We start from the raw sequence: 102,773 nt of genomic DNA on the forward strand, positions 1-102,773 counted from the left end.
TCATGTGAAAAAGCAAGCCAGCGGATATGGCTGCCAGGTGTCTATGCCAATCCCTGAACAGATTGAGCGAAGATCCATTACGTATGAAGGAATGGATCTGGAGATCATCATCGTGCGCTACCAAGAATTTATCCATATCGTGATCGAGGTTGAAGAATTCGATGAGACGATGAAGAGAAGAGCTCAAGCCTTGGCTCGGTTACTCGGATTAACGATGGGGGATAAGCTGATCGGTATTATGTTATATCAATCTGCGTCAGCAGAGCTAGCTCCACTCATCTATGTACCTCAATTGGATAGTCTGATCTGGGAACGAGGATGTGGTTCAGGTACGGCCTCCCTAGGAGCTTACCTTGCTTGGAGCCAGCAACGCGAAATTTCGCAGTACATTCAGCAGCCAGGTGGTGCCATTAAAGTGATAGCCAAGTGGCACGGAGCAGAAGTTGAGAGTATGACCATTGAAGGAACAGTCGACATTGTGGCACAAGGCAGAGCATTTATCGATGATCCAGCAGGCACACTTTTACACACGCATCACATGTAAGACGATGACAAATGTAGGGGGATAAGAAATGGTCACATTGGTTCATTTTCAGACCTGTTTGCGTGAATACGCGATGAAATTCAAAGAGTTGGCAGACAAGTATGATCATACGCTGCATCATAGTTCAGAGCTTGAAGCTCTGATCAATCGCTATTCAGGGTTCGTGACTGATCCGGAGAACAAGGCAGCCTGGGAACAGCTTGCAGAGCAAGAACTGGACAGTCTCCATTCTCTCGTAGAGGAACTAAGGCAGCAGTCCGCCTACTGTGTAGCGATTATGGAGAAGTATCGTGCATTGCGATTACAGCGTGGTGATGTGCAGATCGCGGATTATTTCAAGAACATCGAAGAATGCATTGATAAGGAGTTTGGCAGCTTCCACGTCACAGCTCAGTCCAAGGTATTGCTGGTAGGCTCGGGTTCATATCCCATGACTCCCTTGTACATCGCCAAGCGAACCGGAGCCGAGGTCGTGGGAATCGATATCGATGAAGAGGCGATTACGTTGGGACAGAAGGTTGTGGGGATCCTAGGAGCTGGCTTGAACATTCGTCTGGAACGCCTATTGCTGGAACAACTGGACTACACTCAAGAAGCAACACATATTATTTTCAGCTCTACAGTAGCGAATAAGTACGAATTGCTTGATCAATTGTATGACCTGACGAATGATCACGTCGTTGTGGCGATGAGATATGGCGACCAATTAAAATCCCTGTTCAATTATCCCATGCGGGCAACGGACAGTCAGAAATGGAAGCTCGCTGATACGGTGTTACGCCCTGACGATGTGTTCGATATTGCGTTATATCAAAAAAACGTAGCGGAATAAGGTTACAACCCCCATTACACAAAAACGATTCAATCTAACGATTCAACCCTGAACAGAGGCTGATCTGGCTTCAGCTTGGAGCAGGTAGGAGCTAGTAAGATTCGATCTACAAGTAGGATTTTGAATATAAGGAGGCTTATATGGGGAGTTTTCAGCGAATTTTGATATGTGGAACAGGCCCTGTATCCATTCAGCTTGCCGTACTGTTCCAAACGTATCTGAATTGTTCCATCGGAATTGTGGGCAGACAATCCGTTCGATCGGCATCGATATTTGCATCAATGGAACAGAACGACCAACGCATTCAAGCAAGCATCCAAAATGAACAGCATCAACCGCTTGCTGGTGAGTGCACTGTCGATCGGGTGTTTCATGGCTACGATACCATTGAGGGTGAATGGGATACGATGATTTTGGCTGTCACAGCAGATGCTTACATCGACGTATTGCAAGCAATGAAAGAACACTTCATTAAACAAGTGAAATGTATCGTTTTGGTGTCACCTACTTTTGGTTCCAATCGTCTGGTAAGCCAGTATATGAAACAGAGAAACGCGACTCCGGAAGTGATCAGCTTCTCTACGTATCTTGGAGATACCCGCTGGATGCACGAGCAACCGTCCAATCAGGTCATTACGACAGGAGTTAAGAAGAAGGTCTATATCGGTTCCACCCGATCTGCTTCTGAATATATAGACAACCTATGCTGGTTATACGAGAAACTAGGAATTCACATGGAGGTCATGTCATCCCCGCTAGAGGCGGAAACGAGAAATATATCTCTATATGTGCATCCGGCTCTGTTCATGAATGACTTCTCACTTGAGGCGATCTTTGGGGAATCGGATATCCAAACCTATGTGTACAAAATATATCCAGAAGGCCCGGTTACCCAATATTTGATTCGGGATCTGCGGACCCAGTGGCAAGAGATCATGCAAATTACAGACAAACTCCATATTCAGGGAATCAACCTGCTACAATTCATGACCGATGACAATTATCCAGTACGATTAGAGAGTTTGTCCCGCGATGATATCGAGAATTTCAATCAACTGCAAGCCATACACCAAGAGTATTTATTGTACATACGTTACACCTCATTGTTGATCGATCCTTTTTCTAAGCCAAGTCCAGAAGGAACTTATTTTGACTTTTCGGCTGTGCCATTTCGGAAAATGTTTGTTAATCATGAGGGATATGTGGATATCCCGCGTATGCCCAAAGAAGATTATTATCGCATCAAAATCATCCAGGGTATCGCAAGACATATGGAGGTAAGCTGCCCGACCATTGATCAATTTATTGCTACATACGAGGCGAAGCTTCAGCAAGTAGCTCAAGCTCATCGTGGTCAGCGCTTATCCAATGCCTTTGTCATTCAATCCTTTGCTGAGGACATTGAGATGATCTGCCAAGGAATTGCAGATTACAGGGATGGGATACATTACGATGTGTAGCCTAGCTTCAAAGAGTCCGCTGTATAGTTACGAAGCATACCGGCTGGCATGAATACGTTTATATCTATTTTTTGATCATCAGGAGGAAATGTTGTGAAGAAGAGTAGTCCATTAATTTATATGTTGATGTTGGTATCGATCCTAGTTCTTATTGCTGGCTGTGGGCAACCCAATGAGACCGCGAAAGAGTCTGCCAATGTTGAAGTTAAGAATGAATTGATCTATGCATCAGCCAAAGATATTAACGATATGAACCCTCATCTATATACAGGCTCGATGCCTGCGCAAGGGATGGTATACGAGTCTTTGGTAGAGAACACGCCGGACGGAATTAAGCCATTGTTGGCTGAATCTTGGGATATCTCAGAGGATGGCAAGACATACACATTTCATTTGCGCCAAGGGGTGAAGTTTCATGATGGTGAGCCCTTTAACGCAGAGGCGGTGAAACAAAATATCAATGCCGTGCAGGCTAACGCTGAGAAACATGCATGGATTAAACTGTCCACCAAAATTACGAGTGTGGAAGTCATTGATGAACATACTGTGGCGTTGACACTGTCAGAGGCCTACTATCCTGCGCTGGTTGAGTTGTCTATGACACGACCTTACGTGTTCATTTCACCGAAGGATTTCATTGACGGTGGAACCAAAGACGGCGTGAGCGGACACCATGGCACAGGGCCATACAAGCTTACGGCACATCAGGTTGAAGAAAACGCGACATTTGAAGCCAATGAAGAATACTGGGCAGGAGCGCCCAAAATTAAGAAAATCACATCTAAGGTTCTTCCAGCAGGAGAGACCACATTCTTGGCACTGCAAAAGGGAGAAATCAACGTTGTGTTTACGGATGATCGGGGGGCAGACAGCATCGATGTTGAAGCGATGGAACGGTTAGCTGAATCTGGAGATTATCAGGTCGTTCGAAGTGAGGCGATGAATACGAGTATGATCGTCGCTAATAGCAGCAGGCAAGGCAGTCCGGTACAAGAAACGGCAGTTCGGGAAGCAATCTGGTATGCCATTGACCGGGAGACGATCAGCAACGATATCTTCAATGGAACCCAGACGGTAGCGAATACACTATTCTCATCCAACGTTAACTACGCCAATGTTGATCTGAAGCTACGAGAATACAATCCAGAAACAGCACAAACGCTGTTGGATCAAGCAGGCTGGACAGCAGCAGAAGGCGGTGCTGTAAGAACGAAGAACGGTCAGCCTTTGACGATGAAACTATATTATGACAGCAACTCCTCCTCACAGAAAATTCAAGCCGAAATAATCCAGCATGCAGGAAAAGAATTGGGGATTGGACTGGAGCTTGTCGGTGAAGAATCCACTTCCATCGCGAATCGACGAGCGACCGGGGAATATGATCTGTTGTTCAATCAGACTTGGGGACTGGCTTATGATCCTCAGAGCACCATTGCTGCATTTACATCCGATTCGGCGTACAAACACACCACGAGTGGTATTCCTCAGGCAGAGGAACTGTATCGCAAGATCGACGAGGTTATGGTATCTACGGATGAGACATCACGGAAGTCCTTATACGCCGATATTATGAAAATCGTGCATGATGAGGCGGTATTTATCCCCATTACGAACGGACGTGTGACGGTTGTTGCTCCCCAGAACCTGGAGGGCATTGGATTCAAACAGACGCAATATGAATTGCCTTTTGAACAGATGAATTTTAAATAGAGCGGAGATGGATATGGGAAGGTATATCGTCAAACGAATTCTGTTAGCTATCCCTTTACTGATTGTGATTTCATTTATAACATTTGTGCTCATTAACCTATCGCCCTTGGAACCAGCAGTCGTGGTATTACAAGCACAGGAAGTTCCGCAGATTACGGCTGAACTCATTGCCCAAACGAATAAAGAACTGGGATTTGATCAGCCGTTTCTGATCCAATATATGAACTGGGCGATGGCCGTTATACAGTTTGATTTTGGTCACTCCTATGTATCCGGTGAGTCTGTGTGGTCGCTGATTGGTCCGGCATTTCTGAATACGTTGAAATTAACGTTAGTTTCCTCGGTATTTATTATTGCGTTATCGATACTGCTAGGTGTGGTCTGCGCGATGCGGGAAGGAAAATGGCTGGATCAATCGGTCAGAGGCATTTCGTTTTTCCTTACGGCGATGCCGTCTTACTGGCTTGCAGCGATCATGATCTGGTACTTCTCCGTCAAGCTGGATCTATTGCCGACGAGTGGAATGGACTCGTATCACAGCTATATTCTGCCGGTTATTGTTATCACGGTTAGTTATACGGGCATTTACTTTAGAACCGTTCGCAGCTCCATGTTAAGCAATATGAATGAGGATTATGTGTTGTACGCGCGGGCAAGCGGTCTGAGTGAAAGGAAGGTCATGCTTCATATTTTGCGTAATTCACTGCAAGTGGCGGTATCGATCTTCTGTATGGCCATTCCTATTGTGCTGGGCAGCACCGTTGTCATTGAAAATGTATTTGCTTGGCCAGGGCTCGGCAGGCTTAGTGTGAAGTCCATTTTAAGTAGAGATTTCCCGATTATTCAGGCTTATGTACTTATTTTGGCGGTCACCTTTGTCCTGTTCAACACCCTTTCCGACATTATTAATGCTGCGATGAATCCAAGGTTAAGAAAGGAATTCTGATGCGAATACTGAAAAATCTGAGCAGAGATAAGCTTGCAATAACCTCGTTGTCCATCATTTTGGCTACGATTATTGTGGGCATCTTTGCCCCTTTCATTGCACCGCATGATCCTGGAGCCGTTAACATGAAGCTTCGTTATGCTTCTTCCTCCTGGACTTATCTGTTAGGCAATGATCATCTCGGCAGATGTGTGTTATCCAGGCTCATTTATGGCATTCGTCCCAGTGTGTTATGGGTGCTCGTTGCCTTGGCGTTGTCTGTGCTGATCGGAGCAATAGTCGGCTTTGTAGCAGGGTATTTCAAGGGCAGAGTGGATGCGTGGATTATGCGAATCTGTGACATTATGCTGTCTTTCCCCGGTTATGTGATGACACTGGCTGTGGTGGGGATTTTGGGAGCCGGTCTGGAAAATATATTGATTGCTTTTGTGTGGATGAAATGGGCCTGGTTTGCCCGCGTCATCCGAACCTCTGTCATGCAGTTCACTGACATGGATTATGTGAAATTCGCCAAAGCTTCTGGCATACCTAATATGAAAATCATTACCAGGCATATTGTGCCGGTTACCTTTGCGGATATTGCGGTCATCGCTAGTGGAGCGATGTGCTCAATGATGTTGCAAGTGTCGGGACTATCCTTCCTAGGGCTGGGTATTCAGGCACCTCATGCAGAGTGGGGCATGATGCTTAATGAAGCTAGAGAAGTTATGTTCTCTAGACCCGAATTAATGTTGGCACCTGGGCTGGCAATTGTGATCGTTGTGTCGGCATTTAATTTTTTATCGGATGCACTTCAGGTTGCTCTAGATCCTAAACTGATGACTTCACAGGGCAAGTCCGTCCAACCTCACGAAAGCGAGGTGAGAAAGACAGCTTATGAATATAGTCGAGGCTAAACACCTGAAAGTATGGGACACCAATACAGGCAAAGTCATTATTCATGACAGTTCATTCGAAGTTAAGCAGGGAAGTTGCTTAGCGATTGTTGGTGAGAGTGGTAGCGGTAAATCGGTCACATGTAGGGCGCTAATGCGGCTGAATAAGCCGTGGATTCGTCAATCAGGCACGCTGTTGTTTCAGGGTGAGGATCTGAATGCGCTGACGGAACAAGAGATGAGGCGCAAGAGAGGCAAGCAGCTATGTATGATTTTGCAAAATGGCATGAGTGCATTCGATCCTTCCTGTGTGATTGGCGTCCATATTCGAGAGACACTACAGCAGCATTTTGATTGGAATGCCCGTGAGATAGAGCGCCGAATCTGCAATGCGATGGAAAGTGTCATGCTGAAGAACCCTCCTGAGATCCTGAAGCAGTATCCATATCAGTTGTCTGGCGGGATGCTGCAGCGGATCATGATTGCACTAGCATTGGTGCTCGAACCAGCTCTCATTATTGCGGACGAGCCAACCACAGCACTGGATACGATCTCCCAATACGAAGTGGTGGAACAATTCATTCAATTGCGTGAACGCATCGGCTGTTCCATGATCTTTATCTCCCATGACCTGGGTGTCGTTAAGAAAATTGCGGACGATGTGATGGTCATGAAGGATGGAATGATTGTGGAGCGGGGCAGCATGCAGTCTGTATTAACGGAGCCCGCACATGCCTATACGCAGTATCTGGTATCTACCCGATTAGAGCTGAGTAATCATTTCAAGACATTGATGCAGGAGGGCTCATAGATGCTGAAGGTAGATGGAGTTGGCAAATCATATAACCAAGGCGGACTGTTCTCAAAACAACAACAGCAGATTCTGAGCGACGTTACCTTTGAGTGCAAGCAGGGCGAATGTCTGGGCATTATCGGTGAGAGTGGAAGTGGCAAATCTACCTTGGGACGATTGATTCTGGGCATTGAGAGGCCGGATCGTGGCGTGATCCAGTTTGAAGGAAGAAGTGTGAGTGACCGGCGCGTCCGGATCGGCAATATCAGCGCTGTGTTTCAGAATTACACGTCCTCCATGAATCCGTTTCTTACGGTGGAGGATGCCATTATGGAGCCGATGCAAGCGCTGAAGAAGAGTGAGCAGGGTATGATGGAAAAGGTAAATCTGTTGCTGACTCAGGTTGGATTGGACTCCACCTATCGTTCCAAATATCCACATGAATTATCTGGTGGGGAGGCACAGCGCGTCTGTATCGCCAGAGCGATCTCTACAGCTCCAAGGTGTATCGTATTTGATGAAGCGATCAGTTCTCTGGATGTGTCTGTTCAGATTCAGGTGCTTCAACTACTGAAAGAGCTGAAAGACATCTATAAGATGAGTTATGTCTTCATTACTCACGATATTCAGGCGGCTGCCTATATCTGTGACCGGGTGATTATTTTCAGGGCAGGTCAGATTGAAGAGATCATGCCTACCGAGCAACTGAAAGATGTTCAGTCTGATTATGCGAAGAAATTATTGAAACATCTTATTACATTCTAGGGGGTTATCCCGTTGTGAGCGGAGCAATGTCGTGGCCTTTTTTGCGTTTGTACATATTGGTGCTTCTCTATTTCAGTGCCAATGCTATTCTTAATGTGATCATCCCCCTACAGGGAGAATTCCTTGGAGCCAGCAGCACAACTATTGGTTTAATCATGGGTGCGTACATGTTTACGACGATGTTTTTTAGACCATGGGCTGGCAAGATCATTCAAAAGCACGGGCCAATCAAAATTTTACGTCTTATTCTGATTATTAACGGATTTGCCCTCGTTTTATATACGTTTACGGGTCTAGGTGGATATCTATTAGCCCGGATTTTGCAGGGGGTATCCACGGCGTTCTTTAGCATGGCTCTACAAATTGGCATTATCGATGCACTCCCGGAAAAAGATCGATCACAGGGCATATCGTATTATTCGTTGTTTAGTTACATCCCGGGCATTGTGGGGCCAGTGCTCGCATTAGGGATTTGGCAGGCTGGCGGCATGGATTATTTCACAGTTGTGTTAATCGGAATTGCCATCTGTACGGGAGTCTTCGGTTATACCGCCAAAATAGAAAAGAATAAAGATCAGCCTGAAGGGAATGCACCGGATCAGTCTGTCAGCATGTGGGAGTCCTTTGGACAGTTGGTGAAGAATTCACACTTGTTTCGCTGTAGTGTACTGATGCTCAGTGCATCCATTGTATTTGGGGCGGTCACAACGTTTATTCCGCTGTATGCGAGTCAGATTCCAAATGGTAATGCCGGCATCTATCTAATGCTTCAAGCGGGGACGGTGGTGCTGGCACGAATTGTGCTAAGGAAACGGATTCCTTCGGACGGACGATGGCATGCCCCATTTATTATGGGCACGATGTTTCTGCTCGCTTTAGCTGCGCTTTGCGTAAGTTTGTCGGCCTCAGGAGGGATTCTTCTCTTCTATGTCGGTGCGATTTTAATGGGCATTGCTCAAGCGATTCTGTATCCGACATTAACGACCTATCTGTCATTTGTATTACCTCAGCTGAACCGTAATGTATTGATTGGCTTGTTTATTGCGACAGCAGATTTGGGTATTTCTCTTGGTGGTGTGATCATGGGGCCACTGGCTGACGTATTTTCCTATTCAATGATGTACATGATCTGTGCTATTCTGGGAGCGGTGATGATCGTTTTTGCCTATGAACGGCGTAATGCGATCACAGGTACATCTGTGAGCTGACTTCCAGAGAAAGTAGGTACGATACATTGAAGGATTCTGAAATTGTGACATCCCATGGAAAATTAAACCCGGCATCCTTATCTTTTTTTCGGTTTTATATGCTGGCTTTTTTATTTTTTGCAGCCAATGCTGCGCTGACGATTATTCTGCCTTTACGGAGCGAGGCAGCGGGGTTGAATCAGGCGGAGATTGGTCTCATGATGGGGGCATACATGTTCACGTGTATGCTATTAAGACCTTTTGCAGCGCAACTGCTGGGCAAGTATGGACCGCTTCGTGTCATGAAGGGGTTACTGCTTCTGCATGCGGGAACGCTGATGCTGTTTGTTGTGTTTGGTGTGGAGGCGTATCTGTGGCTGCGGGCATTGCAGGGTGTGGCAACAGCGTTTTTCTCAATGACGATGCAAGCGGGAATTGTAGAGAAGCTTGAGGATAAAGACCGTGCACAAGGCTTGTCCATGTACACGCTGTTTACAATGGTTCCGACGCTGGTAATCCCGATCCTGGCCATTCAGATCTGGGAGAATGCTAATGATCTGTGGTTCACTGTGCTGATATTGGGACTCGCGGCACTTCCCTTGTTGATTGGCTACTCCGTGGATTTGCCCCAAAGTACAGTACAGAACAAATCGTACACATTAGGGGATATGCTGCGTTCATTCAGTGGTATCTGGCGTAGTACACCCCTATTGATTAGCAGTATAGTGATGCTCTTTGCTTCATGTGTGTTCGGGGCAACGGCGACGTTTCTTCCCTTGTATATGGTGTCCACGGGGGCAGCGAGTGCTGGGCTGTTTCTAACGATTCAAGGTTTAGTGGTTATACTGTGCCGGTTCATCCTACGCAAAAAAATTCCGTCAGACGGGAGCTGGAGTACCTGGCTGATGGCAGGATTACTGCTAAGTGCAGCACTGGGAACGCAGTTACTTAGCCTGCTGGAGACGATCGGGTCACTCGTATATCTCTCGGCAGTGTTTAGCGGTTTTGCCGTAGCTTTGCTGTATCCAACACTGACGACTTATCTCTCCTTCGTGCTACCTGCAGATTCCAGGTATGTGCTCATGGGCATCTTCATGTCTTCGTACGATCTGGGCTTCTCTCTCGGTGGACTCGCTATGGGCATCATTGTGCAAGTAAGCTCGTATTCAGCGATGTTTATGATCTGTACCTTGCTCTCCGTGGTGGCATTGGTTCTGGTCGTGTTATTCCGTGAGCGGATGGAAGCGGGCAATAGGGACAGGTCTGTGGTGGCGAACTGAACAGTAGAGTGAGTATATGATTGTTTATATTTTTGTAGTGAAGGCTTATGGAACTGAAATTTCCTCGATCTATCATCAGGGTAGAGAACGCAGGATAACAGGGCATAAGCCCTTTTTTGCATTCAAGATTAAGGTGATGTTGTGAAAAATAATTTGACAACAGCGACGAACAGGATTATAGTTTTTGTTGTTAATCGTAATAATTACTATTAAGGTTCATCAAGGTGAACTGTACCTATAAGGAGTAGATACACATGACACAAAAGCAAGTGCCGGTAACGGTGCTAAGCGGTTACCTCGGTTCAGGTAAAACGACGGTTCTGAATCATATCCTGCATAATCGGCAAGGCTTGAAGGTTGCTGTGATTGTCAACGACATGAGTGAAGTCAACATTGATGCCGCATTAGTTCGGGGAGAAGCGACACTCTCGCGTACGGAGGAGAAGCTGGTGGAGTTGTCTAACGGCTGTATCTGCTGCACATTGCGGGATGATCTGATGCAGGAGATTGAGAAGCTGGTGAACGAAGGCAGGTTTGATTACATTCTGATCGAATCGACAGGCATTAGTGAACCCGTTCCGGTTGCTCAGACCTTTACATACGCCGATGAAGAATCGGGTATTGATCTGACCCGTCTAGCTAAACTGGATTGCTTAGTTACCGTTGTGGATGCTAACCGGTTTTGGCATGATTTTGCTTCAGGACAGAGTCTTCTGGATCGGAATCAGGCTACCGGGGATGACGATACACGGGATGTCGTAGATCTGTTGATCGACCAGATTGAGACATGTGACGTGCTGCTGTTGAACAAATGTGATCTGGTCGATGAGGTGGAGTTGAATAAGCTTGAAGGCATCATTCGCAAGCTTCAGCCTCATGCCAAAATCATCCGCACAGTGAATGGGCAAGTGCATCCGTCCGAAATTCTGAACACAGGCCGTTTCGACTTCGAACAAGTGAGTATGTCTGCCGGATGGATTCAGGAACTGGAGAAAGAAACACATACTCCTGAGACAGAGGAATACGGCATAGGCTCCTTCGTGTACCGCCGCAGAAAACCATTCCATCCTACTCGTCTGGCGGAATTTATGAGTTATTGGCCGGAAGAAGTTGTACGTGCAAAAGGGTTGGTCTGGCTCGCAGCTGAAGGAGATGTGGCAGCCAGTCTTAGCCAAGCCGGGCCATCGATCCAGTTTGGACCAGCGGGACACTGGGTGGCGGCATTGCCGGAAGCGGATCGGGAAGAAATTTGGCAGAGCGAGCCTGAGGTTCGAGCGAAGTGGGATGCCCAGTGGGGGGATCGCCAGACCGAGCTAGTTATGATCGGAATTGAGATGGACCGAGCCATCATAGAAGAAGAACTGGATCAGTGTTTACTTAGTGATGATGAGATGCAATCCGATTGGACAGGGTTTGATAATCCACTGCCATGGCCTGTAGATGCGGTGGTTTAAGAGGCATATACCCAAACGATAAGGAGATGTAAAAATGGCCAAGAAGTCAAAAGTTGTTCGTGAGAAAAAACGTCAAGCCATTGTAGCTCGATATGCAGAGCTGCGCCGTGAGCTCAAAGAAAAAGGAGATTACGAAGCGTTGCAGAAACTACCACGCAATGCCTCTCCTACTCGATTGAAAAACCGCTGTGAGGTAACAGGTCGGCCAAGAGGATACCTACGCAAATTCAAAGTATCACGGATTGTCTTCCGTGAACTGGCTCACAAAGGACAGATCCCTGGTGTGACAAAGTCAAGCTGGTAACGAATGTGTCTATGTGTTCATAAGCGTGTTCAGAAGTCGGTTGGATTGTCTGTATTAGACCAGATGGGGAGGTAACACCATGCTAGACTCCTTTACCGTTTGCCGAATCGAGTCCATACTGAACGGGTATATTCACGAGAAAGTACCTGCGCCGCTGCGAACGATGGTGAAGTTGACCTATCGTATGCATCAGAATGAGCTAATTCTGACCGAAGAAAGACCAGCCCAGGAGCGTTACCGATGGGACAAGCTGGATATTGCCAGATTCGAGTGGGATGAGCATCGCTGGAAGGTGTTTGCCAAGGATAAGCATGATCGCTGGGATACAGTAGATGCGATACAACCTTGCCAGCATTTTGAGGATGTACTTGAACAGGTGGAACGAGATGAAGCAGGCGTGTTTTGGCGCTAATGCTTAGGTCTGACGGATAGAACAGAACAACGCCGCTGCAGATCATTGCAGCGGCGTTATTTTTATAATTATATTTATCACTGTCATCTAGATATAAACACTACATACATCTTTTCGGAGTCACACTTGCGATGTGTTAATACATCAGAGTACCCCAATGTTACACCTCGTATAAAATTTCCCCTGTACGTGAGACATCGTAGCCTTCAAACGCTTGCAGCTCCTGCCTAAATTCGGAGGATTGCAAGATACGTAATACCGAGTCTACCCACGCTTCGTTTCCTTGTTTTCTGAGCATAACTAGATCGTATCGCTCCTGCACAAGGGGGATAAAATCAACCTGGCCAATGAGCCGAACGGCCTTCTCTATACCCACGCCTACATCAGCTTCACCTGTGTTGACTTTCGCTGCGACGCCCATATGACTGGTTTCCTCCATATCATAGCCCGTCAATTGGGAGGGAGAGATACCGTGGAGCCGAAGCTGCTCATCCAGCAAAACCCGTGCGCCTGAACCCTTCTCACGATTAGCCAATCGGAGACCAGACTGATTCAGGTCACTCCAATCCTTGAGGCCACGCGGATTACCTCGAGGTACATAAAGGCCAGCTGGGCGTGACAGAAGGTTCACAACCACGTAAGACCAACCAATCAAAATTTTGCGAATATACGGCAAGTTGTATTCTCCTGTATCTCCATCAAGTAAATGAGTGCTGACGAGATCAGACTCACCGCGATACATCGAGATTAACCCGTCTAGGCTGCCCATGAATGAGCGGAGTGGACGGATATTCTGCGTTTGTTTCTCCATATGGCGCATGAGAATATCTAGACTGACATCCTGACCTGTAATGACGAGATGGCGAGCAGACAGCTGGTTGTGCTGAGAGCTGGCAGGAGGATATGCAGTCACGGTAGATGGAGAGCCGGTTGCGGATACCGAGTGTAGAGCCGAGTCCATATTCATTGAATCGGTAGCTTTGTCGTTAGGTTCCTGCGAGCGAGCTGCTGATTCCGCGGCAGCAGTTCGATTAACGCCGGATTGAAGCTGTTTGGAGCGATGTTTATATGCCTCCAGATCGGTGGCGTCCACTCTCATCTGTTTACCTACGCGGTAAGCGACGAGGTCTCCTTTTTTGATCAGGTCATAGACCGTCAGTTTGGATATTTTGAGTAGCTTCGATATTTCTTCGGTCGTGTAGGATTGCTCCTCCGTCATTAGTGAAGATCCTCCTTCAAAGGTATATAAAATAAATGTATATAGGACACTCGCCATTACGATGGCAAAGTATGATGAAGTCATTTTCAAGAGAGAAAGGTATAGATGTATTTTAGGGTTAAATACTTTTTCTTCATCTATGGTATCGCATGATTCGTCTTGATCGATGTCTCTTGTACTATACCATTAATTGAGGGGAACCATAAACCAGAGAGCGTACAACCATCGGGTCTAAATGTCATTAAAAATAGAATGTGAGCTATGTCACCTTCCCATTTTAATGCTCTTGTGTATAATGAATTATAGTTAATTATATCTAATTATAACGAAACATAACTTTGGGGGAGAATGGATGAGACAGAGAATCGGATATGTACTGGGAAGTATGTCACTTGGATTAGCTCTTGTATTGAGCGGATGTGGGACGAACACAGGCTCTCCAGATGCGTCCTCGGTAACTGGGGCCGCGGCGTCTACTACAGCATCAGGGGAGAACAATACAACAGGGAATGTAGATCCCCAAGAAACGGTGGAGTTAACGATCTCGGCTGCTGCAAGTCTGACGGATGCGATGAAAGAAATTGAGACCAACTTTGAAGCGGCTAACCCCAACATTAAACTGAATTTTAACTTCGGTGCTTCGGGTGCTTTACAGCAACAGATCGAGCAAGGAGCACCATCTGATATTTTTGTCTCCGCTGCAAGTAAAAACTTAAATGCGCTCGTAGAAGAGAATTTAATTGCTGAAGCAGATCAGCAAAATTTACTCCAAAACTCCTTAGTGGCTGTTGTCACTGCTGATCGTGCGGATGAAGTGAGCAGTGAGAAGGATCTTACCTCAGATACAATGAAAACCATTGCGATCGGCATTCCAGAAAGTGTACCTGCGGGCACATATGCCAAGGAAGCATTGACCAATGCGAAGCTGTGGGATCAGCTGGAGAGCAAACTCGTACAGGGTAAGGATGTAAGACAAGTATTACAGTACGTTGAGACGGGGAATGCAGATGCTGGATTTGTATATAAAACAGATGCGTTGACCTCTGATCAGGTGAAGATTGCGTTTGAAGTAGACAAAAATAGCTACACACCAGCCAATTATCCAGTAGGAATCATTGAAGGCACGAAGCACCGGACAGAAGCGGAACAATTCTATACGTATTTGCAGTCACCTGAGATACTGGACGTGTTCGCCAAATACGGGTTCTCCATTCCGGAATGAATGTGAACGCCATAGACTGGTCGGTATTTTGGTCGCCGGTTCGACTATCACTTCAGGTCGCTCTTCTATCCAGTGTCATTGCTGCCGTGCTTGGGATTGCTGTAGCTTGGAAGATGTCGCGTGCTTCGTTCCGGGGCAAAATATTTCTGGAAACGTTCTTCATGCTTCCGCTTGTGTTACCTCCAACCGTCGTTGGATTCCTATTACTTGTGCTGTTAGGACGCAAAAGTCTGCTTGGTCAATGGATTGAAGCGATCTTCTCTGCGCCAGTGATCTTCTCTTGGTGGGCTGCGGTAATAGCCGCGGTTGTGGTCGCTTTTCCGCTGGTCTACCAAACCATGAAATCTGGATTTTCTGGAATAGATCGTGACCTTGAAGCCGCAGGTCGCTCCATTGGTGCGAATGAGTGGCAAGTATTCTGGTACATTTCCCTGCCGCTGGCTAGCAGAGCATTGATGACCGCGTTTATATTGGGGTTCGCTCGTGCTCTCGGTGAATTCGGTGCTACGCTTATGATTGCAGGTAACATTCCAGGCAAAACGCAAACGGTGCCTACGGCAATCTATGTTGCTGTGGATTCCGGGAATCAGACGATGGCATGGGCGTGGACATGTACCATTGTCGTGATCTCATTTATGATGCTGTTCCTGACAAGACAATCGCGAAGCAGTAATGATTGATTCACGACACGACAGGATGAAAGTAAACAAACCCGCTGAAGGAAAGGTTTCCTTCAAGCGGGTTTTTGGGTTAGATCCGTATACGGATATTAGAATATGAGAATATGACCTTAGCGCTAATCTGTTTGCACCAAATTGGGCAAGATAACGCCTCATCTCTAGCCTAAATGGGATTCGATTGAACGAAGTTATGTAGAGATGCGGCAGAGTGCAAATATAAAATCGGTGGGTTATAATAAATAAAAGTGTTAGAACTATAAACGGGGTGCTAGGTTTCGTGGATAAAAAAGAGCAAAGAGAAGAGTTGCTTATTGAAAATGCACTTATGTCTTCCATGTTTAATAAAATTTGGTTAACCGACTGGAATGCTAAAAATCATCTGAATTTATCAATGACTGAGGTAAGTATACTGGAGATGTTAGCTTCCGAGGGGCAAAAGCGGGCAAAAGAATTATCAGAGCCGCTACATATTACATCTGGAGGAATAACAGGGATTTGCAACAGGTTGATTAAGAAAGGTTACATTGTGAGAACGCGCGATGAATCGATTGATCGACGCTCTGTTGTTCATGAGATTACGGATTTAGGTAGAAAAGTTGTTCAAGAAGCTTTTGATATGAGATTAGAGCTGGTATCTACTCATTTTAGCTCGTTAACGGATGAAGACATCCAAGCATGGAACCGAGTATACAAAAAATTGCTGGGAAATGTGATCTCAAAGTAATAGCTCCATATAGGCGAATAGGCGAAGCAGATCATCTGTTTCGTCTATTTTTTTTGCGTTTTATGCCTACAGATATGGCTTGATATGTGAATAATATCACGTAATTAATTTTTGCAAGTGACAAAATTATGAATTGTAAAAAATAAAGTTTAGGAGTATTATTTATCTTGCAAGTAAGATAATTATTAAAAAGATTGTTTTTGATAATTTAAATGTACAACGAAATAACAACAAAGGATGTGCAGACACAATGAAAGCAGTGACGTACAAGCAAGGTCAGTTTGAAGTCAAGGAATTACCGGAACTTCGACCGAATCAAGACCAATTGTTAGTAGAACCCCTCGCCATAGGAATATGCGGAAGTGATCTTTCAGCCGTTGAACATACGGAGGATTTTCTGGAGAGTGTTACCAAAGCAGGAAGTGTGGGACAAGCCTTTGATCCTACGAAAGACCTTGTTCTGGGTCATGAGTTTACAGCCAAAGTGATTGAGGTCGGTGAACATGTGACGGAGTATGCTCCCGGCGATCTGCTCGTGATTCTACCGTGGGTCATTGGCGATAATGGCGTTCCTTACACCGTTGGATATTCCAATGACTATCCGGGCGGGTTATCCGAACGTGTTCTTGTCGGAAATGGGGGACATTACAAAATACCTGATGGGGTAAACCCTTATCACGCTGCGGTCACTGAACCGCTTGCAACCGGTTACAACAGCGTTCTGCGAGCGGAGATCGATGCTACAGGCGGAGCGATCATTACAGGTGCTGGTACAGTGGGGCTAGGAGCTGTTATTGCTTTGGCTACCCGAGGAATTCATCCAATCGTGGTGTCAGATCCTTCCGAGACACGACGTAATATTGCTCTGACGTATGGCGCTCATGCTGTAGTCAATCCGATGGAACAAAATCCGGTGGATGTATACAACGAATTGGCTAATGCATCACAAAGATTGTATGTATTTGAAGCCTCTGGCGTTCGAAATCTGATCAATAGCATGATCGATTCTGTACCACACTACACTAAATTTCTCATTGTGGGTGCATCGATGGCAGATAACACAATCAAGCCAACATCTCTCATTAATAAAAATATTACATTGGAATTTATTACAGGTCCCGGCTACGGAGAAACCTCATATACGGCGCTAGGTGAGACATTCAAGGACATGAAAGACGGGAAGTTTGATCCATCGCAGATTGTAACTTCATACACCGGATTTGAGGGTGTTGGTAAGGCTTTTGCTGCACTGCGTCCAGGCGGAGACAAGAAGATTGATCAAGTGAAGATCTTAATTCTGCCTCACCTTCAAGGGGACAAATTCTATACTTCAGATGAATTGGAACTCTAAGAGATCGATTTTAATCCCAGCTTAAAGATTGATACTACAGCCAAAGAGGTGAACACAGTGTTGTCAGGCACCAGGAGTCAGACAGCATGAAATTATGGAAAGTCAGCCTAGTTACTCTAAATATCGTTGGGTTATGCTCGTATTGTCTGCCTTAACATCTTTGGTACCTACGATTATTTTTGTAGGTCCAACGGTTTTTATTCCCATGATGATGGAAGACCTGAATATAACGACAGCAGAAGCTGGAATTATCGTTACGATTGTATTGTTGGGAGCGGGACTAACAGGAACCTTAGGTGGTCCGCTCATGAGCAAATTCGGAATTAAACATACCCGAACTATCGCCCTTGTGTTTTATACGATAGGAGGGCTGGTGCCGCTCTTTACGTCTAGCTTCACGGTACTCTTGCTTAGTCGTATATTGATCGGTGTTGGAATGGGGATTGCCGCCGGAACCTCTGTAGGTGTAACCATGGACTGGTACCCTCCCAAAGAGAGACCGTTGATTAATTCATTGAATTCTATTCTGTCATTAGCCGGATCTTTCTTGGCTCTTGTACTTGCAATACCTGTCTACAATGCAATGGGTGGAAGCTGGAAGATGACGTTGGAGTTGTTCGGCATTGTTATGCTGATCACGACGATTCTGTGGATTATTTTTGCCAAAAACAATGTACAGACCGTATCAGCCGACCCTGCGGGCATAGAAGCTGATCCTTCTGTTACCCGCCCTGTAGCTAAAGAGAGTGTACTGAGGCAGGTGCTGAGAAGAAAAGAAGTCATTTTGCTCATCGTTGCTTATTTATCATTTATGTTGGCGAGTCAAAGCCTTCAAACCTTCCTGCCAACTTATTATCAAACAGATCTGATGATGTCTGCAGCCAAATCAGGTACGATCACCAGTCTAATCTCTCTAGCTTCAGTTGTGGCAGGTGTACTTGTAGGTATTCTTATGGCGGCTTCAGGCAGACGGAAAATCTTTATGTGGCCACTATTGGTGTTGCTACTTATAGGGTGCGTTGGTTCCGTCACATTACCAGATGGCTGGATGCTCTACGGTTCTGTCATTTTAATTGGTCTTGCCTTAAATGGATGGCTTCCTGCTATGTTTACGAGTGTCATGGAACTGGAAGGCATGACCCCGGAGAAAGCGGGGGCGGCACAAGGTGTTATTTTGAGCGTAGGTATGTTTGGCGGAGCTGTTTCGACGCTGGTCATCGGAATCATTGCGGAGTACACGGGACTTCGTAACGCGTTGCTGTATTTCAGTTTTCTCGCCGTATTTGCGATTATAGCAACCTTGATTTTCCCAGAGACGGGGCCCAAAGCCAACCGAAATAGAGCCACCATGTAATAGGCTTTAAATGAATGAACTGACAGTTCCCACTTGATCGAAAAAAGGGAGCTGTCAGTTTTTGCTATGCAAACATAAAATTTAATAAGTATCTTACCGATAACATAATTATCAGTAATATATTTTTAAAATATAATTGTAGCGAATACAAAAAAGGAGCTTGGTGATGATTAGAGCATTGAAGAAGTTATATGAGAAAGTAAAAATAAGAAAATTAGGAACAAAGCTCATTGCCATTGTGTCTTTACTTATCGTGATTCCACTGGGCATACTGGGCAAGATGTCTTATGAGGAAGCCAAAATGCAGATTGCGATTAAACTTGGAGAAACAGCGAACGGAACGGTAGAGACATTGAGCACCAGCTTATCCAGTTCTTTTTACGCTCAACAATTAAATGTTCAACAGCTATCTTTGCTAGTCAGTGATCTGAATGAGAATGCTGGAGTTGCTGAAATCAATAAAATCTTAAACGATTTTCTCCACTTACACCCCGAATTAGAATCCATATTAATTGTAGATGAAAAAGGCGTAACAGTGGATGCCGCAGGAGCTAGCCTAGATTCAGAGAACAGCAGTGATAGCCGATGGATTAAAGAAGCAATCTCCCGACCGGGTCAAGTTATTATTTCTTCTCCTGAGCCAGGAGGAGATCAACAGAATTTGATTTTACATATGTCAAAAATGCTTGAGCACGAGAAGGGAGTAATCACTCTTATCTCCTCGGTAGATCAGCTCGAATCGCTGTTCAGCTCCACTCAATTGGGGCAAAGCGGGTTTATTTACGTGCTGGATCAGAATGGGACGGTGATGTATCACCCTTATGTCCCGCAAGGAACGTTACTTCAGGATGATGCCAGTATTTCGATTTTGGAAGGAGATAAGGGAGAACTGACGATTGTTAACAATGATACCGGTGATATGGGTCAAGGGTATTATTACACCAATGAAATTACAGGATGGAAAGTCATCGCGGTTATTCCTTTTCAAGAGTTTGCAGACGCAGCTGCTCCAATTATGAAGAAGACCATGTGGATTCTATCCATTAGTGTACTGACAGCCTTAATTTTACTTGTTATATTTACTCGCAGTATTACGAGACCTATTAGTCAACTTGTGCAGTTGTCGCAGAGAATCAGTGAAGGCTATTTGAACGAGCGTGCTCAGATCAAACAAGATGATGAGATCGGGCGATTAGGCGATAATTATAATCATATGGTGAATTCCTTGCATGATATCATTCGTAATGTCTCCAGCTCCTCCGTGATTCTTGCTGCATCAAGCCATGAGTTGAGCAGAAGCTCGGATGAGACTACGGTAACGGTAGAACATGTGGCTGGCTTACTTGAAACCTCAGCTGAAGGCGCACGAGCACAATCACGATTAACGCAGGAAACTGCGAATACGATGGAAGAGATGGCAATCGGTATTGGCAAAATTGCGGAATCCTCTGCGAATATCGCTGAACTCTCCAGCGGTACGGAACAAGAGGTCAAAAACGGAAGCAAAATGGTTGAAACCGTAGGAAGCCAAATGGAGCTAATTCGAGCGTCGGTGAAAGAATCGGCAACGTATATTGAGGAACTAAAGCATCTGAACTTCAAAATAACAGATATGAGTAAAGCCATTTCAGATGTATCGGAGCAAACGAATCTCTTAGCTCTGAACGCATCGATTGAGGCTGCACGGGCAGGGGAACAAGGAAAGGGCTTTGCCGTTGTTGCGCAAGAAGTAAAAGCATTGGCCGAACAATCGAGAGCGTCCTCCGCACAAATACAGGAAACCATTACACTTGTCAATCGACTGGTGGATAACGTACATGAAGCGATGACCGAACGAGTCATGATTGAAACGGTTCGCGGCGTAGAATTATCGGCTGAGGCATTGCATGCATTACAAAAAATTGAAATATCTACGCAACATGTGGTTCAGCAGATGTATGATGTGTCAGCCGTAACGGAAGAGTTGTCAGCCAGTACAGAAGAGATCGCGGCTTCGGTTACCGATATATCCCATGTTTCTTCGAATTCATCTGCAGCATATGAAGAAATTAGTGGGGCAGGACAAGAGCAATTAGCATCTATGGAGGAAATTACAGCTTCAGCCCAGAATATTGCCAAGATTGCAGCAGAGCTAGAAGGAAAAGTGAAAAAGTTTATCCTGTAAGAACGTTATCATGCAATTGAACCCCCTAGAAAGATTGGAATCAAACTTAGGTTTATCCAATGAAACGCTAGGGGGTAATTTATGATGGTTCTATTGGTAATTCTGGATAATCAACAAAAATATTTATCGTAAAGGTCTCGCTTTTCGAGTGCTTGTTCCTGTAAAATAGAAGTAACTGATTCCAGCCCAGCACTGAAATAAGGAGAGACGACGAATGAATACGAAACCTGATTGCGGCGTATCGTTGCAAATTGACGACTATCTGGATCTTTTGCATTTTGCCATCCAAATTCAGGATCAAGAGTGGCAGCAGTCCCTGATCCACCAGCTCAAAGTATTTCAGCCGGCGGGGGAGCAGCAACATCAACGATCATCACCTGAAGAAGAGCTTTGGACAAGGCTGGATTATATTAACAGCAAGTTAACAGGGCTATGTAACCAACTGCATGCTGCACACTCCAAGGACGAACGTGAGAAGTTTGAGGCACGTATCGGTTTACTTCAAGTGCAACGTGTAGAAGTGGCACGCAAGATTAAGTGGGCAAGCCGTAGAACATAGATAAGCAATATGAATCAAAGTCTTCGTTGGAGTTTGGATAGAGACCAGATTAGAATGTCTTAGATCAGAGAGATGAAGATAAGTTAGAAGCTATTCTCCCAAGTTAGTTCAAGGGAAGAATGGCTTTTTTCTATTGCATAGACAAGGGGGAGGGATCAAGCATAGAGAAGTTCTATAACGTTATCAGGATGTCCTATTAACCTGGTTATTGCCTGATGAGGACTCCCGGTGATATTCTTTGTTCAATCTAATTCCGACTATACAACTAAGAATGGTAGTTAAATTGAGTCGGGAAGTGGAAGCACACATCAAATTCGCTGTGATAACAGCCTGTGGAGGAGATTGGGAATGGTTAAAAAACGGGGGATTCAGAAATTCCGGACAGCACTGCTGTTCATTACGATGCTTGTGGTATTGGCAGGATGCAGTACAGGAAATGCCGGGAATGAGTCCGGATCTGCTTCAGCAGCAGGCGACAGCAAAGTGAAGAAGATCATTGTTGGAACAGGCACGCAATTCCCTAACGTCTGCTTCATTGATGAGAATGGTAAATTAACAGGGTACGATGTGGAGCTAATCCGAGAGATCGATAAACGTTTACCAGAGTATGAATTTGAATTCAGCACGATGGATTTCAAGAACTTGTTGCTTAGCTTAGAAACGAAAAAAATCGACCTCATCGCTCATCAGATGGAAGTCAATGAAGAGAGACAAGCGAAGTTCTTATTTAATGACGAAGCTTATAATATTTTTCCTAATAAAATTGTAGTAAGCCAGAAGAATGAGGAAGTTAAATCGATTGATGACCTCAAAGGTAAAAAACTGATTGTTGGTGCCACAAGTAATGCGGCTGTACTGGCTGAGAAATGGAATGCTGCAAATGGCAGTCCCATTGATATTGTCTATTCTGGAGCAGGTGAGGATACCATTACCCAGATCAAGACAGGACGGGTAGATGCAACGATCAGCACACAGTTTGCCATTGATTATCAGAATAAAGCGGTGGATGCTCAATTGAAGACGGTCGGAGATGCACTCTCCAACTCCAAAGTATACTTTATCTTAAACAAGGATGGAGAAGAGCTCAAAGCCAAAGTGGATGAAGCCCTCAAATCAATCAAGGAAGATGGAACATTAGCTAAACTGAGCACAGAGTGGCTGGGCGCTGACTATACAGTTGAAGAGTAGTCTGAGAAAGGTGTGCAGACGGTAATGGGAAAAGCATTCGATCTATCATTGGTTCTGGATTTTGTCCCGGAACTGCTACGATATTTGCATATAACATTGATTGTGCTAGGTGGTTCAATCGTGCTCGGGTTGGTTGGAGGCGTCTTGCTCGCTGTTCCAAGGTTATACCGGATTCCAGTATTAAGTCAGGTGGCCACCCTGTACATTTCGTTCATGCGGGGCACACCGATCCTAATTAAGCTGTTTCTGGTGTACTACGGTCTTCCTGAATTGCTCAAACCGATTGGTATCGACCTATCCAGAACCGATCCCCTATTGTTCGTTATTGTCACCTATGCCTTGAGTGATGCAGCATCCTTCGCCGAGATCTTCCGGGGTGCTGTGAAGAGTGTCGACAAAGGGCAGACCGAAGCTGCATATGCAGCGGGCATGACCTCCTTCCAGTCTTTTCGCCGTATCGTTGTACCTCAGGCGCTCATTATTGCTTTTCCGAACATGGCCAATACGTTGATTGGTTCGTTGAAGGATACGTCACTCGCGTTCTCCATTGGAGTTATGGATATGGTCGGCAGGGGGCAGACGTTAATCTCAGCCACCTCCCATGCCCTTGAGGTGTACATCAGTTTATCCATCGTGTATTACGTTATTGTCATTGTACTTGAAAAAGGCTTCGCTCAGGCTGAGCGTAGATTGCAGCGCCATGAACGCAAGAGTGTCGTACACAAACCGGTGGTTCGAGCGGAACGCCTGAAACGAATAGCGGGGTGAGCATATGTCTATTGATCTTCAATTTATTTACACGTCCTTTTTCCAAATTCTAAAGGCGTTGCCACTTACGCTTGTCATTACGATCGTTCCGTTGATTGCAGGCTTCGGGATTGGTCTGGCAACGGCCCTAATTCGCATATATCGGGTACCTTGGATTCATCGCATTGCTGCTTTTTACGTCTCCTTCTTACGTGGAACGCCAATGCTGATGCACTTGTTCCTTATCTATTATGGAATTCCGATGATCATCGATAAATTGGCTGAACGTTATCAATGGGCTTTTCAATCGTCATCTATTCCGATTCTTGTATTTGTACTGATTGCTTTCTCCCTGACGGCTGGGGCATACATGTCTGAAATTATTCGTTCTGGCATTTTGGCTGTAGACCCAGGACAGATGGAAGCTGCCCATGCCGTAGGCATGAATACCTTCCAGGCACTGAGACGCATCATTATCCCTCAAGCGATTGGAGCAGTGTTGCCGAATTTATGTAGCATGTTTGTTGGGTTCCTACATGGTTCTACACTTGCATTTACCGTCTCTCAGATGGATATTCTCGGCAAAGCGGACGTTGTGGCATCGGTCAGCTTGAAATTTCTAGAAGCCTTTATTGCCGCAGCATTGATCTATTGGGGACTAACCATCATTGCTGAGCGAATCACTGCTCTGCTTGAACGTCGGGTTGCCGTGTACAGCAAAGGAGGCGTATCATGATTTCACTAACGAACATACACAAGACGTTTGGGAAGCAGGAAGTATTAAAGGGTATTGATCTGACGGTGGAGCAGGGGGACGTTGTAGCGATTCTTGGCCCTAGTGGATCAGGCAAAACGACACTGCTGCGCTGCGTCAATTTTCTTGAACGAGCAGATGAAGGCAAGGTTCAGATCAGTGGGTTGACCGTCGATTGTGAGCATGCACGCAAACATGATATTGTGCAGCTTCGGCGCAAGACGGCAATGGTTTTCCAGCATTATAATTTGTTCAAACACAAAACAGTGCTCGATAATGTGACGGAAGGGCTGATAGTGGCTCAAAAAGTTCCCAAAGCTGAGGCCAAGGCGCGTGCGCTGCGTGTATTAGAACAAGTTGGACTTGCTGCTAAGGTGAATGAATATCCGAGCATGTTGTCTGGTGGACAGCAGCAACGTGTTGGCATCGCTCGTGCACTGGCATTGAATCCAGAGGTTATTCTATTTGATGAACCGACCTCGGCACTTGACCCTGAATTAGTAGGTGAAGTCCTCTCTGTTATACGTTCTATCGCCCAACAGGGGATTACAATGGTCGTTATCACCCATGAGATGGGGTTTGCTCGCGAAGTTGCGAACCGTGTCATCTTCATGGATGGAGGCGTTATTGTCGAAGAAGGGACGCCAGAGGATATTTTTGTACGACCTAAGCAGGAACGAACGAGACAATTCCTCAGCCGATATTCCTCCGATTGGAGTTACGTCATCTGATGATATAGGCGCAAGCTGGAGTAACTGACACTCCCGGCCCGGCATATGCTGTAGCAGGCAAATGCTGATAGGCCGGGTTTTTGTATGGGTTGAAGCAGGCCGTGACGGCAAGGAGGAGGAGCATGCAGAGCAAAGTCGATGAAATACTCACACATATTGCACATTCTCATCAGCAGCTTGCGCGCGTATTAGATGCTAAACGTCAGGTTGCTGTGCGCATGTCTGAAATTATTAATCATTTGCCGGATATGGAACCAGAGCTTGATGGTGTCGAAGGCATGCTGGACAGTTCAGGACAGATCAACAAAAGCATTATCTCTTACTTGGGAGGTCTTGCTGATCTAGAGGAAGCTGTAGCGGAAACGCTAAGTCAGGTCATGCGGGAAATCGCAGGCCAAGAAGAAGAATAAGCCCGGAAGGCGGGTGAACGAACATGAGTAGAGAGCAAAGCCTTATTCTCATGCTGGATGCTGCAGCCAAAATGCAATGGAACATTGCACTGATTTTGGAAGCGAAGGCCATTGAAGCAGAGAAAGTGCGAAATTGGACACTCAATCATCTAAACGGGGAAACCTTTGTGACCCATGGCGATCAAGTCGCAGAGCCACTGAAGATGCATGAGCAATTGGTTGAGATGTTGGAAGGGCTAACTCGGATGGAAACGGGACTCTGTAACAACTTAAAAGCTGTCATGATACAGGATGAGGGTGGAGACAGCGGCGGTATGGATGGTGGCATGTTTGGCGGTATGGATCTGGGGGATATCGGAAAATGAGTCTGTTGCGACGTGAGCAGGAGGCGAAACTGGCCCTTATTGAATCTATTGCGCATAGTCAGCAGGCGCTGGCTCGTATTCTGGACAGCGTCGCCAGCGTATCTGCTCATTCAGAGGTATCTGCCCGAAATCTTGCCGAGAACATCCGTATACTAAGTCGCTACCAAGAAGAAATGTCTCGTATGGCGACGGGGATTCGATTAGCTCGTATTCGGTATGGTGAGCCGGGACTGCCCTGGCTCAAACACCCAGACTATGCAATCCGCATCGTTCGGGATCTACAGGAGGAATGATGATATGTTGAAGAAGAAAAAAGCACGATTAAGAACGAAACGTGCACTTTTGGCTCGTGGAGCCCGTCTGCGCAGAATTCGTAAGCTTCGCGCCCTCAAAGGGAAACGAGTAGTACACAAACGCACCCTCAAAGGACGTAGTGCGTGGCCTAAAAAAAAGAAACGTGTGGTACGCCGGCATCGGAGTGTAAAACAAGCAGCACAACCATTCGTCCCGGCTACCCCTACCGATCCAAACCCGGACAACGCGTACAGCCAAGGATACACCGAGGCGTACAACGAGGGATTCAACGCGGGTTTCGCCAAGGGATTCGAGGACGGACATCAGTTAGCTTACAAGGCACAATAACCGAGTAACTCTAAAAGACATTAGCCCGGGAGGAACTTTCTTCCCGGGCTATTTGCTTGGCCGCATAAGCGGACATGCCCGTACAGGCGGATGTGGAGGGCAAGCGCCAATTTTACGCCGTGCAGGACACCCGTCCATGATGCATCTGACCCCGGGGCATATCCTTTAGAGGGAACACCAATCTCGGGGAGAAGCTGAAGAGGTATCTCCTGAAGGAAGACAGGGTGAAGAATGTGGCGAAGAAACGACACCGCGCGCTCAGCGAAGCGGAGGTAGCATACCGCGGCGGATATGCAGAAGGCCGCCGATTCGGCGGTTGTCAGGCCATGTTGGAGCGCGTTCAACCGGTTGAGCCAGCGAAGCGTGATATGAAGGTGCTTTATATCCCACAGGGATTCGATGCCATTGATGGAGGTATCATCGAAGCGCTGCAGCAGTCTGTTCGGGAGTGTGTTGTCGGAACGTCGACAACGATGCTGCAGGAAGCGAGCGAGCATCGACCTGATGTTGTGTTGGTCATGAACGGATTACATGTATTTCCGGCAGATCACTTGGAGCAAGTAGATGGCATACGTGCACTCGGCATTCGAACAGCCATCTGGTTCGTGGATGACCCGTACTTTACCGAGGATACGGTTCACATCTGCCAACATTATGATGTTGTGTTTACCCATGAGGAAGCTGCGATTCCCTTTTATCAAGCTCATGGAGCACGAAGCGTCATCTATTTACCACTTGCGGTGAATCCGGGTCTGTTCCAGCCACGACGTATCGAACCACAGCATCAATATGACATTTGTTTTATCGGTACAGGGTTCTGGAATCGAATTGCCTTGTTCGATGAACTCGCTCCATTTCTGGCGGATAAGAAGGTGTTTATGGCAGGTAGCCAATGGAATCGGCTGACTCGTTTGGATATTCTCGGTCGTTTCATCCGTGAAGGATGGCTTGATCCCGGAGCAACAGTGGACTATTACAACGGGGCAAAAATTGTGATCAATGTCCATCGAACGTGCCAGAACGGCGAGGATAATCGAAATACGCATCATCTAGAAGGTCGATCGATCAATCCGCGCACTTACGAGATCAATGCGTGTGGCACGATGCAGATTACGGATGCGCGCAGTGACCTTTCACGGTATTACCGGCCAGGTTATGACATCGAAACCTTCACCACAGCAGCCGAGCTCCAGCACAAAATTAGTTATTACCTCCAGCATCATAAGGAACGTGAAGCGATCGCCTGGCGCGGGCTGCTCACAACGTTGAACCAGCATACTTTTACCCACCGCATGGTGCAATTGCTGGGACATCTGTAAATGTAACTTCTATAAGTGGTTTTTTTTCAAAAGCCTGTTTTGCAACGTTTGGAGCGCATATGAGGAGAACGATTACGGTGATGTAATTTGATATGAGAAGGAGTGGCGGTATGTCTATCAAACACAGAAAGAACAAGCAATTCCATGCGCCTGTGCTTAGTTTGGCAGATCAGGCTCGCAAGAATGGACAGCATGCCGGATACGATGCGGGGAAAGAAGAAGGATATCTGCGTGGTCGTGCCAACTATATCGTCAATTGCGCACAGGAGCCGCTGCCGTTTCGCCCCATCCACGTCCTGTACGTATCTTCAGGCAAAGGTTTCCCATATTCACCTCTTGATGAAGCCATCATGGCTACACTCCATAGCATGGTGTCTCAAGTCACATTAACTGATCCACGTCAGCCGGTGTCCGAGATTGCCCTGCAATCGCGCCCTGACCTGGTACTTGTGCTGGATGGCATGGATATTCCAATGGAGCATATTGATGCCATTCGCCAAGCCGGAATACCGACAGCGATCTGGCTTACCGATGATCCTTACTACACGGATATGACGCTTGAGACTGTAAAACATTTTGACCATATCTTCACACTTGAACTCAATTGCGTTGACCTCTATCGACAAAGTGGCTGTGCTTCTGTGCATTATCTGCCCTTTGCCGCGTTCACGAATCATTACTTCCCGATTACAACACCTTCTCCACTACATCGCGAGGTTAGCTTTATCGGTTCGGCATACTGGAACCGGGTCTACTTCTTCAATCCAATCATGGCACAGCTGATGACACACCAAACCGTATTTAACGGGATTTGGTGGGATCGTCTGCCTGACTATACGTCCTATGGCGAGAAAATCGAACTGGGTCGTTGGATGACGCCGCAGGAAACCAATGATGTGTACAACGGCACCAAAATCGTGATTAACCTACACCGTTCCCATGAGGATGATTCAGTAAACAATAACCATCTCAAAATTCCACCTGCTTCTCCGAATCCAAGAACATTCGAAATTTCGGCATCGGCAACCCTACAACTTACGGATGCACGTGACGATCTTGCCCGCTTTTACAAACCAGGTGTAGAGATCGAGACGTATTCTTCTCCTCAGGAGTTGCTCGAAAAAGTGGAATATTATCTCGCCCATGAGAAAGAACGGCGTGAAATTGCTCTTCGAGGCTTAGAACGTACACTCAAGGATCACACCTATGGCAAAAGAATCAATGAAATGCTGACCATTATCTTTCCTTAACTTTATAGCCGGAAGGAGGTGTGCACAGAACCCGTATGCTCGCATACGGCGCTCCGTGCGGCTATGGCAACTAAACCTAAACTAATGTTGTTTTCCCATGTGTGTAATACCCGCAGTATTACTGGGGCGGAGAAGCTGTTACTGCATTTTATAAGGGAAATGAGTGCGATCTTCGACTGTGTGCTGGTTGTTCCTCAGGAAGGAAAGCTTGCAGGGCTTGCACGGAGATTCGATATACCGGTCAAAGTTTGTTTTCTTCCCATGCTGCACGGTGTCTATATCCCTTATCATGGCATCGCAAACGATGCAGAGCAACTTCGTCAAAGCCCTGCTTACCAGGAGGCGCTCTCCCTATTAAGGGAGTCGGCGCCTGACCTGGTGCTGACCAATACGTGTGTGAATGTCCTGCCTGCGGTCGCTGCTAAATCACTGCATATTCCGGTCATCTGGAAAATCACTGAAATCATACAGTCCAATGAACACATCAACGAGGCCGTGCAGATGATTGGTCGGTATTCGGATTGGATCATTGGTATATCTGAAACAGCCGGAGCACCGTTTAAACAAGTGGGAATGGGCGACAAGCTGACCATCTTACCACCAACATGGGATCCGGGTTTACCTGATCCTGATCGTTGGCTGCATTTGCGAGAGCGGAAGCGGAAGGAACTGGGGATAAAGCCTTTCCAGAATTGTATTGGTTACATTTCTTCTTTTATCTATGATGCCAAGGGACTGAAGCCTTTTGTTGAGATGGCATTGCAATTGTGCGAAACCCATCCTCGTGCACGATTTTGGATCATCGGTACGCCATCAGACAAAAAGTACTATGACGAATGCGTGACCCGGGTCAAAAAGTCAGGTTATTATCGAAGATTCACCTTTACCACATTTGAGGAAAATGTATCGCTGGCATATACAGCTATGGATATCGTAGTCATTCCAAGCATGGTCAAAGAGGGCTTTGGCATGACCGCCCTAGAGGGGATGTACTTTGCCAAACCGGTTATCGCATTTGCCCAAGGTGGTCTTGCCGAATTGCTGGAGACGGTAGGAAGTGGAGAATTTCTGGCTCCTCCTGGAGATAGTAAAGCACTTACCGTCATGGCAACTAAACTGCTGAATGATTCAGAGCTTGCTTCCGATGTGGCTTGGCGCAACCGGACAGAAGCGGAACGATTGTATGGCATCGCAACCTATAGGACTGAGATGCATACGATGGTGACACAGTGGCTTAAACGTTTTCCTGCATGGTTCCCCTACATTCAGCCTCCGAACGGGCCGGTATACGCATGGGGAGAAGGAGAGCTGCGCACTGTGCTGATGATGAGACCGGATGCAGTTCGAGCATGTTTATTCCCACTCTCTGTGATCCATACCTTGCCGCTCTCGTCACTGCCTCCACTGACCGTTGGATCTCATGAACCTATACAGAGAACGGCAGAGCATGAAGCTCTACGAACGAGAAAAAGAAAAACAATCCGGAACCGAACAGGTCGCAGTCTCAGACAGACTCTAGAGCATTCCAGGGTGCGGGATGCCTCCAAACGCAGCAAAGGATCTGGCAAACGCAAAACGAAGCTGGGTCAGAAGAAGAAGCACAGCTCGCACAAAAAATCATCGGCTGTTCGCAAACGTGGGCTTACCAAGGCAAGGGGGAGCCGGGTTCGCCGTAGCATGTCGAATACACGATGAAGGCAGGGATTACGATGAAGATCATGACTGTGCTGGGCACGAGACCTGAGATTATTCGGCTCAGCCTAATCATCTCCAAGCTGGATCAGTACGCATCGAAGCACATTCTGGTGCACACGGGACAGAACTTTACGGAAAGTCTGAGTGGTCTTTTTTTCAAAGAAATGGGCCTGCGTGCTCCAGACTATGTGCTTCAGGATGAGGCGGCCTCCCTAGGTCGCCAGTTATCCTCTATGTTTACTCAGATGGAAGATTTATTACTGCAAGAAAAGCCAGATAAAGTGCTGCTGCTTGGTGATACCAATAGTGCGCTCTGTGCTGTATTAGCAGAACGTATGGGGATTCCCGTCATTCATATGGAGGCCGGCAACCGTTGCTTCGATCTGGATGTACCAGAGGAGAAAAATCGCCGCGTCATTGATGCGATATCCACAATAAATATGCCTTATACCGAACAGAGCAAAAAACATCTGGTCAGTGAAGGCGTGCCCAGTCGGCGAATCGTGCTGACAGGCAATCCGATCTATGAAGTGATGCAACATTATAAAGCACAGGTAGATGCCAGTAAAATTTTGCGGAAATTAAAGCTAAAGTCTGGACAATATTTTCTTGTTACAGCACACCGAGCTGAGAATGTAGATCATCCACCGCACTTATTGGAAATTATGAAGGGCTTGAATCATGTTGCTGAAGCGTATGGCCTCCGGGTGATCTGTAGTATCCATCCACGAACTGCCATTCGGATTGCAGAGCATCTGCAATTGGAGATGAATCCATTAGTGGAATTTCATGAGCCGTTCGGATTCTTCGACTTCGTGATGCTGGAACGTCATGCCCGACTCGCCCTTACAGATAGCGGTACTGTGCAAGAGGAGTGTTGCATTATGGGGGTTCCGACGGTAACAATGCGACGGACGACAGAACGTCCAGAGACGGTGGACTGTGGTAGTAATGTGGTGTCTGGGCTGGATGCTGCTCGCATTGCAGACTGTGTGAAGGTGATGACGGAGCTATCCAATGATTGGGAGTGTCCGCAAGGTTACAAGGCTACGGATGTATCCAGTAAAGTGGTCAAATTTCTGCTTGGAGGGAAAATGCATGTTTGAAAATAAGCGTATACTCGTGACTGGCGGCACTGGATCATGGGGTTATGAACTTGTAGCTCAACTGCTGCCTCAGCAACCCAAAGAAATTATTGTGTACTCACGTAATGAATCAAGCCAAGTGGCGATGAGCCGTGATTTTGAAGATCCTCGTCTGCATTTTCGCATCGGTGATATTCGGGACAAAGAAGCACTAACTGCGGCATGCCAGCAGGTCGACTATGTATTTCACTTAGCTGCACTTAAGCATGTTCCGGTGTGTGAGGATCAGCCGTATGAAGCGCTGAAAACCAATGTAATCGGCACCCAAAATGTGATTGAAGCGGCCATTGAGAACAAGGTGGAGAAAGTCATATATATATCAACCGACAAGGCAGCTAATCCGTCGAACTTCTACGGAATGACGAAGGCCATCGGTGAGAAGTTAATCGTCTACGCTAATCTGTTGCACAGCAATACACGCTTTGTCACAGTACGGGGAGGCAATGTGCTTGGCACCAATGGGAGTGTCGTTCATCTGTTCAAGAACCAGATCCGTCAAAAGGGTCAGGTATCGATTACCGATATGAACATGACACGTTTCTTCCTGACCCTGAAGGATGCGATCACTTTATTGTTCAAGGCTTCGGTGGAAAGCGTTGGTGGCGAAATATTTGTCATGACGATGCCTACCTGCAAAATTGTGGATCTCGCTGAAGTGCTGATTGAAGATTCAGGTGTTGAGAATGTTGGCATTGTAGAGCGTGGCACCCGCCCAGGTGAGAAAATCCATGAAATTCTGATGAGCGAATTCGAAAGTATGACTACGGTTGTCTACGACGAGCAGTATTTGGTTATTTTGCCTACGCTCGGTATTCCAGGACTCAAAGAGCATTACACGAACTGCCCTCCAGTTTCTTTCAGTAGTTTTAGTTCCGAACATCAATTGATGACAAAAGAGGAGATTCGTGAAATTCTCAAGCGCGGAGGATTCTTGTCATGAAGTTGCTGATACTTGGGGGGAACGGAATGGCCGGCCATGTGATGGTCGACTATTTCCGCCGTCAAGGTGTGCACAGTGTGTTTTACACAACTCGGGATGCTTCCGATCCGAATGGACTGTTACTGGATGTGAACGATAGTTTCATGGTGGATCGTTTGGTGGAAGCTGTGCACCCTGATGTGATTGTGAACGCTGTGGGTGTATTGAACAGTTTCGCGGATGTAGACAAAATCAATGCTTATCATATCAATGGTTTTCTTCCACATCGTCTGCGCCGGGTCGCAGATACCATTGGAGCACGTCTCATTCATATCAGCACAGACTGTGTGTTCAGTGGAGACCGTGGAGGTTATACCGAGTCGGACGTTACGGATGGGACTTCTGCTTATGCAGTCACGAAGGCGTTGGGTGAAATTCAAGACCCAGGACACCTGACCATCCGTACGTCCATTATTGGTCCCGAAATCCGGAAGGGCGGCATTGGGTTAATGAACTGGTTCATGTCCAGCACAGGTGAAGTTGGTGGATATACCCGTGTATTTTGGAACGGGGTGACAACCCTTGAACTGGCAAAATGGGTGGATCATTATCTGGCCTCACCTGTCAGTGGGTTGATCCATCTTGCCCATCCGCATCCACTAAGCAAGCATGATCTGCTCGTGTTATTTAAGCAGATCTGGAACAAAGAGGATATCGTTATTGTGCCTGATGATCGCATGGTGCAGGATCGGACGCTTGTATCAACACGCGTGGATGTGAAGACAGACCTTCCGGATTATTCTACGATGCTGAAGGAGCTGGCATTATGGATGGAGCAGAGCTAACAGGCAAGAAGGTGCTCATTACAGGTGCCTCAGGTTTTACAGGACGACATGCCGTGGAGTATTTTCAAGCAGCGGGTGCATTGGTCGCCGCAGTTGTTAGACGTGAATATGTTTATGCATTCCCTGAGGGTACACATGTGCACGTCTGTGACCTGAATGACAAAGAGCAAGTACGTCAACTAATCGACGAGGTGCAGCCTGATTATGTGCTGCATCTCGCAGGTAAAAATTCCGTACCGGATTCATGGTCTGATCCGCTGCTTGTACTGGAGACCAATGTGATGGCTGTACTGTATCTGCTGGATGCACTGCGCAGCTGTCCTGCTGCTAGAACGGTCATTGTTGGTTCGCGGCTAAAGTACACTCCAGAACCCGGCAAAATCCCGCAGCCGCCGCACCCATACAGTCTTAGCAAAGCTCTGGAGGAGATGGTGACGCTGTCGTGGATGTCTCTATTTGGTCAGCAGATCATGGTGGCTGAACCGGGCAACTTGATTGGTGCTGGCCCCTCCACAGGAATCTGCTCGCTACTTGCGCGTCATATTGTCGCCTGTGAGCAGGAGGGCAAGACAGAAGCCTTCCGTCTCTCAGGTCGGGAGAATACCCGTGATTTTCTGGATGTACGTGATGCGGTGCGAGCCTATGCTACATTGTTAGTTCACGGAACGACGGGTACAGTCTATCCTGTTGTCTCTGGTACGGAGCGTAGCCTAGGTGAGATCGCGGATACATTGTTGTCGATGACGAGTGCGAATGTACCTGTTCGCTGGGATGGAGCAACCTCAGGCCCAGACGGAGCTGGGAAAGAGGAAGAATTGTCGTTGCTGCGCAAACTGGACTGGCAGCCGCTCATTCCGTTTGCACAATCCCTTCAGGATATTCTAAATGGTGTTCGTATCCAGCAAGGGAGGGGAACGGATTGAACCCGAAGGTGTCTATTGTTATTCCGTTCTACAATTGTCCTTATGTGCCTCAGGCGATTCAAAGTGCCTTGAATCAGACATACGCTGAGACCGAGATCATTGTTGTCGACGATGGCTCGACGCAGTATTCCCATCTACTACATCCTTATCTTCCTTATGTTCATGTGCTTGGCAAAAGCAATGGGGGGACAGCGTCTGCACTGAATCACGGTATACGCCATGCATCCGGGGAATATGTAGCCTGGCTCAGTTCAGATGATCTGTTTTATCCAGACAAAATCCGGCAACAGGTTCAGTTTATGATAGAGCAGCAAGCGTTGGTTTCTCATACTAATTTTCACTATATTAATGAGCATGCTGCTGTGACCAAATTGCTTGGCGGGGCTGAGCCGATGGCGCCGGTGGATTGGTTGCGCAGGTTCGTAAATGGTAATCCAGTGAATGGCTGTACAGTGATGATTCGCAAAGATCTGTTCGGAGCGGTAGGTCTTTTTGATGAATATTTGCCATACACTCACGATCTGGATCTCTGGCTGCGGATTCTGCTGAACGGACATCACTTCCCGTATCTGAACGAGCCGCATACCGCCTATCGCTGGCATGAGGGTATGGGATCCATGAGACACGCTACAGTTATTGGGCAAGAAGCCTCCATGGTATGGTCGAGATATCGTGATCCGCTGTTGCAGCGAATCGCGAGCATGGGAGGATAGCGACAATTAGGCATTCACTTAAGACAGATATGAGGTTGGACTTCGAGCGGGGCATTAGCTAGATCCAGGTTACTTTTTATAAGAGCTATGACTTCTGCGTCTATAACTCTGAATACGATGATTCCTGTGCTGTGTATGAACAGGAGTCATCGTTTTTTATTTATTTTTGAAGTCGACAGAATACCCCTTACTTCGACAAAGAAATACCTATAGTATGATTATGAGTTTGATGGATTATATTTCCAACTTGTGTACATTTAACTGTTTGAGAGGGAGGGATATAGATATTCAATGAATATTAGGAGAGATTATGTATTCGTGTCAAAAATACATGGCCGGTAAAACAGAAAAAGAGTGGATTGACGTTTATAATTTGAAAGCGCTTCACCAACGATACTTAGCTCTTCTTTGCCATCGTGAAGATGAATGATGTGATGATATTAGAACACTCAAATGATGAAGGGAGATCATTCGATTATGCCATATATGTACAAGCTATGGAACAAGTTAGGCGTCATAATGCTAGTTATGATGCTGGTGATTATCAGTGTGGGGAGTGGAAGTGCTCTGGGGGCGGCAAGTTCATCAACAACTTCCAATACAACTCGTGTGTCTGTACATGACCCATCGATTTACTACGATTCGGCAACAAATAGGTATTATATTTATGGTTCACATCTGGCGCAAGCAAGTAGTACGGATCTCAGAAACTGGTCTTACGAAGGAACACAAGGTTATACGAACAGCAGCTTGTATGCACCTTCTACTTTTGAAGGCTACTATTATCTGAAAAATAAAAACAGTGGACTGTATCTAGACGTAGCCAATGGATCAGCCGCGGATGGAACGAGTATTCGACAATGGACTTATAATGGGTCTGATGCGCAGAAATTCAGAATCATGAATAACGGTAACGGGGACTATTACCTACTTACTGGAAATTCGGCCTATAATAGTGCAATTGGCGTCAATGGTGGGTCAGGGACGGACGGTGCTCTAGTTAGTCAGTCCGGATATGTGGGAGGAAATTCACAACTGTTCCGAGTTCAACAAAACGCGGACGGTTCTGTAGCCCTACTGACCAAGGCATCTGGCTATACGGGAGCATTGGATGTGGCGAACGGCAGCACAACGGCTGGCACGGATGTGCAGCAATGGAACTATTGGGGCGGAGAAATGCAGAAGTGGGAATTGATCAAAGCAGGCGGAACCGGTAATGCATCACGAAGCTCGGGCAATAATCTCACTTCTGCTCTAGCAGTACCTTACGCTTGGGCGGGGTATAACGATCAGGACAGCTCCGGTGGCCATGCAGTATGGGCTCCAGCATCACCAATCTATAATGCTTCATATACATGGGCGGACGGTTCAAAAGGTGCGTATATGTTGTACTACTCCACTTCTTCTACGTATATTCGTTCGGCCATCGGTTTTGGTGTATCTAAGTCTGTAAAAGGGCCTTATGAATACATTGATACCATCATCTATTCTGGTTTCACCAATCAAAGTAATCCAATTACAACAACGTCGTCTCTTGGCACAAAAACCATTAATACCTGGTATCAACATACGAATATTCCTGAGTTAATCGACCAAGGGAAGTTTTCGGGTACCAGAAGCAGCTGGTTCTCTGGCAATGGTGCATATAATAATACCTTATTTCCTAATGCAATCGATCCTACCTTAACCTATGACAGCTCAGGAAAACTGTGGATGAGTTACGGATCTTGGTCCGGTGGAATATTTATTCTTCAGATTAATCCAGAGACGGGACAGCCGATCTATCCAGGATCAGATAGTGGCGATACGGATCGTTACTTTGGCAAGCGCATCGCAGGAGGTTATGGGAAAACAGGAGAGGCTCCGTTCATTGAGTACGATAAGGAGGCAGGGTATTACTATCTATATGTGACCTATGGTGGTCTGGCGAATGAGGGAGGATATCACCTCCGTTTGTATCGTTCCACTACAATTAATGGAACATACACAGATGCTGCGGGCAATCAAGCCGTATATGCATCTGCGTCGGTTAATCAATCCACTCGTGGTGTGAAGTTGTTCGGGAACTATACCCTGTCTGGCATTCCCCTTGGCTACAAATCAGGCGGACATAACTCTGCACTTATCGATACGGACGGCGCAAGATATCTAATCTACCATACAAGATTTAATAATGGCACCGAGTATCATGAGGTGCGTGCGCACCAGCAATTTTTGAATGCGGATAAGTGGCCTGTCACAGCGGTGTATGAATTTTTGGGGAGCAGTATTTCAACCACAGGATATAGTACCAGTGATATGACCGGAACATATCAGTTCGTTAACATGGGACTGGATGCGTCCATTAATGGTGTCGGTATGCTTCCAACTCAAAGCGTGACGTTGAATACCAATGGAACGATATCTGGTGCAGTAACAGGCACATGGTCAAACACTGCAGGAACGTATTACTGTACGATGGTTATCAACGGAGTGACTTATAAAGGTGTATTCTTCAAACAGAAAAATGAATTGTCGAGCCATAACGAAGTGATGACCTTCTCTTTGATCGGCTCCAACAACCAAGCAATCTGGGGTTCCAAGTAGACGTCTGATTATTGCTATCAGCATGCGTATAATGTCTTCACTGTATCGGTTCCTCTTGGTTCTAAGTATTGCTTAGACAATAAATATCTGGACACGGCAGTCTAAAGTTGTACTTTTTTGACCCTACAGATGTCCCATACGAATTAGGGAGCATTTCATATACTAGGGAACGAGGAGTTATATTTTAGATTCGCAACCCAGAGGAGGGAAAGCCGGATGGAACCGAAGGTATCGATCGTCATTCCTTTTTACAACTGTGCATACATTGATCAGGCTATCTACAGTGCCGTTCATCAGACATATCCTCATATTGAAGTCATCGTTGTAGATGATGGTTCTACGCAGTATGTCGAGCGGGTACAGCCGTTTATGGATCGGATTACTTATATTCGCAAAGAAAATGGCGGCACGGCGACAGCTCTGAATGAAGGGATCAAAAGAGCAACCGGTGATTATTTTGTATGGCTTAGCTCGGATGATGTGATGTTACTGGATCGGGTAGAGAAACAGTTGGGATTTATGTTGAAAGTGAAGGCGTTGTTCTGTCATGGAGCGTATCACTATGTGAATGCAGATAATGAATGGATGGATACCATTCGTCCCGAGGTGGGAAGCCGCTTGGAGGTGCTGCAGGTACTTCTGGAAGGTTGTCCAATCAACGGCTGTACCGTAATGGTGGAGATGGATGCTTTTCGAAAATTCGGCATGTTCGACACCGATTTCCGTTACACGCATGATTATGAGATGTGGTTGAGGTTGTTCCCGGTTTATGAGCTGTTTTATTTCAATGATCCGTTAGTGTCTTATCGAGTGCATGAAAAGATGGGTACGAAGCGTCATTTTGATGAACTAAAGGCAGAGATGGAACGTGTTCAGGCGAAACACCGTCCCACATTGCTTAATCTGCTCCATGTAGGTGGGTATTGGCAATAAGTTAGGCCGCGGATTAGGCATCTGAATTAGACAATGCGTAGGTAAAAATTGTGGCATTTAGCGTTAAGGTAAGGAACGTCTCAGATGACAGGACACATGTGCATGCATGTTAACTCTGAGAGGTGCGAGAACGGTATAGATATGTTCATGCAAATAGGAGTATTTCACTGTGTCGCGTGTAGAGCTGCGGCAAATGGAATACTCCTATTTGACGTGACGAGATTCCCTGGGCAATAAATCGGTGGAATCGCGTTTGACGAAGGAAAAACAAAAACACAAAATTTACAGAAAGCCCAGAAAGCCCAGAAATACTCTCTTCAGCAAGAGGGTAAGCGTTCAACGATATCATGTTTGTTTGCATCGTTTTATTGGACTTGCATTGAATTTACGTAGGATCATTTACATTTAGTATTTCCATGGATTCTGGATCAGGCAAGATATATCCCTTTGGAAGCTTTTGCATCAAAGCATTCATGACAGCGTAGTCTACCTCAACATGTGGTGTGGAAACTGGAGTGGAAAACCAGCGATTATACAAATCACTGGGTACAAGGATCGTCATACGGAATGCCCTCCTCTCTGAATGGCTTCTTGGTAAACCTGTAACGTGCGCCTTCCCATTTCTTCCAGTGAGCGATGCTGCTCGGCCCATGCTTTGGCCTGTATGCCGACTCGTTTGCGGGTAGCATCATCCTCTAATAGCGCATGTAACAAACTACAGAGAGAGTTAGCATCTTGGGGAGGCACGACCCATCCGGTGTTAGCCGGATCAACCATTTCAGGCATCCCGGCAGTGCCGCTAACGATGACAGGAACGCCTGCGAGCTGTGCTTCGGTCACGGAGAAAGGCTGGGTGTCTTGCAGACTAGGTTGCACATAGATGTCAGCACGGCGTAGGAAGGAAGGGACATTGTCCAGTTTTCCAAAAAAGACGACATCGTCTCCCACGCCCATACGGGAAGCCTGATCACGTAATTCCTCCATCAGATTGCCCTCTCCCGCAATCCAGCAGACCCAATCTGAACGTAGTGTTTTCAGACCAGCAAGTGCGTTAATCAGGACATGTACACCCTTGATGTACTCTAGTCTACCGGTAAAAGCGATGACTTTTTTACCTGCTGGTGGTTTCTGGCGGAATTTGACTGCTGCTGAAGCTCGATAAGATGGAAGATCAATGGCATAAGGAATTAGGCGGAATTGGGATTCAGGTACGTTTAGTTCTGTAAGTGTGCTCTTAATCCAGTGACTAGACACGAGAATCAGCTCAGATTGTGCGGCGCTTCTTTTCTCCAGAGACAGGAAGTACCGACCTCGTTTGGATTGTAAGTAGGTAGGGAGTGTAAGTTGTGGATTCGAATTTTGAGCATCATAAAAAGTTTCACGCGCAAGCGCTCCATGATAGCTCGTTACGAGTGGCGTGTTACGGCGTAGAGTACGCTTCATGGCTACCGCAGCTACAGGATCTTGCGCATGAATGATGTCATAATGATTGACCCCAAGATACGCGGCAGCCATCTCAAAGGCATAACGATTAAGCTCATAATAAGCGAGAAGGGAGTCGGCGGTGAATTGAGGCAGGTCGGTGGGGTTAAGCTTCGTTTGCAGCATGGGCCAGACTTTCGTTTTGGAGAAGGATTGATTCAGATTACGGACATAAACCTCATTGCTCGCTGCGTTCGTGCCCATAATATCAACCTCCACACCCAGTGATGTCAGGTGATCGGCCAATTGTCTTAGATATGTCCATATCCCACCCATTTGGGTTAATTCCCAATAGGTTACAAGCAGAACTCTCATAGGTACCTCCTTATCACGGCCTGCACAGACCGTTCTGCTATCTTTGTATTCTATGAAAAACGAAGTGCCTGAGGTCGGGCATTTCTATGCTTACGTGCAAAAATGGGTGAAAACAACTGGCATTGGACGAGAGGTTGCATAAACTACATAAGGATGGATCGGTGGAAATGGGAGGGAGGGCAAGTGTGTGGCGGTGTATCTACTTGTGATGCATGAGAGTATGCTTCAAACGGCTATCCCAGTCAGATATGTAGATATTGAGGTAGCATGGGTAGGGGATGACGAAGCGGATGTATTTATAGGTGGAAGAAACGATGTAGGCGGAGAGATGTATCGTTATCTTTTTCAGATTGGATCAGAGCACCATGGGTGCTTGCGTAATTATGTCATTCCTAATTTGGATGTGTCCTCGGCGGGCTGGGAACTTCGAATTATTACGAATTATTCCCGTCCTTATCATCTTGCAGTTCGTTTGTATTGCCGGAGCGCATACGGCCAGACTCTGGGTGTACTCACGGAGCACCAGATGACCAAGCTCGCAGATTAACAGTGGAGTAATGTGAACGTGTAGTTGAATGATACAGCGGATATAACGGATACAACGTGTGACCAAACGGATGGAGCAGGTAGGATCCTGGTTCATCTTTTTGCGTCTGCATTAATCCAGTACATAGCTTCCAAAAAAGGATTGTGTAACTAGATATAGATGAAATGGATCATTTTGATCTATATCTCGTACATATTGAAGCAGTTAGCGGAAATTGAGTTGAAATTTACATATATAATTAATGACATTAAAAATATCTTGACAGCAAAGGTATTTTCGTTAAAATATACTATGATTAAAACAAAAGTTTAAAACGACAGTTTGAAACAATGGTTTGAAACATGTTGTGATTATAAGGCCGTTGGAGAGGGAAGAGATGCCTCCAGGCCGGAAAAGAGAGTGAGAATTTGAAAGAGCAAACAGCAATTCCCCAGAATCCAGCGGAGTTTTCGATAAAAACGATTATTCTACCGCTGCTGGCCATCATTGTAGGTATGATTATGGTCATTCTGGACAGCACGGTGGTGAATGTGGCGATTCCTAATCTCGTTCAGTATTTCGAGACGGATCTCAAAACCATTCAATGGACTGTGACGGGATACACCTTGGCTTTGTCAGCTGTCATTCCCCTTGCTGGATGGTTAACCGATCGGTTCGGTTCCAAGAGAGTGTTTTTATTTACGATTGCGATGTTTACATTAGGGTCAGTGTTGTGCTCCGTTGCACAATCCCCAGAACAATTAATTATTTTCCGTATCATTCAGGGGCTCGGTGGAGGCATGGTCGCTCCGATTGGTATGGCTATGGTTTTCCGTTTGGCTCCCCCGGAGAGAAGAGGCTCCATTATGGGTATGCTGGGGATTCCGATGTTATTAGCTCCTGCATTAGGTCCAGTATTGTCTGGCTGGTTCATTGAGTCGTTCAGTTGGCACTGGATTTTCCTTATTAATCTTCCGATCGGGATCGTTGCGCTTATTCTATGCCTCAAATTTTTGCCAGACACGGATCGTGGACGGACGCCTACACTTGACCTATTAGGTATGATTTTGGCACCCATTGCATTCTCTATGCTGGCTTATGGTGTTAGTGAAGGCGGCACAAGTTGGACGTCAGCAACTACACTGACTGGTGTGATTGTAGGTGGGGTAGCTTTGATTCTGTTCATTATTGTAGAACTGCGTCACAAGCATCCATTGCTGGAACTACGGGTATTCAAATCATCTGATTTCTCACGCGGTATTATTCTTGCTTGGGTATCACAAGTGGCTCTCTTCGGAGCGATGATTCTGATTCCGCTCTACCTACAACAGATCAAAGGATACACTGCTCTGGAAACAGGACTGATTCTGCTTCCACAGGCACTGGCATCTGGTGTAGGTATGCCGCTCGGTGGACGTCTGTTTGATAAGATTGGTGCGAGACCACTGGCATTCACAGGTCTTGGCATCATTTCCGGAGCACTGTTTATCTTGTCTTCCATCACAGCGGAAACAAGTCTTGGACTGATCATTGTTAGTCTGATTATGATGGGATTGGGTATGGGTCTTTCCATGATGCCGCTGAATACACATGTATTGAACGCCGCCCCACGTAAGCTGGTAGGTCGTGTTACACCGCTTACCGCTGCAGCTCAGCAAGTGGTTGTGTCCTTTGCAGTTGCAGGACTGACGGGTTTCTTGACTTCGCGAGTTGCTGATCATACAACAGGAACTGGCGGAGCGAGTGCAGTTAATGGATTGGTTGCTGGCTTCAACGATACGTTCTTCTTGGCAGCTTGCATTGCGCTGTTTGGATGTCTTCTGAGTCTGATTCTTCGTAAACCGAAACAGATGAAAGAAGAGACGCTCGAGTCAGGAGATCAGCCTGATCCAGCAATGATGATGGGTCACTAATTTCTTAAGGATATGATCTAAAAATAAAATCTAAAAATAAGATCTAAAAGCAGAAGAAACCGTTCTTCTCAGATGGGAGATTGATTCGCCATTTGAGAAGGGGCGGTTTCTTTTGTACAAACAAGTTAAAGTAACTAATGGATAAGAGATATCTGGACAAAAGGAGATTTATTTTGCCCTACATATATTTCGCTCAGTGTCATTGTACTTGTTCTCGTTGCACTTATGTTCGTTGTACTTGTTCTCGTTGCACTTATGTTCGTTGTAGTTGTGCTCAGTGTGACCCATAGAAGGTTAAGATGGACGCTGGTTAGCTATGTTGTTCTGTATTAGTGAGGCACTTGGGCTTGGAAGTCATTCCGGCTAGATTGATCGGCGTGGTAAAAGACCACATCGCCATCTTTCACAGGCAACGATCTGCCGCGATCATCCACTTGGTTAGAATTGAAACCTTCTAATCGCCATTGATTCATGAGTGGTGCATGGATGTATTGCAGATGCGGAGCATCGGTATTGCCATTGCGTAACGTTTCCAGATTGAAGTTAACCACGATATACCCATTTTTCAAGAATACGTCTGACTTCTCATCGAGTACATTTTGTCTAGCTAGCGGTACAAGATCGGTTCCCTTTGGCACAGCATACACATCGGCAGGCAAACTATACTCGCCATACCAGCGCTGAATTGCGGCATTGGCTCGATCTACATTCACAGTAGCGGGAATATTGGTCTTTGGCCCGATGAGTGTACGGATAGATGCAGGCAGAATCATCCAATCGTAGCGGCCTACCCATGTTTTCTGGTGTGAAATCTGGTCGACCAGTTGAACCATGTATTCTGCCAGCGTCGTTTGGTTACGTTCCTGTGCCGTTAGTTCATACGTATATCGGTAACGCGCCGTATCTCCAAGTTCCGTACCCGGTACATTTCTTAGTCGTGAGTTCAGCACAACGAAACGTTTTTCTAGATCCTGCGGCGATCCGATCTGGATAAGGCGTTCCTGTCCACGGTGGTAGTAGAGATCCACGGCCTGTCGTGTAGTGCCATCCTTACTAACAAAATCAAAGGTAGGTGTAATACGAATGCCATCGGTTGTGCCAAACATATTGCCTTTGGTCTTCAGATCGAATTTGACATGATAACCCGTTTTCACCGCGATATTCCGGAATCCCTGCACAGGATGACTACCCGGACGAATAGGTAGCACAAATGGTGCAAGATTCCCTCGGGGATCTCCGTCAATCCCGTTTATCCCTGTCCAGTAGCTGACTCCACTAGCTGCCGAGCTACCCATTTGTTTACGAAATACATTTTCCCAGTTATAGTCCGAGATGTCGGTCACGTGAAAATCATATAACCGCCCAATGACTTCCACAGGTACTGTATCTGTAGCTACATGGTGAGCCAGATTGGTATTGGCATCGGGTTGTGTTGTAAACATCGAGGGTGCATTTTCCGCAATATTTTGGAACTTCACTTGATAATGTCCCTCATCGACCCATACGGGCAGGTAGAACTGGGTATCTAATTGGTTCACCGGGATATCTACCCACGTTTCCGCAGGGATGAACTGGCTTCGATCAGCATTGTACACATCAAAGGGAAACTGAACCTGTTTGATCCGAAAATACTTAGCATAATCCCGGTTGCCATATCCCGGATAACTGGCTACGTCCAAGTGTTGTCCCGAGGTTGGAATACGCACGATAAAGGGACGCTCTAGGATCAGTGCAGAACTGCTCGGGTCAGGCACCGTTTTCTGGTTATGCGGCTGATCATCCGAAACCCACGAATAATTTACGACAGGCGTGTGAACCGTGACGGTATTAATCCCAGGGATGGGCAACACCTTATTCCCCCCGCCGTTCACGTTGCCCGGAAGCAGGTTGTAAAAGATTTCACCAGAGCTCGTTGTATTGGCTTTGTTCAAAAGTGTGCTGCTAATCATGTTATTGGGCGTATAAAGAACATCTCGACCAATCGGTGTTGGATCAGGAATGTTCGTTGGGGTAGGGCCGTCTTTGGTCGCTTCCGCATCGTCCATAACCTTATTGTTGTTAAATATGACGAGGTCGTTATTAACTTTACTCTGAGGCGTATTCGACTCGGCCATGCCTTTTAACAGTGAAGTATCATCCGGTACATCCGGTGGTGAGTTTAACCCGCCTGTTCGTTTCGGTGGTGTGTATGAGATTGCCGCCGTTGGTGCGGGCTTGACATGACTTTCCACGGCTTCATCATTTTTGGATTCCAGTGTTGGCGGCGTGTAGCCTGAAGGCAACATGGTGACCATTGCACCCGGGAGGGCATAGTTCTCCATGGTTGCTTTAGCGATGTTGTATACTTCCAGTTTGTTGATTTTCCAGTACGAATAATCTCTTGTAATCTGGAAGCTGTACGGTTTAGTTACCGTGTCACCTGTTTTCACGGGTGGCCCAGGAGAGCACTTCCCTTTGGGCGGGCAAACCTCTGGACCAGGGATCGTCCATTCTCGCTCATAGGTGAGGGTGACATTACAATCATACGTTGTCTTCCCCGTCATACGTGCCCAGGATTGGTCGAATAGATAGTTGTCCGCAATCGCATTGGTATACAACGATTCGGAAGTCGGAATGCCTTTGAGTACATCGAATCGCTCAACGTCTCTGTTATCTGCTTTGATCACTCCATGAGCATTCGGATCCAGGTCACTCTTATTCATCGTTGTCCCCTGTGAAGGTGGACCGATATTAGGTGTACACGAACCACCACCACCACCTTGACCGGGGTCTTCTGGCTTATCAGGGTCATGGTACTTGGCATAAATTTTCATTTCAGGATACTTATAGATTTCACCATGAAACATAACATTCCATCCGTTATACCATCGTCGTACTAGGCCATTCTCATTATCACTAACAACCTCTCCACCAGGCGTGGCATTGTCGAATGTAGCAAGAAATTCAAAGTTGAGAATTACATTAGTTTTATTTGTATCATCTATAGATAGATCACGAACACTATTTACTTTAGCAATTTGCATGCAGTCTTCCGGGCATTCCCAGTATGACAAATCTTTGTTGTTTACAATGACCTTAGCAAGTTGTGACATCTCAAAATCAATCCCAGGTAACGTAGGGTTTGAGAATTTTTCCTGGAAAGTTGAACCCACAGTAATAGTCCTTTCCGACCAAACCATATTCGTATTAGAACCATGTTTCCATCCTGAGGTTGGAACATTACCAGCTGATCCGAAAGTCCACTCGCCACTACTAGGAGGAAAGGAATCATTGTTGGACTTTAAAAAATATCGTTGACCTTTATAGTCATACATCCAATACTTTCCGGATGGTGCACGAAACCATGCAAAATACCCTCGATATTGACCATTTGCTTTAGCTGAAAGTGTAATCTTATCTCCTTCGATATTCCCAACGTTCCACGATGTATCGCTAACTTTAGTTAAGTTTTTCACCAATTTACCGTTGAGGTCGTATATTGCAACGGAAGAAGCAACGGAATCACCTTTCTTTGGCACATTGACAGTTGAATAAGTTAATTTACTCAAGGGAATGTAATGATTCTTCTTATCATCTACCTTCCCAATATCACCATAAAGTCTTACGTCTCCAATAAACTCATAGTTGCTAGGGACGGCTGCATTCACAATTGTGTTATATCCAAAATAATTCGTTATGGTGAGAAGTAGATAGCTCACCATAACGAGTAATACAATTTTTTTCAACGTATAATCACCTACTGATGATATTCTGGATTCAGTTTACCTTGGTATAGTGTAATAAAAGTTCCCTGCCAGTTGCCCATGCCACCAAACATATATCGGAAAGGCTTGTCCGATATAAAGTTAGTTTTAGGAAACAGTGTGCCAGTAGCAAAAGTAAGGGTTCCATATGAAATTTCAGAAATGTCTAAAGATGAATGGAATTGTTCATACTTCGGATTCCAAGGCATAATTCCATATGATCGATTTGGCTGTTTAGGACTTGTAGCATTTTTTTGTATTTCATACCAATCGTCATTTTGAAATGTCATTCTGCAAGGAAATAATTCTTTAACGTTCATTTTGCCAGATATTTTGGTCTCACTAATCCCCATAACAGCATATCCATCCGAATCAAGAAGCTTGTAATACCTACTATTATCAGCCCATGCATACTCTGTATCTTCAATTATTTTACGGTTCGGATCTTTGGGATCGGCAAGGTCAATAGCAACGAGCTTCGTGATTCTGCAGACTGCCTTGCCATTGGGCGATGTACTTACCATAGCCTTGTTATTGAATGCTTTTCCATTGAAGGAATCACTGAAGTATCTCGGTAACATCGTCATGATATTTGTATCATGCCAGAGTAGTTCCGCAGCAGACACTGCATACTTATCAACGGGTAGTTTTGTCCCTTTCTTAACCGAGAGCACACGTTCAATTACAGTGATGGCTTGGGCTCTTGTTGTACTGCCTTCTGGAGCGATCACTCCAGGGGAAGTACCGGATATTAAGCCGTTTTTGGTTGCCATATACATCCACTGCGTTTTCTCTACATCACTAATACCGATTGCTCTTACAGCTACTTTTGACATTTCTTCTCTGCTAATTGCTTTTGTCCAGTTAGAATCGCTAAAATCATCAGATTGATATATTCCTTCTGCTTGTGCAGTGTTAACGTACGGTGTATACCACGAAGCACTTGCGTTACTACTGACCTCTAAACCCAACGCAGAAACTAGCATTTTGACGAATTCAGCACGAGATACATTGTTGTTAGGGAGGAAGGTACCATTAGGATAACCATCTACATAACCACGAGTAAGTGCGCCATTAATGCTTTTTTCTGCCCAATGTCCAACAATATCTTTAAAATTTTTTTCTGACAGACTCAGTGTAGATTGTAAGTTTTGATTACTTGAGTTCGTTGTAACCTCAGCATTAAGAGGTGAAGCTACGTTTGTTTGTTTTAGGTCTAACTTTACTTGAGCTGTTTCTATTAAATTCCCAGTACCTCCAATTCCCCCGACAATCCCCGTTAACAAAGCTAAAGTCGTAATCCCGCCAACAATCATCTTTTTCATGCTTACTACTCCTCTCGAATCTTTGTTTTTCGTTCTGTGGTATGTACTTCTTTCTACCAGATACTAAATTTGACATAATAATCAATATTCTACCATGTGCATTTAGTTCAATGGTATTGTTTTTCAGAAATATTCATCCAACAGAGTCTTTTATCTCCTTCCTGAGACCTATGAACCCTTAAAAAAAGACAAAAAAGGCCACGAATCCGTAGATTCATAGCCTTATACTTTAAGGTGTGGGTCTTCCTATGTAATTTGAAAAAATAAAACTAATCCAAGGATAACCGATTTCCAATCATTTGAAAAGGAGTCATTTGTATCTTTCTTAAAAAGAGACATTGATCCGAATAGAAAAATTCGTTTCTCAGTATAAAAAAACAAGGAAACAGCACATATCCAGCTGGATTTTAAAGGAGTCCGTGCTGTTCATTAAGAAGGAAAAAAGATCGTGGCCGAACGTTAGAAGAAGATCCTTAAGGCGGTCATCATCTCTCGAAAAGAAGTAGCATAGCGATCTGGTGAAAAGGAAATGCTCATATGCTGCCGACCTTGTGTACGAATGCGTTCTCGTAGCTTGGTGTTTTGCATCAGGTCAATGGCCTCCGATACAGCAGTGTTCACCTGACCGATGGGGTAAAACTTGCCTGTTTTGTTGTGTGTAATAAATGAACGTACGCCATCTGAGTCCGTGCTGAGTACAGGACATCCACAGCTTATCGCTTCTGCCACTGCATAACCGAATCCTTCAAGGAGGGAAGTAGATAACATCAACCCACCGGATTCCGCTGTCATGGAATAGAAAGTAGGCATTTGTGAATGGGGGACGTTGACGAAAATTCCTATACGATCCTCAAGTCCTTTTTCTGCCAACATGTGCTTGAAGAATACTTCATCCTCAGGATTGGCAAGTGTGGGATCATGGAACATCCACATTCTGGCGCTGGGAATTTGGCGAATAATCTCACTAGAGATGTGCAGATATTCTTGCCAATTTTTATTATGTTCTAGTCGGCCAACCCAGGCGATAACCGGATAAGGAGGTACATCCACCTTAAGTGGACTAAAGGTCTGTGTATCCAGCATATTTGGGATGACAAATCGATGTAGCCAAGGGCAGATGTGGATGAACATTTCCAACAAATGATCGGTAGGAGGAATAACAGCAGCATCACAGTAGGCCTGCAGGTAGGGAATAGCCATTTGAATCGTTTCCAGTGCTTGATCTCGAGTGCCGAGTCCTTGGGCTTCAAAGATAATCCGTCCATCATAGCCTAATCCTCTAAGCCTACCAGGCATGGATATATCTGAGGTGACAATAATGGCATCATACTGATGTTGATCCAGCAGTTCCTTAATTTCGGCATCACTGGAAGCGGTAAATACAGGAGTGCCGGTGCCATTTTGTAATCCAGAGCCTGGGTACAGGTATAACACATGTGCTTCTATGCCATGACGTTTCAATACGGCTGTGCGTAGCCGATTCAAGGTGTCCACCCCACCACTCGGCACAAAAAATGTGAATAAAACTTTCACAAGGTTCACCTCTGACTATTGTGCAGGATTGTACATGTGTCTTCCTGTAATCTGCACAGATTGTTATCATATCCTTGGCAATGGGGATAACTGCTCCTAGGGTATGGTACGTTTCCCTAGAGCACAGGGTGTGGGTGAATGTAGCCTTATTCACATTTTAGACATATTTTTTTAAGCTTTCTTTTAAGGAACATTAAGCTAGGTTTAGGGTATTGTAGCTATCCTTGAATAAACATCCCGTGTAGAGCCGTCAGCAGATCGAACGATGGTACACGGGTTATTTTGAGTGTGAGTTCAAAAAATGGACTTTTTGAGCAAACTCTTTGATGGGAAAGGATGAATGATGTGCTCGAAGTGAAACAAGTTAGTAAAGTGTATGATGGACAACGTGGCGTACATCAACTCGATTTCACAATGGAGCGCGGAGAGATCGTGGGATTTCTAGGTCCTAATGGTGCGGGGAAAACAACGACGATGCGTATGATAACCGGATATCTGCAACCAACGACAGGATCGATCACGGTAGATGGCGTGTCTGTGCATGAACAAGGGAGAAGTGTGCGATCGAAGATTGGTTATCTGCCTGAGACGCCGCCTCTGTACCCGGACATGACTGTGCAATCGTATTTGAAATTCGTTGCGAATCTAAGAGATGTTGCACCACGTGAAGTGAAGCTGCGCGTTAGTGAGATGATGAGTAGGCTGGGTCTACAGGGCCGTGAAAAACAAATCATTCGTGGATTGTCCAAAGGGTACAAGCAGCGGCTTGGACTTGCTGGAGCTATTATCCATAAGCCTGATCTGCTTGTATTGGATGAGCCAACATCTGGACTCGATCCGAATCAGATTATTGAGATTCGCGATCTTATTCGTGAGCTTGGTGAGAATCATACTGTACTGCTCAGCACACATATTTTGCCAGAAGTCAGTGCACTCTGTAACCGTATGTTAATCATCAATCAGGGTCAGCTTGTTCTTGACGGTTCACCGCAGCACTTTGGCTCGGCGATGGGAGATCAATTTAAAGTCGCTATTGAAGTGAAGGCAACCGAGGAACAGTTACATAACTTGCTTACTCCTTGGGAGAAAATTCGGAGTGAGGTTATACCACCAACTGGAGTGGAAGGTGAGCCAGATTCAGGCACGGTGAAAATGTTACTTACGGGCGAATCCTCCGAGGATTTCCGTGAAGAGTTATTTTACTTATTGTCTGGAGCTGGACTGCCAATCCTGGAGATGAAAAAGGAAAATCTAAGTTTGGAGCAGATATTCTTGAAGCTTACGACAACAGAGACACAAGCAGAAGTTGTATCGCAAGAAGCGGAGGACAGTCTTGCTGGTGCGTCTACTACAGGTACAGAGCCGAGTGTGAATCAGACAACAAGCGTTGATCCGAAGCCAGATTTGGTGACAGACGACCAACAATCCACGGAAGAGTCAACAACGGTGCCTGATAAGTTGCCTCATGCCCAGAAGGAGGAGGGCTCCAAATGAGACGAATGATGGCGGTTTGTAATAAGGAGCTTCAAGCCTATTTTCTATCACCAACATCCTATTTTGCGTTTGCGGTGTACGTCTTGATGACAAGCTTGTTGTTTTATTCGAGCTTTGTATATTATCAACCCAGCATAGTGGATTATCGCCTCGTGCTTGGTGATACATTATCCATGCTGTTATTTGTAGTTCCTTTATTAACGATGAGACTTGTGGCAGAAGAGTTTCGACAAGGTACGGATGAATTACTGTTAACCTCTCCCGCACGCGTTACGGAGATTATTTTCGGTAAATATTTGGCTTCGCTCGCCATACTGGTTGTGCTTATTCTATGTAGCTTGGTATATCCGTTCATTATGTCCTTCTTCGGAGAACTCGATCTGACCTCGGTATGGTTGTCAGCCTTAGGTTTGTTCTTCTTAGGCAGCAGCATGATGGCGATTGGACTGTTCGCTTCAACGCTATCTCAACATCAGATGGTGTCTGCGGTAGCTGGTTTTATTATATTGCTCGTATTGTGGATGCTTGATTCATTTGCAGGTAATACAGGTTCTACTTTGCAGCAATGGCTTGATCCATTTGCACTAACGAATCGCTTTGACAGCTTCACCAAAGGTGTGCTCAGTGGTCCGGATATTTTGTACTATGTAACGCTTTCCGGTGTATTTCTGCTGTTAAGCATTCAAATTGTAGAACGAAAACGGTGGAGGTGAGAAGATGAAAAAATGGTTAAGTCATACCAACAGCACCGTATTATCAGTAGCGGTCATTGGCATCTTTATTTTGCTAACGCTATTTCTGAATTCGCTTGGAGGATTCCAACTCGATCTAACGTCCAACAAACAATACACCTTATCTGATCAGACGCTTACTGCCATCAAAAATGTGAAAGAAGACGTCAATATTCTGGTGTTGACCGTTGAAAATGTGAATAATACTGTCCTGAATCGTGAAGTGTCGGATATGGTACAGGAATATACGAAGCGTAATAGCAAGCTGAAGATGGAGCAATATAATCTGACGCAGGAGCCGGCGCTCGCTTCGAAATATGGAATTACAGGCAGCTCTATCATTCTAGAGCAGGGAGATCAGCATAAGGTCATTGATATTGCGAGTTTGTTCACAGCCGCAGGTGATGGAAGCGATGGATCTTACCAATTTACAGGTGAAGAAAAGCTAACTCAAGCTTTGATGAATCTATCCTCAACGGAGATGCATAAAATGGTCTTCCTGACCGGGCACGAGGAGCTTGGTTTGGATCAGCTTACAACACTGCGTTCAGCTTTGGAGCAGAGCAACATCACAACAGAGGAGTTACAGTTGAATCAAGCAGGGCAAGTTCCTGAGGATGCTGATGTGCTTGCCATTATTGGACCACAGCGTGACATTAGTGATTCCGAGCTGAAAGCCATTCGTACCTATCTTAGTAATGGCGGTAAGCTGCTGCTATCCCTCGGATTCCATGAAGATATGAAGTCGGCTTGGAAGAACATTGATACGCTTGCCGCTGACTACGGTGTAGTGGATGAACATGCCGTTATGGTGGATCAACAGCAAGCAAGTACAATGGGGCCTTTATGGGTTGTACCTGAGTATGGATCTCATGCCATCACGGATAAATTAGCCGAAAGTAAGCTATACCCGATGTTATCTCTGTCCATTGCGTTGACGAGCAAAGAGCAAGACAAATACACGTTGTCTCCGCTTATGCATTCATCGAATGACAGTTATGGGGAGAAGGATATTGCTGGTTTACTACAAAATGAAACCTCTAACGATCCACAGCAAGATGTACAAGGTCCTGTGGAGCTTGGATATGCAGCAGATACGACAGATGGAAAACCCAAAGCGGTCATCCTTGGTTCCTCCATTTTTATGCAGGATTCAGAGATCGCCAATGGAGGTAACCGTGATTTTATTTTGAATGTGACGAATTATTTAAGCGAGAAGCAGGATGGATTAACGATCAGACCTCGTATACAAGCTGGTTACCAAGTGGCATACCTCAATGGGGAACAAGCCAGAGTCATATTCTTCGTAGCGCTTGTCGCATTCCCGCTCGTCTTTGTGATCATTGGCGTATTCTTATGGTGGAGGCGTAGACGTGTATGAAAAAATGGATTCCAACGATACTTGCCGTAGTGGTTCTACTGGTAGGCTGGATGTATGCAGCCAGTCAAAATTATTTTCGAGAAGAAGCAGCGGAGCAGGTGAAATTGCTTGGGATTCAAGCTGGAGACATTGCGGCAATTACGATTCATAGCCCAACGACTGAAGAGAACAGCACGGCAAGCCAAGAGACCTCACAACTGAAACTGGAGCAAGGGGTCTGGCAGATGGTTGAGCCCAAAGCTTATCCTCTGAATGGCTATGCCGTAAGTAACTTGCTGGATGCTTTAAGCGCAGCGGATCAGGATCTTATCGTTGAAGAGCATCCGAACAATGTAGAGAAGTATGGTTTAGGTGCTGAAGCTGCAAGGTTAGAATTAGAGCTCAAGGATCAGCGTAAAATTGAACTTCGAATTGGCGGCCAATTGCCAGCCGATGATGCCCGTTATGTTCGTGTAGATTCAGGGGCTGTTGTCGCAGTTAAAAGTGAAACGATAAGCGGAATCGAGTTGTCACGACGAGAGCTACTGGATACAACTCCGTTTAACCTCGATGAATCGAATGTGCAGTCTCTGGACTGGGAAGGTGAAGCGTCCACATGGATATTAAAATCAACGGCACAAGAGGGTGCAGTAGAGAAACAGTGGACATTCAATGGAGCAGAATTAGAAGCAACCGATGCGGTCTCACTGATCAGTAAAATAAAAAATATAACAACTGCCGATGATGTGCGCCCAGCTTCTGACCTGAAAAACACCGTACCACGATTTACATTTATCGTGGAACAGAATGTGAATGGACAGACGATTTCAGATGTATATCGGGGGCTTACGGTTGCTTCTGACCCTGACCAGATCTGGGTAACTACTCCGGATGGTGAATGGGCTTACGCTCTCCGGGCTGATACGTTAGAGGATGTGGAAAATTCCGCTGAGGCTTTAAAAAAATAAATTATCTGAATACTTATCTGAATATTAAAGATTGATCTAAAGGTGCTGCAGAAGTTGCAGCATCTTTTTTTGTTTTTTATATAAGACAAGAAGCTTTATTAGATCATCAGAACCACCAAAAATGGAGGTTCCATATCCTTTCAGGATACCAGTGTGCACAGAAGCGCATCCTATCTTTGTGACCAAAACCATAACCCATTGGAGGATGAGACATGCCAACAGCCAAAAAGGCGAAAGCGATAACCTTATCTTTGACGAGTGCAATTTTTGTAATGGCGGGATTAACAGGTTGCGGTACAAACAAGGATACTAATAACATGCACTCCCAAAGTGTGCGTCAAGAAGCAAGGGGTCTGAACCGTTACGGTGTAGAAACGAATGGAATGGATGGTATTCGCGCCAACAATTATCGAATGCACAACGTCACCAGTCTTAGATCAAGTGATGAATTAGCTAAACGTATTACAGAAATGAAAGAAGTTAAGTCAGCTAACGTGTTGTTAACGGACCGCAATGCTTATGTTGCTGTACGATTAACTGACGGACATGCAGGCAAATTGGGGAGTCAATCGACTCGTGGAAATATGAGAGGCATGAGCGTTCGTCCAAACAGTACGATGCGCAGTGAAAGTATGAGCGAAGATATGGGTGGTCTGCGCGTTCATGGTGGGGATGGAACAATGTCTCCGTATACAACAAGCGGTATAGCACCAGGGCTTAACACCGGTGATGCGACAGATCGCAGTCACATGGGTAATGATCGTGGCCTTTACGGTACGATGGGTACAGGAACCGTTGGCATGATGCGTGGATTGACGAATAGTGGCAAAGCGCGCACGATGGATGAAGGTCGCTATGGCGCCAAAAGCGAGGGGAACCGAATGCATAGCTCGGATGATAATACCCCGGAAGAGATCAAAGGTAAGATCGCAGCCAAAATCAAGCAATTTGCACCTAACGTCGAAAATGTCTATGTCTCGGCTAACCCGGAATTTGTTGAGCATGCAGAATCGTATGCAACAGACATTCGTAACGGTAAGCCAGTCCGTGGCATGATTGATACCTTCTCGTCGATGGTGGAACGCATTTTTCCAACCAATGCAATGAATCCGAATCATCGTGATGGCATTCTTGGCGATGGTACAATGGATCGCAACAACAACCGTGATGGTCTTATGAATCATAATTTCCGGTAATCAGAACGATGATACAAATGTGCCTTTGTGTAGATGCTCACATCTAGTGCAAAGGCATGTTTGTTATGTACATAATTTCTATAATGAATATGCACTACTTGTATTCGAGCGATATATGCAAATTAATGCCCATTTTTCTTATAAAACTGAACCATCGCCCTTGACCTGACATAAGATGAGTTGACTGTATCCCCTTAACCTTGTTACACCAACACAACCCGAGCAAGGAGGGGTGAACATTGAAGGGTATCGATCATAAAAGTAAATTTTTGTTGACCCACCGTGAACGCGAAGTATTCGAGTTATTGGTTCAAGACAAAACGACGCGTGACATCGCAGGGCAGTTATTCATCAGCGAGAAAACGGTGCGTAACCATATTTCGAATGTGATGCAGAAACTCAATGTTAAGGGTCGTTCGCAAGCAGTTGTAGAGCTGATTAAGCTCGGAGAACTGAAGATTTAGTTGCGAATTACAGTTAAGGTTAAGTAGCAGCATGAAAGCCTTTCTCTATTCTTTGTTATGAAGAATGGGGCAAGGCTTTTATGCTGTGCGGTACTCTCACAATGATTTTCAAAAGTTATACTGATCTATGTGCTTATCTCTGTTTTTAATTAAGATCTGCTCCAGCTGAATGTTACCCATGACTTGGCAAGCAGACATAACTCGATCATATTGACTCAAGCTCATATTTTGAACAGCCTGTTCCAGAAAGCCTTCGATCGGTTGCCATAAAGTAAGGCAATGGGGAGAATCAGCACCATAATAATACATAATATCAATACAGCTCTGAATAATATTACGTCCCAATCCAACTCTATACCAACGATCTTCTTTTATAATGAGTGGAATAAGAGATTCCATCCACAAAATTGCTTCTTCAAACTGACCATCGGTGATGAGCTTTTCAGCCAAGTTAGATGCCTGGTAACAGTATTGATGATCATTTCCGGCATTTTTCTCAATTGCAGCAAGTTTTCTCATCACTTCGATCTCACCCTCAATGTGTTTCCGGTTTCGTTCAATATAGAGTAGCTCAGTCAGGTTTTCTGAATTCCAGCACGTCTGTTCCGCAATCCATAAATCGACAAATGTTGAATGATACGTCATCTCGAGCAGATCTTCTGACAGGCGAATGCAATCCGAAAGGTCAGCAGTATCTATATGAAAAAGGTGTTGCTCTCCAATTCGATTAGGCTCAAATCCACAGATAGTATCGAAGTTGGCCTCTTTTGCTTGGGAAAATAGTTTCTGATCTTCATCTCGGTTGTACTGCTTCAGCAAGAAAACACAGTAATACAATACTTCGCCTATACCCTGATAGCTGCTTGTCTGCCGATCTATGATTTCATTCATTAGTAGTCTTCTTACAATCGACTCATAATGCGGCGCATGCCGATCTTCCCGATGATAAATAGCCAGTAGTACTTTGAAGCGATTGGTATAATTCGCATCTCTTTTTCCATACGTAGCATCTTGCTTCTCCACATAGTCGACCTGTGAAAAATCACCTGTTTCACCCATTAAGTGATCCAACATCTCATGGTATGGAGCCATCATTTGAAGCAAAACCTGCTTATGATCTGTTTTCATTATGTACTCACCTTTTTATGGAGTTTACAGTGTTGCTTCATAAATTCTTTCCATCGTTTCTTGGAAAAAGGCTGATAAAACAACTGCTCCAATGTCTCGAACTGTCCTTCATTCAGAGATAGAAATATCGCTTTTTTTGCAATTTTGGCACAGGGTTGAGATGTGCTTCTTGTACTCCCTATCTTATGTCTAACTGGGACATGGAATTGCATTAAATCGTGCAGACGATCCCATCCTTCCCAGCTTAATCGGCCTGTGCGCTTCCAATCAATCGCGTATAACACATAGTAGGGTTTATATTCACTTTGCCTCTCAGCAATGATCCATAAGGACGGGATGATCTTCTGCTGCTGACGTTTATTCATGATAGGATCAACTCCTTTGTGCAAACTCATTGTTTCAATATAAGGGGTCTCTGGAGATGAAACAAGTGAGATAGAGTATGTTCTCTGGATATGAAAAATGAAATTTAGGTTGCGATGATCTACACCAGAAAAGTGAAGGAAATCCTCTTGATTTACAGGTCATCGTTGTTTAAAATGAAGGTGTAAAAATAATTTTCTTAAATCAATAAAATAATATAAAAATAATTTTCATGAGGAGAGCTTATGGCAGCCATATTACATGCCTTGCAGCAAGAGTTGGAAGACCTGCCTGCACAAGAGCGGCGGATTGCAGAAGTCATATTAAGTTCACCTTCAGACATTCCAGGCTGGACGATTAACCATCTTGCACAGCAAAGCGGGACGAGCCCAGCGACGGTAACTCGTTTTTGCAAATCCTTTCATTTCAAAGGCTTTCCAGATTTCAAAATGAAACTAGCCGCCGAATTGTCGCATCCAACAGGAGAAACGGCATATCAGGATATTGTGGCAGGCAACTCATTGTCCAAAATAGTTGAGGCTATTGAAGCGAATCATCTAGCTTCCATTGCAGATACGACCCGATTGTTGGATCTGGAGCGGGTGGGCAAAGCTATTGAGCTATTGTGCGCTGCACGTCGAATTGATCTCTACGGTGTTGCTACATCATCCATTGTGACCCAGGATTTCTATCAGAAACTGATTCGGATCGGGAAGAGCTGTACCGCCTTCTCAGATTCCCATATGCAGATCACCTCCGCCTCTTCGTTAGGAGAGGGAGATGTCGCAGTAGCTGTATCGTATTCGGGCGAAACCCCAGAGACGATTGATGCACTGCATTGTGCCAAACAGGCCGGAGCCGCAACGATTTCGTTGACGTCCTACAGTAATAATAAACTGGCTACGGTGTCCGATATTCCGCTGTTTACTTCTTCACTCGAAAAGGGGATGCGAAGAGGCGATATGGCTTCACGAATTGCCTTATTACATGTCATCGACATTTTGTTCACAGGCATGGTGAGTTCCGATTTTGACCAATTTATTCCGAAACTTGAGCAATCGTATCACAGTGTACAGTCCTATCGGGTTCATAACAACGGAGGTGCTTAACGAGATGAACATACGTATTTTTGAACATGAAGAAGATTTAAACGTTACAGGTGCCGGGATTATTACGAGTCTGCTACAGACGAAACCACGAGCTGTGTTAGGGCTTGCAACAGGCAGTTCTCCAGTGGGGATTTATAAACAGCTAATAGCGATGGTGCAAAAAGATCTGGTTAGCTTCGCACAGGCATCCTCCTTCAATCTCGATGAATATGTAGGTTTACCCGCTGAGCATAGCGAAAGTTATCGCAGCTTCATGAATGAACAGCTGTTCCATCATATCGATATTGATCTGGATAAGACGTATATCCCCGATGGTAACGCGCCGGATTTAGCTCAGGAGTGCGAAGCCTATGAACAACGACTTGAGGATCGTGGTCCAGTTGATCTGCAAATTCTCGGCATCGGACATAATGGTCATATTGGATTCAATGAGCCTGGCACAGAGCTGACGGGTCGTACACATGTTGTGGCGTTGAAGGAAGAGACGAGAAAAGCGAATGCTCGCTTTTTTGACAGCCTAGATCAGGTTCCAACGCAGGCGATTACCATGGGAGTTGGTACGATACTGAAAGCCAAACAGATTCTGCTGATTGCTCGCGGTGAGGAGAAAGCTGAGATTATTCGACAGGCATTTATGGGGCCAATTACTACTGAGTGCCCAGCCTCGCTACTGCAATGTCACCCCAATGTGGTTGTGCTGTTAGATCGCGCTGCAGGTAGATGGGTGAAATGATAGGAAATTTAGCAAGAATAAATATAGAAGATTCAGATGGATCGTTAAAGTTAATATCTACTTATCAAATTAAAGCAGTTTAATGAATTATAAATTTGATCCTGATAACATTTAAACATCATAGGTTCGGTTAGGAGGTTGGTTGAATGAGTACAGGCGATATACAAGAGCTTAAGGCTAGAGATACGGTATCCATTTTACGGGGGAAGCTTGTTCTTTCAGATCGTATGATAGACGATGGGATTTTGGCTTGGCGTGATGGGAAAATAGTATATGCAGGCTCGCCCGAAGGGCTGCCTGATTCAATTCGACGACAAGGATTATTTTTGCCTGTGCCTGAACATGGCATGATTGTGCCTGGATTTATCGATATCCATGTGCATGGCGGCAATGGTGATGACTTTATGGATGCTAGTCCAGAGGTGTTGGATACAATCACTGCATTCCATTGCACGCAAGGAACAACCGCGATGCTGGCAACTTCGATGACCGCACCAAAGGATAGATTGGATCAGGTGCTGTATGAGGTTCATACCTATCGATCCCAAACGATGCCTTTTGCACAACTCGAGGGTGTGCATCTAGAAGGGCCATTTTTCAGCCCTAAATGGCCTGGAGCGCAAAATCCAGAGCATATTGTAATGCCTAATGTATCGTGGCTAGAAGAATGGGAGCAACAATATCCTGGATTGATCCGGCAGGTTACATTGGCGCCAGAGCGTGAAGGTGCGTTAGAGCTAATTGCATGGCTGCGAAGTCAACGAATCACGGCTGCACTAGGGCATACAGATGCTAGTTATGATGAGGTACAACGTGCGGTAGAGGCGGGGTTGCATCATGCCGTACATACATTCAACGCTATGACGCCACTGCATCATCGGCTTCCCGGGGCTACTGGAGCCGTGCTCAGCGATCCACGCATTAGTGCAGAGGTCATTGCAGATGGAATTCATGTGCATCCAGCAGCCATTTCCATTGTGGCACAACTGAAACAACCCATAGATCAACTGGTGTTGATTACAGATGCCATGTCTGCTGCAGGTCTAGATGATGGTGAATACAAAATTGGTGATCTTCCGGTTATTGTTGAGCATGGTGTGGCACGCCTGAAGGATGGTGGCGCACTGGCGGGCAGCACGCTAACGATGGTGCGTGGCTTCCGTTATCTCGTGCAGGAGGTTGGCTTAAGTGTTACGGCTGCTTCACGAGCAGCCAGTCTGACGCCGGCTCGTCTGCTGGGTATTGATCACCGGACAGGCTCCTTCGCTCAGGGCAAGCAGGCAGATATCGTTTTGCTCAATGAAGAATTAGATATCGCAGGTGTTTGGGTGAAGGGACAGGAAATCGTCAAACCACTTGCCTGAATCATTACGGGGTTTCCACGAGTCATACAACGTAGCCACTCTGGAGATATACTACCGGAGAGGCACCGGACTGGATTATATGATAAAATAGATCTCAAAATAAGATGGGATCTACGGATTACGCATCACGTGGAGGCGTGATATATGGAACGCAATGCTATGCCTGAGCATGATCCTTTTATGACAGTGCTGGCAGAGAAGCTGCACATTCACGGATATTATGCTTTCTATGGCGAGCATTACAATGAGACCGATATGGAGCAATATCGTAAACAACTATTTACATCGTTCAGCAATATCGTATGGGTAGAGCTAGATGCGCGCAAAAAGTATATGATTGTGGATCATCGTGGACGCAACACGGTCATGAAATTGATTGAAGGTATGCTCAATACCCGGAGAACACTCAAGGCCAATCAAGCGATGGCAGGTACAGATACCTCAAAAGTACAGCAGGATATTACACACTTATCTCGGCTGGTACACATGTTGAAGTTCACCACGTTCCGCACATAGGGCAAACCGTGTGTAACCTCACGAAATGACATATCGTTGGAGAAACTGAGATGTTGAAGGATTCTATTCACGTTAATGCATAGGCGTTCAGACCTTCAATTTAATTCTTAATGACAACAGAGTTACTATATGCTCATTTAATGCTCGTTCTTACCAAAAGGAGTGCTGTCAAATTCATGACGGCACTCCTTTTAATGTTGTGTATTTTTATCGGAATGAGGTCACGAAACTACTGAACAATGTGCGGACATCATACTGATACTGATGAATAGGTTCAATCGGTCGATTTACTCCGAGTAGGGTGTACACAGCAATCCGTGCCGCCCGAACCGAATATTCTTCCGTGAACACCACGTCATCAGGAATCTCGCAGAATTGACTGATAAAGGCAAGATTGGTGGAGCCGTCAGGAACGACCTTTGGTCGATCACTGTTCAATCTGGGCATAAATTGCGCTGTAATGTAAGGCATCATACATGGGATACAGTTAGCAGTAGCCATAATGGCTTCTTGATGTTCCTGAAAATGAAGATGGCCGATGAGTTCCTGCATAATCTCTTCTCCCGTACAATCACACATGCGTTTGTTCACGTAGTCACCTACGTTATCGGGATATAAGCCGTAACCCCAGAATACGTTGACATGCTCCGGCTGCCCACGGAAGTGTGGCTGGAAGGCGAGCACGACGGACATAAACCAACTGGAATCTTTGAAGGTGACCAACGCGCCGGTACCTGCACGATTGCGCGTAAATTTCTCCATCAGATCGAAGAACACCGAATCTTGAAAGGTGACGGTAAACGATTCCCATTTGGACTCATCCACATGATCGTTAAAAGAAGAAGGGTTGCCTAGCAAAGGTTTCTTGGCGGCAATGTTCTCCCATAGCTTCCAAGAGCTACCCTTGCCGTTCAGTTTCGGAGCAGAAGACATGGAACCAATATCCGCTCCCTCGGTCATCGAACCGTTGGTGACAATGACCAGATCACCTTCATGAATGTCGATGAAATCTTTGTTACCATTCCGGCGTACATGCATCCGTTCCACTGTAATACCATCGCCTTCTTTGAAATCCAGATCGGTGACGGTGCATTTCAGGGTGAAATCTACGCCGAATGGTTCAAGGTGTTTTTGCAGAGGTAAGATGATGGAATCATATTGATTGTATGGAGTGCGTGTAACACCTTCGAGCGTTTGAATTCTAGGGAATTCGTGAAAGAAGCGGAGCATATATCGCTTGAATTCTACAGCACTGTGCCAAGGCTGGAACGCAAAGGTGGTAGCCCACATATACCAGAAGTTCGTTTGGAAAAAGTGAGGGCCAAACCAATCACTGATCCGTAATTTACCTAGTGTATCTTCAGGTGTGATAATCAGCTTGCCCATCGCCAGCCTGTCGGCCATATCAAAGCCCATGGAGAGCACATCTTCAACCTCGCCGTCACGGTTAATGAGCCGAGCGTTGGAGTGGGTGGGGTTAGCATTATCAAACTCGGTAATCTCTTGTCTGACCGACAAACCAGGACGATCGATAGAGGGAATGGAAGATAGTAGCTCCCAGAGATTTTCATAAGCCTCGTCGTTGAGCATTCGTCCACCGCGGATGATATATCCTTGATCGGGGTTACCAGCGCCGTCGTTACTTCCACCCAGAATGTTCATCTCTTCGATAATGTGAATGTGCTCTCCGGGGAAGTCGCAATCTCGGACAAGATAAGCTGCCCCTGCTAATGAGGCAATGCCGCCGCCTACAAAATAGACCTGTTTATTACCGTATTCGTTCTTCACAATGATTCGCCTCCATAAGGGTTCTGTAATCACATTCTTAATGTAAACTTTGCAGGTGAAGTAAGGTATGGTCAAAAGAATGGGAGTGTCTACTTTTTAGTCACTTTGGGGAAATTGTCTAAATTTTGAGTTACGCGATGCCATCATACATACAAGTGAGTTGAAAATAAGATATATAAGTAAGTGAGCGATAGACGAAATAAGCTGCGCATCCTTAGGTGGATGGCAGCTTATTCTCATATCTGTGTAATGCTCGTACCACGTTGCCTTCGATCAGCTCACTAAGCTTTTCAATGATCTGTTTTGGCGGCTCTGACATGTTGCCTCTCATCCACTGAATGATCAGCCCAGTAAACGCCAAGGTGTAGAAGTTAGTAACAAATTCCTTGTCTTCACTTCGCACCTGGATCCCGCAAGCGAGTTCATTCACAACGCCCATGATCAGATCATGCGTTACCTCATAGAGATATCCATCGAGGTGGGTGCGTCCAAGAGAATCCAGAGTATTGAAGCAGAACGCTTTATTATTTTCGATGTAACAAAAGATTTTATAGAATCCATCCGTCCATGTGCTGTAGCTTCGATACGCCGTTAGACTCTCCACCGCTTCGGTCTTATAGATCCACTCAAGCAGCGCATAAATATCCTGAAAATGATAATAAAAGGTTTGCCGGTTCACACCACAATCGTCAACCAGATGTTTGACTGTAATCTTGTTCAGCGGTATATGCTCCATCAGTGATTTAAGCGAGCGAGCCAGCGCTTTTTTGGTTAGGTGAGAAGCAGACATATCATTTCACCTCTTCGTAAGGATTAGTTTCATTATCAGTCAAACATGCAGCAGACTCCATGACCAAAAACACAAAAAAAGCAAAACATAAATCAAAAGGAGGTACAAAGCAGGCACGAGAAAGGAACAGAATCCAAAAACCAAAACTAAGATCCAAACAAGATCAGGAACAAGGAAACAGAACCCATAAGCAGAATTCAAGAATTAAAACCGATAAGAATAAAACAAAAAAATTAAAAGAAAATAAATCCCAGCTCCCAACCCTCTAAAACCAAAAAAAATAACTCTAAAACCCGAAACCCGAAACCCGAAACCCCAAACCCCAAACCCCAAACCCCAAACCCCAAACCCCAAAACTAAAAACAAAAAATACTTCAGATCAAAAAAGCAAACGACCCGAAGGCCGTTTGCTTATAATTCCTTTACCCTACTCCACTAAAAGGTGGGGCTCTTATCTTAAAATCAGTTCATTGGTGCAGCAACGTAGTGGAGGGGACGAAATCGATTCTGGAGAAGCGGAGCGTTCGCCTTTATCCCCGTGATTTCTCCCTTTAGAAAAGGGAATTGAAGAAATCTGGGGATAACAGCGATCGTAAGAACGATTCGTCACCGGAACGTCTACGATGCACGCCCTCAGTGATCTGCTTTTAACTAACGAGCTACAAACTTTTCAAAAATTGAACAATCGTAAGCAACCCTTTATCGAAGTTCTCCAGGTTGAAGTGTTCATTTGGTGCATGCAGATTTTCATCAGGCAAGCCGAAGCCCATCATGACAGCCGGAACTTCAAGTACACGTGAGAGTTTCTCAACAATCGGAATGGAACCGCCATCTTTGGTGAAGAGGGCACGCACGCCATATACTTGCTCATAGGCATCTGCTGCTTTTTGCAGAATAGGGTTGGATGGATCTGTATTGAATGCAAAAGCTTTCTCAATCTGTTTCACCTGCAGTGTTGCACCTGGTTGAACGTGAGCACGGAGATGTGCTTCGATACGATCCAATACTTGCTGTGGATCTTGATCGGCCACAAGGCGGCATGTAATTTTGGCATGAGCCTCTTTAGGAATAACGGTTTTGGTACCTTCACCTTGGAATCCACCCCATACACCATTCAGCTCGAGGGTTGGACGTGCTCCAACACGCTCCACGAAGGAGTAACCTTCTTCACCATACAACTGCTCCAGACCAAGATCCTGACGAAGCTGTTCTTCGTTGAAGCCTTGCTTCACGAATTCTTCTCTCATCTCAGGGGACAGAGGCAGAACGCCATCGTAGAAGCCATCTACACTAACGCGTCCTTGTTTGTCATGCAATGAAGCGAGCAGGGAAACGAGCGCATGCAGTGCATTTGGAACACCTCCACCAAACGAACCTGAATGCAGATCCGTGTTAGCAGTGAACAGATCCACATGAAGCGAGCAGAGACCACGCAGACCTGTAGAGATTGCAGGCTTGCCTTTTTCGAGCAAGGAAGTGTCGGAGATGAGAACCATGTCAGCACGCAGCTTGTCCGTATTGTCATTGAGGTAGATTGGCAGGTTTGGACTGGAAATCTCTTCTTCCCCTTCGATGCAGAACTTCACGTTAACGGGAAGTTCGTTGTTCTCTGCCAGCAAAGCTTCTACGGCTTTAATATGTAAGAAAATTTGTCCTTTATCATCCGTTGCTCCGCGAGCATACAACTTCCCGTCACGTACGGTAGGCTCGAATGGAGGTGTGTCCCACAGGTTAAGTGGATCAACAGGTTGTACATCATAGTGACCATAGATCAATGCGGTTGGTTTGCCAGGTGCATGCAAATGGTCGGCATACACAATCGGGTGTCCTGCTGTTTGAATAACCTCAACATTCTCCATGCCTGCACGCGTAAGTGCATCTGCTGCCCACTGTGCTGCACGGTTAATGTCCTCTTTATGTTCCGAAATGGCTGAGATACTTGGAATGGATAACCATTCATTCAGTTCGGCCAAGTGTTTATCTCTGTTTTGTTGAAAATACGTTTGTTCTTTCATTATTAATAAACCTCCTTCATGTTCTGCTTCATCCTATTGTAATCCATTTTTACGGGTTAATAAAACATTGGTTAAAAAACGTTACATTAAATCTCGTTTCATTCACTGGGAAATATTGAGTATAATATAAAAAAAAGATGTCATTCACAGATCATACAAACCACTCAGTAGGGAGATGGAGCAGTTCCCATGACAGACAAATTACTCACAAGCAGGCAGGTGACAGCTGATGGAGCCAACTAGTCGTGTACGGGACATGGGTCGTTTTTTTCGTTTGTCAGGAAGATGGACGAGGCGACAGAAGGGGCGTTTCTATCGAAACAGCCTGATGCTTATTTTGTTAATCGCGAGCATCCCCGGTTTGATTACAGGAATTGTGATGTATGGGTTGGTCGTGAATCAGATGGAGAAAGAATTCAATCAGATGCATCAGAACCAGATTGAGAACCGGGCGCGGAATGTAGATGATCAGCTTGCCTATTTGGAGATGACCTTATCGCACTGGGCTTTCGAACCCAGATTCGGCAATGCACTCCGGACGCTGGATTTTGTATATTTTTTCAAAGAAACACAAGAGATTGTAACGACATTGTACGTTCTTCAGGGCTCGCATCCGCTAATTCAATCTGCACAGCTATATTTGAGGGAACCGCAGCCGATCTTATTCAATCGGGAGTATAACGAACTGAAGGATGAGGCGCAGATTGAGGCATATGATCGATACCTGAGCATGGGCAATCATGTGTATTGGACAGATTGGGAATCTGGTCAACAGGAAATGAAGCAATCCCTGAACTCCAATCCCAGCTTGTTACATACAGGTGCAAGTGATGCTCTCGTTCTTGTACATAAAATTCCGGGAGAAAGTGTTAACCCGTTCGGTGCCCTAATCATCACACTGGATAACCAAAAGATCGCAAGTTTATTGAAAACGCTTACTCCATATGATGAAGGGCTAACTTTTCTAATGGATGCCGAAGGCAATACACTGATTACGGGTAATACTGACGTAGGCGCTAAGGATTCAGCCTTTGAACAGCAGCTCAAAGAAGCAGTCGCCCTGCACAAGGATCGTCATTCTTTTTTATTCAAATATGAGGATCAGACCTACTCCGTATCATCCGGCTCGTTAAGCCGAATCGATGCAGATTGGACGTACGTATCTGCAGCTCCATTGACCTCGGTTACTTCACCCGTCAAGCTGGTATCCAAAATTATAGTGATCGCGAGCATAGGCAGTCTAGTATTGGGGCTACTCCTGTCGTGGTTTGCTTCACGTCGAATTTATTCACCGGTTGCACGGATGGTTCATCTGTTGACGCCTGGAAGAAACGAAGCATCTACCGATGTGAAATTAGACGAATTCCAACTGTTGGAGCAGCACTGGAATGAACTGACTTCAGATCGTCTAACAGCTCACCGCCAGCTACAAGAACAACTGCCTCATCTGCGGGACAGCTTTGTATTACAACTAATACAAGGTCATCTATACGCATACAACGAGCAGGATCTACGCCGACGTATGACAAACCTTGGATTTGAGGTCGAAGGTCAGCAGTTTTTGTTATTGCAGATGTATTTTACAGGACATGTAACATTACGAGAACGGTTTGGTAGCCGGGACACAGGACTGATCACGTTTGCCGCAGTTAACATTATAGAAGAGGTTGCGAAGGGATATTTTAGCCAAATTAGTGTGATGAATTTCCACGATCTATCCTCGGCGATGTTAATTATGGCTCCAGAAGAGTATCCCTTGAAGCCACAAGCATTGTTGTGGGGAGAGGAACTGATGGAAGTGATTCACCGAACGCTGAAAATGCAGGTGACCGTAGTGGTCAGCCGCCCAGCCGTAACGTTGCAGGAATTACCGAGTTTATTCGTGGAGATGGAGCAAGCGGTCGTTTATCGAAGTGTGGAGGCGGGCAGCCAAATCCTTGATCTCAATGATGAGCAATGCTTCAATCAAACGGAAGGAGCAACCTATCCGCTTGGACTGGAACGCGACTTTATTCAAGCGCTGAGATTAGGGAAGCGGGATGAGGCAGAACGGGGAATGGAGCAATTTTTGACCGAGGTGACCCGAACCGATAGTACGGAATTTCAGGTACAGCAGATGATGCTTCAGTTATTGGGCAGTATTCAGCATGTCATGCTACAAACGGGCGTTATCCCCTACCAGCTGTTCGGCGGCTGTAACATGTATGAACGACTGTCGAGTATTCGTGAACCAGCACAGATGATGCAGTGGATGAAGGAGAAAGTGATTAGACCGTATATGCAAGAGATCGAGCTAAGATCTCAAGAACCGCTTAAGCAGGTGGTGGAGCGTACGATGCAGTACATTGATGACAACTACAGCAACGATATTTCGTTGGAAGCATGCGCTGATCTGGAACAGATGACGCCTTATGCTCTCAGCAAGGCATTTAAACAGATCTCAGGAATGAATTTTATTGACTATTTGACCCAGGTACGGATGGAGAACGCGAAAAAGTTATTACGTGAGACATCGATGAAAATTAATGATGTTGCAAGCGCAGTAGGATACCAGCATAGTTATTTTAATCGAATCTTCAAAAAACAAGAGGGTTCCACACCGAGCCAGTATCGGGATCAGTGGTTTACATCTTAATTGATTTTCAGAAGCTTCGTTAGCCGGGATTCCATATAAGAATTCCGGTTTTTTCGTGTTTTATAAAGGTGGCTGGAGTGCAAATACAAATAAAGAGAAGACGGCAAAAATGTGCAATCTTTTTCTCCAGAATGTTGCAAATCAAGAGCGCTATTGGCGCTATATCGGGCTTTGTACAGGTTTGGAAAGGGCTGTGCAAAAAATGAAGGTTGCCGGAAATAAGCACGCTGTATAGTCTGAGTATCAGATAAATTGATAACGCTTACATGAATGGGGGGAGAGGGCATGAACGGGAAGAATGGAAGTGCCGCTACAACAACGCAGGCGGACATTTCTAGTTACTCCGTAAAGCGGGAGTCCAACTGGAAGCGGCAGATCAAGCGAAATAAATGGTTATACGTACTTGTACTTCCCGGTTTTCTGTACTTTGTGATCTTTAAATACTTGCCCATGTGGGGAATCGTTATTGCCTTTCAGGATTATCAGCCTTTCCTAGGGATTCGCGATAGTGAATGGGTAGGGTTTGAGAACTTTACGACCTTTTTCTCGAATCCAGACTTTTTCCGATTGCTCAGGAATACGTTGCTTCTTGCCTTATACGATCTCATTTTCTTTTTCCCAGCACCGATCATCATTGCACTCCTATTAAATGAGATTCGAACAGCCTTTTTCAAAAGAACGATTCAGACGCTCGTCTATGTACCGCATTTTGTATCTATGGTGATTATCGCCAGTATCACTTATGTTTTTCTGACACCTCAGGGTGGAGTGCTGTATGAGCTAATTGCGATGATCACAGGTAAACCCATAGATGTCCTATCCAGCCCAGATACGTTCCGACCGCTGATCATTATTCAGATGATGTGGAAGGAGATGGGGTGGGGGACAATCATTTTCCTTGCAGCTCTTGCGGGAGTAGATACAGAGCAGTATGAAGCATCCATTGTGGATGGGGCAGGACGTTTACGCCGAATGTGGCATATTACCCTGCCAGCGATTCGTACCACGATTGTTATATTGCTCATTCTAAGACTCGGAAACTTTCTGGACACAGGATTCGAGCAGATTTATCTGATGACGAACTCACTTAACCGGGACGTAGCGGATGTGTTCGATACCTATGTATACACCGTGGGGATTACGCAAGGTGCGTTCAGCTACAGTACGGCCGTTGGACTCTTTAAGTCTGTTGTGGGGATTATATTGGTTCTTGGTAGTAATAAGCTAGCCAAAAAGTTTGGTCATCCCGGTATTTACTAATAGACCATAGGAGGTAACCGCTCATGAACAGTCGTCTGTACAACAGCCCTGCTGGCAGAGTATTTGATGTGCTCAACTACATCATGCTCGGCGTTCTGGGGTTACTAACCGTTCTTCCTTTCTTGTATATTATAGGGAATTCATTCGCGACCGAAGCTGAAATTACTGAACGCAGTTTTTTCCTTATTCCTAAGGTGTTCTCCCTTAGCGCGTATGAGTATATTTTTTCATCCTCCACGATGTTTCGAAGTATTGGTGTATCCATCTTCATTACCGTTGTAGGTACATTCGTTAACTTATTCTTCACGTTGACGATGGCGTACCCGCTGTCTCGCAGCGACTTCTGGGGACGAAATATGCTAATGAATATGGTTATTTTCTCCATGTTATTTGGCGGAGGCATGATCCCAACGTATCTCGTCATTCGTGGTCTTGGTTTGCTTGATTCCTACTGGTCTTTGATGCTTCCTGGCGCGATCAGCGCTTTTAACCTTATTGTTGTCAAAAACTTTTTTCAACAGATGCCGCCTGGGCTAGAGGAAGCGGCTCGCATCGACGGCTGTTCTGATCTTGGGGTGCTGTGGCGTATTGTGCTGCCATTGTCCAAACCGGTCATAGCTACATTTGCGTTATTCTACGCCGTAGGACATTGGAACAACTTTTTCTCGGCATTGCTCTACATTTCCGACAGTACCAAATGGCCGCTGCAAGTCATGTTACGGCAAATCGTACTGCTGTCGCAGGCCAGTGTTGGAGATATGGCAAACATGGATCCCAACTTTGTTAAACCACCGGAACAGTCTGTAAAAATGGCGGTCATCGTTGTGGGTACGATTCCGATCTTGCTGGTGTACCCGTTCTTGCAAAAGCATTTTGCCAAAGGTGTCATGCTCGGTTCAATTAAAGGCTAAAGCCAAGGGGGAGAATGTATGGGACAACCAAAAACAGGATTGAAGAAAATGGCTATTGTACTTTGTGCATCTATGCTATTAAGTACGGTGCTCGCTGCATGTAGCGGGGAACAACAATCGAATACGGGAGAAGCGGCAGGCGGCACAGATCAATTGACGATCATGCTCCCTAATTTTGAAGCAGAGAATCCACCGGAGAATAGTCCGGTTATACAGAAGCTAGAGGAGCTGACCAAGGTCGATGTTAACCTTCAATGGGTGCCCAGCAGTTCGTATGAAGACAAATTCAATATCACCTTAGCTTCAGGCAAGTTGCCGGATATTATGGTGGTGCTAGGTAAGTCGCCGAGTTTCATCAACGCAGCTCGAACAGGAGCATTCTGGGAGCTTGGCCCTTACCTGAAGGATTATCCAAACCTCAGCCAAATGAATGAGATCATTACGAACAACGCTTCGATTGATGGCAAAACATACGGCATATACCGGGCTCGCGCTCTAGGTCGCAACGGGGTAACCATTCGTAAGGACTGGCTGGAGAATCTGGGGCTCCAAGAACCAAAAACAATTGATGAATTCTACAATGTATTGAAAGCGTTCACGAATGATGATCCAGACGGCAATGGCAAACAGGACACCTACGGGCTGGTGGCAAGTAAATTCACAGGTCCATGGGATAACATGCAGGTATGGTTTGGCGCACCAAACAAATGGGGCGAGGACAGCAGTGGGGCTTTAGTTCCAGCACATGATACACCGGAGTATATGGAGGCATTGCAATTCTTTCGCAAAATTTACAGTGAAGGTCTGGTGAACAAGGACTTTGCAGTTATGGATGCAACGAAACTTCCAGACCCATTTGTAAATGGGCAGGCTGGCGTTATGGTGGATGTGGCAGATAATGCACAACGTATGGATCAGAAGATCTTGGAGAAAGATCCAGCAGCTACAGGACGTGTGGATGTATTACAAGCGATGGAGGGGCCAAAAGGTCTGCGTGATATGCCAACGTCTGGTTACTCTGGGATGATTGTTATTTCCAAGAGCGGTGTGAAAACGGAGGAAGATCTGAAGAAGGTACTGACATTCTTGGATCAATTGAATGAACCAGAGCTTCAAGCATTACTCGGCAACGGGTTAGAAGGTCAGCAGTATGAGAAAAAAGGCGATTACATCATACCTACTACAGATAAACTGGCACTGCGGGATGTACAGGGATTGAATCAGATTCTGATGTTTATTCCTGAGGACAAAACGTTGCGTATAGAACAAACTCCTGTTCGACAAAAGGTTGTTGAGGTTCAGAAGGCCAATGAAGAGATTATCATCGCGAACCCAGGTGAACCACTGATCTCGGATGTATACGCGCAGAAGGGGCCACAGCTTGATAACATCATCAATGATGCTCGGATTAAGTTCATTGTAGGACAGATCGATGAGAAAGGCTTCCAAGATGCGGTTGCTTTGTGGAGAAAGAGCGGTGGTGACGACTATGTCAAAGAAATAAATGAGCTATACGCTGCGCTCAAATAGTCTTTATACTAAGCCCGGTTGCCGTTAGTGTCGTAGTGCAGGCGGCCGGGCTATTCAATATTCATCCAATTTAACAATTTTTTTGTGAATTATGTCTTCCCAGCATTCGATTTTGTTGTATAATCAAAGCGAAACAAACCCATTTGAACTAAAATGAACGATAATGGAAGATGAACAACCACTCTTATGTATTTGGGAGGAAGGCGACATGTGGAACGGGGATGCTTTTGAAAATCCCGAGGCGCAGTACCGGGTTCATCCCTTTTGGTTTTGGAATGGGGATATGGAAGAAAGCCAGATCAAGCGTCAGATCGCAGAAATGCATAAGCAGGGCGTGGGTGGATTCTTTATATGTCCGCGTCAGGGACTGCAGATTCCTTATTTATCTGAAGCATGGTTCGATAAGGTAAAAGTAGCTACCCAAGCTGCGGATGAACTTGGCATGCAAGTCTGGTTGTATGACGAATATCCATATCCGAGTGGTATGGCTGGGGGCGAGGTAACACTTGAATTCCCGGAAGCGAAGCAGCGTCAGCTTATCCATCGTCATCTGAATGTACAAGGTGACACATTACTCGATCATGAGCTACCCTGGGGACGTGTGTTACATGCCATAGCTGTTCCTAAGGATGCACAAGGTAAACGCTCATGGGATAAATCCATTAATCTACGAGGATTCATTGGTAATGTGCAGACAGATCAGGTGTACCAGGAGACGGGCCTCACCTCGTATAACCGCAAGCGATTTTTTACATACCATACAGCTTTTCGCTTGTTGTGGAAGGCTCCGGCTGGAGAATGGGAAGTTATTGTATTTCAAGAAGAAGAGATCGATGATTTTAAATATTACGGGAACTTTGTGGATCCTTGCCATCAGGAGGCAATGAGTCGTTTCATCGAACTCACCCATGATCGCTATCAGTCAGCGTTTGGAGAACAATTTGAAAGCGTAATCAAAGGTGTGTTTTCGGATGAAATTGCACCTCTCGGGAAGATTCCATGGTCACCACAATTGCCTCGTTACTTCGGTGAATGTTGTGGTTATAGCCTCATTGAGGCTCTACCTGCGCTGTTGTATGGGGATGTTCCGGATTTTGAGCGAATCCGCTATGACTATTATCAATCTCTGCACCTTTTGCTCCGTACTTCTTATCATAAGCAAGTTCACGACTGGTGCGAACAGGCTGGAATTCAATATGCGGCAGAGGTTCCTGGTGTGCGTATGACGACACAGCTATATAGCCACATGCCAGGTGGAGACTCCGCCCACGAGAAGATCGGACGTTCGTTGCCCTGGATTCTTGAACGCTACGGAAAAAGAATGCGCGACAATCCCAAAATGGTCAGCTCACTAGCTAGACAACTGGGACGGGAGCGAAATCTGATTGAATGTTTCCACAGTGTAGGCTGGTCAATGACCTTGCAGGATGCCAAATGGATGATTGATCGAATGGCGGCCATGGGCACGAATTTTTTCAACTTTCATGCTTTTTTCTATACGATTGGTGGGCTGGCGAAGCATGATGCTCCCCCTTCACAGTTTCTGCAAAATCCGTACTGGGAACACTTTCGGGAACTCGGTGACTACACCGGAAGATTAGGTTACCTGATGAGCACAGGGGCAGCCGATATCCGTATCGCCGTGCTCGATCCAACGACTACACTCTGGAGTTTAATGGGGAATCCGCTGCATGGCTTTGAATATAGCGGAGAAGACGAAGCAGAAAAGGCAAGACTGGAACGGCTCACCAATGACTGGATGAGGATTACTACGCACTTACTACAGAGCAGACGGGATTATGATCATCTTGATCCGGAACTTCTGGCGGAAGCCCAGCTGGTTGATAGCAGGATAGAAATAGGTGCAGCTCGTTATGAAGTATTGATTCTCCCACCTATGCTTAATTTGGAAGCAGCGGCGTGGAAACAGCTGAAGCAATGGGTTTTACAGGGCGGGATCGTTATATCTGTTGGGTTGCCTCCATATATACCCATTCAGCAAGGAAGCCCTACAGGGGATGAAGCGGCGAAGTTTTTCGGAGCTGGCGAAAACCCAGAGGTACAGTATTGGGGTAATGGAGAACTAGAACAGGGAGAAGGTAGATCCCTATGGCGGCGTGGAGAAGGAAAGGCTTATTTTCTCCCTATGGCAGGTATTGATTCAATACATCAGACTGTACTTGAGTCGATGTCCTTGCTTCTGGATGAGGTACTGCCCGAACCCGTGCGTTGGGTGATGGAGAAGGAAAGTTCTTCACTACTTATGCAGACCAGACAACTGTCTAAAGGCGAATATATGGTCTTTTTAACTAATCAGGAAGATCAATGCTTAGAAGGTGAATTGAAGGTCGCAGTTGATGCATTATGGACAGTTGCTGAACGCGCACCTAATCAAAGCTTGCGGGTAGAGCGACTAGATTTGGAGCAAGGACAACGGTATGCACTCCCCATCCATCATCGTGGAGACGAAGGGTATATTTCGCTACAATTCGCAGCTTACGATGCACATGCTATACGACTAACATGGGATGATGAGCACGGTTCAGCAGAAGAACAGTTCACAGAGAATGCGGAGAAGAAGGAATCCGCTCTTGGTGTAAGTACTTTGGTTGGAAGCATTGAAAAAGTTCATTCAATAACCATCCCTTCGGAGGGGCCTTGGCGACTTGAAACGCTTCAGCCTAATGTGCTGCGTATGGGACATTTCCACCTTACGGCGAAAAATTACAACGGTGTAATTTTTGAGGATAGCCATTCTGAGGTCAAGCCGTTCATTGATCAGGCAGCAGATTGTTCAGCACATAACTTGCTTCCGCTCCAGTTTAACCAAGTATTCGGCACACCAAAGAAGCCATCCATTGCGTATCCACTGGAGTGCCATTACGCAACTTCGTTTGAACTAAGAACAGCCTTATCTGAGTGTCTGTTATTCATGGATCGAAGGGCCATTTCGGGTGACTGGACGTTAATCATTAATGATCATTCTATCCGACCGGATGCGTTCGAATCAGTCGAGATTACGGATTTTGACAATATCGGTTATGACATTACACCATGGTTGCACAGTGGTCTTAACGAACTGAAGGTTACCGTTCAGATTACGAAGGATGAAGACGGAATCGTTGATCCTTTGTACTTACAAGGACGATTTGGAGTGGAGTTTCATCATGAGGGTATGGCTTCCTTAGTTAGGGAACCAGACACGGCCGTGCAGATTCAACCGGAGCCTCAAGCGTTATATCCACATTTTGCTGGAGAGATGATCTACAAGCGAACCCTTTGGCTGGATCAACCGAGCACGAATAATCCGTTCTTCGAACTAAAATTCAGCGATTGGCGAGTTCAGGATGTTACCGAAGTTCTGGTCAATGGATATAGCCTCGGTGTGCGCTGTTGGTCTCCTTATCGCTGGAGAGGCCAATCTTCATGGCTTCGCACCGGAGATAATGAGATTGAAGTACGCGTGACCAATACATTAGTCGGTTTGCTTGAAGGTACGTATTTTGATTCTTCTAGTCATCAGCTTCGGGAAGCAGGTTGGAGACAGGTTGATGGATAGATTGTCCGAGCATGCTTTCATGGTAGCGCTTTAAATTTGCGTCAGGATAAATTAAATAAATGGAGTAATCACTACTTTGGAGCCAAAAGGAAGGGAGTAATCTAATGGCTACATCTCAATCCAGTCTAGAAAAGTTTGAACCGATCTGGGTCGCAGATCAGGGGGATGGGACCTATCGTAATCCCATTCTGCACGCGGATTATTCGGATCCGGATGTCATTCGTGTAGGCGATGACTTTTACATGACTGCTTCTAGCTTCTCGCATACACCTGGATTACCGATTTTGCATTCAAAAGATTTGGTGAATTGGAAGCTCGTGAATTATGCCATTGAACGGTTGGATCTTCCGGGGTATGACGTCCCTCTACACGGTAAAGGTGTGTGGGCACCAAGCATTCGCTACCATGACAACAAGTATTGGATCTTTTTCAGTACGCCAGACGAAGGCATCTTCATGACAACGGCGACACATCCTGAGGGAACCTGGTCACCTCTTCATCTGGTACATGAGGTTAAGGGGTGGATTGACCCTTGCCCATTATGGGACGATGACGGGCACGCATATCTGGTGCATGCGTTTGCCAACAGCCGCTGTGGCATCAAAAGCAAACTTCAGGTGTGCCGCATGGCATCGGATGGAAGCCGGCTTTTGGATGAAGGAATGATCGTATTTGACGGTACAGAGCACCATCCAACGATCGAAGGTCCCAAGTTTTACAAGCGGGATGGAGATTATTATATCTTTGCTCCCGCGGGTGGTGTGAAACCGGGATGGCAGACTGTGTTACGGTCGAAGCAGGTATTTGGCCCATATGAAGATCGAATTGTCATGCACCAGGGATCTTCCTCCATTAATGGCCCGCATCAGGGTGGATATGTAGAGCTGGATTCCGGGGAGTCCTGGTTTATCCATTTTCAAGATCGTGATGCCTATGGAAGGATTGTCCATCTACAGCCCATGCAATGGGATGAACAGGGCTGGCCTGTCATTGGCTTGGATCAGGAAGGCCATGGAACCGGTGAACCTGTAATCGTGCATAAGAAGCCCGACGTAGGAAGCACACACCCTGTAATTGTGCCCGAAGTCTCCGATGATTTTACAGCGGATCGTCTAGGACTTCAATGGCAATGGCAGGCTAACCCACAGCCTGAATGGGCTGATTTGAGTCCAGAACAAGGACTCATTCTGCACACGCTTCCATATCCTGAGGGTGTCCAATCGCTATTTGGTGTTCCACAGCTATTGATGCAAAAGTTGCCGGCGTCAGCCTTTGAAGCTACGACTCAATTGACTTTTCATCCGAAGCAGGCTGGAGATCAAGCAGGACTTGTTTTGTTTGGTGATGCTTATGCCTATCTTTGTCTCACACAGACTGAGGAAGGGAATATTCGTTTATCCCTGAATCGTGGGGAGAAACAAAGAAATAGTGATCTGCATGCAGACGAATGGCAGGAAGAAGGGTTGGACTGGAAGGGAGAAGGTTCAACGGCTTCCGGTTCGACTATTCATTTACGTCTTACCCTTATCGAACCTGCTCATGTACAGTTTAGCTGGAGTGAGGATGGCGTGAGTTATACACCGATAGGCACAACATTTGCTGCAACTACGGCACTATGGGTCGGGGCGAAGATGGGACTGTTTGCGATTAATACGAAGTCTGAACCTAGTGCAGGCCGAGGGGAATATCGCTATTTTGCCGTGAAGGAAATTCAGGAATAACCGTTATCGCACATGGTACTGTTGATCAGCATAAGGCGCGAATACGGATTAAATATAGTCGCATTCATACCAATCCAACTTAATGAGGAGAGATACACAATGAGCAAAAAAACATATGTACTCGTAGGAACAGGTGGCAGAGCAGGGTTTTTCTATACCGCGTTAGCGAAGGAATATAAGGATCGTTCAGAGCTTCTCGCCTTGTGTGATACGAACCAGACCCGGATGGATTATGCCAACCAAGTTCTGACACAAGATTGTGGATACCATAAGCTGCCTACCTATACCGCAGATCGTTTTGAAGAAATGATCGCAGAGCATAAGCCGGATACGGTGATTGTGACCACAGTGGATCGCACACACCATCATTATATTATTAGAGCTATGGAGCTTGGCTGTGATGTAATCACGGAGAAGCCGATGACGGTGGATGAGCAGAAATGTCAGGAGATTTTGGATGCGGTACAACGTACAGGACGCGATGTGCGTGTAACGTTCAACTATCGTTATGCACCACATCATACGAAAGCACGCGAGCTAATTATGGACGGAGTCATTGGCGATATCCATTCCGTGCATTTCGAGTGGCTGCTGAATACACGTCATGGTGCAGATTATTTCCGCAGATGGCATCGGGATAAGCGCAACAGTGGTGGCCTGCTTGTCCACAAATCAACACACCATTTCGACTTGGTTAATTTCTGGATCGGCTCACAGCCGGAAAGTGTATTTGCATACGGAGATTTGTTGTTCTACGGCAAAGAGAACGCTGAGCGCCGCGGAGAGCAGCATAGCTATGCGAGAGCGACAGGCAACCCGCAGGCAGAGAACGATCCGTTCGCACTACATTTGGATCAGAGTGAGCAACTGAAGGCGATGTATCTGGATGCAGAGCATGAGGATGGTTATCAGCGGGATCAGAATGTGTTTGGCGATGGAATCAGCATTGAAGATACACTCGGTGTTCTTGTTCGCTATAAGAACAAAGCGGTTCTGACATATTCCCTGAATGCTTATATGCCTTGGGAAGGATATCGCATCGCTTTTAACGGCAGCAAAGGACGTATCGAGATGAATATTGTAGAGCAATCGTATGTCAATGCGGGTGGTGACCGTGCCAATGAAGGAGCGCTCAAAGGTCGCAGTATCACCGTATTCCCAATGTTTGATGCACCTTACGAGGTAGAGGTAGAAGAGGGAGAAGGCGGTCATGGTGGTGGTGATCCGGTGTTGCTGAACGATATCTTTGGTGATCCGGTACCAGACAAATTCAACCGTGCTGCTGACCATGTGGACGGAGCGCGCTCTATTCTTACGGGTATTGCAGCCAATAAGGCGATCCGCACAGGGCAGCCTGTACGCATTGATGATTTGGTGAAATTTTAAGCGGGATAACAGTGATCGGAAGGTTATTCTGTCATCGAAGTGGCAAGTGTAAACCTTCTTTAGTTGAACCCTATCTAGATCATTCTAGATCACAGTTGTAACGCTAATTCGGAGGGAGACAGGAACAAAGATGGGACATCGTATCCAGTTTGACCGGTATCCAGGTGGAGTAATGAAAGCGTTGACGTTTAGTTACGATGATGGTGTAGTGCATGATCGCAGACTGGTGGATATATTCAATCGTTATGGGTTGCGTGGAACATTTAATCTCAATTCCGGCGTACTCGGTAAAGCGGGAAGAATCGATGAAGGTGAGGTTGCAGAGCTGTACGCGGGTCATGAGGTGGCTGTACATACTGTCACTCATCCCACGTTGCCGTATGTGCCGGATGAACTGCTCACCGAAGAAATTATGGAAGATCGAAAAGCACTGGAGCGGCTTGTTGATTATCCGGTTAGAGGCATGGCCTATCCCAACGGTGGCTATGATCGTTCACTTAGCACCAAATTAGAATGGCTAGGCCTAGATTATGCACGAACCGTAGAATCCCATGGGCAATTCACATTGCCTGAACGGCCACTTGAATGGCATCCGACATGCCACCATAATCATGATTTGGACTCACTTACTGAACGATTTATTCAGCATACCAAGACAGGTACACCACTACTCTTCTACGTATGGGGTCACAGCTACGAATTCAATGATAACGATAATTGGGACATCATCGAACGGTTTGGAGAACAGATCGGTGGCAGAGACGATATTTGGTATGCGACTAATATAGAGATTATTGCCTACTGGAAAGCAGTGAAGCGGCTGGAATGCTCAGCAGATCGTTCGATGATCCATAATCCGTCTTCAACTTCAGTCTGGTTAACGGCAGATCAACAAGTGGTGGAAGTGAAAGGCGGAGAGACGCTACGGTTAAAAGAGCTGATCCAACTTGGGGAAAGGAGCTGACAATCATCCGTTATTTTCATGAGAACGAGGCGATTGCAGGCAAGGTTCATGATTCAATACCCGACGTATTGACGACAGTGGCTCAGCGTTATATGGGGGATCATCCCAAGCATTCCTTTTTATTCAGAGCTCACCACCGGGGTGGTTTCCGTAGGCTTGCAGACTACCGTTACGATCTGAACCTGGATCGGAAATGGAGCGATGCACGTGGAGGACAATATGTATATGTGTGGGGCAAGTTATGGAGCCAGCAGGACACCACATTAAATACAGGTCTGAACTGTTATAGTCCAGTGACCGTCTACGTGAATGGAGAAGAAATTTTCAAATCCGAATTGCTTCAGGAGCTGTATCCAGAGCGTAGAACTCAGTTTCCGATCCATGTAAAATACGGCTGGAATGATGTGCTGTTGTGTTTTGTAAAGACCGAAGTAGGCTTTGGTGGCATATATGGAACCGCATCGTTCAAAAATTTCCCTCTTCATTTTCTGACACCTGGCATTGACCGTCAGGGTCAGGAAGGATGGTTGTATTCGGAACCTGTGGATGAGCCGCTTACATCACTTCCACATGATGGTATGACCGAAGCGGAGACAGGACTGACATGGTTTCCACGAAGGGAATGGACGGAGCAAGAGCTGCATGCTGGAAACTTTGGCCGGATATTTGGTACAGCAGAACCAGCAGTTGCATATGCATGGACAAAACTAGATGTTACGGTGCCGGGAAATACCCCGGTAATCATACGAGGTAAACACACAGGTGGACTCACCTTATTTGTGAACGATCAGGAAGTATATTCTGGAAAGACAAGTGGTGAATTCAGGGTTGAACTTCCACGTAAGTATGGGGCTGTTCATTTAGTTGCCAAAGGCGAATGCTTGGTAGGTGAGGATAGCTGGGGCTTCACAATAGGTGGTTCAATCTCTGAAGCTGCATCCTCGAAGGGGTGGAGGTTAACGTCTCCACGTCCCGTTGCGGGATGCACGGATGTTTGGTTATACATGGGCAGCTTTACCCACGGATCTGCCCCCACTGCGGATGAGATCGTTGTAACCGATAAGGTGTTTGATAATGGGGGTACCGGAGTTTACTGGCAAGTAGATCTGCCCGAGACCAGCGTTCGTCCTTATTTGGAGAATACACATTATGGCAAGTGGAATTACCCACTGGGAGTAACCCTGCTTGGCTTGCTTCAGACAGGTCAAGAGCTGAACCGCAACGATTATGTGCAGTATGTGCGAGAGCATATTGAACTGAGCACTTCTTTTGACCGTTATGGATTATGGGATCGAGACCATTATGGTGCAGCCGGTATTAACAATCAGCTGTCCGCCATTGACAGTCTTGATGATTGTGGCTCCTTCGGTTCTACGTTACTGGCGACCATGGCAAGTGGTGAGATCCGCGGCGGACTCGATACAGCACACCGGATTGCTCGTTATATTACGGATGAACAGGAACGGCTGGAGGATGGTGCATTCTATCGAGTTCGGGGCAGCGGAGAGATGCGTCATGAAACGATGTGGTGTGATGACCTCTATATGAGTACCCCGTTCCTGATGCGTTATGGTCAGCTCACGGGAGAAACATCATATTGGGACGACGCCATTAATCAATTCTTGCTGTTTCGCAAATATCTATATATTCCACAGCAACAGATCATGTCTCATGTGTATGATTTTGTACGTGGACGGGCAACAGGTATTCCGTGGGGGCGAGGCAACGGCTGGGTGCTCTTCTCTCTAACCGAGTTGTTGACAATTCTGCCGAATGATCATGAGAAGCGACCGGAGTTGCTTCAGTTTTATCGTGATTTGTGTCAAGGTTTCCTGGCATTGCAGGGGGAGAATGGTCTCTGGTACCAAGTACTGAATCGGCCTGATTCGTATGAAGAGACATCCTGTACTTCGATGTTCATCTACGCTTACGCTCGTGGTATCCGAGAGGGTTGGCTAGAGGCGTTTGAACCCTATTTGGAGGCTGTTCGTAAAGGCTGGGAAGGGATTACACGTATTTCTATTGATTATCAAGGAAATGTGTATGGCGTATGTCGTGGATCAGGTTACTCCTTCACCGCTCTATATTATCGAGATGATCTGGGCTGGAATCTGAATGATACACATGGCATTGGTATCGTGCTGCTTGCAGGAATTGAGGCTCACAGGATGAACCAGCAACTGAGCCAAATTGGTTTTCCTACCTCACTTACGGCAGGTCAACGCTAAACATTCTACATGCTCCCTGTGATATGAAGCAGGATATCGTGTAATGGGAGTGCATGTAGACTATTTATGCTATGAAATGAGAAAAGCGGCTAGCTTAAGGGCTGGCCGCTTTTCTACGTGTAAACACAACGATGATCCTGATGAGGAACAAAAGGAATCTTATTTAAGTGCGTGTTCAAAAAGGTCGGTTTTCAGTACAGAGAAAATGGATGAAGATAGAAATGGAGTAGCGGAGCGTAGGCAAAACTACGTGAGCAACTACATTGTTTCCGAAGGAAACAAGCTTCGTAAGCATCCACTTATTTTGGCTGAATCCCATATTCGAAGCTGAGATGCCGCTCGCGCATCCTTCGTAATCAAAAGCGGACTTTTTGAACAACCTCTTCAAAATAATTCGAGTTGTTCTGGCCCTGGCTCCTCTTCTACAATCGTCTTATCGGGAAATGGCTTTATTGGAATATCCAGTAGATCCATCATCATACGTGCATTTGCTGCGGCGTCTCCACCAGAATTATTGTTGAAGATAACATATACATCCTTGCTCTGCTCCTGCAATTGCTCCAGATAACCTTTCCATTCCTGTAGCTCTTCCTCATTATAGCGATACAGATAACGGGTCTCGCGCCAATTAGGCGCACCATTTTGGTGCCATCCCGATACGTTTCGACCATGCATACGAACGAGTGTCATCTCTGGATCTGTAGCCTGAGGCACAATAGGGATTGAGCCTTGTCCTGCTTGAGGTTCATCGCATACACTGTGAATCCAGCCCTGTTCTTTCAGGAAGGATAACGTACGTTCACGCATGGCATCTTCATACCAACTGCGGTGACGGAACTCAATGGCACATGGAATACCTTCCATCCTTAGTCTAACTTCTCGTAGTTCATTTACATTCTCTCGATTGCAGTCAAACCAAGGTGGGAATTGGAACAGTGCTGCCTGCATTTTGCCAGCCTCCATCATCGGCTCCAATGACTCTCGAAAAGCTGTATACATCTCTGATGTACTATTGAAATAAGGCTTGCCCCGCAGGTGCCCTGTCATTCCCTGATAGGCCTTGACTATAAAAGCAAAGGAATCTGGCGTTTCTGCCGCCCAGCGCGCCATCCGATCTCTAGGTTGAACGGCGTAGAAGGTACTATCCACCTCAACGGTTGTGAAAAATTGCCCATATAAGGCAAGCTTGTCTTTGGCTTTTGTACGATGTGCATAGAGATCTTCCTGATCTCCCCATCCGGTGAGTCCAATTCGAATGATGATGATCACCTCCAGTGTAATGCAGGAATATCTGAATAATTACCCGGTTCGAACCGCTTCGACTATGTTTAACATTATATCGTGGGGTTTCAGAGCATTCAATGTGAATGAGGCATGGAAGCTTTGAGTTTAAACGACAAAGACGATACAATGACTAGAAGCTTATCATGAAAGTGAAAATGTACCAGCATATGACAGATAGAAAGGCTATTGACCATATGGAGGGCGAGAAGCAATGACGGAATGGTATGAGAAGAGTTTTGGTGAGGACTATCTACTGGTGTACAAACATCGCGATGTGCAAGGAGCCTATCAGGAAGTACATAAAATGATCAATTGGTTGCAGCTTGAGCCTAATTCGAGAGTGCTGGATCTGTGCTGCGGTATGGGGCGACATTCACTGGCACTTGCTGACGCCGGCTTTCAAGTGACAGGTATTGATCTATCTGATGTACTTTTGCGCGAAGCACGAGATATGGATACAGACAACCGTGTAGAGTGGGTTCATGCGGACATGCGAGAGCTACCATTAAAAGGTGGATTTGATGCTGTAGTTAACCTGTTTACATCCTTCGGTTATTTCAAAGAAGATGGAGAGCAGCTCAAGGTACTGCAGGTTATTCATCGCATGCTGAAGCCAGGGGGCAGTTTTATCATTGACTTTATGAACACAGCCTATGTGACTCGTCATCTGGTAGCCCAATCAACCCGTGAAGACGAAGGACAGTACATTGAAGAGTTTCGCAAGATAGAGGATGGATTTGTACAAAAGGAAATACGTATTACGGACACAACTATACCTGACCAGAAGGCGCGTGTATATCATGAGCGGGTCAAGTTGTATAGCCGTGAACAATTAAGCCATTTGTTACACGAGGCAGGTCTGATCGTCGATCAGGTTCATGGAGGATATGATGAAGAGAAATATGATGAACAGGAATCGTCACGTATGATCTTTGTGGGTCATCGTCCTGAAGAGTAAGGAATGGAGAGTTATCATTTATGAAGAGATCAGAAGCGATAACCATGCCGGAATACATACAACGGGTCAAGATAACCATGTCTTTTCCTTTACGTTGGGTGAACAGTTATGTATTACATGAAACGGATGGAACGGTTACGATTGTAGATCCAGGGCCGCGTAGCAGTGAGACCGAACTAGAGTGGCAGGAAGCGCTAGCGAGTTTAGGATTATCTTTTCAATCCATTAGCCAAATTGTGTTAACGCATCATCATCCAGATCATCTTGGCTTGTCGGGCTGGCTGCAGCAAAAGACGGGTGCTCCTGTGCGCATGTCTAGTCGATCCATGAAAGAGGCAGAGTACATGTGGGGGCAGAACGCCACCATTAATGTCGTGCTACCTGAATATTATGCACAGCATGGGATGCCAGCAGATAAGACAAAACAGATTCATGAGCACATGGAGAGCTTTGATTCGCAGATTACCCCTCTTCCAGAGATAACTTCTATAGAAGATGGTGAGTGGTTGCAGATGGGAGGCCAGCGGTGGATGGCGGTGGAAACAGGAGGACATGCTCCGGGGCATTTATCCTTTTATGCTCCCGAGTCGAGAGAGATCCTGTGCGGTGATGCTGTTTTGCCACAGATTTCGCCTAATGTAAGTCTTCAGCCCGGAAGTGACCCTCAGCCCTTACTATCTTATATGGAGGGGTTGCATCGTCTTGGGGCTTTGGAAGTGGAGCGAGCATATCCTGGGCATCGTAATCCGTTTCTTCATTTCAATGAACGAACGGTTCACCTGCTCACGCATCATGAGGAACGACTTCAGAAGATGGCTGAGCGAGTAGCGGAGGCACCTGTGAGTGCGTATGACCTTTGTTTATTCATGTTCAGCGATCGCTTGAGCACCCATCAGCTACGATTTGCAATGAGTGAAACGTTAGCACATTTACAAGAGCTGGTTCGGAGAGGGCTCGTTGTTCAGCAGGAACAGAGAGACGGTATGTTTTTGTTTAACATCAAGAAGTAAGTGCGTGATGATGTGTTACACTTCGTTAACGTGCGTTTAATCATAAGGTTCTGGACCAGAGATGTTCTCTGACCAGAGCCTTCTTTGTGTTGAACTTTTTTTGGCGGAAACTGTATTGTAAATTCCTTGATCTAACTGTAAAGCTTTAGCCTTTCTTAACGGTTCATTCATCTGCTTTTAAGCCAGCCTACCTAAGATAGGAACATGAACTTCACCACAGAAGGTAGGGAAGATCGATGAAGGCAAAACGTAACCAATGGAGAAAATGGCAAGCCTCGGCCGCAGCAACATTAGTGGTGGCTGCACTCTTTCAATATGTAAGATCTTCGGATGCTTTTGACGTCGCTTATGCATCTGCGAACGGAACAGATACAAGTAACACCATCAACAGTGAGGTGGCTACGCGCGATGACGTAATAGATGAATGGGACAACAGTCGAACGAACAGCTCTAGTCCGAGCCTTCAGTACAACCAAGATTACGGAAACAACCAGAGTCGTGGAGGTGGAGATGGGTCAAGTGGTTTGGCACCATACTCCAATTACTCCAGAACAGCACCAAGCGGCAATTCAACGGATAAACAGAATCAGCAAAATGATTCAAGAACCTTTAGTGGCAGTTATCAGTCACGTACAGGTGCATCATGAGCCGGGTTGAGCAGCCACAGGCAATCCTTCCGCGGGTTTCTCGCTTCCGCGCGATGAATACGGTGATCGAGGTGCAGTTAGTTACGGGCCAGGAGGAAGCCGAGCATGCTGCGGATCTAGTACAGAATTGGTTTGAAACACAGGAGAGACGTTTTAGCCGATTTGTACCGGATAGTGAGCTTAACCGGCTGAATCGCTCTATAGGCTGGTTGCCTGTTTCTGCTGCGATGGATGAAGTGCTAAGCCTTGCCTACGGATACATTGGTCATACGGAAGGCATCTTTCAGCCAGGTATTGCCCAAGCACTTCGTCAGCAAGGATACGATGTAAGCTCTGAGCAGTTGCAATCAGACCAGCTTAAAGAACAGCTGGATTATAGCCACACAGCACAGCCGTTATCTTCTACCTCATCAGATGAAAAATTTGATTACTGTCGTCCTGGGTGGATGCACAGAGAGGGGAGCCGAATGGTTCACTTAGACCCTGGTACTGAGCTGGATCTTGGCGGTATCGTCAAAGGGTGGGCTGTAGAACGTATAGTAGACTGGTTGCAACGTTCACTCCATATTCCTGCTGGGATGATTAATGCGGGCGGTGATATTCAGGTCTGGGGCACACCTGCTCATACCAGCTGGACGCTCTATATCACCGACCCGTTCTTGGAGAAGCGCAATCTGACAGGTAGCATTCAGTTAGATGGTGGAGCAGTTGCGACGTCGAGTCTAGCGCGGAGACAATGGATGCATCCTAGCGGTAACGGTCAAATGGCTCACCATTTAATCGACCCTCGAACGATGCAGTCCGCGAATACGGATATCGTACAGTGTACTGTTCTGGGGCAACACACCTCCCAATGCGAGATTATAGCGAAGACCGTTTGCATTCTGGGAAGTGAAGAAGCGATTCGTTGGTTGAATCGGCATTACGACCGACATGACGTGTTATGGGTGACGCGGGACGGCAGTATGTGGTTCAGAGGAAATACAGAAAAGTTAGCTGAGCGCTGGCCTGGCTTTGATCCCGATCACCGTTTTAGCCTAATTTAAGTTGTTCAAAAAGTCGCTTGAACGCGCATTTTAGACGACAATTCTATCGGATGTGGGGGAGCCGCTTATGGCACAATGGATTGTAGATTATCTACCAACCTGGAGTTTAATTCGAATTAGTGGTATAGCCGCCTATCTATTGCTCTTTGCAGGTGTGTTTCTAGGCATTGCTCAAGGTATGCCGGCAGCAAAGGGAAAGCCAAAAGCGGTGATGTATAAATGGCATACGAGAACCACGTGGATCGCATTTGGATTGGGACTTGCTCATGCGCTAATCTTGTATATAGATCATTACAGTCCGTTTAGCTGGAGTGAATTGTTGATTCCATTTACAGCCGCGGTGCATCCGATTGGAAGTGGACTAGGTACGTTGTCCTTTTATGGACTGGTCATTGTTTTACTGTCTAGTGATCTTCGTAACAAGTTTGGCCGCAAATGGTGGTTTATCTTCCATATGTTGTCCTATCCGGTGTTCGTCGGCTTACTCATCCATGGATTTGTGATAGGCTCGGATTCCAGTAACGTATGGATGCGATTGTTGTACGTATTCACTGGTTTGAGTATGATCGGAATGACTGTGTTGCGTGGTTTGATGCGGGAGCGCAAAGGACCTGAGATTACAATTGGTCGCAAACCTATGCCGACTGAACCCACTGTTGAACGGAATTGGAGTGAGGTATATCAATTTGCAAGAGTAGGCGTAGGCAGACAGGAGCATTTAAAATAGTTATGTGACAGAGTTGGCTCTACGGAGCCAACTTTTTTGTGTAGTGCGTAGATAATAGTAGTAATTAGCATGAAAAATAGATAGTGTTATAATTTTATGGAATAAAAATAAGTTTTGTCTGGAGGGAAATTAGTATGTTTAGAAAACTTGAATTGAAAGAACTTTCTTTATCCTTTGGAGGTATCGGAGTCACGCTTGAGAAGAAAGGAAATGAATTGAAACATGAGATTCTTAGAGAAATGTTTGTTATCAGACATACATTATCAGATTTTTATTACCGATATGAAGCTATAAACGATAAGATGTCTTATGAAGAGCCAGATGAAGAAACTCGATCAGAGACAATCGCTAACTTAATGTTTGAGAAAGTGTTTGAGACTTATTTAGATTTATCCAAATTCTTTTTAGGCAGTAAATATTTTGTGCTTCTTACTAAGCAAGAAAGGCAGAGGACTTTATCAGTTTTTGATAACATTACTAGTGTGAAGGTTAGTATGGAGGAAAATGAGGATTTTTATCTAGATGCTTATGAACAAGTAGAATTAATGGAAGATTTAAATGTTTTATTTCATAAAATTGATAAAGAAATTGAAGCTATTATTGAAACGATTGATCAGAACTGATTGTAACTTAAGCATATAGGAGTGGGAGATTGAATTACAATGAGAAGGATATTAGAGAAAAAATTAAAGAGTCAGGATATGCGGCATATTTTCCCTGTTCTCGATGTCACGAAGATCATGATCAATGGTATGAAGGATTAACTAATTTTGATAATTGCCCAGACTTGTTTAGCGGATGTGAGTGGATTTCAATTGGAAATCGTTTTATAAATTTTGTGAACAACGAAGAGTCCACAAATTATAAATTGTCATTGTGTCCTGATAAGGAGAAAAAGGGCAATAAAATTGATTCAAAAAAACCAGATTTGTTATTTAATAATTCCACATCAAAGAGATTTGTAGTTGAGGTAAAGGAACTTCATGAGCTTATCCCTCAGAAAAACCAAGATGCTAAGTCTTTTTCAGAACTCGCTCGAAATATTGGTGTTGCGATTTTATTAGATAAACCAAGACTGAAAGCACTCCCGTATGGATTAACAATGGATGTAAATGTTAGGTGGGGAAAAAACGAGAAACAAAAATATACTTTGGAAATACTAAAAAATATGAAGAGAATTCTAGCTAATGGATTTGCAAACTCACCTGAAGAATCAGAATTTTTTGAGGTGGGAGGGATTAATTTCTGCTTCATGATTTTAGACGAGGAAAGTGCAATTGAAAATAATGTGAGTGATGGAGAAGTTAAAATTATTGGCCCAATCAGTTTTGGTACAACGAGGGACTTGAAACCTTCAAGAGAAAGAATTCAACAATATTTAGACAAGGTATTTAAGTCCTGTGAAAAAAAGTTTGAATTCTACATAGATTCTGATTATAGAAGAGCCTTACTTATTGTTGATGAAAGTAATTATATTAGTCAACTGGTTTATTCTGAGCTTAGTAAAGTGAAGATGTCATATGATCAAAATTTTGAAATTTGGTTTGCTTCCCGAATTTATGAGGAGATTGATGAGTATGGAAACGAAGAATTTTATGGCTCTTATGATTTTAAAAAAGTCATTTTATAAGAGTGAAAGGGTTTGAGATATCCTCGCGTAGCAAGTGCATCTACTGCGCTCATCTGTGCACCTGTTGATTTATCAGTCTTTCTTATGGAAAATGACAAACAAGCTAACCATCCTGTCTCTAGTCAGTCATAGAGTATGGATGGATTAGCTTGAACGGGAAATATGTGCTTATGACTTAAATGGCATCATCGCTTACGGGCTTCTCACCAAGCTCTTTTTCACGCTCGGACTGTTTGCGATGGGCAATACGGCTACTTGCTGCCGATGCAATTGCACCTACAATGTCATCAAGGAATGTGTGCACAGGACCATGGCTCTTATCATTTAGACGTTCTAGCACCCCTGGTTTAAGCTTGTCCACATACCCGTAATTGGTGAAACCGATGCTGCCGTATACATTCACGATGGAAAAGGCGAGAATCTCATCGACGCCGTAGAGCCCCTCATCATTCTCAATCATCTCTTGCAAAGGCGCAAGGAGTTGACCTTGCTCAGCTAGCAAGTCGAGTTGAATACCTGTCAGTACAGCGTTCTGGACTTCACGCTTCTTCAGTACCATCTCTACATTTTCAATACATTCTTCCATGGTAAGGTCTGGGTAATACTTCTTCTGAAGAAACATGACGAGTTCCGCGATCTCAAGGATCTTCACGCCCCGTTTATGTAACCATTCCCGGGTTGCCTCCGCGACTTTGCGGCTATTGAGGCTATAAGGGATTTTTTCTTGCTCAGGATGTTCCATGGGCGATTCCTCCTCTGATGTTAGCAATGCCAATATTCTTGTCTCCTAATACGTTATTAACCGTTTTAGGTTTCTTTATTATTTTTATGAAGCAAAAGTAGATTTTTTTTTCATTTAAGACCGGTTAGAATCATGATGCTAAAGGTGGTTTTCAGTTGTTGAGACGATGGGAAGAAAATAGAAATGAAGTAGCGGGTTTTTGGAACAACCTCTAAAAAGTAGTTATTTTTTGAACGAAGGCTCGTATACATGGTAGTACAAACTGTAAAAATGATGAGGGGGAACGAGATCATGAGTAAGATCCGTAATTTCCGCAAAGCATCAGCAGCTGCACTACTGAGCGTACCATTGGTATTGTCTGGCTGTAGTATGTTTAATGCACAGTCTTCCGAAGCAGTCGATCCACCGCCGCCTATCCAAGAAGCTGCAATGATTCAAGCTGCTGAGGGAAATGGTGTATTGGCTACACTCCCGCTCACTACTGTTTATTTGCAGGATCAGCAGGGATTACTCGCTCCAGTGTCACTGACGCTTCCATCCGGCACGGATATAGGTAGTCCCAAAACGGCACTTGATACATTAGTCACAGGTGGCCCATATGCAGGGATGCTTCCTGAAGGGTTCCAAGGTGTGCTTCCGCAGGGAACTGTCGTGCAGAATGTGACCATTCATGCAGAGGATAAGCTGGCGGTGGTCGAGTTCTCTGGCAATTTTGCCAAGTATGATGCCAAGGATGAGCGAAAATTACTTGAGGCTGTAACATGGACATTGACAGGAACACCGGATGTGGAGAACGTGCAAATCTGGGTAGATGGCAAAAAGCTATCACAAATGCCGGTAAACAGCACGCCGCTGCCAGAGCCGTTGAACCGGGCAGTAGGTATTAATCTCGATTTGGGCGATAGCTTTACAACGAACAGCAGTCCGGTCACGGTCTATTTCTCAGCCGCATCACCAGCAGGAGTTCAGTATTATGTTCCGGTGACACGTCTCGTGACCCCAGGAGAAGACCGAGTACAAGCTGCACTTAACGAACTGATCAAAGGCCCGGCGAAAAGCGGCGAGCTGGAAGAGGTCATGACGGGTGGTACGGAGCTACAATCGGTCAAAACATCGGAGGATGGGACAGTAACCGTCGCACTTAAGGATGATATGTTTACTGAGGGCGATATCGTGCCAAGTGAGTTGTTACAATCCGTTGTTCTCACTACGACAGAAAATACGGTAAGCAAGGATACTAAAGTCCAGATCGAATGGAATGGGCAAAAAACCGTCATGAGTGATGATAATCAGGATTATAGTGCACCTGTATCTAAACCTGAACATATCAATGAAATTCCGATTTAAGCAATCTAGGGAAGAGTATACTTGCAGTCCTTATAAGCTTGAAGCGGCACACGTTGAAGTAACGTTCAACGGATATAGGTGCTTTTGCAAGAACTCTTTGGTAAAATAAAAGAGATTAGTGAAAGTGTGTTACAGCTCGACATTACAGGATGCTTAAGTCGTAGGAGGCAGAAATGATGAGATCTAACGGACGAAACAGCGAACAGCTGCGGCCGATGAATTTAACAATTAACACGAATAAATACGCTGAAGGTTCTGTACTGATTGAAGTCGGAGATACCAAGGTGATTTGTACAGCTACAGTGGAGGAACGTGTTCCTCCCTTTATGAAAGGCCAAGGAAAAGGCTGGGTAACAGCCGAGTATTCCATGTTACCACGTGCAACACATACTCGGAATCAGCGTGAAGCTAACCGTGGTAAATTGACTGGACGCACAATGGAAATTCAGCGTCTAATTGGCCGGGCACTGCGTTCGGTTGTTAATCTGCAGGCGCTTGGTGAGCGCACGATTACGCTGGATTGTGATGTGATCCAAGCAGATGGAGGCACGCGTACAACGTCCATTACCGGATCGTTTGTTGCTCTGGCACTCGCTGTAAACAAAATCGCACAACAGCACAAACTGCAAGTATTCCCAATTACAGACTTCATTGCAGCGGTAAGTGTGGGTGTTGTAGGTGAACAGCCTGTGCTGGATCTGAATTATGATGAAGACTCCAAAGCTAAGGTTGATATGAACCTAGTGATGACAGGCAGCGGGAAGTATGTAGAATTACAAGGAACAGGTGAAGAAGCTCCCTTTGACCGTCGTGAATTGAATACGATGCTGGAACTGGGTGAGCAAGGAATCCTGGAAATGATTGAGCGACAAAAAGAAGTGCTTGGACCGATTGCACTCAAAATTGGTGCACGCGGATTAGGGGAAGCTTAAACATGAGCTTGGATAGTTCCATTATCATTGTTGCTACCCGTAATCAAGGTAAAGTAAGGGAGTTCGCTCATGCCTTTGCTCCTCTTGGCAAAGAGGTCAAAAGCATGTTTGATTATCCTGAACTCCCGGATGTCGTTGAAGATGGCGTAACATTTGCGGAGAATGCCTGGAAGAAAGCCAAAACCGTAGGGGATGCACTTGGACTTCCTGTACTAGCTGACGATTCCGGGTTGTGCGTTGATCTATTAGACGGAGATCCAGGGGTGTATTCAGCAAGATATGCAGGTGAAGGGGCAACAGATGCTCAGAACAATGCTAAATTGCTGGATGCGCTTGAAACGTTGAAATCTGGGGAAGATACTGAGCAACCATTGCTCAGCCCTGCACGTTTTGTCTGTGCGTTGGTCCTATATGATCCAGCAACCGGAGATAAGTTTGAGGCAGAAGGCACTGCGGAAGGCTGGATTACCGCTGAAGCAGCAGGTGCTGGTGGCTTTGGATATGATCCGCTCTTCTATGTGCCTGAGTACGAGATGACTATGGCTGAATTGACGCTTGAACAGAAACAAGCCATCAGCCACCGCGGCCATGCACTAAGAGCACTCGTTTCTAGACTAGCAACGTAAAGAGGTTTTCCTAAACGTTTGGCTAGCAATGAACAGATACATTGTTAAGTCTACATCGGTTCTACAAGAATTGAAGCATGAACAGTAGGGTACGTCAGTTTAAGCGATGACCACCCTGCTGTTGGTGCTTTTTTGTGTTTTTGGTGAGAACATGAGTTCTTATTCCTATTAATAACAATGGAAGCTTTGCACGTTTGAGAATCGGGTTGGGACTAGAGTTGGAAGAAGTTGCAAGCTTCATACGGGATGGGGTAACATTCAAGATAACGATCAATTATTGAACTCAAACGGAGGGATTGGCGTATGCAAGAAGTGAAGCTTACAGTTTCTTATGATGACTATGAGAATGGAATTCGAATTGAGAATTTAATTGAAGAACTTGCTGCCAAACCGGAAAGTCGCACACTCGAAAGTTTGGTCATCGGAGATTGGGGACAGGCATACGAGAGTTCACCTGATGATTTCATAGCTAAGCTTGTTGAACTGGCTCCACAGTTCCCATCGCTGAAGAAATTGTTTATCGGGGATATGGGGTTTGAAGAGTGTGAGGTATCTTGGATTGTCCAAACAGATCTAACGCCATTATTAAGGACTTTTCCTCAATTAACATCGTTTTGGGTTAAAGGGAGTAATGACTTAAGTCTGGAACCGTTGGAGCATGCAAACCTTGAAGAATTGGTGATTATTTGTGGAGGCTTACCGAAAAAAGTAATATCCTCCGTTACTCATGCCAAGTTACCTGAGCTACGGAAGCTAGAGTTATATTTGGGTGTCGAAGATTATGGCTTCGATGGTTCATTGGAGGATGTAAGCCCGCTGTTTGAACAGGGAAGATTCCCGAAACTAGTGTATCTGGGTCTGAAAGATAGTGAGATTCAGGATGAGATTGCGCAGGCTATTGCTGAGGCTCCTATCCTGGATCAACTTGAAGTGTTGGATCTCTCCCAAGGCACTTTATCGGATGTAGGGGCTAAAGCTCTACTAGCTAGCGATAAGATCAAAAAATTAAAGCATCTCGATCTGAGCTATCACTATATGACCGACGAAATGCTCATTCAATGGAAACGTTCGGGAATCTCTGTTGATGTGAGTGATCAGCAACAAAGCGATGAGGATGATTGGCGGTATCCGTCTTTGACGGAATAACGTGAGTGATCAAGAGCGACCTTTTCTACTGATAGGGAATCCGGATAATCGGCGGACATTTGCCTTGCAGCAAGCAAGACTGAGGAAAGGGTTGAAGCCTGCCGTTGTATTGTCTTATATTAATCTGCTTCAGACGTGGAGGCAAGGAGGAAACATCGCCGAAGTAGTTTCAGAAGCGATCTCACAAGGTGAAGGCCGAGAAGGTGCTGAAGATTGTGCGTTCTTCATACGAGTGGATGCACCGGGCGAGAACTGGAATGTGGAACGTGAGCTATTGTCTCTGGGTGCGACTGTCTACTCGCCGCTTCATCGGGTTGATAACCGTATGATGGTTACGCAAGAACAGGCGTTGTTGCTGGAGCAGGAGTGGGGGCGAATTTACGCACCTGCTCAATGGTTTGACGGCTGGAGGGCGTGTTTGGCACGAATAGATAAGGAAGTTCAGCAATTCTTCCCATCTGCTCGCTTTTTGAATCATCCTACAGACATCATAACGATGTTTGATAAAAGGCAATGCCAGCAGCAATTGTCTGCTCATGGAGTGACCGTGCCACCTTCGCTTCAAACTGATGTTCCGATCCGGAATTATGATGAATTACGTGCAGCTATGCGGTCTGAGGGGATGCATCGTGTATTTGTCAAACTCGCTTGTGGCTCAGGCGCTTCAGGTGTTGTAGCATATCAGTTCAACCCACGAACGGGTGCTGAAATTGCTATAACGACAGTGGGAATGGAACGGAATGGGACAGAGATTGTTTTTTATAATGAAGGTGGCATGCGCAGGTATACCCGTACCGAAGAGATTAGCATTCTGTTGGACTGGTTATGTGCGGAAGGTGCACAGATAGAACGTTGGATGGCGAAATCGTCCATAGGTTCACGGGTTTTTGATGTTCGTCAGCTCATCGCAGGTGGACAGGTGGGTCATGCAATTGTTCGTCTAAGTAAGACACCGATCACGAACCTTCATTTACGTAATGATCGCCTTCTGCCTCTTGAGGCGGGATTGAAGGATGACCAGATGTTATTAATTCAGAATGCCGCCCAAGCAGCGTTGTCTGCATTTCCGAACTCTTGGTCTGCCGGAATTGATGTCATGCTTAGTGGAACTGAACCTTGTGCTTACGTTCTAGATGTTAACCCGTTTGGGGATCTTTTATATCGGGTACAGCATCGCGGACTAGGTACATATGAATGGCAAATGGAACTTTTACGAGAGGAGCCCGATTACTATGCCTGATATGAACACCATCGTGGGCTCTCATGATCTATTAATGATTACGCTGGATACGTTGAGGTATGATGTAGCCAAATTGGAAGAAACGAATTGTCCCAATTTGTGCGGCACAGGTTCATGGGAGAAGCGGCATACACCAGGCAGCTTCACCTATGCGGCTCATCACGCTTTTTTTGGTGGTTTTATGCCTACGCCTGCAAATACGGACAAGGCTTCTCATGTCCGGTTGTTTCACTCCCGCAATACGGGGTTGAAAACTCACCCCCATACGTGGCTGTTTGATACGCCTGATATGGTGTCTGGACTTGCAGCGGAAGGATACCGCACGGTGTGCATTGGCGGTGTTATTTTTTTTACAAAGAAAAACCCGCTTGCTAAAGTGCTACCAGGTTATTTCCAGCAGAGCTATTGGCGTATGAACTTTGGTGTAACCAACCCTCGTTCAACGGAGAATCAAGTGCAGCATGCATTGAAACTGCTCAAGCAAATTCCGCCGGAAGAGAAGCTGTTTCTATTCCTGAATGTCTCGGCTATTCATGGTCCGAATCGGTATTTTATAGAGGGAGCCAAAGAGGATTCTATCGAGACGCAGCGAGCTGCGCTACGCTATGTTGATCAAGCACTTGGGCCATTATTTGAAGCGATGAGAGAACGTACAAGACCAACGTTTTGCCTCGCTTTTTCTGATCATGGTACTGCATATGGTGAGGATGGCTATCAAGGACATCGCTTGGCGCATGATGTCGTCTGGAACGTGCCGTATCGTGAATTTGTGTTATAGATATAGTGAATATTCAGAAAAAGTACGGCTTTCAGTACCGAGAAGATGGGATGAAGGTAGAAATGGAGTAGCGGAGCGTAGGGAAACTACGTGAGCAACGGATATTTCGGCTGAATTCCATATTCGATGCTGAGGATGCCTTTTGGCATCCTTTGTAATCAAAGTCGTACTTAAAATAAACCGGAGATAGGAGGAAACCGATGGATAGTCAAGATTACACCATGACAACAGGCCATTCCGTACAGTCCGGGTCGTCTAATACAGCTACAAGTCTTAGAGAAGTTCTTACAACGCCGTATCGCTCGTATTTGTACTCTTATCCTCATAAGACAGCGTATCGTGAGCTAGATCCACCTAAGCCACTCGCCCCGCTATGGGAACGTGAGAATACAGATACTTATTTTTTGTATATGCACATCCCGTTTTGTGCAGCACGCTGTGGCTTCTGTAATCTGTTTACATTACCAGATCGGCGCGATGATACCCATGAGCGTTATGTGGATGCCTTGGAGCGTCAAGCTAAACAATGGGCACCAATCACTTCGCGTAGACCCTATTCGCGCTTCGCTATCGGTGGCGGAACACCTACGCTATTAAATGAAGTACAGTTAAATCGACTGTTTGATATCGCTGAAGAGGTAATGGGTCTTGACCCACAACAAGCTTCAATCTCAGTAGAGACATCTCCCGATACGGTAACAGATGCCAAGCTTGCGATTATGAAAGAACGAAGCGTAGATCGTGTTAGCATGGGTATCCAGAGCTTCATTGAAGCCGAGGCTTCAGCGATCTATCGCCCACAGAAACCGCAAGAAGTGGAGCGAGCTCTCGAGAAGCTCACCAAATATAATTTTCCGCTATTGAACCTGGATCTTATCTATGGACTGCCTGGACAGACCGTCGAATCATGGCTTTACTCGCTGGAACGTGTCCTTGCATATGAACCGGGTGAGATTTTCATTTATCCACTCTACACACGGGAGAATACGATTGTGAAACCGGATGATATAGAGCGCCAAGGGCCAGACATTCGGATGGAGCTTTACAGAGCTGCGCGGGAGACATTGAAGAGTCGCGGATATGTGCAGTATTCTATGCGCAGATTTGCGAAGGAGCAATCCTCTGCGGGAACGAAGGTGCTTTTACCTTATAGCTGTCAGGAGGAAGGCATGGTTGGACTTGGTTGCGGAGCTCGCTCATACACAAGCGAAGTGCACTACGCTTCTAAGTATGGAGTTAGTTATAAAGCGACGCAGAGCATCATAGCAGATTATGTGGCTACGGAGCGATATGATGTGGCGGACTATGGAATTGTGCTGAGTCTTGAGGAACAGAAGCGGCGATTCATTCTCAAAGCACTTCTGCACCGGGAGGGCTTGGCGTTACAGGATTATGATCAGCGATTTGGAACAAGCGTGATGTCCGAGTACAGTTGGCTTGGTGAATTGCTGACCGAAGGAATGGCGGAGCTTAAGAACGAAATGGGCGTGGAGTTCTTACGTTTGACCGAAGAAGGGCTAGGGTACTCGGATGCCATTGGGGATTGGTTGATATCGGCCGAAATCCGTGAACAAATGGAAGGGTTTGTATTCTCATGAGAGCCACCTTGTATTATCGCGGCAAGCTGTCATCTTGTAATTACGACTGCCCCTATTGTCCGTTTAGTAAAACGGTAGATTCTAAGGAGACTCTGGCGCTGGATGAACAGCAACTGCGTCGATTTGTAAAATGGGTGAGGGAACAGGAAGGTTCGGGAGACCAATTTTCCATTTTCTTTAATCCGTATGGAGAAGCATTGGTTCGGCGCTGGTACCGTGAAGCCATGGTAGAGTTGTCTCACATGCCTCATGTGGATAAGATTGCTGTGCAAACCAATTTATCCGTTAAACTGGATTGGGCGCAAGAACTTAACACACACAAAGCGGCATTTTGGGCGACATATCATCCGCGTGAAACGAAAGAATCTTCTTTTGTAAAACAGTGTATGACTTTGCGAGAAATGGGCATTGGATTCAGTGTAGGTACAGTAGGATTACGTAGCGCATTCCCAGCTATTCAATCCATGAGGGAGTGTCTACCGAGCGATGTGTATATGTGGGTCAATGCCTTCAAGGATCGCCCCAAGTATTACACACCGGAGGAAATTCATTTTTTGCGGCAGATTGATCCGCTTTTCGAAGGTAATCTGCAGGATTATGACAGCTTGGGCAAGCGTTGTGCGGCTGGTTCGAATGTGTTTTATGTGCAAGGATCAGGGCATGTGAAGAGATGTTATAAAGATCGCCGAATCATTGGACATTTGTATCGCGATGGTCTAGAAGCTTTGGCTGCGGATCGTCCTTGTAGCATGAAGAAATGTGGTTGTTATATTGGCTACATTCATATGGAGGATACACCGTTTAGAGACATTTTCGGCACCGGCCTGCTTGAACGAAATCCAGAGTTGATCCACCGTTAAAGACCATGATCTGAACTCATTTATAAGACTAAAGACTTTATTTCAGCTGGGGAAGCTAAGTAAAGTCTTTTTTTATTTAGGTGTAAAGTTTTAAAGACCAAAAATAAGAATATAAGTCGTGGAGCATCATGCCTAAAATATCTGAAATAAGTCTAGAATATAGTATTTGCTGATACTAAATACCCGTTTTTGTGCGTGCAAGTATGCTAACATAAATTGAATTATCGACTGGTAATGTGTCAATGCAGACCATTAGGGAAGTGACGGGGAACACGGCTACGGGAACGGAAGAAGTGAGCGCAACCACGGAGGAACAATTATCAGCGATGCAAGAGATTGCTTCGGTAGCAAATGACCTATCTTCTATGACAGAGGAACTGCAGCAGTCTATTAATCGATTCAAAGTGTGATGGATGGGTGAGTTAAAAGTAAAAAGGATGCCGCTTCAATGTAAGGTGTATTGGTTTCATCGGTTTGCAATTAGCTAAAAGGGTGTCTGGGAACAACAAGTCTGTTGTTTTATCAGACACCCTTTTCTGTGTATAAGCATTCAGTCTAATTCTAACGAATTGCCACGTTATACGTCCGTAGCCAAGTGTTGATCTGAGTTAGATAAGCAAATAATTGTGGGCCGGACATTAATTGCCCGAACCATGGAAGGTTCGAAGCGGCATCAGGTGAAGAGGCTAGTTTGCGAATTTGCGCTTTGTCGATTAAAGGCAATATCGGAGAACTAGCATCGTCCAGAATCTCAAGCACTTGTTGTTTGACTGCAGCCAAATATTCAGGATTATGTGTTTTGGGATAAGGACTCTTTTTACGATACAAAACATCGTCTGGTAACACGCCTTCGAGTGCTTTGCGGAGGATTCCTTTTTCTCTACCACCGGTAATTTTCATTTCCCAGGGAATGTTAAACACGTATTGAATCAGGCGATGATCGCAATAAGGTACACGTACCTCTAGTCCAGCACCCATACTCATTCGATCCTTACGGTCAAGCAATGTAGGCATAAATCGTGTGATATTAAGGTATGACATGACTCTCATCTGAGCAGCTTTACCTGTTTCGGCAGCAAGTAAAGGCACTTCAGCTACAGCATCGGAATAACGGTCTGCAAGATAGTCGAGAGGTCGAATCCATTCGCGTACGTCTGGAGATAGCAATCCTGCTCGCATATCTGGAGCAACCGACCAAGGGAACGTACCTGAATTTAGCATTTCATCCCGATGGAACCACGGGTATCCGCCAAACACTTCATCGGCAGCTTCTCCTGAGATGGCTACGGTGGCTCCTTTTTTGATTTCTTTACAGAATAAATAGAGGGAGGAGTCCACATCCGCCATCCCTGGTAGATCGCGTACAAGCATGGCTTGAGTCAGCGCCTTTACGAGCTCGCCGTTCTCAATCTCAATCCAATGATGATCTGTTTTCAGTTCGTCAACCATACGTTGTATCCAAGGGCCGTCTGCACCAGGTTGGAAGGAATGAGCCTGGAAGTGCTTCGCGTTATCGACGTAATCGACCGAATATGTGCTCACTCGGCCTTGACCCGTTCGATTGTAATAGTCTACTGCCAGTGCTGACAGAGCACTGGAATCGAGCCCGCCGGATAAGAGAGAACATACCGGAACATCAGAGGCGAGTTGACGTTCCAAGGTATCTTGTAACAAACGACGTACTTCGGCTGCTGTTGCGTCTAAATCATGCTCATGGGGTACGCTTTCCAGCTTCCAATAGGGATAAGTACGAATACCATTTCTGTTGAAAATAAGTGCATGAGCAGGTTTTAATTCGTGAAGGGAAGAGTATACACCGTGTCCCGGTGTCCGTGCTGGGCCAACAATAAATACTTCTGCCAGTCCTTCCGGCCCTACTGCAGCTTCCACATCTGGATGCAGCAAAAGGGATTTGGGCTCAGATCCGAACACGAGTGCATCCTTTTCATTACTGTAAAAAAGAGGTTTAACGCCAAGGCGATCTCTTGCCATAAATACTTGCTCGCGTCCGCCGTCCCAGATGGCAAAAGCAAATATGCCATTAAACCGGTCAACACATGCCGGTCCCCATTCGATGTAAGAGGCTAGCAATACCTCTGTGTCACATTGCGTACGGAAGTGATGCCCACGCTGAAGCAATTCGTTTTTTAATTCGGGAGCATTGTATAGTTCTCCGTTATACACGACGGTATAGGAGGTGTCTCCTTGTAACGCATGCATCGGCTGAGCTCCGTTCTCTGGATCCATTACGCTGAGTCGCCGATGTCCAAAAGCACAAGGATTGGAAATCCATGTACCTGAAGCGTCAGGTCCTCGGTTCGACAAACTGTCCGTCATTCGGACCAGCAGCTCCGATTCCTGGGTCAAATCCCGATTCCACTGTATGAAGCCGGTTATACCGCACATGGTTGTTCATCCTTTCTTAGTCGAGTCGTTGATCTGAATGATGTTTGCAGAGCTAAGCCCTGCAAATATGTTCGTTTTTGTCAGAGGTCGTAACAAATATATGCCGAAAGTAGGCATAAAATGTCTGTCCTCTTCGGAAACTAGCTATAGGGATAACAGCCTCAAGCATGCTGTGAAGGAGAGAATTATGATGGAAGGTACCACCTATTATGTATCCGTGGTTGGGCGTTCCGTGTTGCCTGATCAGCACTCATCAAGCTATGAGTGGGTCATTCAGGCGACACCTCAGGAGGCTGAGCATCTAAGAGGGCTTCTTCAATTAATGCAGGAAAAAGAGGAGGAGGCCTTTCCGGGAATGGTATTCCCTTGGCCAGACACCCCTGAGGAATCTGTGAACCGTGCTTATGAAGAAGCCCTACAGCGGGTGTATCGGGCAATTTATCAGTTAGGAACACCTGAAACCCGTTCTGTCATTGAACAAAGTACATGAATGAACAAAGGAGCGCGATATGAAATGTATGCAATTCAGGATGCTAAAATACGTAGATTAACCGAAGTTGATGGATTGGCTTGTGCTGAAGTGGAGGTTCAACCTGGAAATGCAGGAGATCCTTCTTTGCTTGTATATGTAGCTGCAACTGCTCCAACGAATACATTGGAGATCGTGCGGGTCGTCCGCAATCACTCTGACGCTGTTCTGGATTGGTACAATAATAATATGCACACTGCCTTTGAGGATGCTACAGAAACGGCGTTTGAGAACAGTGAAGGGGCTACTGCATCGGAAGACAGAGCTAAATTTCAAAGTGAATTGTTTGCTTTTGGCCTGCTCGGTCCTACGTTACAAAGGTATTTAATTGGTCAAGCCTAATCTGGAATAAAATACAGCAAAAAACCCGCTGGCTTTAATCGTCATACCCCTGTCAAGTAGACAGATGAAAAAAGCTATGCTGCCAGCGCGCATCGATATTCAATCGGTGCGCGCTGTTTGAGTTTCGCTTGAAAGCGTCGGTAGTTATAATTATATATATAATCTTCCACGGCTTGTCGAATCTCTGCTTCTGAATTACACTGGTTAAGGTACAGCTTCTCTGTTTTGAGATGCGAAAAAAAGGATTCGATGCATGCGTTATCCAGGCAGGTTGCTTTGCGAGAGTGGCTGCCTTTGACGCCGAATGCTTCTAATCGTGAGTTGTACGCCTGAGACGTGTACTGGAAGCCCTGATCCGAATGGAGCACGGCTTCCGAAACGTCTCTTTTTTGTGTCCATTGTTCCACCGTATCCAATACGAGCTGGACATCATTTCGTTTGGATAACTGCCAAGCGACAATCTCGTTGTTGAACAAATCCTGAATGACAGACAAGTAAACGAATGCGCTCCCATCCGAAATAAACGTAATATCCGTCACCATTTTTTGCTGGGGTGCGGTGGCATGGAATTTGCGTTTCAGGCGATTCGGATAAATAATAGATGGCGTATAACTGGACTTCTTTCGCTTCTTACGAATCACTGATTGGATCGATAGTTCTCGCATGATTCGCCATACTTTCTTGTGATTAACGTTCAGACCAGCCTCCCACAAGGCCGTTGTCATGCGAGGGCAACCAAACTCTTGATTGGTCATATGAATGGCCATCATGCACTCTTTGATCTCGCGATCGCGCTCTTGTCTTGCTTCTCGCTGCGGCTGTGTTGCTCGCCATTTGTAGTAACTGGATCGGGGTATTCCTGTAATTGCTAAAAG

The 102,773-nt window shown here is 45.7% G+C and carries 92 protein-coding genes (1 of these 92 cut by a window edge); 77 read left to right on the forward strand and 15 right to left on the reverse strand.

Annotated features, from left to right (window positions below; translation table 11 throughout):
• The 13 genes from J2T19_RS17495 to J2T19_RS17555 all read left to right on the forward strand — a co-directional run.
• Positions 1-544: the 3' portion of a histidine racemase CntK family protein gene (locus tag J2T19_RS17495; RefSeq protein ID WP_307217925.1), read on the forward strand. It extends 323 nt beyond the left edge of the window; 544 of the gene's 867 nt are visible here — the last part of the coding sequence; its start codon lies off the left edge, out of view; it ends in the stop codon at positions 542-544.
• A 28-nt stretch (positions 545-572) separates the two neighbouring features.
• Positions 573-1,376, forward strand: a complete 804-nt coding sequence (locus tag J2T19_RS17500) for a class I SAM-dependent methyltransferase (protein WP_307217928.1) — start codon at positions 573-575, stop codon at positions 1,374-1,376.
• Positions 1,377-1,516: 140 nt separating this feature from the next.
• A complete protein-coding gene (locus J2T19_RS17505) occupies positions 1,517-2,836 on the forward strand; it encodes an opine metallophore biosynthesis dehydrogenase (protein ID WP_307217930.1) in 1,320 nt (439 codons plus the stop codon).
• Between the two features lie 120 nt (positions 2,837-2,956).
• Positions 2,957-4,546, forward strand: a complete 1,590-nt coding sequence (gene cntA / locus J2T19_RS17510; RefSeq protein WP_307218082.1) for a staphylopine-dependent metal ABC transporter substrate-binding lipoprotein — start codon at positions 2,957-2,959, stop codon at positions 4,544-4,546.
• A gap of 13 nt (positions 4,547-4,559) precedes the next feature.
• Positions 4,560-5,492, forward strand: a complete 933-nt coding sequence (gene opp1B / locus J2T19_RS17515; RefSeq protein WP_307217932.1) for a nickel/cobalt ABC transporter permease — start codon at positions 4,560-4,562, stop codon at positions 5,490-5,492.
• The gene (gene cntC / locus J2T19_RS17520) at positions 5,492-6,388 is read left to right on the forward strand and encodes a staphylopine uptake ABC transporter permease subunit CntC (protein ID WP_307217935.1); all 897 of its coding nucleotides are present in this window, start codon (positions 5,492-5,494) and stop codon (positions 6,386-6,388) included. The genes opp1B and cntC overlap by 1 nt, the downstream gene beginning before the upstream one ends.
• Complete coding sequence (gene cntD, locus J2T19_RS17525; protein ID WP_307217936.1) at positions 6,369-7,178, forward strand: staphylopine uptake ABC transporter ATP-binding protein CntD; 810 nt, start codon at positions 6,369-6,371, stop codon at positions 7,176-7,178. The genes cntC and cntD overlap by 20 nt, the downstream gene beginning before the upstream one ends.
• Positions 7,179-7,925: an ABC transporter ATP-binding protein gene (locus J2T19_RS17530; RefSeq protein WP_307217938.1), complete on the forward strand. Its 747-nt coding sequence runs from the start codon at positions 7,179-7,181 to the stop codon at positions 7,923-7,925. It begins immediately after the preceding gene.
• 14 nt (positions 7,926-7,939) lie between these two features.
• Positions 7,940-9,133: a staphylopine family metallophore export MFS transporter CntE gene (gene cntE / locus J2T19_RS17535; protein WP_307217940.1), complete on the forward strand. Its 1,194-nt coding sequence runs from the start codon at positions 7,940-7,942 to the stop codon at positions 9,131-9,133.
• A 44-nt stretch (positions 9,134-9,177) separates the two neighbouring features.
• Complete coding sequence (gene cntE, locus J2T19_RS17540) at positions 9,178-10,392, forward strand: staphylopine family metallophore export MFS transporter CntE (RefSeq protein WP_442418856.1); 1,215 nt, start codon at positions 9,178-9,180, stop codon at positions 10,390-10,392.
• 254 nt (positions 10,393-10,646) lie between these two features.
• Complete coding sequence (locus J2T19_RS17545) at positions 10,647-11,846, forward strand: GTP-binding protein (RefSeq protein ID WP_307217944.1); 1,200 nt, start codon at positions 10,647-10,649, stop codon at positions 11,844-11,846.
• 34 nt (positions 11,847-11,880) lie between these two features.
• Positions 11,881-12,150: a 30S ribosomal protein S14 gene (gene rpsN, locus J2T19_RS17550; protein WP_128103379.1), complete on the forward strand. Its 270-nt coding sequence runs from the start codon at positions 11,881-11,883 to the stop codon at positions 12,148-12,150.
• A 79-nt stretch (positions 12,151-12,229) separates the two neighbouring features.
• Positions 12,230-12,562, forward strand: a complete 333-nt coding sequence (locus tag J2T19_RS17555) for a DUF3024 domain-containing protein (RefSeq protein ID WP_307217948.1) — start codon at positions 12,230-12,232, stop codon at positions 12,560-12,562.
• 160 nt (positions 12,563-12,722) lie between these two features.
• Here J2T19_RS17555 and J2T19_RS17560 read toward each other — a convergent pair whose 3' ends face one another.
• The gene (locus J2T19_RS17560) at positions 12,723-13,781 is read right to left on the reverse strand and encodes a helix-turn-helix transcriptional regulator (protein ID WP_307217951.1); all 1,059 of its coding nucleotides are present in this window, start codon (positions 13,779-13,781) and stop codon (positions 12,723-12,725) included.
• Positions 13,782-14,133: 352 nt separating this feature from the next.
• Here J2T19_RS17560 and modA point away from each other — a divergent pair, with 352 nt between their 5' ends.
• The 25 genes from modA to J2T19_RS17685 all read left to right on the forward strand — a co-directional run bounded on the left by modA (position 14,134) and on the right by J2T19_RS17685 (position 39,000).
• Positions 14,134-15,003, forward strand: coding sequence for a molybdate ABC transporter substrate-binding protein (modA, locus tag J2T19_RS17565; protein WP_307217953.1), 870 nt, complete (start codon positions 14,134-14,136; stop codon positions 15,001-15,003).
• A complete protein-coding gene (modB, locus tag J2T19_RS17570; protein WP_307217955.1) occupies positions 15,000-15,683 on the forward strand; it encodes a molybdate ABC transporter permease subunit in 684 nt (227 codons plus the stop codon). The genes modA and modB overlap by 4 nt, the downstream gene beginning before the upstream one ends.
• A gap of 277 nt (positions 15,684-15,960) precedes the next feature.
• The gene (locus J2T19_RS17575) at positions 15,961-16,407 is read left to right on the forward strand and encodes a MarR family winged helix-turn-helix transcriptional regulator (protein WP_307217957.1); all 447 of its coding nucleotides are present in this window, start codon (positions 15,961-15,963) and stop codon (positions 16,405-16,407) included.
• 250 nt (positions 16,408-16,657) lie between these two features.
• On the forward strand, positions 16,658-17,758 hold the full coding sequence (locus J2T19_RS17580; RefSeq protein ID WP_307217959.1) for a zinc-binding dehydrogenase: 1,101 nt from the start codon (positions 16,658-16,660) through the stop codon (positions 17,756-17,758).
• 94 nt (positions 17,759-17,852) lie between these two features.
• Positions 17,853-19,112, forward strand: a complete 1,260-nt coding sequence (locus J2T19_RS17585; protein WP_307217961.1) for an MFS transporter — start codon at positions 17,853-17,855, stop codon at positions 19,110-19,112.
• Between the two features lie 166 nt (positions 19,113-19,278).
• Entirely contained in the window at positions 19,279-21,276 is a 1,998-nt protein-coding gene (locus J2T19_RS17590; RefSeq protein WP_307217963.1) for a methyl-accepting chemotaxis protein, read from the forward strand.
• A gap of 214 nt (positions 21,277-21,490) precedes the next feature.
• Complete coding sequence (locus J2T19_RS17595) at positions 21,491-21,835, forward strand: hypothetical protein (protein WP_307217965.1); 345 nt, start codon at positions 21,491-21,493, stop codon at positions 21,833-21,835.
• Positions 21,836-22,183: 348 nt separating this feature from the next.
• Positions 22,184-23,023, forward strand: a complete 840-nt coding sequence (locus J2T19_RS17600; protein ID WP_307217967.1) for a transporter substrate-binding domain-containing protein — start codon at positions 22,184-22,186, stop codon at positions 23,021-23,023.
• 24 nt (positions 23,024-23,047) lie between these two features.
• Positions 23,048-23,791 carry an amino acid ABC transporter permease gene (locus tag J2T19_RS17605; RefSeq protein ID WP_307217969.1) on the forward strand — a complete coding sequence of 248 codons (744 nt, stop codon included), beginning with the start codon at positions 23,048-23,050 and terminating at the stop codon, positions 23,789-23,791.
• Positions 23,792-23,795: 4 nt separating this feature from the next.
• Complete coding sequence (locus J2T19_RS17610; protein ID WP_056702628.1) at positions 23,796-24,506, forward strand: amino acid ABC transporter permease; 711 nt, start codon at positions 23,796-23,798, stop codon at positions 24,504-24,506.
• Positions 24,503-25,255 carry an amino acid ABC transporter ATP-binding protein gene (locus tag J2T19_RS17615; RefSeq protein ID WP_307217972.1) on the forward strand — a complete coding sequence of 251 codons (753 nt, stop codon included), beginning with the start codon at positions 24,503-24,505 and terminating at the stop codon, positions 25,253-25,255. Before J2T19_RS17610 ends, J2T19_RS17615 begins: the two co-directional genes overlap by 4 nt.
• A 122-nt stretch (positions 25,256-25,377) precedes the next feature.
• The gene (locus tag J2T19_RS17620) at positions 25,378-25,665 is read left to right on the forward strand and encodes a hypothetical protein (RefSeq protein ID WP_056702634.1); all 288 of its coding nucleotides are present in this window, start codon (positions 25,378-25,380) and stop codon (positions 25,663-25,665) included.
• A gap of 23 nt (positions 25,666-25,688) precedes the next feature.
• Positions 25,689-26,030 carry an alpha-helical endospore appendage domain-containing protein gene (locus J2T19_RS17625; protein ID WP_307217975.1) on the forward strand — a complete coding sequence of 114 codons (342 nt, stop codon included), beginning with the start codon at positions 25,689-25,691 and terminating at the stop codon, positions 26,028-26,030.
• Positions 26,027-26,323 carry a hypothetical protein gene (locus J2T19_RS17630; RefSeq protein WP_307217977.1) on the forward strand — a complete coding sequence of 99 codons (297 nt, stop codon included), beginning with the start codon at positions 26,027-26,029 and terminating at the stop codon, positions 26,321-26,323. The genes J2T19_RS17625 and J2T19_RS17630 overlap by 4 nt, the downstream gene beginning before the upstream one ends.
• 4 nt (positions 26,324-26,327) lie before the next feature.
• Positions 26,328-26,672, forward strand: a complete 345-nt coding sequence (locus J2T19_RS17635) for a hypothetical protein (protein ID WP_307217979.1) — start codon at positions 26,328-26,330, stop codon at positions 26,670-26,672.
• Positions 26,673-26,896: 224 nt separating this feature from the next.
• Complete coding sequence (locus J2T19_RS17640; RefSeq protein WP_307217981.1) at positions 26,897-27,991, forward strand: CgeB family protein; 1,095 nt, start codon at positions 26,897-26,899, stop codon at positions 27,989-27,991.
• 110 nt (positions 27,992-28,101) lie between these two features.
• Positions 28,102-29,241, forward strand: a complete 1,140-nt coding sequence (locus J2T19_RS17645) for a CgeB family protein (protein WP_307217983.1) — start codon at positions 28,102-28,104, stop codon at positions 29,239-29,241.
• A gap of 84 nt (positions 29,242-29,325) precedes the next feature.
• Positions 29,326-30,936, forward strand: coding sequence for a glycosyltransferase family 4 protein (locus J2T19_RS17650; RefSeq protein WP_307217985.1), 1,611 nt, complete (start codon positions 29,326-29,328; stop codon positions 30,934-30,936).
• A gap of 14 nt (positions 30,937-30,950) precedes the next feature.
• On the forward strand, positions 30,951-32,042 hold the full coding sequence (wecB, locus tag J2T19_RS17655) for a non-hydrolyzing UDP-N-acetylglucosamine 2-epimerase (RefSeq protein WP_307218085.1): 1,092 nt from the start codon (positions 30,951-30,953) through the stop codon (positions 32,040-32,042).
• Positions 32,035-33,021 (forward strand): polysaccharide biosynthesis protein, encoded by a 987-nt coding sequence (locus J2T19_RS17660; RefSeq protein ID WP_145049787.1) that lies wholly within the window; start codon positions 32,035-32,037, stop codon positions 33,019-33,021. Before wecB ends, J2T19_RS17660 begins: the two co-directional genes overlap by 8 nt.
• Positions 33,018-33,845, forward strand: a complete 828-nt coding sequence (locus J2T19_RS17665; protein WP_307217988.1) for a dTDP-4-dehydrorhamnose reductase family protein — start codon at positions 33,018-33,020, stop codon at positions 33,843-33,845. Before J2T19_RS17660 ends, J2T19_RS17665 begins: the two co-directional genes overlap by 4 nt.
• Complete coding sequence (locus J2T19_RS17670) at positions 33,827-34,768, forward strand: NAD-dependent epimerase/dehydratase family protein (RefSeq protein WP_307217990.1); 942 nt, start codon at positions 33,827-33,829, stop codon at positions 34,766-34,768. The genes J2T19_RS17665 and J2T19_RS17670 overlap by 19 nt, the downstream gene beginning before the upstream one ends.
• Positions 34,765-35,481 (forward strand): glycosyltransferase family 2 protein, encoded by a 717-nt coding sequence (locus J2T19_RS17675; RefSeq protein ID WP_307217992.1) that lies wholly within the window; start codon positions 34,765-34,767, stop codon positions 35,479-35,481. Before J2T19_RS17670 ends, J2T19_RS17675 begins: the two co-directional genes overlap by 4 nt.
• A gap of 453 nt (positions 35,482-35,934) precedes the next feature.
• A complete protein-coding gene (locus J2T19_RS17680) occupies positions 35,935-38,067 on the forward strand; it encodes an RICIN domain-containing protein (RefSeq protein ID WP_307217994.1) in 2,133 nt (710 codons plus the stop codon).
• Between the two features lie 216 nt (positions 38,068-38,283).
• Entirely contained in the window at positions 38,284-39,000 is a 717-nt protein-coding gene (locus J2T19_RS17685; RefSeq protein ID WP_307217996.1) for a glycosyltransferase, read from the forward strand.
• 385 nt (positions 39,001-39,385) lie between these two features.
• Here the strand turns inward: J2T19_RS17685 and J2T19_RS17690 are convergent, their stop codons facing one another.
• Together J2T19_RS17690 and J2T19_RS17695 are read right to left on the reverse strand one after the other, a co-directional pair.
• A complete protein-coding gene (locus J2T19_RS17690) occupies positions 39,386-39,562 on the reverse strand; it encodes a hypothetical protein (protein ID WP_200956206.1) in 177 nt (58 codons plus the stop codon).
• Positions 39,559-40,797, reverse strand: coding sequence for a glycosyltransferase family 4 protein (locus tag J2T19_RS17695; RefSeq protein ID WP_307218000.1), 1,239 nt, complete (start codon positions 40,795-40,797; stop codon positions 39,559-39,561). Before J2T19_RS17695 ends, J2T19_RS17690 begins: the two co-directional genes overlap by 4 nt.
• Before the next feature lie 187 nt (positions 40,798-40,984).
• Here J2T19_RS17695 and J2T19_RS17700 point away from each other — a divergent pair, with 187 nt between their 5' ends.
• Positions 40,985-41,344, forward strand: a complete 360-nt coding sequence (locus J2T19_RS17700; RefSeq protein WP_307218002.1) for a hypothetical protein — start codon at positions 40,985-40,987, stop codon at positions 41,342-41,344.
• A 407-nt stretch (positions 41,345-41,751) separates the two neighbouring features.
• The gene (locus tag J2T19_RS17705; protein WP_307218004.1) at positions 41,752-43,236 is read left to right on the forward strand and encodes a DHA2 family efflux MFS transporter permease subunit; all 1,485 of its coding nucleotides are present in this window, start codon (positions 41,752-41,754) and stop codon (positions 43,234-43,236) included.
• Between the two features lie 329 nt (positions 43,237-43,565).
• On the opposite strand, the gene J2T19_RS17710 is transcribed toward J2T19_RS17705, so the two are convergent.
• The 3 genes from J2T19_RS17710 to J2T19_RS17720 form a co-directional block, all read right to left on the reverse strand.
• Positions 43,566-46,961: a DUF5704 domain-containing protein gene (locus tag J2T19_RS17710; protein WP_307218006.1), complete on the reverse strand. Its 3,396-nt coding sequence runs from the start codon at positions 46,959-46,961 to the stop codon at positions 43,566-43,568.
• An 11-nt stretch (positions 46,962-46,972) separates the two neighbouring features.
• Complete coding sequence (locus J2T19_RS17715) at positions 46,973-48,304, reverse strand: S-layer homology domain-containing protein (RefSeq protein WP_307218008.1); 1,332 nt, start codon at positions 48,302-48,304, stop codon at positions 46,973-46,975.
• A gap of 459 nt (positions 48,305-48,763) precedes the next feature.
• Positions 48,764-49,837: a glycosyltransferase family 4 protein gene (locus J2T19_RS17720; RefSeq protein WP_307218010.1), complete on the reverse strand. Its 1,074-nt coding sequence runs from the start codon at positions 49,835-49,837 to the stop codon at positions 48,764-48,766.
• 345 nt (positions 49,838-50,182) lie between these two features.
• Here J2T19_RS17720 and J2T19_RS17725 point away from each other — a divergent pair, with 345 nt between their 5' ends.
• The 6 genes from J2T19_RS17725 (at position 50,183) to J2T19_RS17750 (ending at position 56,050) form a co-directional block, all read left to right on the forward strand.
• On the forward strand, positions 50,183-51,331 hold the full coding sequence (locus J2T19_RS17725) for an ABC transporter ATP-binding protein (RefSeq protein WP_307218012.1): 1,149 nt from the start codon (positions 50,183-50,185) through the stop codon (positions 51,329-51,331).
• A complete protein-coding gene (locus tag J2T19_RS17730) occupies positions 51,328-52,044 on the forward strand; it encodes an ABC transporter permease subunit (protein WP_128103352.1) in 717 nt (238 codons plus the stop codon). Before J2T19_RS17725 ends, J2T19_RS17730 begins: the two co-directional genes overlap by 4 nt.
• Before the next feature lie 4 nt (positions 52,045-52,048).
• Positions 52,049-53,443, forward strand: coding sequence for a GldG family protein (locus J2T19_RS17735; protein WP_307218014.1), 1,395 nt, complete (start codon positions 52,049-52,051; stop codon positions 53,441-53,443).
• On the forward strand, positions 53,440-54,390 hold the full coding sequence (locus J2T19_RS17740) for a DUF4340 domain-containing protein (protein WP_307218016.1): 951 nt from the start codon (positions 53,440-53,442) through the stop codon (positions 54,388-54,390). The genes J2T19_RS17735 and J2T19_RS17740 overlap by 4 nt, the downstream gene beginning before the upstream one ends.
• Before the next feature lie 212 nt (positions 54,391-54,602).
• A complete protein-coding gene (locus J2T19_RS17745; protein ID WP_307218018.1) occupies positions 54,603-55,586 on the forward strand; it encodes a YhcN/YlaJ family sporulation lipoprotein in 984 nt (327 codons plus the stop codon).
• Between the two features lie 239 nt (positions 55,587-55,825).
• Complete coding sequence (locus J2T19_RS17750; RefSeq protein WP_017692532.1) at positions 55,826-56,050, forward strand: helix-turn-helix domain-containing protein; 225 nt, start codon at positions 55,826-55,828, stop codon at positions 56,048-56,050.
• A 108-nt stretch (positions 56,051-56,158) separates the two neighbouring features.
• Here the strand turns inward: J2T19_RS17750 and J2T19_RS17755 are convergent, their stop codons facing one another.
• Positions 56,159-57,178, reverse strand: a complete 1,020-nt coding sequence (locus J2T19_RS17755) for a hypothetical protein (protein ID WP_307218021.1) — start codon at positions 57,176-57,178, stop codon at positions 56,159-56,161.
• Complete coding sequence (locus J2T19_RS17760) at positions 57,178-57,543, reverse strand: hypothetical protein (protein ID WP_307218023.1); 366 nt, start codon at positions 57,541-57,543, stop codon at positions 57,178-57,180. The genes J2T19_RS17755 and J2T19_RS17760 overlap by 1 nt, the downstream gene beginning before the upstream one ends.
• A gap of 243 nt (positions 57,544-57,786) precedes the next feature.
• Between J2T19_RS17760 and J2T19_RS17765 the strand changes: the two genes are divergently transcribed.
• From J2T19_RS17765 to J2T19_RS17780, 4 genes are all read left to right on the forward strand, one after another.
• On the forward strand, positions 57,787-58,650 hold the full coding sequence (locus J2T19_RS17765; protein ID WP_145049822.1) for a MurR/RpiR family transcriptional regulator: 864 nt from the start codon (positions 57,787-57,789) through the stop codon (positions 58,648-58,650).
• Positions 58,651-58,654: 4 nt separating this feature from the next.
• Positions 58,655-59,383: a glucosamine-6-phosphate deaminase gene (gene nagB, locus J2T19_RS17770; protein ID WP_307218026.1), complete on the forward strand. Its 729-nt coding sequence runs from the start codon at positions 58,655-58,657 to the stop codon at positions 59,381-59,383.
• Positions 59,384-59,529: 146 nt separating this feature from the next.
• Positions 59,530-60,747: an N-acetylglucosamine-6-phosphate deacetylase gene (nagA, locus tag J2T19_RS17775; RefSeq protein WP_307218028.1), complete on the forward strand. Its 1,218-nt coding sequence runs from the start codon at positions 59,530-59,532 to the stop codon at positions 60,745-60,747.
• Positions 60,748-60,891: 144 nt separating this feature from the next.
• On the forward strand, positions 60,892-61,263 hold the full coding sequence (locus J2T19_RS17780; RefSeq protein WP_307218030.1) for a hypothetical protein: 372 nt from the start codon (positions 60,892-60,894) through the stop codon (positions 61,261-61,263).
• A gap of 207 nt (positions 61,264-61,470) precedes the next feature.
• Here J2T19_RS17780 and J2T19_RS17785 read toward each other — a convergent pair whose 3' ends face one another.
• From J2T19_RS17785 to J2T19_RS17795, 3 genes are all read right to left on the reverse strand, one after another.
• A complete protein-coding gene (locus tag J2T19_RS17785) occupies positions 61,471-63,051 on the reverse strand; it encodes an oleate hydratase (protein WP_307218032.1) in 1,581 nt (526 codons plus the stop codon).
• Positions 63,052-63,265: 214 nt separating this feature from the next.
• A complete protein-coding gene (locus J2T19_RS17790) occupies positions 63,266-63,841 on the reverse strand; it encodes a TetR-like C-terminal domain-containing protein (RefSeq protein ID WP_307218034.1) in 576 nt (191 codons plus the stop codon).
• A 659-nt stretch (positions 63,842-64,500) separates the two neighbouring features.
• Positions 64,501-65,856 (reverse strand): dipeptidase, encoded by a 1,356-nt coding sequence (locus J2T19_RS17795; protein ID WP_307218035.1) that lies wholly within the window; start codon positions 65,854-65,856, stop codon positions 64,501-64,503.
• Positions 65,857-66,085: 229 nt separating this feature from the next.
• Between J2T19_RS17795 and J2T19_RS17800 the strand changes: the two genes are divergently transcribed.
• The 9 genes from J2T19_RS17800 to J2T19_RS17840 all read left to right on the forward strand — a co-directional run bounded on the left by J2T19_RS17800 (position 66,086) and on the right by J2T19_RS17840 (position 82,050).
• Positions 66,086-68,491 carry an AraC family transcriptional regulator gene (locus tag J2T19_RS17800; RefSeq protein ID WP_307218037.1) on the forward strand — a complete coding sequence of 802 codons (2,406 nt, stop codon included), beginning with the start codon at positions 66,086-66,088 and terminating at the stop codon, positions 68,489-68,491.
• A gap of 285 nt (positions 68,492-68,776) precedes the next feature.
• On the forward strand, positions 68,777-69,751 hold the full coding sequence (locus tag J2T19_RS17805; protein ID WP_145049842.1) for an ABC transporter permease: 975 nt from the start codon (positions 68,777-68,779) through the stop codon (positions 69,749-69,751).
• A gap of 23 nt (positions 69,752-69,774) precedes the next feature.
• The gene (locus J2T19_RS17810; protein ID WP_056702765.1) at positions 69,775-70,662 is read left to right on the forward strand and encodes a carbohydrate ABC transporter permease; all 888 of its coding nucleotides are present in this window, start codon (positions 69,775-69,777) and stop codon (positions 70,660-70,662) included.
• A gap of 18 nt (positions 70,663-70,680) precedes the next feature.
• Positions 70,681-72,192 carry an extracellular solute-binding protein gene (locus J2T19_RS17815; RefSeq protein ID WP_307218039.1) on the forward strand — a complete coding sequence of 504 codons (1,512 nt, stop codon included), beginning with the start codon at positions 70,681-70,683 and terminating at the stop codon, positions 72,190-72,192.
• Positions 72,193-72,400: 208 nt separating this feature from the next.
• Complete coding sequence (locus J2T19_RS17820; protein WP_307218040.1) at positions 72,401-75,751, forward strand: glycosyl hydrolase; 3,351 nt, start codon at positions 72,401-72,403, stop codon at positions 75,749-75,751.
• Between the two features lie 104 nt (positions 75,752-75,855).
• Positions 75,856-77,472: a glycoside hydrolase family 43 protein gene (locus J2T19_RS17825; RefSeq protein WP_307218041.1), complete on the forward strand. Its 1,617-nt coding sequence runs from the start codon at positions 75,856-75,858 to the stop codon at positions 77,470-77,472.
• Between the two features lie 99 nt (positions 77,473-77,571).
• The gene (locus tag J2T19_RS17830; protein WP_307218042.1) at positions 77,572-78,858 is read left to right on the forward strand and encodes a Gfo/Idh/MocA family protein; all 1,287 of its coding nucleotides are present in this window, start codon (positions 77,572-77,574) and stop codon (positions 78,856-78,858) included.
• 130 nt (positions 78,859-78,988) lie between these two features.
• Complete coding sequence (locus J2T19_RS17835; RefSeq protein WP_307218043.1) at positions 78,989-79,822, forward strand: polysaccharide deacetylase family protein; 834 nt, start codon at positions 78,989-78,991, stop codon at positions 79,820-79,822.
• A gap of 77 nt (positions 79,823-79,899) precedes the next feature.
• Positions 79,900-82,050, forward strand: a complete 2,151-nt coding sequence (locus J2T19_RS17840; RefSeq protein WP_307218087.1) for a glycoside hydrolase family 88/105 protein — start codon at positions 79,900-79,902, stop codon at positions 82,048-82,050.
• A gap of 384 nt (positions 82,051-82,434) precedes the next feature.
• Here J2T19_RS17840 and J2T19_RS17845 read toward each other — a convergent pair whose 3' ends face one another.
• On the reverse strand, positions 82,435-83,310 hold the full coding sequence (locus tag J2T19_RS17845; protein ID WP_307218090.1) for a DUF72 domain-containing protein: 876 nt from the start codon (positions 83,308-83,310) through the stop codon (positions 82,435-82,437).
• Between the two features lie 235 nt (positions 83,311-83,545).
• Here J2T19_RS17845 and J2T19_RS17850 point away from each other — a divergent pair, with 235 nt between their 5' ends.
• The 7 genes from J2T19_RS17850 to J2T19_RS17880 all read left to right on the forward strand — a co-directional run bounded on the left by J2T19_RS17850 (position 83,546) and on the right by J2T19_RS17880 (position 89,352).
• On the forward strand, positions 83,546-84,292 hold the full coding sequence (locus J2T19_RS17850; protein WP_307218044.1) for a class I SAM-dependent methyltransferase: 747 nt from the start codon (positions 83,546-83,548) through the stop codon (positions 84,290-84,292).
• Between the two features lie 77 nt (positions 84,293-84,369).
• The gene (locus tag J2T19_RS17855; protein WP_307218045.1) at positions 84,370-85,302 is read left to right on the forward strand and encodes an MBL fold metallo-hydrolase; all 933 of its coding nucleotides are present in this window, start codon (positions 84,370-84,372) and stop codon (positions 85,300-85,302) included.
• Between the two features lie 236 nt (positions 85,303-85,538).
• The gene (locus J2T19_RS17860; RefSeq protein ID WP_307218046.1) at positions 85,539-85,949 is read left to right on the forward strand and encodes a hypothetical protein; all 411 of its coding nucleotides are present in this window, start codon (positions 85,539-85,541) and stop codon (positions 85,947-85,949) included.
• Between the two features lie 53 nt (positions 85,950-86,002).
• Positions 86,003-86,995, forward strand: a complete 993-nt coding sequence (locus tag J2T19_RS17865; RefSeq protein ID WP_307218047.1) for an FAD:protein FMN transferase — start codon at positions 86,003-86,005, stop codon at positions 86,993-86,995.
• 67 nt (positions 86,996-87,062) lie between these two features.
• Positions 87,063-87,722 (forward strand): ferric reductase-like transmembrane domain-containing protein, encoded by a 660-nt coding sequence (locus J2T19_RS17870; protein WP_307218048.1) that lies wholly within the window; start codon positions 87,063-87,065, stop codon positions 87,720-87,722.
• A 134-nt stretch (positions 87,723-87,856) separates the two neighbouring features.
• Positions 87,857-88,345, forward strand: coding sequence for a hypothetical protein (locus J2T19_RS17875; RefSeq protein ID WP_307218049.1), 489 nt, complete (start codon positions 87,857-87,859; stop codon positions 88,343-88,345).
• 29 nt (positions 88,346-88,374) lie between these two features.
• Entirely contained in the window at positions 88,375-89,352 is a 978-nt protein-coding gene (locus J2T19_RS17880; protein ID WP_307218050.1) for a hypothetical protein, read from the forward strand.
• A 175-nt stretch (positions 89,353-89,527) separates the two neighbouring features.
• On the opposite strand, the gene J2T19_RS17885 is transcribed toward J2T19_RS17880, so the two are convergent.
• Positions 89,528-90,094, reverse strand: a complete 567-nt coding sequence (locus J2T19_RS17885) for a phosphatidylglycerophosphatase A family protein (RefSeq protein WP_307218051.1) — start codon at positions 90,092-90,094, stop codon at positions 89,528-89,530.
• Positions 90,095-90,385: 291 nt separating this feature from the next.
• On the opposite strand from J2T19_RS17885, the gene J2T19_RS17890 reads away from it, so the two are divergent.
• The 9 genes from J2T19_RS17890 (at position 90,386) to J2T19_RS17930 (ending at position 99,031) form a co-directional block, all read left to right on the forward strand.
• The gene (locus J2T19_RS17890; RefSeq protein ID WP_307218052.1) at positions 90,386-91,441 is read left to right on the forward strand and encodes a GerMN domain-containing protein; all 1,056 of its coding nucleotides are present in this window, start codon (positions 90,386-90,388) and stop codon (positions 91,439-91,441) included.
• A gap of 173 nt (positions 91,442-91,614) precedes the next feature.
• Positions 91,615-92,373, forward strand: coding sequence for a ribonuclease PH (gene rph, locus J2T19_RS17895; protein WP_056702812.1), 759 nt, complete (start codon positions 91,615-91,617; stop codon positions 92,371-92,373).
• A gap of 2 nt (positions 92,374-92,375) precedes the next feature.
• On the forward strand, positions 92,376-92,999 hold the full coding sequence (locus tag J2T19_RS17900; protein ID WP_239293699.1) for an XTP/dITP diphosphatase: 624 nt from the start codon (positions 92,376-92,378) through the stop codon (positions 92,997-92,999).
• A 303-nt stretch (positions 93,000-93,302) separates the two neighbouring features.
• On the forward strand, positions 93,303-94,145 hold the full coding sequence (locus J2T19_RS17905; protein ID WP_307218053.1) for an STM4015 family protein: 843 nt from the start codon (positions 93,303-93,305) through the stop codon (positions 94,143-94,145).
• A gap of 1 nt (position 94,146) precedes the next feature.
• Positions 94,147-95,385: an STM4014 family protein gene (locus J2T19_RS17910; protein WP_307218054.1), complete on the forward strand. Its 1,239-nt coding sequence runs from the start codon at positions 94,147-94,149 to the stop codon at positions 95,383-95,385.
• Positions 95,378-96,163, forward strand: coding sequence for an STM4013/SEN3800 family hydrolase (locus J2T19_RS17915; protein WP_307218055.1), 786 nt, complete (start codon positions 95,378-95,380; stop codon positions 96,161-96,163). Before J2T19_RS17910 ends, J2T19_RS17915 begins: the two co-directional genes overlap by 8 nt.
• Before the next feature lie 221 nt (positions 96,164-96,384).
• Positions 96,385-97,761, forward strand: a complete 1,377-nt coding sequence (locus J2T19_RS17920) for an STM4012 family radical SAM protein (RefSeq protein WP_307218092.1) — start codon at positions 96,385-96,387, stop codon at positions 97,759-97,761.
• Positions 97,758-98,621 (forward strand): STM4011 family radical SAM protein, encoded by an 864-nt coding sequence (locus J2T19_RS17925; protein ID WP_307218056.1) that lies wholly within the window; start codon positions 97,758-97,760, stop codon positions 98,619-98,621. Before J2T19_RS17920 ends, J2T19_RS17925 begins: the two co-directional genes overlap by 4 nt.
• Before the next feature lie 242 nt (positions 98,622-98,863).
• Positions 98,864-99,031 carry a hypothetical protein gene (locus tag J2T19_RS17930; protein WP_307218059.1) on the forward strand — a complete coding sequence of 56 codons (168 nt, stop codon included), beginning with the start codon at positions 98,864-98,866 and terminating at the stop codon, positions 99,029-99,031.
• A 151-nt stretch (positions 99,032-99,182) separates the two neighbouring features.
• Here J2T19_RS17930 and asnB read toward each other — a convergent pair whose 3' ends face one another.
• Positions 99,183-101,027: an asparagine synthase (glutamine-hydrolyzing) gene (asnB, locus tag J2T19_RS17935; protein ID WP_307218061.1), complete on the reverse strand. Its 1,845-nt coding sequence runs from the start codon at positions 101,025-101,027 to the stop codon at positions 99,183-99,185.
• A gap of 190 nt (positions 101,028-101,217) precedes the next feature.
• On the opposite strand from asnB, the gene J2T19_RS17940 reads away from it, so the two are divergent.
• Both J2T19_RS17940 and J2T19_RS17945 read left to right on the forward strand, forming a co-directional pair.
• Positions 101,218-101,517, forward strand: a complete 300-nt coding sequence (locus tag J2T19_RS17940) for a hypothetical protein (RefSeq protein WP_307218063.1) — start codon at positions 101,218-101,220, stop codon at positions 101,515-101,517.
• 24 nt (positions 101,518-101,541) lie between these two features.
• Positions 101,542-101,898, forward strand: a complete 357-nt coding sequence (locus tag J2T19_RS17945; RefSeq protein WP_145049878.1) for a hypothetical protein — start codon at positions 101,542-101,544, stop codon at positions 101,896-101,898.
• Positions 101,899-101,972: 74 nt separating this feature from the next.
• Here J2T19_RS17945 and J2T19_RS17950 read toward each other — a convergent pair.
• A partial coding sequence (locus J2T19_RS17950) for an IS3 family transposase (RefSeq protein WP_307218065.1) occupies positions 101,973-102,773 on the reverse strand: 801 nt, incomplete at its 5' end.

This window comes from Paenibacillus tundrae (assembly GCF_030812775.1).
Classification (GTDB): domain Bacteria; phylum Bacillota; class Bacilli; order Paenibacillales; family Paenibacillaceae; genus Paenibacillus; species Paenibacillus tundrae_A.

What these genes read in the sequence shown, in the direction of transcription:
- J2T19_RS17760 (WP_307218023.1), bottom strand. Translation starts at nt 57,543, where the DNA reads ATGAATAAACGTCAGCAGCAGAAGATCATCCCGTCCTTATGGATCATT.
- J2T19_RS17735 (WP_307218014.1), top strand. Translation starts at nt 52,049, where the DNA reads ATGAAAAAATGGTTAAGTCATACCAACAGCACCGTATTATCAGTAGCG.
- cntD (WP_307217936.1), top strand. Translation starts at nt 6,369, where the DNA reads ATGAATATAGTCGAGGCTAAACACCTGAAAGTATGGGACACCAATACA.
- modB (WP_307217955.1), top strand. Translation starts at nt 15,000, where the DNA reads ATGAATGTGAACGCCATAGACTGGTCGGTATTTTGGTCGCCGGTTCGA.
- modA (WP_307217953.1), top strand. Translation starts at nt 14,134, where the DNA reads ATGAGACAGAGAATCGGATATGTACTGGGAAGTATGTCACTTGGATTA.
- J2T19_RS17925 (WP_307218056.1), top strand. Translation starts at nt 97,758, where the DNA reads ATGAGAGCCACCTTGTATTATCGCGGCAAGCTGTCATCTTGTAATTAC.
- J2T19_RS17900 (WP_239293699.1), top strand. Translation starts at nt 92,376, where the DNA reads ATGAGCTTGGATAGTTCCATTATCATTGTTGCTACCCGTAATCAAGGT.
- J2T19_RS17755 (WP_307218021.1), bottom strand. Translation starts at nt 57,178, where the DNA reads ATGAAAACAGATCATAAGCAGGTTTTGCTTCAAATGATGGCTCCATAC.
- J2T19_RS17930 (WP_307218059.1), top strand. Translation starts at nt 98,864, where the DNA reads ATGCAGACCATTAGGGAAGTGACGGGGAACACGGCTACGGGAACGGAA.
- J2T19_RS17610 (WP_056702628.1), top strand. Translation starts at nt 23,796, where the DNA reads ATGTCTATTGATCTTCAATTTATTTACACGTCCTTTTTCCAAATTCTA.
- J2T19_RS17830 (WP_307218042.1), top strand. Translation starts at nt 77,572, where the DNA reads ATGAGCAAAAAAACATATGTACTCGTAGGAACAGGTGGCAGAGCAGGG.
- J2T19_RS17620 (WP_056702634.1), top strand. Translation starts at nt 25,378, where the DNA reads ATGCAGAGCAAAGTCGATGAAATACTCACACATATTGCACATTCTCAT.
- J2T19_RS17875 (WP_307218049.1), top strand. Translation starts at nt 87,857, where the DNA reads ATGTTTAGAAAACTTGAATTGAAAGAACTTTCTTTATCCTTTGGAGGT.
- J2T19_RS17530 (WP_307217938.1), top strand. Translation starts at nt 7,179, where the DNA reads ATGCTGAAGGTAGATGGAGTTGGCAAATCATATAACCAAGGCGGACTG.
- J2T19_RS17605 (WP_307217969.1), top strand. Translation starts at nt 23,048, where the DNA reads ATGGGAAAAGCATTCGATCTATCATTGGTTCTGGATTTTGTCCCGGAA.
- J2T19_RS17505 (WP_307217930.1), top strand. Translation starts at nt 1,517, where the DNA reads ATGGGGAGTTTTCAGCGAATTTTGATATGTGGAACAGGCCCTGTATCC.
- J2T19_RS17650 (WP_307217985.1), top strand. Translation starts at nt 29,326, where the DNA reads ATGTTGTTTTCCCATGTGTGTAATACCCGCAGTATTACTGGGGCGGAG.
- J2T19_RS17810 (WP_056702765.1), top strand. Translation starts at nt 69,775, where the DNA reads ATGAACAGTCGTCTGTACAACAGCCCTGCTGGCAGAGTATTTGATGTG.
- nagB (WP_307218026.1), top strand. Translation starts at nt 58,655, where the DNA reads ATGAACATACGTATTTTTGAACATGAAGAAGATTTAAACGTTACAGGT.
- J2T19_RS17905 (WP_307218053.1), top strand. Translation starts at nt 93,303, where the DNA reads ATGCAAGAAGTGAAGCTTACAGTTTCTTATGATGACTATGAGAATGGA.
- J2T19_RS17825 (WP_307218041.1), top strand. Translation starts at nt 75,856, where the DNA reads ATGGCTACATCTCAATCCAGTCTAGAAAAGTTTGAACCGATCTGGGTC.
- cntC (WP_307217935.1), top strand. Translation starts at nt 5,492, where the DNA reads ATGCGAATACTGAAAAATCTGAGCAGAGATAAGCTTGCAATAACCTCG.
- J2T19_RS17800 (WP_307218037.1), top strand. Translation starts at nt 66,086, where the DNA reads ATGGAGCCAACTAGTCGTGTACGGGACATGGGTCGTTTTTTTCGTTTG.
- J2T19_RS17915 (WP_307218055.1), top strand. Translation starts at nt 95,378, where the DNA reads ATGCCTGATATGAACACCATCGTGGGCTCTCATGATCTATTAATGATT.
- J2T19_RS17695 (WP_307218000.1), bottom strand. Translation starts at nt 40,797, where the DNA reads ATGAGAGTTCTGCTTGTAACCTATTGGGAATTAACCCAAATGGGTGGG.
- wecB (WP_307218085.1), top strand. Translation starts at nt 30,951, where the DNA reads ATGAAGATCATGACTGTGCTGGGCACGAGACCTGAGATTATTCGGCTC.
- asnB (WP_307218061.1), bottom strand. Translation starts at nt 101,027, where the DNA reads ATGTGCGGTATAACCGGCTTCATACAGTGGAATCGGGATTTGACCCAG.
- J2T19_RS17920 (WP_307218092.1), top strand. Translation starts at nt 96,385, where the DNA reads ATGACAACAGGCCATTCCGTACAGTCCGGGTCGTCTAATACAGCTACA.
- J2T19_RS17940 (WP_307218063.1), top strand. Translation starts at nt 101,218, where the DNA reads ATGGAAGGTACCACCTATTATGTATCCGTGGTTGGGCGTTCCGTGTTG.
- J2T19_RS17835 (WP_307218043.1), top strand. Translation starts at nt 78,989, where the DNA reads ATGGGACATCGTATCCAGTTTGACCGGTATCCAGGTGGAGTAATGAAA.
- J2T19_RS17885 (WP_307218051.1), bottom strand. Translation starts at nt 90,094, where the DNA reads ATGGAACATCCTGAGCAAGAAAAAATCCCTTATAGCCTCAATAGCCGC.
- J2T19_RS17545 (WP_307217944.1), top strand. Translation starts at nt 10,647, where the DNA reads ATGACACAAAAGCAAGTGCCGGTAACGGTGCTAAGCGGTTACCTCGGT.
- J2T19_RS17790 (WP_307218034.1), bottom strand. Translation starts at nt 63,841, where the DNA reads ATGTCTGCTTCTCACCTAACCAAAAAAGCGCTGGCTCGCTCGCTTAAA.
- J2T19_RS17745 (WP_307218018.1), top strand. Translation starts at nt 54,603, where the DNA reads ATGCCAACAGCCAAAAAGGCGAAAGCGATAACCTTATCTTTGACGAGT.
- J2T19_RS17685 (WP_307217996.1), top strand. Translation starts at nt 38,284, where the DNA reads ATGGAACCGAAGGTATCGATCGTCATTCCTTTTTACAACTGTGCATAC.
- J2T19_RS17595 (WP_307217965.1), top strand. Translation starts at nt 21,491, where the DNA reads ATGAATACGAAACCTGATTGCGGCGTATCGTTGCAAATTGACGACTAT.
- J2T19_RS17730 (WP_128103352.1), top strand. Translation starts at nt 51,328, where the DNA reads ATGAGACGAATGATGGCGGTTTGTAATAAGGAGCTTCAAGCCTATTTT.
- J2T19_RS17855 (WP_307218045.1), top strand. Translation starts at nt 84,370, where the DNA reads ATGTCTTTTCCTTTACGTTGGGTGAACAGTTATGTATTACATGAAACG.
- opp1B (WP_307217932.1), top strand. Translation starts at nt 4,560, where the DNA reads ATGGGAAGGTATATCGTCAAACGAATTCTGTTAGCTATCCCTTTACTG.
- J2T19_RS17600 (WP_307217967.1), top strand. Translation starts at nt 22,184, where the DNA reads ATGGTTAAAAAACGGGGGATTCAGAAATTCCGGACAGCACTGCTGTTC.
- J2T19_RS17665 (WP_307217988.1), top strand. Translation starts at nt 33,018, where the DNA reads ATGAAGTTGCTGATACTTGGGGGGAACGGAATGGCCGGCCATGTGATG.
- J2T19_RS17945 (WP_145049878.1), top strand. Translation starts at nt 101,542, where the DNA reads ATGTATGCAATTCAGGATGCTAAAATACGTAGATTAACCGAAGTTGAT.
- J2T19_RS17815 (WP_307218039.1), top strand. Translation starts at nt 70,681, where the DNA reads ATGGGACAACCAAAAACAGGATTGAAGAAAATGGCTATTGTACTTTGT.
- J2T19_RS17555 (WP_307217948.1), top strand. Translation starts at nt 12,230, where the DNA reads ATGCTAGACTCCTTTACCGTTTGCCGAATCGAGTCCATACTGAACGGG.
- J2T19_RS17865 (WP_307218047.1), top strand. Translation starts at nt 86,003, where the DNA reads ATGAATACGGTGATCGAGGTGCAGTTAGTTACGGGCCAGGAGGAAGCC.
- J2T19_RS17890 (WP_307218052.1), top strand. Translation starts at nt 90,386, where the DNA reads ATGAGTAAGATCCGTAATTTCCGCAAAGCATCAGCAGCTGCACTACTG.
- J2T19_RS17585 (WP_307217961.1), top strand. Translation starts at nt 17,853, where the DNA reads ATGGAAAGTCAGCCTAGTTACTCTAAATATCGTTGGGTTATGCTCGTA.
- J2T19_RS17795 (WP_307218035.1), bottom strand. Translation starts at nt 65,856, where the DNA reads ATGAAAGAACAAACGTATTTTCAACAAAACAGAGATAAACACTTGGCC.
- J2T19_RS17690 (WP_200956206.1), bottom strand. Translation starts at nt 39,562, where the DNA reads ATGACGATCCTTGTACCCAGTGATTTGTATAATCGCTGGTTTTCCACT.
- J2T19_RS17680 (WP_307217994.1), top strand. Translation starts at nt 35,935, where the DNA reads ATGATGAAGGGAGATCATTCGATTATGCCATATATGTACAAGCTATGG.
- J2T19_RS17645 (WP_307217983.1), top strand. Translation starts at nt 28,102, where the DNA reads ATGTCTATCAAACACAGAAAGAACAAGCAATTCCATGCGCCTGTGCTT.
- J2T19_RS17715 (WP_307218008.1), bottom strand. Translation starts at nt 48,304, where the DNA reads ATGAAAAAGATGATTGTTGGCGGGATTACGACTTTAGCTTTGTTAACG.
- cntA (WP_307218082.1), top strand. Translation starts at nt 2,957, where the DNA reads ATGTTGATGTTGGTATCGATCCTAGTTCTTATTGCTGGCTGTGGGCAA.
- rpsN (WP_128103379.1), top strand. Translation starts at nt 11,881, where the DNA reads ATGGCCAAGAAGTCAAAAGTTGTTCGTGAGAAAAAACGTCAAGCCATT.
- rph (WP_056702812.1), top strand. Translation starts at nt 91,615, where the DNA reads ATGATGAGATCTAACGGACGAAACAGCGAACAGCTGCGGCCGATGAAT.
- J2T19_RS17635 (WP_307217979.1), top strand. Translation starts at nt 26,328, where the DNA reads ATGTTGAAGAAGAAAAAAGCACGATTAAGAACGAAACGTGCACTTTTG.
- J2T19_RS17740 (WP_307218016.1), top strand. Translation starts at nt 53,440, where the DNA reads ATGAAAAAATGGATTCCAACGATACTTGCCGTAGTGGTTCTACTGGTA.
- J2T19_RS17765 (WP_145049822.1), top strand. Translation starts at nt 57,787, where the DNA reads ATGGCAGCCATATTACATGCCTTGCAGCAAGAGTTGGAAGACCTGCCT.
- J2T19_RS17580 (WP_307217959.1), top strand. Translation starts at nt 16,658, where the DNA reads ATGAAAGCAGTGACGTACAAGCAAGGTCAGTTTGAAGTCAAGGAATTA.
- nagA (WP_307218028.1), top strand. Translation starts at nt 59,530, where the DNA reads ATGAGTACAGGCGATATACAAGAGCTTAAGGCTAGAGATACGGTATCC.
- J2T19_RS17805 (WP_145049842.1), top strand. Translation starts at nt 68,777, where the DNA reads ATGAACGGGAAGAATGGAAGTGCCGCTACAACAACGCAGGCGGACATT.
- J2T19_RS17500 (WP_307217928.1), top strand. Translation starts at nt 573, where the DNA reads ATGGTCACATTGGTTCATTTTCAGACCTGTTTGCGTGAATACGCGATG.
- J2T19_RS17660 (WP_145049787.1), top strand. Translation starts at nt 32,035, where the DNA reads ATGTTTGAAAATAAGCGTATACTCGTGACTGGCGGCACTGGATCATGG.
- J2T19_RS17630 (WP_307217977.1), top strand. Translation starts at nt 26,027, where the DNA reads ATGAGTCTGTTGCGACGTGAGCAGGAGGCGAAACTGGCCCTTATTGAA.
- J2T19_RS17870 (WP_307218048.1), top strand. Translation starts at nt 87,063, where the DNA reads ATGGCACAATGGATTGTAGATTATCTACCAACCTGGAGTTTAATTCGA.
- J2T19_RS17780 (WP_307218030.1), top strand. Translation starts at nt 60,892, where the DNA reads ATGGAACGCAATGCTATGCCTGAGCATGATCCTTTTATGACAGTGCTG.
- J2T19_RS17860 (WP_307218046.1), top strand. Translation starts at nt 85,539, where the DNA reads ATGAAGGCAAAACGTAACCAATGGAGAAAATGGCAAGCCTCGGCCGCA.
- J2T19_RS17625 (WP_307217975.1), top strand. Translation starts at nt 25,689, where the DNA reads ATGAGTAGAGAGCAAAGCCTTATTCTCATGCTGGATGCTGCAGCCAAA.
- J2T19_RS17560 (WP_307217951.1), bottom strand. Translation starts at nt 13,781, where the DNA reads ATGACGGAGGAGCAATCCTACACGACCGAAGAAATATCGAAGCTACTC.
- J2T19_RS17820 (WP_307218040.1), top strand. Translation starts at nt 72,401, where the DNA reads ATGTGGAACGGGGATGCTTTTGAAAATCCCGAGGCGCAGTACCGGGTT.
- J2T19_RS17670 (WP_307217990.1), top strand. Translation starts at nt 33,827, where the DNA reads ATGGATGGAGCAGAGCTAACAGGCAAGAAGGTGCTCATTACAGGTGCC.
- J2T19_RS17590 (WP_307217963.1), top strand. Translation starts at nt 19,279, where the DNA reads ATGATTAGAGCATTGAAGAAGTTATATGAGAAAGTAAAAATAAGAAAA.
- J2T19_RS17850 (WP_307218044.1), top strand. Translation starts at nt 83,546, where the DNA reads ATGACGGAATGGTATGAGAAGAGTTTTGGTGAGGACTATCTACTGGTG.
- J2T19_RS17615 (WP_307217972.1), top strand. Translation starts at nt 24,503, where the DNA reads ATGATTTCACTAACGAACATACACAAGACGTTTGGGAAGCAGGAAGTA.